We start from the raw sequence: 115,343 nt of genomic DNA on the forward strand, positions 1-115,343 counted from the left end.
GCACGAGGGCGAGGTGCGAGAGCGCCTGCGGGGTGTTGCCGACGTGGCGGCCGGTGGCCACCTCGATCTCCTCCGAGAGCATGCCGACGTCGTTGCACCAGCCGACGAGACGGTCCATCAGCGTCACCGCGTCGTCCACGCGCCCGGACCGGGCGTACTGCTCCGCCAGCCAGAACGAGCAGGTGAGGAAGGGGTGCTCCGTGCCCTCGAGGCCGTCGACGCCCGACTCGGTGCGGTAGCGCAGCAGCAGGCCGTCCTGCAGCAGGTCGTGCTCGATCGCAGCGACGGTGCCGAGCATCCGCGGGTCGTCGGGGGCGACGAAGCCCACCTGGGCGAGCTGCAGCAGCGAGGCGTCGACCTCGGCCGAGCCGTAGTGCTGGGTGTACGTGCCCCGGTCGGCGTCCCAGCCCTGTTCCTCGACCTCGGCATGGACCTCGTCGCGGAGGCTCCGCCACCGGTCGACGGGTCCGTCGAGCCCGAACTGCTCGACGCCCTGGACGGCGCGGTCGAGGGCGGCCCAGATCATGACGCGCGAGTGGGTGAAGTGCTGCGGTTCGCCGCGGATCTCCCAGATGCCGTTGTCGGGGCGGGTCCAGTTGTCCTCGACGTACTGCATCAGGGCGCGCTGCAGCGGCCACGAGTACTCGGACTCGGCGACCCCGAGCTGACGGGCCTCGTGCAGGGCGACCATGACCTCGCCGAAGATGTCGCCCTGGTACTGCGTGAACGCGGCGTTGCCGAGCCGCACGGGGGAGGCGCCCTCGTAGCCCGGCAGGTGCTCCAGCTCGCTCTCGTGCAGGTACCGCTCGCCGGCGAGCCCGTACATGATCTGCACGTCGGCGGGGTCGCCGGCGATCGCCCGGAGCAGCCAGCCGCGCCACTTCTCGGCCTCCTCCGCGAAGCCGTGCAGGATGAGCGCCTGCAGGGTCATCGACGCGTCGCGCAGCCACACGTAGCGGTAGTCCCAGTTCCGTGAGCCGCCGAACGACTCCGGCAGGCTCGTCGTCGCGGCCGCGACGATGCCGCCCGTGTCCTCGTTCGTGAGGGCCCGGAGGATCAGCAGCGAGCGGCGCACCTCGCGGTCGTAGGCGGAGGGCTCCTGCGAGCGGGCGGCCCAGGCCTGCCACCAGCGGACGGTGTCGGCCAGCACGGCGTCGACGTCGGGAGCGGTCGGCGGCTCGCGGTGCGAGGGGTACCAGGTGAAGGTCATGTCGACGGTCTCGCCGGCCGCCACGTCGAACTCGGCGGCGTGGGTGTGGTCGGCCGCCGTGAGGTGGGGACCGCGGACCACGACCGCGTCAGGGCCGGCGATGGCCACGAGGGCGGTCTCGTCGCCCTCGGGCAGCTGGCGCACCCAGGGCAGCGCAGCGGCGTAGCCGAACCGGATCCGCAGGTCCTCCTGCATCCGCACCGTGCCCTCGACGCCGGTCACCCGACGCACGACGTCCGCCCGCCGGTCGCCGACCGGCATGAGGTCGGTGACCTCGACGACGCCGGTCGACGTCGTCCAGCGCGTCACGAGCACGAACGTGTCGTCGACGTAGCGGCGGGTCGCCGTCGCCCCTGCCTCCGTCGGCGCGACGAGCCAGCGGCCGTGGTCGCGGTCGCCCAGCAGGGCGCCGAAGACGGAGGCGGAGTCGAAGCGCGGCAGGCACGACCAGTCGATGCTGCCGTCGGTGCCGACGAGGCACCCCGTGTGCAGATCGCCGATCAGGGCGTAGTTCTCGATGGGCAGGGGCATGGCGCCATCGAACCAGACGGGGTGGTGAGCACGCCGGGGGGAGGCGCCCTCTCAGCCCGTGGTCAGCGGCGCTGGAGCGTGGGGTCGGGCCACTGGGTCTCGACCAGCGGCTTCTGCCTCCTGGCCCGGGCCCAGACGAAGAACCCGGCGAGCGTGAAGGCGCCGTAGAAGACGTACATCAGCCCGGAGGCGTAGTAGCCGGCGCTGAAGAGCAGGGGCGTGCCGACGAGGTCGACCGCGACCCAGATCAGCCAGAACTCCACCCAGCCCTTCGCCATGCCCCAGGTGGCCAGCAGCGAGCCGGTGAAGATCCAGGCGTCGGCCCAGACCGGCTCGTAGGAGCCCAGGGCGCTGAACACCGGGGTGAGCACGGCGGTGCCGCCGACCAGGCCCACGACGAGCAGGACGCGGTTGCGGGCGCCGGCCCAGCGCGGCTCGACCGCGGTGCCCGCGTCGCCGCCGCGGCTCTGGTGCCAGCGCCACCAGCCCCAGATCGACACGGTGATGAACATGACCTGCCGACCGGCCTGGCCGAGGAGGTTGACCGGGTTGGGCGTGTCGAAGACCGCCCCGAGGAAGACGGTGAAGAGGAGGGCGTTGCCCACGATGCCGACCGGCCAGGCCCACACCTTCCGGCGCATCCCGCCGAGGGCGCTGAGCAGCCCGAACACGTTGCCGACGATCTCGCGCCAGAGGATCGTCTGGTCGCCGATCACCAGCTGTGCGTCGAACAACCACCGGATGACGGTCATGGGCACCTCCCTGTCTGCCGAGGCCCAGCGGGAGAACGGCTCCGGCGGGCCGGGCATTCCCGCTGCGCTCGCCGGTGCCCGGGCGCTCGTCGGGCGTCGACGCCCCTCAGGCGAAGAGCTGCTGCTCGACGGTGTCGTCGTAGACGCCGAGCAGCAGCCAGGTGCCGCCCTCCGCCGGGTCGAGCGCGAGGTCGAAGGTGCCGTCGATGCGGTGCGCCCCGTCGGTGAGCGGCAGGGCGTCGACGCGCCACACCGGCAGCTCGAGCAGCTCCGCCCCGAGGCCCCGGGGCGCCCGGGGCGCCGAGCGCCACCACTCCCGACGGGTCATCCACATCTCAGGGGCGCTGACGACGCCGTAGACCACCCCGCGCCAGACGAAGCGGAGGGGCGCCCCGCCCTCCGTGGTCTCGACCGGCACCTGTTCGTCGACCTTCACGTCGCCTCCTCGTTCGAATGTACGTTCGACCAGGAGTGTACGAAGTCCCACCGACATCGGCCAGGGGGAGTCACCAGCGGGGCAGCGACTCCTCGACGTGGCCCACGACGCGGCCGGGGACGCCCGCCTCGTCGGCGAAGCTCCGCCAGCGCGCCACCGCGTCGCGCACCTCGTCGACGACGTCGGAGGCGCCCGGCACGAGGTGCCGGTCGGCCAGCCTCATGACGTCGGCCCGTGCGACGTCGCGGAAGACGCCGTCCACCCCCATCAGGTGCTGGTACGTCCACCGGCCGGTCGGGTTGTGCGCGAACGTGACGTCGTAGGCGGGGGAGAGCTCCCACGGCGCCGTCGGCGACCTCAGCAGGAACGACGCGTTCTTCGTGTGGTCGTCGTTGTTGGCCGCGAGCACGTTGAAGACCATCCGCCGGAACACCTGCTCCCGCGCCTCGGGCCCGCCGCCGAGCCGAGCCACGGCGTCGAAGAGCTGCCCGTAGTCGTGGGCCTGGCGCTGCCGGTAGTCGAGGTGCGCCGTCCCGCAGAGGGTGACCGAGTGCACCTTGCCCTCCGGCGACCGGTCGAACCGCCGCGTCATGAAGTGCGCCCGGCCCCCCTCCTCGAGCAGCCGGCACTCGCTCATCTCGATGCCCGCCGCCCTCGCCATCAGCGAGTACGCGTACTCGACCCTGCCCGTGGCCGAGCCCTGGCCGAGCTCGACGTCGGCCCCGAGGCCGTCCAGCTTCAGCAGCCAGTGCTCGAACCCCTCGGGAGCCGGGAGCTGGCCCGACCGCACCTCGCCCGTCGCCCTGTCCCAGGCGACGACGGCCTTGGCCCGGGCCCCGCCCGCCGAGGTCCCCACCTGGATCAGCGACCGGATCGCCGACTCCGCCCCCTCGTCGTCCGCGAAGCTCCCGTCGAGCACGCTCCGGGCCCCCTCGACCAGGGCGCTCAGCTCGACCGCGCTCGTCGTGCGGTGCCGCGGGCCCCGCGAGGGCCGGAACTCGAGGGCGCCCATCGCACGGTCGGCCATGTAGGCCAGCCGGTCCAGCGGCGTCACCGCCGCCCGCGAGACGCCCTGCCGGGCCAGCCAGGCGTCGATCACCGCGTTGCCGAAGTCGTCCGGCAGCGCGTCGGCCAGCAGGGCGGGGAGGCGGTGGAACGTCGCCTCCGGCAGCTGCGGGAAGACGTGGCGCCGCACCCGGGTGGGCATCGTCAGCGGCGCGAGCTCGATGCCACGCTCGACCCAGTCGGGCCAGTACTCGAACACGTACGCCCCGAGCCGGGGGTCGGGCGCGACCGCGCCGACGCGCATGCCCCAGGCGCTCACCTCGACGGCGGGCACCGGCACCCAGCTCACTCGCCGGCCCCTCCGGACGGGCGCTCGCCGCGTCGCCCCGCGTCGTCGCGCACGACGCGGCTGGCGCGGGGGCCCCGGGGGCGGTAGACGCGACGGCGGGGGGCAGCCGGCGCCGAGCGCAGCACGTCGAGCGGGCTCACGTCGCTGTGCGGGGCGATGGTGTCGAGGGCCGACTCCGCGCCGAGCGCCCGCAGCACCCGCACGAGGCTACGCACGGTGCTCCCTCGGCCGTTCTCCAGCGACTGGAGGGTGCTGGTCGACACGTCGGCGAGGCGCGCGAGCGAGATCTGGTCGAGGCCCTGGTCGAGGCGTCGGGCACGCACCTGGGCGCCGATCCGCGCCTCCCACTCCTGGGTGGAGCGGGCAGCGTCGGGCTGGTCGGTGATCTCAGTCATGTCGCTCCTGTACCTGATCTTCTGATGATAGGACACGAGAACGCCTCCCATGACGGGATTTCCCTGTATCAGAGGCGGGTGTCTCCCGAGCGGGGGACGACGTCGGTGTCGACGAGCTGCTCCCACAGCCCGGCGCCGTCCGGGGCGGAGACCCACACGGCGTCGCTGCCCTGCGCGTGCTCGGAGCGCGAGCGCCCGCCGGCCAGGACGGCCTCGCTGGGCGACAGCTGGCGGATCGCGACGGCGGCGACGTTCTCCGGGTGGTCGCGGAGGAACCGCCCGTAGAGCTCCTCGTCGTGCTGCCCGTCGTCGCCGACCAGCAGCCACCGCATGTCGGGGAACTCCTCGGCGAGACGGTCGAGCGAGCCCTGCTTGTGCAGGCGGCCGCTGCGGAACCACCGGTCGTGGGTCGGCCCCCAGTCCGTGAGCAGCAACGGGCCGCTCGGGTACAGGTTGCGCGACAGGAAGCGCGACAGCGTCGGCGCGACGTTCCAGGCGCCGGTCGACAGGTAGATCACGGGGCAGCCGCCCGCGGCCGTGTGCAGCCGCTCGTAGAGGACGGCCATCCCGGGCACCGGGCGCCGGGCGTGCTCGTTGAGGACGAAGGTGTTCCACGCCGCGAGGAACGGGCGCGGGAGCGAGGTGACCATGACGGTGTCGTCGATGTCCGAGACGATGCCGAACCGGGCGTCGGCGTCGATCACGACCACGGGGGCCTCGATCGGCGGCGAGCCCTCGGTGCTCAGGGTGACGAGGTGCCACCCCGGCTCGAGGTCGACCTCGAGCCGGGCGTCGAGCACCCCGCCGCGGTCGGTGGTGACCTGGACGGTGCGGCCGCCGACCGTCACGTCGACGACGGCCCGCTCGACCGGCACGCTGGTGAAGCTCCGCCAGCCGCGCACGTTGAGGCGGTCGGTGCCCTCGAGCGACCCCGTGCGCGTGAGCAGCACGCGCGACAGCACCCGCACCCACCCGGCCGAGCCGTAGCCCGAGTACGGGACGATCGTCGGGAGCAGCCCCCGCTTGCGGGCCCGCTTCTCGCGGAACCGGTGGACCGAGTTCTCGAGTCGGGCGGCGCGGTGCAGGAGGGGCTCGACGGCGGACGACGTCACCGTTCGGGGGTCGGGCATGCGGTCATCCTCCCACGCCGCCACGCGCTGACGGGTCAGACCGGGTCGACCAGCGACGGCGAGTCGACGCCGACGCGGCCGACCTCGGGCGACACCTCGTGCACCTGCAGCCGGGCGGCGATCTCGTCGACGAGCCCCGAGACCCCCTGCAGCAGGTCGTCGTCGCCCTCGGTCTCCGGGTCGAGCCAGTCGTCCATGACGTCGGCCCCGACCAGCACGGGCATGCGGTCGTGCACCTCGGCGAAGGGCCCCGAGGAGGCGCGGGTCAGCACCGCCGTCGAGAGCAGCCACCGAGACGGCGACCCCACGGCGGCCCCCGGGTCGCGCCACCACTCGTACAGGGCGGCGAAGAGCATCACCTCGTCGTCGGGCAGGCTCACGTAGACCGGGCGCTTGCTGCCGTCCGGCCGGACCTGCCACTCGTACCAGCCGTTGGCGGGCACGAGCCCGCGTCGGGAGGCGACGGCCTCACGGAAGGTGGGCTTCTCGGCCGCCGTCTCGACCCTGGCGTTGAACAGGGGGGCGCCGACGGGGCCGGGGGAGCCCGCCGCGACGAAGCCCCACCGGGCCGACGCGAGCCGTCGCACCGGGGGGCCGCCCGCGTCGTCGCCCCGGGGAGCGGCGTCGACGAGCAGCGACACCGGGCGGGTCGGAGCGATGTTCCAGGAAGGGTCTGGGAGAGTGTCACCCGATACATCAACGTCGAACAGGGCCACCAGGTCGCTCGAGGCGCGCGCCATCACGAATCGTCCGCACATGCGTCCATTCTCGGGGCAGCGACCGACAGTGGCCGACACCCGGTCGCCGGAGCCCCCGACGGGGGCGCCGCGAGACCGGCCTGATGGGCCTGCGCGCCGCCGTCGACCGACGGCCGGCCCCGACGTCCAGCACCGTGCCCGGCACCCGCCGGCACCGCACCAAGGAGGAACGTTGCTCGTCACCGACGTCAATGAAGCACTGCCCGGGGGATCGTCACTGCTCAGGAACGAGCCGGTCCAGGCGCGCAGCACCGCGCGCCTCACGGGCCTGCTCGACGCCGCGGCCTCGATCATCGACGAGATCGGCTACGAGCGGCTCACGACCGCCATGGTCGCCGAGCGCGCCGGCGCCTCCATCGGCACGGTGTACCGCTACTTCCCCGACCGCATCGCGGTCGTCGACGCCCTGGCGCTCCGCTGCACCCAGCGCCTCGTCGCCGGTGTGGCGGCGGCCGTCGCCGCCGACGGCGTCGACGACTGGCGCCGGGCCCTCGACGCCGTCATCGACACGGAGGTCGAGATGTACCGCTCCGAGCCGGGCTTCCGGTCCGTGAGCTTCAGCGACGCCCCCGAGCTGGGCGCCGACGGGGGAGCGCCGGCCGTGCACCCCCTGGCCGAGAGCCTCTCCGCCCTCCTCGCCGACCGCTTCGGCGTCGTCCGCGACGACGCGAGCGACCTGGCCGTCCAGGTCGTCGTCGAGATCGGCGACGCGCTCCTGGCGCGGGCGTTCGTCGCGGGCGGCGACGGCGACCCCCGCTTCGTCGAGGAGTGCCGTCGCGCCGTGCGCGGCTACCTCGAGCCCGTCCTCACGGTGGCCTGACCCGCCTCCTCGTCGTCCCTCCGCGGCCCGGCCGCCGTCGTCCGCCCAGCGCGGCGTCGGCGGCCGTTCTGCGTCACGACTCGGCCACGGAGGCGGCGACGAGGTGCCCCCGTCCGGGGAGTGTGGTTGGGTGGTGGCCCTGGCAAGTGTCGATCCGTGCTGCCCACGAGGAATGAGCCACCCATGATCGAGTTCCGCTCGGTGAGCAAGCAGTACCCCGACGGCACCCGCGCCGTGGACGACTTCAGCCTCGTCATCCCCTCCCGCAAGACCACGGTCTTCGTCGGGTCGAGCGGCTGCGGCAAGACGACCATCCTGAGGATGATCAACCGGATGGTCGACGCCACCTCCGGCACCATCGAGATCGACGGAGAGTCGATCGCCGGCCTCGAGCCCGTGGCCCTGCGCCGCAGCATCGGCTACGTGATGCAGAACTCCGGCCTGCTCCCGCACCGCAAGGTCGTCGACAACATCGCCACCGTGCCCGTGCTCAAGGGCGTCGGCAAGAAGGAGGCCCGCGAGCGTGCGCTGGAGCTGATGGACACCGTCGGCCTCGACCGCTCGCTGGCCGACCGCTACCCGAGCCAGCTCTCGGGCGGGCAGCAGCAGCGCGTGGGCGTGGCCCGCGGCCTCGCCGTCGACCCGAACATCCTCCTGATGGACGAGCCGTTCGGCGCGGTCGACCCCCTGGTCCGCTCCGACCTCCAGCAGGAGCTCATCCGGCTGCAGCGCGAGCTCGACAAGACCGTCGTCTTCGTGACCCACGACATCGACGAGGCCTTCTACCTCGGCGACCAGGTCGTCATCCTCGAGAAGGGCGGCCGGGTCGCCCAGCAGGGCACGCCCGCCGAGATCCTCTCCGACCCGGCGAGCGACTTCGTCGCCGACTTCGTCGGGTCGAACCGCGGCAAGCGCGCGCTGCACATCGAGCAGACCGCGACGGGCCAGGTCGTGGTCGACGAGTCCGGCCGCACGACGGGCGTCCTCACGCAGCCCGTGCCCGTGCTCCAGGCAGAGGCCGGTGCCCCCAGGGGGCCGGGCGCTCCGGCGCAGGGTGGGCACGCGTCGTGAACTGGATCTGGTCGAACACCGACTACATCTGGGACAAGACGCTGGTCCACCTCGGGCTGAGCGTGCCGCCCGTGATCCTGGCCTTCGTGATCTCGCTGCCGATCGGGTGGCTGGCCAACCGCTTTCCGGTCGTCCGCGGGGTGCTGCTCACCGCCTCCGGCCTCATCTACGCCGTGCCGTCGTTCGCCCTGCTCGTGGCGCTGCCCGGCATCATCGGCCTCTACCCGCTGCGGAGCAACACCAACCTCATCGTGGCGCTGACCCTGTACGGCGTGGCCCTCATGGTGCGCTCGACCGCCGACGGCCTGCGGGCCGTCGAGCCCGACGTGCTGCAGTCGGCCACGGCGATGGGGTACTCCGGCTGGCAGCGCTTCTGGCGCGTCGAGTTCCCGCTCGCCGGCCCCGTCCTGCTCGCCGGTCTCCGCGTGGTCGTCGTCAGCACCGTCAGCCTCGCGACCGTCGGCGGCATCCTCGGCATCAACGGTCTCGGCCTGCTCTTCAACGACGGCCTGCAGCGCAGCATCCTCGCCGAGATCGGCACGGGCATCGTGCTGACGATCGTCATGGCCCTCGTGCTCGACGGCCTGCTCGTCCTCCTCGGTCGCGCCCTGATGCCCTGGGCCGACCAGGGGGCGCGCGACCGGCGCCCCGTCCGCCAGGCCGCGGAGGTGACCGCGTGAACGCCTTCCTCGACGCCCTCGCGTGGCTCGGCGACCCGGTCCACCTCACGGGGGCGAACGGCGTGCCGGCCCGACTCGGGCAGCACGTCACCTACTCGGTGATCGCCGTGCTCATCGCGGCCGTGGTCGCGATCCCGCTCGGGTTCCTGATCGGGCACACCGGCAGGGGTCGCACGGTGGCGGTCGCGCTCACCGGCGGGGTCCGGGCCCTGCCCACCGTCGGCATCGTCTTCCTCCTCGCGCTCCTGCTCGGCATCGGCATCAGCGCGCCGATGATCGCGTTCGTGGTGCTCGCGATCCCGTCCATCCTCGCCGGGGCGTACTCCGGCTTCGAGGCCGTCGACCGCGCGACGATCGACGCGGCCCGCGCGGTCGGCATGACGGAGTGGCAGATCGTCACGCGCGTGGAGCTCCCGCTCGGCCTGCCCCTCCTCATCGGCGGGCTCCGCTCCGCGCTGCTGCAGGTCGTCGCCACGACCACCATCGCGGCCACCGTGGGCGCCGGCGGCCTGGGCATCTACATCTTCACGGGCCTCCGGTCGAACGACTACACGCAGATGTTCGCGGGGTCGATCGTCGTGATCGCCCTCGCCGTCGTGCTCGAGGTCGTCTTCTCGGTGCTCCAGCGACTCGTCGTCCCGGCCGGCGTCACCGCCGCGGGGCGCCCCCTCGACACCCGCGTGACGACCTCCCGGTCGGCCGCGGCGAAGGCAACATCCCTCCAGGAAGGAACACAGTGATCAACACAGCGAAGAAAGGCCGGCTCACCGTTCTCGGTGCGGTCGCGATCGGGGCCATGGTGGCCCTGGCAGGGTGCGCGTCGAGCGACCCCCTGAGCGACGGAGGAGGAGATGCCTCGGCGTCGTCCGACACCATCGTCGTCGGCTCGCAGCAGTACTACTCGAACGAGATCATCGCCGAGCTCTACGCCCAGGCCCTCGAGGACGGCGGCTACACCGTCCAGCGCGAGTACCAGATCGGCCAGCGCGAGGTCTACCTCCCCGAGCTCGAGTCCGGCGACATCGACGTCTTCCCCGAGTACACCGGCAACCTCCTGCAGTACTACGACAAGGAGTCGACGGCGAAGTCGCCCGAGGAGGTCGAGGCCGCCCTGGCCGACGCGCTCCCCGAGGGCCTGACCGCGCTCACCGCCTCCGAGGCGTCCGACCAGGACAGCTACACCGTGACCAAGGAGTTCTCCGAGGAGAACGACATCACGAGCCTGGCCGACCTCAAGGACTACGACGGCACCCTCGCCGTCGGTGCGCCGCCCGAGAACGCCGAGCGCCCGTACGGCCCTCCCGGGCTCAAGAGCATCTACGGCGTCGACGTCACCTCGACCCCGATCGACGACGGAGGCGGTCCCCTCACGGTCAAGGCCCTCCTCGACGGCAGCGTCCAGCTCGCCGACGTCTACACGGCCAGCCCGCTGATCGCCGAGAACGACCTGGTCACCCTCGACGACCCGGAGAACATGATCCTGCCGCAGAACGTGGTGCCGATCGTCTCCGACAAGGTCGACCAGGGCGCGCAGGACATCATCGACGCCGTCGACGCCGCCCTGTCGGCGAAGGACCTGCAGGAGCTCAACGCGAAGAGCCAGACCGACCAGGAGTCGTCGGCCACCATCGCGAAGGACTACCTGACGTCGAAGGACCTCATCGGCTGATCGTCGGTCCACACCACCGGAGGGGCCGGGCGCGTACAGCGCCCGGCCCCTCCGTCGTGCCGGGGCAGTCCCGGGTGCGCGCGCCGGGGGCGGGCGTCTCGGCTCACGGGCGGCCGTCGTCCTCCGGGGGGCGACCGTCACCGTGCTGCCCCATGTGCCGCGCCTCCCGCCGGTGGACGACCTTCTTCACCACCAGCACGAGCACCAGGAACGCGGCGACGATGCCGACGAAGACGTAGCCGGCCTGGTGCAGCTGGTCGGCGAGCTCGCGGTAGCTCCCGGCGGCCGCCGCGCCGACCGACACGTACGCCGTGGCCCAGAGCAGGCAGGCGGGGGTCGTCCAGGTGAGGAAGGTCCGGTAGCGCATCGGGCTCGTGCCCACCGTGAGGGGGATCAGCGAGTGCAGCACGGGCAAGAAGCGGGAGATGAAGACGGCGATGCCGCCCCGCCGCGCCAGGTAGGCCTCGGCACGGGCCCAGTTCGCCTCGCCGAGCCTCCGGCCGAGCCTGCTGTGCCGGATCGCGGGGCCGAAGTGCCGGCCGAGCGCGAAGCCGACGCTCTCGCCCACCAGCGAGCCGACCACGAGCGCGGCGACGAGCAGCACTCCCTCGAGCGGTGACGCGACGGCGGTCGCCGACACGATGGCGACGGTGTCGCCGGGCACGACGAGGCCGAGCAGCACGGAGGTCTCGAGCACCATCGCGAGCCCCGCGAGGAGCGTCCGGAGGAGCGGGTCGACCGACTGCACGAGGTCGAGGAGGCCGGTCAGCACGTCGTTCACCCGGCTGATCCTATTCACAGGCAGCCGTGAGGCGGCTGCCCCCCTATGCAACAGGTGTCGCCTATCGTTCGTCCTACGCTGAGATCGTCCCGCCGACGTGACGCCCTCCGTCCCCCTCGAGGAAGAAGACGACAGTGCTCTCGACCCTCACCACCCGCGGGCCGGGCCGCTCATGACCGAGCTGCTCGACCCGCTGCTGCTCTCCCGCTGGCAGTTCGGCCTCACGACCATCTACCACTTCCTGTTCGTGCCGCTCACGATCGGCATGGCCTTCACCGTCGCCGTCTTCCAGACCGCGTGGGTGCGCACCGGCCGGGTGCACTACCTCCAGCTGACGCAGTTCTTCGGCAAGATCTTCCTGATCAACTTCGCCATGGGCGTCGTGACCGGCATCGTCCAGGAGTTCCAGTTCGGCATGAACTGGTCCGACTACTCGCGCTTCGTCGGCGACGTCTTCGGCGCGCCCCTGGCGCTCGAGGGCCTGCTGGCGTTCTTCCTCGAGGCCACCTTCATCGGCGTCTGGATCTTCGGCTGGGACAAGGTGCCCGCGAAGCTCCACCTCGCGAGCATCTGGGGCGCGACGGTCGGGAGCGTCCTGTCGGCGTACTTCATCATCGCGGCTAACGCGTTCATGCAGAACCCCGTCGGCTTCGACATCAACGAGGAGAAGGGCCGGGCCGAGCTCACCGACATCGTCGCGGTGCTGACCAACAAGGTGGCCCTGGCGGCCTTCCCGCACACGATCTTCGCCTGCTTCATGGTCTCCGCCGCCGTCATCGTCGCGGTGGCCAGCTGGCACCTGAGCCGTGGCCAGAACCTGGAGACCATGCGCCCCGCGCTGCGCTTCGGCCTCTGGACGATGGTCGTCGCCGGCGGCCTGACCGTGCTCACGGGCGACCAGCTCGGCCTCGCCATGGTCGAGACGCAGCCGATGAAGATGGCGGCGGCCGAGGCCCTGTACAAGACCTCGACGGGGGCCGACGCCTCCTTCTCGATCTTCACGCTCGGCACGCCCGACGGCGTCCATGAGCTGTTCAGCGTGCGCGTGCCGTACCTGCTCTCGTTCCTCTCCACCCACACGTTCGACGGCACCGTCGAGGGCATCAACGACCTCCAGGCCCAGTACGTGCAGCTCTACGGCCCGGGCGACTACACCCCGATCATCTGGGTCACCTACTGGTCGTTCCGCTGGATGATGGGCCTCGGCATGGTCGCGGTCATGGTCTCGGTCGTCGGCCTCTGGGTCACGCGCCGGGGGCGCCTGCCCGAGAACCGCTGGGTCTGGCGGGCCGCGGTGTGGACCTTCCCGCTGCCGCTCCTGGCCATGGTCGTCGGCTGGGTCTTCACCGAGATGGGCCGCCAGCCCTGGCTCGTGTTCGGCCTGCTCAAGACGGCCGACGGCGTCTCGCCGAACGTCACGGGACTCGAGGTGCTGATCTCCCTGCTCGCCTTCACGGCCATCTACGGGACCCTCGCGGTGGTCGAGTTCCGGCTCATCCTCCGTGCCGCCCAGAAGGGCCCGGCCGGGCCCCCCGCGGTCGACGCCGAGACCGGCGCCGTCACCCACGAAGCGACCGTCTACTGATGGAAGGCGCACTCTGACATGGACCTCCCCACCCTCTGGTTCGGCATCATCGCCTTCCTCTTCGTCGGCTACTTCGTGCTCGACGGGTTCGACTTCGGCGTCGGCATGTCGCTGCCCTTCCTGGGCCGTGACGACACCGACCGCCGCGTCCTGATCAACACCATCGGCCCGGTCTGGGACCTCAACGAGACCTGGGTCATCGTGGCCGGGGCCGCGCTCTTCGCGGCCTTCCCCGAGTGGTACGCGACGATGTTCAGCGGCTTCTACCTGGCCCTCCTGCTCATCCTGCTCGCGCTCATCGCCCGCGGGGTCTCGTTCGAGTACCGCCACCAGCGGCCGGAGGCGCGGTGGAAGCGCCGCTTCGACCTCATGATCACGGTGGGCTCGGCCGTGCCCGCCTTCCTCTGGGGCGTGGCGTTCGCCAACGTCGTCCGGGGCGTGCCGCTCGACGCCGGCTTCAACTACACGGGCACCTTCCTCGACCTGCTGAACCCCTACGCCCTGCTCGGCGGGCTCACGACCCTGCTGCTCTTCTTCACCCACGGCGTCGTCTTCGTCTCGCTGAAGACCGACGGCGAGATCCGGGAGCGCGCCCGTCGGCTCGCCGTCCGGTCGGGCGCGGCGACGATCCTGGTCGCCGCGGGCTTCCTCGCGATCACGTCGCTGATGCACGGCACGCTGGCGTCGACGGTCCTCTCCGTCGCGGCGGCCGCCACGCTGGTGGCCTCGTTCGTCGCGAACCTCCGCGGCCGCGAGGGCGTCGCGTTCGCCACGATGGCCGTGACGATCGGCCTCGCCGTCGTCAGCCTCTTCGCGGCGCTCTTCCCCGCGGTGATGCCCGCGAGCAACGACCCGGCCAACAGCCTCACCATCGCCAACGCGGCGAGCTCGACCTACACGCTCACCGTCATGAGCTGGGTGGCGCTCGTCTTCGTGCCGCTGATCCTCGCCTACCAGGGCTTCACGTACTGGATCTTCCGCAAGCGCGTGACGCGGGCCGCGATCCCCGTCGCGGCGCACTGACGGGAGGGCCGTGAAGCCTCTCGATCCGCGCCTCCTGCGGTACGCCTCCGCCGCCCGGGCGTTCCTCGTGCTCGGGGCCCTGCTGGGCGTGCTGCAGACCGTGAGCGTCGTCGGGGTCGCCTGGGGCGCCACCCGCGCGGTCGTGAGCGTCGTCGAGGGCGCCGGGGCGGGCGCGACCGGCGACGCGCTCGTCGTGCTCGCCCTCTCCGTCGTCGCGCGGTCGGCCACGTCGTGGGCGCTCGAGGCCGTGGCCGCCCGCACCGCGGCGACGGTCAAGAGCCAGCTCCGGGCGCGGGTCCTCGCGGCGGTGTCCGCGCGCGGCCGCGAGTGGGTCGCCGAGCGGGGCTCGGCCCGTCTCACGACCCTCGTCGGCCCCGGCCTCGACGCCCTCGACGAGTACTTCTCCCGCTACCTGCCCCAGCTCGTCCTCACCGCCCTCGCGACGCCGCTGATCGTCGGGGTGATGCTGGTCGGCGACTGGCTGTCCGCGGTGATCGTGCTGGTGACGCTGCCGCTCATCCCGCTCTTCATGGTGCTGATCGGCTGGACGACCCGGGCCGCCCAGGATCGCCAGTGGGAGCGCCTGCAGGCCCTCGCCGCCTCCTTCCTCGACGCGGTGGAGGGGCTCTCCACCCTCAAGGTCTTCGGCCGGGAGCGTCGACAGGTCGAGCGGATCGGGCGGCTCACGGACGACCACCGGCGGCACACCATGGCCGTGCTGCGCGTCTCGTTCCTCAGCGGCTTCGCCCTCGAGCTCGCGGCGTCGCTGTCGGTCGCCCTCGTGGCGGTCTCGGTCGGCATCCGGCTGGTCGACGGGTCGCTCGCCCTGTCGGTCGGGCTGTTCGTGCTGCTGCTGGCGCCCGAGGCGTTCCTGCCGCTCCGTCAGGTGGGGGCGGCGTTCCACGCGGCCTCCGACGGCGTCGCGGCGGCCGAGGGCGTCTTCGTCGTCCTGGAGGAGGGGCCGGTCGGCGGCCGGGCGTCGTCGGCCGGCCCGACGCCCCCGCGGGCGTCGGTCGCCCCCGTCGGGGCGGGCGACGCCCTCGTCGTCTCGGGGGTGTCGGTCGAGCGCGGCGGCGTCGTCTCGCTGGCTCCCACGTCGTTCGTCGCGGAGACGGGCCGGGTCACCGCCGTCACCGGGCCGAGCGGCGTCGGCAAGTCGACCCTGCTCGCGGCGGTCAGGGGGGAGGCGCCCCACGGCGGCGAGGTCCGCTGGCGCGACGCCGACCGCGGCTGCGTCGTCGGCGACGTCGCCTGGTCGGGCCAGCGCGCCGGCCTCGTCTCGGGCACCGTGGCCGAGAACGTGGCCCTGGGCGACGAGGTCGACCCGCCCGCGGTGGCGGCCGCCCTCCGCGCCGCGGGGGCGCCCGACGTCGACCCGGGCCTCGTGCTCGGCGCGGGCGGCGGCGGCCTCTCGGGCGGGCAGGCCCAGCGGGTCGCCCTCGCCCGGGCGCTGTACCGGGTCGAGCGTCGCGGTGCCCGGCTGCTGCTCGTCGACGAGCCGTCGTCAGCCCTCGACGCGGTCACCGAGGCCGCCGTCGTCTCGGGGCTCCGGCGCGCGGCGGCCCGCGGAGTCGCCGTCGTGGTCGTGACGCACCGCGCGGCCCTGCGCGACGCGGCGGACGACGTCGTCGTGCTCGCCCCCGCCACCGCCCCGGCCACGGCCTCTGAGGAGCTGCTCGCATGACCGTCACCCGCACCGACGTCGCCCCCGGCCCGTCCCTCCTCCGCACGGCGCAGCCTCCGCTCCGGCGCTCGGCCCCGGGCATCGCGGCCGGCTCGCTCAGCGCGCTCTCGGCCGTCGCCCTGCTCGCCGCCTCCGCGTACCTCATCACGCGGGCGGCCGAGCAGCCGCCCATCCTCTACCTCACGATGGCCATGGTCGGGGTGCGGGCCTTCGCCCTCGCCCGGGCGGCCTTCCGCTACCTCGAGCGGCTCGCCAGCCACGACGCGTCGTTCCGGCAGCTGGCGGTCGTCCGCACCGAGCTCTACCGCAGGCTGTCACGCGTCGCGCCGGCCGGGCTCGGCCGCACCGACCGCGGCGACCTGCTCGCCCGGGTGGTCTCCGACGTCGACGCCCTCCAGGACCTGCCCCTCCGGGTCGTCCAGCCCCTCGTCGTCTCCGGCGTGACCGGGGTCGCCGCCGTCGCGGGCGTCGCGGTCGTCTCGCCCCGCGCGGCGCTGGTGCTGGCCGGGGGCCTCGTCGTCGCTCTCGTCGTCGGCGTCGTGCTCGCCGACCGGCTCGCGACGGGCACGGAGTCCGCGCTGGCCGCCCGCCGCGGCGCCCTCTCCGGCGCCGTGCTCGACACGGTGCAGTCGCTCGACGTGCTCGTCGCGTTCGACGCCCTCGAGGGCCAGCTGCGCCGGGTCGCGGCCCTCGACGACGACCTTCGCCGCGCCTCCCGACGGCGCGCCACGACCACGGGGCTCGTCGCGGCGCTCCTGTCGCTCGTCTCCGGCGCCACGGTGGTCGGCGTGGTCCTCGCGACCGCGGGCGACGTCGCTGCGGGCGAGCTGCGCGGGCCCGCCTTCGCGCTGGTCGCCCTCGTGCCGATCGCCGTGCTCGAGGTCGTGGGGGCCGTGCCCACGGCGGTGGTCGCGTGGCGTCGCGTGCGCGCCAGCGGGGCCCGGGTCGAGTCGGCTGCCCCGCTCGTCGCCCCGGCGGCGGTCGTGGTCGACGAGCTGGACGAGGTGGAGGGCGAGGTCGAGGGCGACGAGCGCGTCGGGGGCGACGGCCCGGCCGCCCTCCCGGCCGACCTGCCGGTGCTCAGGCTGGAGCACGTCTCGGCCCGCTGGCCCGGCGCCGCCGCCGACTCCCTCGTCGACGCGACGCTCGAGGTCCGTGCCGGCGACCGCGTCGTCGTCGAGGGCCCGAGCGGGGCCGGCAAGAGCACGCTCGCGGCCGTCCTCGTGCGCTTCCTCGAGCACCGCGGGCGCTACGAGGTCGGCGGCACGTCGGTCCGCTCCCTCGGCGCGGAGCGCGTCCGGGGCACGGTCGGGCTGATCGAGCAGTCGCCGTGGCTGTTCGACGAGTCGATCCGGCAGAACCTCCTCTTCGCCCGCGACACCGCGACCGACGACGACCTGCTCACCGTGCTCGACCGGGTGGACCTCGGCGACTGGGTGCGCGAGCGGGGCGGCCTCGACGCCCGCCCGGGGGAGCGCGGGGCGCTCGTCTCCGGCGGGCAGGCCCAGCGGCTGTCGCTCGCCCGCGCCCTGCTCCGCGGCTTCCCCGTGCTCGTGCTCGACGAGCCGACGGCCGGCCTCGACGCCGAGCTGGCCGACCGCCTCGTGACCGACCTCCTCGAGGCGGCGCGCGACGACGGCACCACGGTGGTGCTGATCTCGCACGTCCCCGTGCCCGCGGCCCTGGTCACCCGCCGGGTGCGCGTCGAGGGGGGCGTGCTGCGCGAGGTCGGCTGACGCGGGGTCGCGGGGTGCCCGGCCCCTCGCCGGGTGCCGGCGTCGTCGGGGCCAGGCGGGCCTGCGCGGTCAGGCGGTGCGGTGAGGCGGTGCGGTGAGGCGGTCAGGCGGTGAGGTGGTCAGGCGGCCGGCAGCGGTCGGCGCAGCGCGTCGAGCCGTCGCTGCCAGGTCGCGAGGCGGCCGGGCTCCTCGGCCGTCGTCGGGCCGTCGACCCACCGCGTGGCGATCCGCACGCCGTGCAGGGCGCTCAGCGACCAGATCTCGAAGCCGTCGAGCTGCTCCGGCGTCACCCGCTCGTGCAGCACGTCGACGCCGAGCACGGCCGCGAGGGTGAGCACCGTCCGCACCGTGACGCCGGGCAGCCTCGGGAGGTCGTCCGCGGGCATGCATAGGGCGTCGCCGCGCCACCAGAGCAGAGAGCTCCACGCGCCCTCGACGACCCAGCCGTCGGCGTCGAGCAGCACGGCCTCCTCGGCGCCGCGGGTCGCGACCTCCCGGCGCAGCGCGCCCAGCGCCTCCAGGTCCGGCCCCTTCACGAGCGGCTCGGTGCGGGGGTCGGAGGAGGCGGTGGCCAGCACGACCGACCGTCGCGTCTCCGGGGCCGGCCGGAGCTGCAGGCGGAGGTCGTCGCCGAGCAGCTCCGCGCGCGGGAACCACCGGCCCTCGCGGGGCAGGGCCGCGACGGCGGCCGACCAGAAGCCGTCGACGTCGAGCCCCGGCGCGGCCTCCCGGACGGAGCCGGCGAAGCGGTCGCGGTGCACGTCGAGGGCCCGGACGGCACCGTCGACGACGAGCCAGGAGTCGGCCACGCGGGTCGGGCCGCGGCGCGCCTCCGAGGCACCGGCGTCACGGGAGGCGTGACCGTCTCCGCCGCCCCCCTCGCCGCCCCCCTCGCCGACCTCGTCGTCCACGAGTCGTCCGTCGTGCCAGCGGAGGGTCGTCGCGAGGCTCATGCCCCCAGGCTAAGCGCCGCACGGGAGCCGGCCCGACCCAGGGCGCCCGGGGCTCCTACACTCGGTCCATGCGCCCGACGGTCCTCCGCCGCCCCCTGCCCTGGGCCGACCCGGAGGCCGTCGTCGCCGCCCTCGCCCCCGACGGCGACGTCGTGTGGCTCGACGCCGGGCACGGGGCCGTCACCGGCCGGTCCGTCCTGCTGTGGGGCGACCGGGTCACCGCGTCCACGCGGCACGGTGAGCTCGGCCGGCTCTGGGCCCTGCTCCGCGACGACCTCGCCGACGGCCGCGACGACGCCGCGCCGCTCGGCTGGGCCGGCTGGCTCGGCTACGGGGCGGGGACGTGGCTGCTCGACCGCGACGCGACCGTCGGGCCGGGGCGCGGGAGCCCGCCGTCGGTGACCGCGGGCCTCCCCGTCGACGAGGCCGCGCCTCCCGACGTCGCCCTTCTCCGCACCGACCGCGCCCTCGTCTTCGACCACGCCGCCCGCGAGGTCGAGCTGGTCGCCCTCGCGGCCGACGACTGGGCGCGGTCGGTGGCCGCGGCCTGGCCCGGCGTCGCCCCGCTCGGCGAGCCCGGGGAGCCGGAGGCGCGGCGCGGCCCCGGCGCCGTCCGCCGCCGCCACGGCGATGACGAGTACCTCGCCCTCGTCGCGCGCTGCCAGGCCGCCATCGCGGCGGGCGACGCGTACGTGCTCTGCCCGACGACGTCGTACGAGGTCGCGGGGCCGGTGGACGCCTTCGAGACCTACCGCCGCCTCCGTCGGTCGTCGCCGTCGCCGCGGTCGTCGTTCGTCCGCATCGGCGGGACCGCCGTCGCGGGCGCCTCGCCCGAGTCGTTCCTCGAGGTCTCGCGGGGCGGCGTCGTGAGCTCGTCGCCCATCAAGGGCACCCGGCCGCGCTCCGCCGACCCGGTCGCCGACGCGGCCCTCGCCGCGGAGCTCGCGACGAGCGAGAAGGAGCTCGCCGAGAACCTGATGATCGTCGACCTGGTGCGCAACGACCTCACCCGCGTCGCCCGCCTCGGCAGCGTCGTCGTCGACGAGCTGTTCGCCGTGCGCTCCTACCCGGCCGTGCACCAGCTGGTCAGCACGGTCACTGCCCGGCTCGCCCCGGGCCTCGGGGCGCTGGACGCGCTCGAGGCGACCTTCCCCGCGGGCTCGATGACGGGCGCCCCGAAGCGACGCGCCGTCGAGCTGCTCGCCGAGGGGGAGGGCGCGCCCCGCGGCGTCTACTCCGGCGCCGTCGGCGTGCTCGGCCTCGACGGCAGCGCCTCCTGGGCGATGGCCATCCGCTCGGTCGTGGTCACCGACGGCAGGGCGACCGTCGGGGTCGGCGGGGGAGTGACGTCGTCGTCGGTGCCGCGGGAGGAGCTGGCGGAGGTGGCCTGGAAGGCGACCGCGCTGCTGCGCGCGCTGGGGGCCCCCGCGGGAGGCGCCTCCTCGTGACCTGCCCCGGTGCGGTCGGCGCCCCGTGCGGACCACGTGCCGCGGGCCGCTACCCTGGACGACGGGCCGCCGCGTGCCCGCACCTCGTCGTGCCGTCCGCCGGTCGCCTCCACCCCGTGAGCGAATGAGAGTCCCGTGGCACACGAGCACGACAACACCCCCGCCGAGGAGCGCGAGTACGACGTCGCGCGCCTGCAGCGCAAGTGGCAGCAGGTGTGGGAGGTCGCGAAGCCCTTCGCGGTCGACCCCGACGACAAGCGCCCGCGCAAGTACATCCTCGACATGTTCCCGTACCCGTCGGGCGACCTCCACATGGGCCACGCCGAGGGCTACGCGCTCGGCGACGTGATCGCGCGCTACTGGCGCCAGCAGGGCTTCAACGTGCTCCACCCCATCGGCTGGGACAGCTTCGGCCTGCCCGCCGAGAACGCCGCCATCAAGCGCGGCGTCGACCCGCGCGAGTGGACCTACGCCAACATCGCCCAGCAGGCGCAGAGCATGAAGCTCTACGCCCCCTCCTTCGACTGGGACCGCGTCCTCCACACGAGCGACCCCGAGTACTACAAGTGGAACCAGTGGCTGTTCCTCAAGATGTACGAGAAGGGGCTCGCCTACCGGAAGGACAGCTGGGTCAACTGGGACCCGGTCGACCAGACCGTCCTCGCCAACGAGCAGGTGCTCGCCGACGGCACCTCCGAGCGCTCGGGCGCCGTCGTGGTCAAGAAGAAGCTGACGCAGTGGTACTTCGGCATCACCGAGTACGCCGACCGCCTGCTCGACGACCTCAACCAGCTCGAGGGCCGCTGGCCGACCAAGGTGCTGAACATGCAGCGCAACTGGATCGGCCGGTCGATCGGGGCCGACGTGCACTTCGAGATCGAGGGGCGCGACGAGCGCGTCACGGTCTTCACGACGCGCCCCGACACCCTCTACGGGGCGACCTTCATGGTCGTCGCGCCCGACAGCGACCTCGCCGCCGAGCTCGTGGCCGAGGCCACCGACGACGTCAAGGCCGCCTTCGCGGAGTACCTGGTGCAGGTGCAGAAGTCGACCGAGATCGAGCGCCAGACGGCCGACCGGCCCAAGACCGGCGTGCCCCTCGGCCGCGTCGCGGTCAACCCGCTCACCGGCGCCCCGATGCCCGTCTGGGCCGCCGACTACGTGCTCGCCGACTACGGCCACGGCGCGGTGATGGCCGTGCCCGCGCACGACCAGCGCGACCTCGACTTCGCTCGCAAGTTCGACCTGCCCGTCCGGGTCGTCGTCGACACGAACGCCCCCGTGACGGGCGTGATCCCGAAGCTCGAGCTCGACGAGGACGGCCAGGCGATCCTGCCGGAGGACCTGCCCGAGCTCGACCCCGCGAAGACCGGCGTGGCCCTGACGGGCGACGGTCGCCTGATGAACTCGGGCCCCCTGACCGGCCTCAGCAAGTCGAACGCGATCAAGCGCGTCCTCGAGCTGCTCGAGGAGAAGGGCGCCGGGAAGGCCGCGAAGACCTACCGCCTGCGTGACTGGCTGATCTCGCGCCAGCGCTTCTGGGGCACGCCCATCCCGATCGTCCACGCCGCCGACGGCACCGAGGTGCCGGTGCCGGAGGACCAGCTGCCCGTGCTGCTGCCGTCGACCGAGGGCCTCGACCTCAAGCCGAAGGGCAGCTCGCCGCTCGGCGCCGCCATCGACTGGGTGACCGTGCCGAACCCGGTCGACGGCACGCCGGCCCGGCGCGACGCCGACACGATGGACACCTTCGTCGACAGCTCGTGGTACTTCCTGCGCTTCCTCAGCCCGAACGACGCCGAGAAGGCGTTCGACCCCTCCGTCGTCAACCGCTGGGCGCCGGTCGACCAGTACGTGGGCGGCGTCGAGCACGCCATCCTGCACCTGCTCTACGCCCGCTTCATCACCAAGGTGCTGTTCGACCTCGGCTACGTCGACTTCACCGAGCCCTTCAGCGCGCTGCTCAACCAGGGCATGGTGCTGCAGGACGGCGCGAAGATGAGCAAGAGCAAGGGCAACCTCGTCACCCTGTCGGAGGAGGTCGAGAAGCACGGCGTCGACGCCATCCGCCTCACGATGGCCTTCGCCGGCCCGCCGGAGGACGACATCGACTGGGCCGACGTCTCGCCGGCCGGGTCGGCGAAGTTCCTCGCCCGCGCCTTCCGCCTCTCGTCCGACGTCGCCAGCCCGGTCGACGCGGTCTGGGCGGACGGCGACCAGGCCCTGCGCCGCCAGACGCACCGGTTCCTCGCCGAGGCGCCCGGGCTGACGGAGGCGTTCAAGTTCAACGTCGTCGTCGCGCGCCTGATGGAGCTGGTCAACGCGGTGCGCAAGACGATCGACTCGGGTGCGGGCGCGGCCGACCCCGCGGTGCGCGAGGCGACCGAGACGGTGGCCCTGGCCCTGTCGCTCTTCGCCCCGTACACCGCCAGCGAGATGTGGGAGAAGCTGGGGCACGACGGCGTCTCGGTCGCCTCGGCCGGATGGCGCAAGGCCGACCCGACCCTGCTCGTCGAGACCAGCGTCACGGCCGTCGTGCAGGTGAACGGCAAGGTGCGCGACCGCCTCGAGGTCTCGCCGAAGATCAGCTCGGAGGAGCTCGAGGCCCTGGCCCGCGACTCCGCCGCGGTGCAGCGCGCTGTCGGCGACAAGGAGATCGTGAACGTGGTCGTCCGGGCGCCCCGCCTCGTGGCGATCGCCGTCAAGTAGCGGCGCTCCGTCCCTCCCCGGTCACCGACGGNGATGGTCGTCACCTTCCGCAGCGCGCCCGACCCGGCGAGGCCGGGCGGTCCGCGCTGGCGCCTCGGCCTCGGCGCGGCCGTCGTCGTGCTGCTGGTGCTCGCGGTGGGCTCGGTCGTCGCTACGGCGGTGGCCACGGGAGGGGGAGCGGGGGGAGGCGCGGGCGAGACCGCGATCACGACGGCGTCGTCGCCGGGCGGCTCGTTCGACGACGAGGCGGGAACGGCGGCGACCGGCGCGGGGGCCGGGTCGGGCACCGCGGGGTCGGTGTTCGTGCACGTGCACGGCCACGTCGCCCGCCCCGGCCTCTACGAGGTGCCGGCGGGAGCCCGCGTCGTCGACGTCGTCGCCGCGGCCGGGGGCTTCGCTGAGGGGGCGGACGAGGCGGGGGTCAACCTCGCCCGGCCGGTGGTCGACGGCGAGCAGCTGCGGGTGCCGGGGGTGGGCGAGGTCGTGGACGGGAGCGGTGCGGGCGGTGCCGTCGGGGGCGGGGCGAGCGGTGGCGGCGGGGGCGCTGCCGGCGGGGGCGGGGCGTCGGGTGCGGGGGGCGGCGCGGGCGGCGGCCTGGTCGACCTGAACCGCGCCGACGCCACGGCTCTCCAGGCGCTGCCCGGGGTCGGCCCGGCGACCTCGGCCGCCATCGTCGAGTGGCGGGAGGGCTCGGGCGGGTTCCGGTCCGTGGACGACCTGCTCGAGGTGCCGGGCATCGGCGAGAAGACCCTCGAGTCGCTCCGGCCGCTGGTGACGGTGTGACCGTCGGCGACGGCGGGGCGGCTCCGCCCGTCGACGTCCGCCTGGCGGTCCCGGCGGGCGTGGCCTGGGCGGTGCTCGTCGTCGCGCTGCCGTGGTCGGCGGGGCGGCAGCTGGTCGTGCTGGCGGGCCTCGCGGTGGTCCTGCTGGCGGCCGGCGTGGTGGCAGCGGTCGCGGGGAGGGGCGGCCGGGGCGTCGGCCCGCCGGGTGCGGCGGGGACGGGTGCGGAGGCGTGGGCGGAGGCGGGAGCGGGGGCGTGGGCGGGGGCGTGCGTCGGGGCGTCGACCGGGCCGCTGTCCCCGTCGGGCCCCCTCAGGAGGCCGCGGGCCTCCCGTGCGACCGCGGTCGCGACCCTCGTGCTGGTGACGGCGGGGCTGGCCGGTCTCCTGCTCGGGGCGGCCGCGGCGCGGGCGGACGCCCGATGGCCGCCCGCCGTCCTCGACCTGCAGGGCAGGGTAGTGACGATCGAGGGCACCGCGACGGCCCGGATCGTCCCGGGCAGCACCACCGCGGAGCTCGACATGGGCCTCGTCGAGGTGGGCGGTCGGGCGGTCTGGCGAGGCGACTCCTCGCTGTTCCTGCTGGGGCCCCGGGTCTCGGGGCCGGCCGTGGAGATCGGCCAGGCCGTCCGGGTCCGCGTCTCGGTGCTGCCCGTGGAGCGCGGCGATCCGCACCCGTGGGCGGCGGCGTCGCGGGGGCCGCTGCGGGCCGGAACCGAGGCGGAGGGCGTCGAGGCCGCGGCGAACGGGCTCCGGGGGGCATTCGGCGACGTCGTGGCCGAGCTGCCGGGCGACGGCGGCGCCCTGCTTCCCGGCCTCGCGCTGGGCGACACGTCGGCGGTGCCCGACGACCTGCGGGAGGCGATGGAGACGGCCTCGCTGACCCACCTGACCGCCGTGTCGGGCTCGAACTGCGCCGTCCTCGTCGCGCTCGTGATGCTCGTGGGCGGGGCGCTCCGGGTGCCCCGCGTGGTCCGCATCGGGGTCTCCTGCGTCGTCCTGCTGGCCTTCCTCGTGCTGGTGACGCCCGACGCGAGCATCCTGAGGGCCACGGTCATGGCGCTCGTGGTGCTGGTCCACCTCGCGGCCGCCCGGCCCGTGTCGGGCCTCCCGGTCGTCGCCCTGGCCGTGACGGGGCTGCTCCTCGCCGACCCCTGGCTGGCGCGCGACGTCGGCTTCGCCCTGTCCGTCCTGGCCACGGCGGGGCTCGTCGTGCTGGCGCGACCGCTGGCCGCCGAGCTCGCCCGCGTGCTGCCCACGCCGATCGCGCTGGGGCTCGCGGTCCCGGCGGCGGCTCAGCTCGCGTGTCAGCCCGTGCTGCTGCTGCTCGAGCCGAGCCTCCCGGTGCACGGGGTCGTGGCGAACGTGCTGGCCGAGCCCGCGGCTCCCGTCGCCACCGTGGCCGGCCTCCTGGTCTGCGTGACGGCGCCGTGGGCGCCCGGCCTGGCCGAGCTCGTCGCACGCGTGGCGTGGGTGCCGGCGAGCTGGGTCGGCGCGGTCGCCCGCACCGTCGCGGCGTGGCCGGGGGCTCGTCTCGCGTGGTCCGACGGGCCGGCGGGCGTGGCCGTGCTGGTCGTCGCGTCCGCACTGGTGGCGGCCGTCGTCCTGACGCCGCGCGGGCTGCGGGCCCGACGGCTGCTCGGCGTCGCGCTCGTGGCGGCCCTCGTGGTCCCGGCCGGCGCGGCCGTGGGCGCCCGCCTCGGGGAGCGCGCGGGCGTGCCCGACGACTGGGTGGTCGTGCAGTGCGACGTCGGTCAGGGCGACGCCGTGCTCGTCCGGAGCGCCGGGCGCGTGGCCCTGATCGACGTGGGCGACGACGAGGAGGCGCTGGCCGGCTGCCTGCGCCGCTTCGGGGTCGACGAGGTCGACCTGCTCGTCCTCACCCACTTCGACACGGACCACGTCGGGGCGGTCGAGGTGGTGGCGGGCAGCGTCGGCTCGGTGCTCGTCGGTGCCCCGGGGCGGCCGGCCGACGTCGCCGTGCTCGACGTCCTCCGGGCCGGAGGCGCCGAGGTCGTCCCCGTGACGGCCGGCGCCCGCGGGGTGCTCGGCGACCTGGCCTGGTCGGTGCTCTGGCCGGTCGACCCCGAGGCCTCGGGCAACGACGCCAGCGTCGTCACCGCGTGGCGCCCGACGGCCGGGTGCGTCACCGGCTGCGCGTCGCTGCTCGCGCTGGGCGACCTCGGCGAGGCCGCCCAGCGGAGGCTCCTGTCGACTTCGGCCGGCGAGGAGGCCGCGGGGCCGGTCGACGTGGTCAAGGTGTCGCACCACGGCTCCGCCGACCAGCACGCGGAGCTCTACCGTCGCGCTCCGGCCCGGGTGGCGATGATCGGCGTCGGGAGGGAGAACGGCTACGGGCACCCGACCGACGACGCCCTCGCGCTCGTCGGCGGGGCCGTCGTCGCCCGCACCGACCTCGACGGCGACGCAGCGGTGACCGTCCGCGGAGCACCCCGTGACGACGGCGCCGCGGCGGAGCTGCGCCTCTGGCGGCGGCGTCGTGGGTGACGGAGGGGTCCGTTACGCTGGTCACCGGCTGCCCGGGGCGGCCGCACCTGGAGGAGGACCGTGGCCGCGAAGACGACCGGCAAGACCGTCAAGAAGGCGTCGGTCAGCGTCGACCAGGTCGCGTGGCACCAGATCCGACCGGCCCCCGTCGTGCTCGTGAGCGGGCCGGAGCAGTTCCTCGCCGACCGGGCCGTCAGGCAGCTGCGTGACCAGCTCACGGCGGAGGACCCGAGCCTCGAGGTCAACGACCTCGAGGCCGACCACTACCAGCCGGGCGAGCTCATCTCGCTCGCGAGCCCCTCCCTGTTCGCCGAGCCGCGCCTCATCCGGGTCTCCTCCGTCGAGAAGTGCACCGACGCGTTCCTCACCGAGACCCTCCGGTACCTCGAGTCGCCCGCCGACGACACGTACCTCGTGCTCCGGCACGGCGGCGGCGTGAGGGGCAAGAAGCTCCTCGACGCGCTCCGCTCCGGGCTCGGCGGCGGCTTCGAGGTCGTCTGCGCCGAGCTCAAGAAAGAGACCGAGAAGCTCGACTTCGCCGCCGCCGAGTTCCGGGCCGAGCGTCGTCGGGTCACGTCGGGGGCCCTCCGTGCCCTCGTGACGGCCTTCAACGACGACCTCGCCGAGCTGGCCAGCGCGTGCCAGCAGCTGATCTCCGACGCGGCGGACGAGATCACGGAGGCGACGGTCGAGAAGTACTACGCCGGCCGTGTCGAGACGAACGCCTTCAAGGTGGCCGACATGGCGATCGCGGGTCGGCAGGGCGAGGCCCTGGTGCTCCTCCGGCACGCGCTGTCGTCCGGGGCGGATCCGGTGCCCGTGGTGGCCGCGTTCGCGATGAAGGTCCGCACGATGGCGAAGGTGCAAGGCTCGTACGGGCCGTCGGGCCAGCTGGCCTCGCGCTTCGGCATGGCGCCGTGGCAGGTCGAGCGGGCACAGCGCGACGTGCGTGGCTGGAGCGAGGACGGCCTCGGGCGGTGCATCGAGCTCATCGCCGAGACCGACGCCGCCGTCAAGGGCGCCGAGCGCGACGCGATCTACGCCCTCGAGCGCATGGTGACCGCCGTCGCCACCCGCGGCTCCCTCGCCCGCTGACCCGCGCCTCCCCGGGCCGCCCCGCCCCGCCCCGGGCCGCCCCCGCCCCGCGGCTTCCTCGCCCGCTGACCCGCGCCTCCCCGGTCCCCGCCCGGCCCCGCGACTTCCTCTCCCGCTGACCCGCGCCTCCCCGGTCCCCGCCCCGCTCCGCGCCCCCGCACCGCGCCCTCGCGCCCGCCCGAGGACGGGTCCTCCCTCCGTCCGTCGCGTGCCCGCGGCGGCCGGCAACTCCTGCTCACGGTCGCGCGCACGGCGGTCGCCCGCCCCGGCGAGCACGTCGCAGGAGTTGTCGACGGGCCGCGGGGGAGGCGCGGTGCCCGTACCGTGCCTGCCCAGCACGCTCGGCGGAGCACGACGTGCGTCGGCAACTCCTGCTCCTGGTCGCGCGAGCCGGGTGGGGGCCGCTCCGGCGGGCATCCCACAGGAGTTGTCGACGTTCCGCGGGGGGAGGCGCGGTGCCGGTTCGGCCGTGCCGCGGACGCTCGGCGCCGCGCGGCGTGCGCGTCGGCAACTCCTGCTCCGTGTCGCGGGAGCGGCGTGGGGGCCGTTCCGGCGCGCAGGCCGCAGGAGTTGTCGACGGGCCGCGGGGGAGGCGCGGTGCCGGTTCGGCCGTGCCGCGGACGCTCGTCGCCGTGGAGCGTGCGCGTCGGCAACTCCTGCTCCGTGTCGCGGGAGCGGCGTAGGGGCCGTTCCGGCGCGCAGGCCGCCGGAGTTGCCGACGGTCCGCGGGGGAGGCGCGGTGCCGGTTCGGCCGTGCCGCGGACGCTCCTCGCTGTGGAGCGTGCGTGTCGGCAACTCCTGCACCGTGTCGCGGGAGCGGCGTGGGGGCCGTTCCGGCGCGCAGGCCGCAGGAGTTGTCGACGGGCCGCGGGGGAGGCGCGGTGCCGGTTCGGCCGTGCCGCGGACGCTCGTCGCCGTGGAGCGTGCGCGTCGGCAACTCCTGCTCCGTGTCGCGGGAGCGGCGTGGGGCCGCCCCGGCGGGCACGCCGCAGGAGTTGCCGACAGGGCCCGCCCGCAGCCGCGGCCGCCGGCCGCGGGCACGACGAAGGCCCCGTCTCCGAGGAGACGGGGCCTTCGTCGTCGACGACCGGGTCGTCGGGGATGCTGCGTCAGCGACGCCTCACCGGGGGTCGGCTCAGAGAGCGCTGACCTGCTTGGCGATGGCCGACTTGCGGTTCGCCGCCTGGTTCTTGTGGATGACGCCCTTGCTGGCGGCCTTGTCGAGCTTCTTCGCCGCGAGGGCGAGGGTGCTGGTGGCCTTGTCCTTGTCGCCCGAGACGATGGCCTCGCGCGTGGCGCGGATCGCGGTCTTGAGCTCGCTCTTGACGGCCTTGTTGCGGTCCTGGGCCTTCTTGTTGGTGCCGATGCGCTTGATCTGCGACTTGATGTTTGCCACGTTCGCTACTTCCTTGGTTTCTGTGTCTGGACGAGTGATGCGCCAGCCGACCGGAGGACGGTGCGTCCTGCCCGGGCTGCCGCCGGTGCTGCCACCGGAGCGGCTCACGGCTGGGATCGCGTTCCGTCAGTTCAGACGTAACGCGCAAGCCAACAGGCAACGTTACCAGTCGCGTCCGCCATCCTCAACGACCGAGGGGCCGGAGGCGCGGCGTGTCGCCCGTAGTACCGTTCAGCATGCCTTCGCTCGCCCCGCACGTCGCGTCCGTCCCCACCTCCGGCATCCGACGGATCTTCGAGATCGCGGCGAAGCTGGACGACGTCGCGATGCTCGTCGTGGGGGAGCCCGACGTGCCCGTGCCGCACCACGTCGCCGACGCGGCGAGGCGCGCCTGGGCCGACGACCGCACGAACTACACGCCGAACGGCGGCGTCCCCGCGCTCCGCGAGGCCCTCGTGGCGAAGCTCGCCCGCGAGAACGACGTCCACGTCGACGTCGAGCAGGTCTGGGTGACGGTCGGCGCCACGCAGGCCCTGCACCAGACGATGGGCCTGCTGCTGGCCGCGGGCGACGAGGTCCTCGTGCCCGACCCCGGCTACACGACCTTCACGATGAACGCGCGGATGCTCGACGCCGTCCCCGTGCCCTACGCGCTGTCGCCCCAGCGCGGCTTCGTGCCGCACGTCGACGACCTCGAGAAGCTCGTCACGCCGCGCACCCGGGTGATCATCGTCAACTCGCCGTCGAACCCCCTCGGCGTCGTCTACGAGCGGGAGGTGCTCCAGTCGCTCCTCGACTTCGCGGCGCGCCACGACCTCTGGGTGATCAGCGACGAGGTCTACGAGTACTTCACCTACGGCACGCCCCACGTCAGCCTCGCGAGCCTCGACGCCGACGACCGCGTCTTCAGCGTCTTCTCGACGAGCAAGACGTACGCGATGACCGGGGTCCGGGTCGGCTACCTCGTGACGCCGCGCGGCCTCGCCGACACGATGCGCACGGTGCAGGAGGCCGCGATCAGCTGCGTCGCCGAGCCCGACCAGCTGGCGGCCCTCGCGGCCGTGCTCGGCGACCACTCGCCGGTCTCCGAGGCCCGCGAGCACTACCGCAGCAACCTCGAGCTGGCGAAGGGCCTGCTCGACGAGCGGGGCATCCGCTACCTCGACCCGCAGGGCGCCTTCTACCTCTGGATCGACGTCGGCCACGCCTCGCAGGGCGACGTCGCCGCCTGGGCGGAGGACCTCTTGTTCCAGCACCGCGTCGCCGTCGCGCCGGGCAGCGCGTTCGGCCGCTCCGGCGAGGGCTGGATCCGCGTCTGCCTCGCCTCGTCGCCCGAGGTGATCACGCGGGGCCTGGCCGCGCTGCCCGCTCCCGGCGACCCGCGACGCCCGCTCGGCCGCGCCTCCGTCGTGTCGTCCGACTGAGCGTCGCGTCACTCGGCTGACCCGTCCGGTGTCTCCGGCACCCCGTCCTGCGTCTCCGGCACCCCGGGCGAGGGCGGGCCCCCGGCCGTTTCCGGGGGTCAGCCCCCGAGGAGTCGCGGGTCGATTTTCCTAGGCTCGGTGCATGACCTCGACCACCACCGCCCCCGCCCCGTCCCCCTCCGTCGCCGCCCCCGCCGCCGCCTCCGCGCCCCTCAGCGTCACGAGCCTCGTGCTCGGCCTGGTCTCCGTCGCCGCGGGCTTCACCCTCGTCGTGCCGATCGTCGGCCTCGTGCTCGGCGTCCTCGCGCGCCGTCGCGAGCCCGAGGCGCGCACGTTCTCGACGATCGGCATCGTCGCCAACGCCGTCATGCTCGCGGGCGCGGCGATCGTGCTGGGCCTCGGCCTTGCCGTGGGCGTCCCGCTCGGCGTCGCGCACCTCCTCGGCGGCCTCGGCTAGGCGGCCCGCGCCGACCCGCCGGGGGCGCGGGTCGGCGCTGCCGGGCCCTCGCCGCGTCGCGGGCGTGGGAGAATGCTCGGACCCCCGCCCGCCACCCCCAGAGGACCGTGTGAGCCCCCAAGCACTCCGAGCACTCGAGCCGGCCCAGACCGCGCCCGAGCAACTCCGCAACTTCTGCATCATCGCGCACATCGACCACGGCAAGTCGACGCTGGCCGACCGCATGCTCGGCATCACCGGCGTCGTCGAGAGCCGCGCCATGCGCGCCCAGTACCTCGACCGCATGGACATCGAGCGCGAGCGCGGAATCACGATCAAGAGCCAGGCCGTCCGCATGCCGTGGGAGCGCGACGGGGCGACCTACGCGCTGAACATGATCGACACCCCCGGGCACGTCGACTTCAGCTACGAGGTCTCCCGATCGCTCGCCGCCTGCGAGGGCGCGATCCTCCTCGTCGACGCCGCGCAGGGCATCGAGGCCCAGACGCTGGCGAACCTCTACCTGGCGCTCGAGAACGACCTCGAGATCATCCCGGTGCTCAACAAGATCGACCTGCCCGCGGCCGACCCCGACAAGTACGCGGCCGAGCTCGCGAGCCTGATCGGCGGCGACCCCGCCGACGTCCTCCGCGTCAGCGGCAAGACCGGCATGGGCGTCGAGGAGCTCCTCGACCGTGTGGTCGACCGCATCCCGTCGCCGGTCGGCGTCGCCGACGCCCCGCCGCGAGCGATGATCTTCGACTCGGTCTACGACAGCTACCGCGGCGTCGTGACATACATCCGGATGATCGACGGCACGCTGCACCCTCGCGAGAAGGTCCAGATGATGTCGACGAAGTCGACGCACGAGATCCTCGAGATCGGCGTCTCGTCGCCGGAGCCGGTGCCGAGCGCGGGGCTCAGCGTCGGCGAGGTCGGGTACCTCATCACCGGCGTGAAGGACGTCCGGCAGTCGAAGGTCGGCGACACCGTCACGACCCACGCGAAGCCGGCCACCGAGGCGCTGCCGGGCTACACCGAGCCGCTCCCGATGGTGTTCTCGGGCCTGTACCCGATCGACGGCAGCGACTACCCCGACCTGCGGGAGGCGCTCGACAAGCTGAAGCTCTCCGACGCGGCGCTGGTCTACGAGCCCGAGACGTCGGTGGCCCTCGGCTTCGGCTTCCGCTGCGGGTTCCTCGGCCTGCTGCACCTCGAGATCATCACCGAGCGGCTCGAGCGCGAGTTCGGCCTCGACCTGATCACGACGGCGCCGAGCGTGGTCTACGAGGTCACGGCGGAGGACGGCAAGACCGTCACCGTGACCAACCCCAGCGAGTTCCCCGGCGGCAAGATCGCCAGCGTCCGCGAGCCGATGGTGAAGGCCGCCATCCTCGCCCCGAAGGACTACGTCGGCGTGATCATGGAGCTGTGCCAGCAGCGCCGCGGGTCGCTGCTCGGCATGGAGTACCTCGGCGAGGACCGCGTCGAGATCCGCTACGCGATGCCGCTCGGCGAGATCGTCTTCGACTTCTTCGACAGCCTCAAGTCGAAGACGGCCGGCTACGCGAGCCTCGACTACGAGCCCACCGGCGAGCAGGAGGCCGACCTGGTCAAGGTCGACATCCTGCTGCAGGGCGAGCAGGTCGACGCCTTCAGCGCCATCGTCCACCGCGACAAGGCGTACGCCTACGGCGTGCTGATGACCGGGCGCCTCCGCGAGCTCATCCCGCGCCAGCAGTTCGAGGTGCCCATCCAGGCCGCGATCGGCGCGCGGATCATCGCGCGCGAGAGCATCCGCGCGATGCGCAAGGACGTCCTCGCCAAGTGCTACGGCGGCGACATCACCCGCAAGCGCAAGCTGCTCGAGAAGCAGAAGGAGGGCAAGAAGCGCATGAAGACCATCGGTCGCGTGGAGGTCCCCCAGGAGGCGTTCATCGCCGCCCTCTCCGGCGACACGGAGAAGAAGGACAAGAAGTAGCCCCATGCGCCGAGCCACCCACACCGAGACCCGGACCACCTACGGCGAGGTCGGGGCCACCCAGGCCGCCGACCTGATGCAGTACCCGCCGGTCGGCTTCACCCCGGTCGAGTACCGCACCCGGGTGGGCCACGGCGACGCGCGCTTCGAGGCGGCCTGCATCGCCGCCCTGACCTGGAAGATCCAGGAGCGCAGCGGCATCACGGTGCGCGTCGACGACGTGCCGCCCGCCGACGACACCGGCTACGTGCCGGTGACGTTCGACGAGTCGGGCGAGCCGGTCGACCCGGCGCACTGGAGCGAGGAGCGCCCCGACGAGTCGCGCTACGCGCCCGACGGCACGCCCTTCCTCACGGCCGGCACGACCGCGACGCTCGTCATCTCTGCCTGGGGCCGCCAGGTGGAGGCGCCGGTGCGGGTCGTCTACGTCGTCGACGAGCCGAAGCGCAAGGGCTTCGCCTACGGCACGCTCGAGGGCCACCCCGAGAGCGGAGAAGAGAGCTGGATCGTCGACCAGACCGACGACGGCTCGGTGTGGCTGACGATCCGTGCCTTCTCGCGCCCGAGCACGTGGCGCTGGCGCCTCGTGTCGCCGTTCATGAAGCGCACGCAGACCCTCTACACGAAGCGCTACCTCCAGGCCCTGAGCCAGAACGACGAGACCGGCGACGCGAGCGAGACCGTGCCGAGCGTCGACGACGTCGACCTCGCGGCCGCCGCCGAGGCCGCGGCGGACGACGAGGAGTCGCGCCGTCACGGTCCCGACGAGGTCCGCGACGTGCGTCCGGGCCACTGACGGTGCCCGGAGCCCTCCCCGTCGCCGACCCGGCCCCCGCCGACGGAGCCCTGCCCGCCTCCGTGGTCGAGGGCGTCGCCGACCGCGACCTCGGCGTCTACCTCCACGTCCCGTTCTGCCGTGTCCGCTGCGGCTACTGCGACTTCAACACCTACACGGGCGACGAGCTGCGCGGGGCCCGTCGAGACGACTACGCCTCGCAGGCGGTGGCCGAGGTCGCCCAGGCCGGCCGTGTGCTCGAGCGGGCGGGCCTGCCGCCGCGCCGCGCCTCCACCGTGTTCTTCGGCGGCGGCACCCCGACGATGCTGCCGCACACCGACCTCGCGACGATGCTGCGCGCCGTGGTCGACACCTGGGGGCTGGAGGCGGGGGCCGAGGTCACGACGGAGGCCAACCCGGACAGCGTCGACGCGGAGTACCTGCGCGCCCTCGCGGCCGCCGGCTTCACCCGGGTCAGCTTCGGCATGCAGTCGGCCGTGCCGAGCGTGCTGGCGACGCTCGAGCGCACCCACGACCCCGAGCGGATCCCGCTCGTCGTGGCCTGGGCGCGGGAGGCCGGCCTCGACGTCAGCCTCGACCTCATCTACGGCACGCCGGGCGAGACCCTCGACGACTGGACGAGGTCGCTCGACGTCGCGCTCGCGCAGGAGCCCGACCACCTCTCGGCCTACGCCCTGATCGTCGAGGACGGCACGAAGCTCGCCCGGCAGATCCGTCGCGGCGAGGTCGCGCAGCCCGACGACGACACGGCCGCCGACATGTACGAGCTGGCCGACGCCCGCCTCGCCGAGGCCGGCTACGACTGGTACGAGGTGAGCAACTGGTCGAGGGGCGTCGAGCACCGGTCGCGCCACAACCTGTCGTACTGGACGGGCCAGGACTGGTGGGGCGTCGGGCCCGGTGCGCACAGCCACGTGGGCGGCGTCCGCTGGTGGAACGTCAAGCACCCGGCCGCCTACGCCCAGCGGATGACCGCGGGGGAGTCGCCCGGGGCGGGGCGGGAGACCCTCGACGCCGAGACGCGCCGGGTCGAGCGCGTGCTGCTCGCCGTCCGCACCCGGGACGGCCTGCCGACGAGCGACCTCGACGCGACGGGCCGGGCGGCGGTCGCCGGGCTCATCGCGGACGGCTGGATCGACGGCCGCGCCGCCCTAGCAGGCCGTGTCGAGCTGACGCGCACCGGGCGCCTGATGGCCGACGCCGTCGTCAGCCGGCTGCTCCCGGCGTGACGCGAGGCGCGCCTCCCCGGGGGAGACGCGCCTCGGTGGGTGCGGCGACGCTGTCGCGCCGGCGGGCTACGCCTTGATGAACTCGATCGTCAGCGGGTACTTGTAGTACTCGCCCTTGTTCGCGGCCAGGGCCGCGAGGATGCTGAAGACGAGGATGACGATGCCGACGGCCGCCAGCACGAGGTAGCCGACGAGGATCAGCGAGAGCAGACCCCCGGCGAAGCTCGCGATCGCCATCGTGATCTGGAAGTTCAGCGCCTGTCGCGTGTGCTCGCGGATGAACGGCCCGCGGTCCTTCAGGACGAAGAACCCGACCAGGGCCGGGATGAAGCCGAACAGGATGCCGCCCGCGTGGATCAGCGTCGACCAGAGCTTCTCGTCCTCGGGGCGGAGGGGCTGGCCGGCCTGCTGGTAGCCGGCACCGCCGCCCGGGGCCTGCTGCCCCCAGGGCTGCTGCTGGCCGTAGGGCTGCGGGCCGCCCTGCGGCGCCTGCTGGCCGGGTGCCTGCTGGCCGTACGGCGGCGGGCCGGGCTGGCCGGCCGGGCCGCCCTGGCCGGGCTGCTTCGCGTAGGGGTCGTGCGGCTCTGCGGGCGGGGTGTCGGTCATCTGCTCACCTGGTTCGTCGTGGTCGGAGGTGACGGCCTCCCGCCCCGGAGGGGCCGGTGCCCGAGGGCGTCGACCGGACCGCGCGGTCCGGTGTCCGTCACGCCGAGCATAGGACAGGGAGGCGCGGCGCGAGTAGGTGCCGCCAGGCCGGTGGCGTAGCATTGGCAGTCTGGTACGGCGAGTGCCAGCCGGTCCGTGTCGACGCCCCCGGGGCGCACCGGGCCCGTGGTGCGATGAGGAGGTGTGCGGTGGTCTCGGAACGAGGGCTCGAGGTGCTGCGCGTCATCGTGCACGACTACGTCGCCTCCCGCGAGCCCGTGGGCTCGAAGTCCATCGTCGAGCGGCACCAGTTCGGCGTCTCCGCCGCGACGATCCGCAACGACATGGCCCTCCTCGAGGAGGAGGAGCTCATCGCGGCCCCGCACACCTCGAGCGGCCGCGTCCCCACCGACAAGGGGTACCGCCTCTTCGTCGACCAGCTCGCCGACCTCCGCCCGCTCAGCGCCGCGCAGCGCCAGGCGATCGAGACCTTCCTCGGCGACTCCACCGACCTCGACGAGGTCCTCGGCCGCACCGTCCGCCTGCTCAGCCAGCTGACGAACCAGGTCGCCCTCGTCCAGTACCCCTCCTTCTCGCGGGCCCGCGTCCGCCACGTCGAGCTCGTCAGCCTCGCCGAGCGCCGGGTCATGACGGTGCTCATCACCGACACGGGCCAGGTCGAGCAGCGGGTCGTCGAGCTCCCCGCGCCGGTCGACGAGTCCTTCCTCGGCGAGCTGCGCTCCTCGCTCAACGCCCTCGTCGGCGGGGCTGCCCTGAGCGCCGCCGCGACGGCGCTGGCCGACCTGCCGGCACAGCACCCGCCCGAGCGCGCGGCCACCGTCGGGCTCCTCGTGGCGAGCCTCGTCGAGCAGCTCGCCACCGGCCGCCAGGACCGCCTGGTCATGGCGGGCGCGGCGAACCTCGTCCGCATCGGCGACGACTTCAGCGGCAACCTCTACCCCGTCCTCGAGGCCATCGAGGAGCAGGTGGCGCTGCTCCGGCTCTTCGGCGAGATGCAGCTCGACGCCGTCGACGTCGCCGCCAGCATCGGCCGCGAGAACGAGTCGTTCGGGCTCTCGCAGGCGTCCGTCCTCGCGAGCGGCTACTCGTCGTCGGGCAGCGAGATCGCCCGGCTCGGCGTGCTCGGCCCGATGCGCATGGACTACTCCACCAACATGGCGGCGGTCCGGGCGGTCGCCCGCTACCTCTCGTCCCTGCTCTCCGAGCGCTGACGAGGGCCGGCGCCGGCCTGCGGCCCCGACCACCGACTCCACCCCCAGACACGACACACGACCAGCAGACATCCCACCCAGACATCCGCCCCGCGGCCCCCGCGGAGCGCAGACGCACACCAGAGGCAGACGAGAACCAGTGGCAGATCATTACGACGTGCTCGGAGTCGACCGCTCGGCGACCCCGGAGGAGATCAAGAAGGCGTACCGCCGGCTCGCCCGCGAGCTGCACCCCGACGTGAACCCCAGCCCGGAGGCGTCCGAGCGGTTCAAGGACGTCACGCACGCCTACGACGTCCTCAGCGACCCCCAGCAGCGGGAGCGCTACGACCTCGGCCCGCAGGCCGGCTTCGGCGGGGGAGGCGGCGCCGCGGGCTTCGGCGACATCTTCGACGCCTTCTTCGGCGGCGGGGGAGGCGGCGGCCAGCGCCAGGGGCCGAGGTCGCGTCGCGAGCGCGGCCAGGACGCCCTGCTCCGCCTCGAGGTCGACCTGGAAGAGATCGTCTTCGGCACCCAGCGCGACATCGAGGTCGACACCGCGGTCCTCTGCGAGACCTGCTCCGGGTCCTGCTGCGCGCCCGGCACCTCGCCCCAGACCTGCGACATCTGCCACGGCTCGGGCCAGATCCAGCGCCAGGTCCGCTCGCTGCTCGGCAACGTCATGACCTCCAGCCCCTGCGGCACCTGCCGAGGCTACGGCACCGTCATCCCGAACCCGTGCCCGACCTGTCAGGGCCAGGGCCGCGTCCGCGCGCGCCGCACCATCCCCATCGACATCCCCGCGGGCGTCGACACCGGCCTCCGCCTCCAGCTGCCCGGGCAGGGCGAGGTCGGCCAGGCCGGCGGCCCGAACGGCGACCTCTACCTCGAGGTCAAGGTCCGCCACCACGAGACCTACAGCCGCAACGGCGACGACCTGCTCGCGACGCTCGAGGTGCAGATGTCCGACGCGATCCTCGGCACCGAGACGACCCTCGACGGCCTCGACGGTGCGGTGGAGATCGAGCTCAAGCCGGGCACCCAGAGCGGCGACGTGCTGACCGTCCGCGACCGCGGGGTCACGAAGCTCCGCGGCACGGGCCGCGGCGACCTCAAGATCGGCGTCCAGGTGGTGACGCCGACCAAGCTCAGCCACAAGGAGCGCGAGCTGATCGAGAAGTTCGCCGCCGGCCGTCGCGAGCAGGCGCCCGAGCTGTCGCAGTTCCAGCAGGGCCTGTTCGGCAAGCTGCGCGACCGGTTCCTCAACTTCTGATCGTGGCGCACTTCTACCTGGTCGACGACCTGACGGAGGCGGTGGCCGGCTCGACCGTCACGGTCACCGGCGCCGAGGCACGGCACGCCGTCACCGTCAGCCGGGTGCGGGTCGGCGAGCAGCTCACGCTCGGCGACGGCCGCGGCACGGTCGTGCGGGGCGAGGTGACCGAGGCGACCGGCGACCGGCTGTCGCTGGTGGCGGCGACCGTCACCGCGCATCCTCGGCCCGGGGTCCGGATCGCGTTGGCCCAGGCCCTCGCCAAGGGCGACCGCGACGAGCTGGCCGTCCAGGCCGCGACGGAGCTCGGCGTCGACGAGGTCGTCCCCTGGTCGGCGTCGCGGTCGGTGTCGCGCTGGGAGGGCGCCAAGGTCGCGAAGGGCACGAGCCGCTGGCGGGCGATCACCCGCGAGGCGACGAAGCAGGCGATCCGGCCCTGGGCGCCCGAGGTGCTCGACCTCGCGACGACGAAGCAGCTCGCGGCCCGCACGGTGCTCGGCCCGGTGCTCGTGCTGGAGCCGACGGCCGACCTCGCGCTCTCCGCGGTCGACCTCCCGCCCGAGGGAGGCGCGGGCTCGGTCGTCACGGTGGTGGTCGGCCCCGAGGGCGGCGTCTCGCCCGCCGAGCTCGCCCTCTTCGTCGACGCGGGCGCCACGCTCGCGAGGCTCGGCGACAGCGTGCTGCGGACCTCGACGGCGGGCCCGGCGGCCCTGGCCGTCCTCAGCGTGCGGCTCGGTCGCTGGTAGGCGGCCCCGTCGTCGACGTCGGGCCGGTGTCACCGGCCGCCGGTACGATGAGCGGCATGTCCGACGACCAGACCAGCCAGGCCCCCGGCGGCTCCGACCAGCCGTCCGTCTTCAGCCGCATCGTCGCGCGCGAGATCCCGGCCGACATCGTCTTCGAGAACGAGCGGGTCATCGCGTTCCGCGACGTCGAGCCCAAGGCTCCCGTCCACCTGCTCGTCGTCCCCAAGACCGAGCGGTGGCACGACGTCGCCGAGCTGGCCGCGGGCGACCCCGCGCTGCTCGCCGAGATCGTGGCGACGGCCTCGGCCCTGTCGGCCGACCCGGCCGTCTTCCGCTCCGGCGACGGCACCGACCTCTCGGTCGGCCGCGGCGAGTTCCGGCTCGTCTTCAACACCGGCCCCTCGGCCGGCCAGACCGTGTTCCACGTGCACGCCCACGTGCTCGGGGGACTCCTCCAGGAAGGCACCCTTGCCCACTAGCGACACTCCGTCCACCGGCTCCGACGCCCGCGCCGAGGGCGCGACCCGGGTCGACATCACCGTCGACGGCGTCGCGATGGTCCAGCTGCTCGGTCCCCACGACCGGCTCCTCAAGACCGTCGAGAAGCAGTACCCCGACGTCCGCGTGCTCGTGCGGGGCAACGAGGTCGGACTCGAGGGGCCGGCGGCGTCGGTCGCCCGGGCCCGGGGGCTCGTCGACGAGCTCGTCTCGCTGGTGCGCAACGGTCACGACCTCGTCCCGGCCGAGGTCGAGACCAGTGCGAAGCTGCTCGACTCCGGGCAGGCCGCGCCCGCGGACGTCTTCGGCCAGCCGATCGTCTCGAGCCGCGGCAAGTCCGTCCGGGCGAAGACGCTCGGCCAGGCCCGCTACGTCGAGGCGATCGACCAGCACACCATCACGTTCGGCATCGGCCCCGCGGGCACCGGCAAGACCTACCTCGCGATGGCGAAGGCGGTCCAGGCCCTGCAGCGGCGCGAGGTGCAGCGCATCATCCTCACGCGCCCCGCCGTCGAGGCGGGGGAGCGCCTGGGCTTCCTGCCCGGCACCCTCACCGACAAGATCGACCCGTACCTCCGCCCGCTGTACGACGCGCTCAACGAGATGATGGACCCGGAGATCGTGCCCAAGCTGCTCGCGGCCGGCACCGTCGAGGTCGCCCCGCTCGCCTACATGCGCGGCCGGACCCTGAACGACGCCTTCGTCGTGCTCGACGAGGCGCAGAACACGACGCCCGAGCAGATGAAGATGTTCCTCACCCGGCTCGGCTTCGGCTCCCGCATGGTCGTGACGGGCGACGTCACCCAGATCGACCTGCCGACCGGCGCGAGCGGGCTCCAGCTCGTGACCCGCGTGCTCGACGGCATCGACGACATCCACTTCGCCCGACTGACGAGCGACGACGTCGTCCGGCACACCCTCGTCGGCCGGATCGTCGACGCGTACACGACGTACGACGCCGAGCGGCAGGCGCAGCGCGCCCACCGAGAAGAGCAGGCGGCGGCCGCGAGGCCCTCGTCCCCCGACGGGGCGTCGCGGTCGACGGGAGGCAGCCGATGAGCATCGAGGTCAACAACGAGTCGAGCATCGAGGTCGACGAGGCCGCGCTGCAGCGGCTCGCGACCTTCGCCCTCGACCAGATGCACGTGCACCCCGAGGCCGAGCTGGCGATCGTGCTCGTCGACGAGGCCGCCATGGAGCAGCTGCACGTCCAATGGATGGACGAGCCGGGCCCGACCGACGTGCTCAGCTTCCCCATGGACGAGCTGCGCCCCGGCACGGAAGACGACCCCACCCCGGCCGGTCTGCTCGGCGACATCGTGGTCTGCCCGCAGGTCGCGGTCTCGCAGGCGGCGACGGCGGGCCACTCGCCCCTCGACGAGATGCTGCTGCTCACCTGCCACGGCGTCCTGCACCTGCTCGGCTTCGACCACGCCGAGCCGGAGGAGGAGCGCGAGATGTTCGGGCTGCAGCGCGAGATCCTGGCCGCCTTCGCGGCCGCTGACGAGAGACGGTGACGCCGTGATGGTCACCGTGTTCGTCATCGTGGCCGTCGTGCTCGTCGTCCTCGGAGGGCTGCTCGCGGCCGTCGACTCGGCCCTGGGCGTCCTCAGCCGGGGCGACCTGCACGAGGAGGCCGAGGCTTCCCCGCGCAGCCGGGCGGCGCTGCTCGCCGTCGCCGACGACGTCGGCGCCCACGTCAACGCCGTCAACTTCATGCGCATCGTCGCCGAGACGTCGGCGGCCGTGCTCGTCACGCTCTCGTTCGCGACGGCCGTCGACCAGTGGTGGCTGGCCCTGCTGCTGTCGGCGCTCATCATGACCGTCGTGTCGTTCGTGCTGGTGGGCTCGAGCCCCCGCAGCGTCGGCCGTGCCCACGCCCGCGGGCTCGTGGTCGTCACGGCCGGGCTCGTCCGGGCCCTGCGGCTCGTGCTCGGCCCCCTGGCCGACGCCCTGGTCGCCGTCGGCAACCGGGTCACCCCGGGGCGGCCGCGCACCGCGTCCTTCTCGTCGGAGGAACAGCTGCTCAGCATGGTCGACGAGGCCACCGAGCTCGACGTGCTCGAGGAGGACGACCGGGAGCTCATCCACTCGATCTTCGAGTTCAGCGACACCGTCGTCCGCGAGGTCATGGTGCCCCGCACCGACATGGTGACCGTCGAGGCGACCGCGACCGTCGGCTCGGCCATGAGCCTCTTCCTCGGCCGGGGCGTGTCGCGCGTGCCGGTCGTCGGCCGCGACAGCGACGACGTCGTCGGGGTGGTCTACCTCCGTGACCTCGCCCGGCGCCTGCACGAGCACGTCGGCGACGACTCGGCGCCGGTCGTGGCGCTCGCCCGCCCCGCCCTCTTCGTCCCCGAGTCGAAGAAGGCCGACGACACCCTCCGCCAGATGCAGGTCGACAAGAACCACCTCGCGATGGTCGTCGACGAGTACGGCGGCATCGCCGGGCTCGTCACCCTGGAGGACCTCATCGAGGAGCTCGTCGGAGACATCAGCGACGAGTACGACCGCACGGTCGCCGCCCACCGTGAGGTCAGCCCCGGGGTCTTCCGCGTCAGCGCGCGCATGCCCGTCGACGAGCTCGGCGACCTGTTCGGCCTCGAGCTCGACGACGACGACGTCGACTCCGTCGGCGGCCTCCTCACCAAGGCCCTCGGCAGGCTGCCCGAGAAGGGCTCGGTCGTGACCGTGTCCGGTCTCGTGCTGACCGCCGACCGGACCGAGGGCCGCCGGCACGACCTCCAGACCGTGCTCGTCGAGCGCAGTCCCGACCTGACGGCCGCCGAGGCCGACCCCGCACCCGCCACGACGAGAGAAGCACCATGACGAACACCGACGACGCCGACCGCACCTCCGCCGCGCCTCCGGCGGGGTCCACCTACCGCGCGGGCTTCGTCTCGTTCGTCGGCCGCCCGAACGTCGGCAAGTCCACGCTGACGAACGCCCTCGTCGGCGAGAAGGTGGCGATCACGTCGTCGAAGCCGCAGACGACGCGCCGCGCCATCCGCGGCATCGTCCACCGCGAGGTCGGTCAGCTCGTCGTCGTCGACACCCCGGGCATGCACCGCCCCCGCACCCTCCTCGGCGAACGCCTCAACAGCGTCGTCCAGACGACGCTCGGCGACGTCGACGTCATCGGCTTCTGCGTGCCGGCCGACGAGAAGATCGGCCCCGGCGACAAGTTCATCAACGAGCAGCTCGACGCCTTCCCCCGGGCGAAGAAGGTCGCCATCGTGACGAAGACCGACACGATCTCGCGGCCCGCCGTGGCGGAGCAGCTGCTCGCCGTGAGCAAGCTGCGCGACTGGGAGGCGATCATCCCGCTCTCCGCCGTCGAGGGCGTGCAGCTCGACGTGCTCACCACCGAGCTGATCAAGCTGATGCCGGTCTCGCAGCCGCTCTACCCGGCCGACGCCGTCACGGAGGAGGTCGTGCAGGACAGGATCGCCGAGTTCATCCGCGAGGCCGCCCTCGAGGGCGTGGAGGACGAGCTGCCCCACTCGCTGGCCGTCACGATCGACGACATGATCGAGCGCGACGACCGCGACCTGCTCGAGATCTACGCGAACCTCTTCGTCGAGCGCGACAGCCAGAAGGGCATCGTCATCGGGGGAGGCGGCGCTCGCCTCCGCGAGGTCGGCGCTCGCGCCCGCGCACAGATCGAGCCGCTCGTCGGCAAGCAGGTCTTCCTGTCGATCCGGGTCAAGGTCGCGAAGGACTGGCAGCGCGACCCGAAGCTGCTCGGCCGCCTCGGCTTCTGACCAGGGCGGTGTCCCTCCACAGGATGATCCCCGTCGTCCTCTCGTCGTCCGGGGTGCCGTCGGTATCGTCGGGCGGGGTCGCGGGCCGTACGGTGGTGCGGTGATCTTCCGACGACTCGCCCCGTACCAGGTGGTCGTCGACGTGTCGGCCGCGGTCGTCCTCGGGGTCGTCGCGCTGGGGCTCAGCGCGGGAGGCACGGCGGCCGGGCTGGTGATCGCGGGCATGACGGCGACTCTCGCCGTCCGGCGGCTCGCCCCGGGCCCGTCGCTCGCGCTCGCCTGGGTGGTGGCGATCGGCGAGATGCTCTCGCAGACCAGCCCTGGCGTGAGCAACCTGGCGATCTGCGCGGTGCTCTACACGGTCGCCGCCTACGGCACCGAGGCGACGAAGTGGGCGGGGCTCGTCTCCACGGTCGTCGGGGCCGCCGTGGGCACCTTCTACGTGACGAGCGTGCAGACCACGCTCTTCGGCATCGACTACACGGTCTACGGCCTGCAGGACGTCGTGCGGATCCTGCTCCAGCTGGGCATCACCTTCCTCGGCTTCCTCGCCCTCCTCGGCCTGCCGTGGGCGGGCGGCCTGCTGGCGCGGGCACGGTCGTCCGAGCGCCTCAGCCGTGAGGCGCAGCTCATCGCCGAGCGCGAGACGGCACGGGCGGAGGGCGAGGTCGCCCGCATCGAGCGGGAGGCCGCCCGGGCCGAGCGCGACGTGGCGGTCGAGCAGGAGCGCAACCGCATCGCCCGCGACATGCACGACGTCGTCGCGCACTCCCTGGCCGTCGTCATCGCCCAGGCCGACGGCGCGCGCTACGCGGCAAGGGTCGACGCCGGGTCCGTCGACGACGCCCTCGTCACCATCGCGACCACGGCCCGGGAGGCGCTCGGCGACGTCCGCGTGCTGCTCGGGCAGCTCCGCCACAGCCAGGGGGAGGCGCCCCAGCCGGCCCTCGGCGACCTCGACCGGCTGCTGGAGCAGATGCGCGCCTCCGGCCTGGTCATCGAGCACCGGGTGCAGGGCGAGGCGCAGGTGCTGGGCACCAACCGGCAGCTCGCGGTCTTCCGGATCGTGCAGGAGTCGCTGACGAACGTGCTGCGCCACGGCGCCGCGGGCGCGCCCGTCGACCTCCTCTTCGACTGGCGGTACGAGGCCCTCCACCTGGTCGTCACGAACGTCGTCCGGCCCGCCACCCAGCCCGTCGACACCCGCCCCGGCGGAGACGACCGACGCGGCGGCGGGCACGGCCTCGACGGGATGCGCGAGCGCGCGACCCTCGCCGGGGGCTCGCTGACCACGCAGGACGCCGACGGCCGCTTCGTCGTGCACGCCGTCGTGCCCACCCTCGCCCTCACCCAAGAAGTAGGAATCCGCCGATGAGCCCCACCACGCCCGCCACCGCCGTCCGAGTCGCGCTCGTCGACGACCAGGCCCTCTTCCGGGCCGGCATCAAGATGCTCGTCAGCTCGCAGCCCGACCTCGAGTTCGTCGGCGAGGCCAGCAACGGGGAGGAGGGCGTCGCCATGGTCGCGGCGACCCGCCCCGACGTGGTGCTGATGGACATCCGCATGCCCGTCATGGACGGCATCGCCGCGACGACGGCAGTCCTGGCCCAGGCGCAGGCCGCCTCCCGCAAGCCTCCGCGCGTCATCGTGCTCACGACCTTCGACCTCGACGAGGCCGCGACCCGGGCCATCCGGGGCGGGGCCAGCGGGTTCGTCCTCAAGGACGCCGACCCCGAGTTCCTGCTCGCGGCCATCCGGACCGTGCACGCCGGCAACGCCGTCATCGCCGCCTCCGCCACCCGCGAGCTCTTCGAGCACTTCGACGGGCGGTCGGCGCGGGCCGCCGCGGTGCCCGCCGCGTTCGGCACGCTCACCACGCGCGAGCGCGACATCTTCGACCTCGCCGCCCGCGGGCTCAGCAACTCCGAGATCGCCGGGCGGGAGTACCTCAGCGAGGCCACGGTCAAGACGCACATCAGCCGCGTGCTGTCGAAGCTGTCGCTGCGCGACCGGGTGCAGCTCGTCGTGTACGCCTACGAGCACGGGCTGGCGGAGTAGCCGGGCGCCGGCATCGTCACGGTCCTGCGGGCCGTCGGGGTCGGTGCTAGCCTCGGCACGTGCTCACCTGTGTGCTCCTCCTCCTTCGCCGCCGCGACGAGTCCTGACCCTGGCCTCCCTCGTCGCGGAGTTCGCCGTCGGCCGACCCACACGCGAAGACAGCCCCTCCCGGGGCGAGAGAGACCTGAGACCATGAAGAACGCACAGCAGCCCTCGGCCATGCCGATCCACAAGTACCGCCCGTTCCACGAGCAGATCGTCGTCGACCTGCCCGACAGGACGTGGCCCGCCAAGCGGATCGAGCAGGCCCCGCGCTGGTGCGCCGTCGACCTCCGCGACGGCAACCAGGCGCTGATCGACCCGATGAGCCCCGAGCGCAAGCGCATCATGTTCGACCTGCTGGTCGGCATGGGCTACAAGGAGATCGAGGTCGGCTTCCCGAGCGCCTCGCAGACCGACTTCGACTTCGTCCGCAGCCTCATCGACGAGGGCGCCATCCCCGACGACGTGACGATCCAGGTGCTGACGCAGGCGCGGGAGCACCTCATCGCGCGCACCTACGAGTCGATCGCGGGGGCGAAGCAGGCGATCGTCCACCTGTACAACAGCACGAGCGTCCTCCAGCGTGACGTCGTCTTCCGCACCGACCGCCAGGGCATCGTCGACATCGCCCTGGAGGGCGTCCGGCTCTGCCGCGAGCACGAGGCGACGATCCCCGAGACCACCGTGTTCTACGAGTACTCGCCCGAGAGCTACACCGGCACCGAGCTGGAGTTCGCGCGCGACATCTGCAACCAGGTGATCGAGGCCTTCGACGCGACTCCTGACCGCCCCGTGATCATCAACCTGCCGGCCACCGTCGAGATGGCGACGCCGAACGTGTACGCCGACTCGATCGAGTGGATGCACCGCAACCTGGCGCGTCGCGACAGCGTCATCCTGTCGCTGCACCCCCACAACGACCGCGGCACCGGCATCGCCGCCGCCGAGCTGGGCTACCTGGCCGGCGCCGACCGCATCGAGGGCTGCCTCTTCGGCAACGGCGAGCGGACGGGCAACGTCGACCTCGTCGCCCTGGGCATCAACCTGTTCACGCAGGGCATCGACCCCCAGATCGACTTCAGCGACCTCGACATGGTCAAGCGCACCGCGGAGCACTGCAACCAGCTGCCCGTCCACGAGCGCAGCCCCTGGGCGGGCGACCTGGTCTACACGGCCTTCTCCGGCTCGCACCAGGACGCCATCAAGAAGGGCTTCGAGGCGATGGCGGCGACCGCCGCCGAGCGGGGCGTCGACGTCGACCAGCTCGAGTGGGCCGTGCCGTACCTGCCGGTCGACCCGAAGGACCTCGGCCGCAGCTACGAGGCCGTCATCCGCGTCAACTCGCAGTCCGGCAAGGGCGGCGTGGCCTACCTGCTCAAGGCCGACCACGCGATCGACCTGCCCCGCAAGCTGCAGATCGAGTTCAGCGGCGTCGTGCAGTCGCGCACCGACGCCGAGGGCGGCGAGATGACGAGCGCGCACATCTGGTCGATCTTCCAGGACGAGTACCTGCCCGCCGACGACGCCGACGAGAAGTGGGGCCGCTTCGAGCTGACCCGCACGGGCACGTCGAGCGACATGAGCGGCGAGACCAGCCTCGACGTCGAGCTGCGCGTCGGCGACGAGCGCCAGCTGACGACCGGTCGCGGCACCGGTCCGATCGCGGCGTTCCTCTCCGTCCTCAGCGAGCAGGGCGTCTCGGTGAAGCTGTACGACTTCGTCGAGCACACGCTCAGCGCGAGCGGTGACGCGCAGGCCGCGGCGTACGTCGACCTCGACGTCGACGGCACGCGCCTCTGGGGCGTCGGGATCGACGCCGACAGCTCCACCGCGTCGCTCAAGGCGATCGTCTCGGCCGTCAACCGGGCCATCCGCCAGACGTCGGAGACGCGCGAGCTCGCCGCCGTCTAGCCCTCGTGGCCGCAGTCGTGGCCGTGGCCGGGGCTCGAGCCCGTGGCCTCTGCCGTGGCCGTGGCCGTGGCCGTAGCTGCAGCCGCAGCCGCAGCCTCGGCTTCTGGCCGGCCTCGTCGGCTCGTCACGCGCATCCCCCCGGTCGGCAACTCCTGCACACCGTCGTCCAGAGCGACGCCGGAGCCGCTGGCGCGCCACGGGGCAGGAGTTGCCGACCGGGCTGTCCCGGGGGCCCGGCGCGAGCGGGGGCAGCGGCCCGCGACCGCGAGGAGGCGCGGGCCGGCTCAGCGGGGCCGGCGCCAGCGGGGCAGGCGGCTGAGCGAGCGCTGCTCGGGCAGCGTCCAGCCGAAGCGCACGGCCAGCAGCCGGATCACCAGCGTCACCGACGTGCCGATCACGGCGGCGGCCGCCGCGGGCACGCCGAGGGAGACGAGGCTGACGAGCACCACGGTGCCGCCCGCGGCCGCGACGGCGTAGAGCGACCCCACGTGCATCATCGCGATCGTGAGGTTCATGAGCACGTCGCGCAGCACCGAACCGCCCACGGCGGAGATCACCCCCACGAAGATCGCCGGGATCTCCGGCAGCCCGAGCGACAGCGCCTTCGTCGAGCCGATCGCGCCGAAGAGCCCGATCGTCAGGGCGTCGAGGGCCGTGATGACGCTGGCGAGCCGGTGGAAGAGGCGCTGCAGCGCCATGCCGACGAGCGCGGCGGCGACCGCGACCAGCAGGTACCAGTTGCTCGCCATCATGCGCGGCACCTGCCCGAGCAGCACGTCGCGGAGGATGCCGCCGCCGAGCCCGGTCGCGATGCCGATGATGGCGACGCCGAGCAGGTCGAGGCGGCGGTCCTTGAACTCGGAGGCGAACATCGCGCCCTGGAGGCTCCCCACGCCGACGGCCAGGAGATCAGCCCAGAGGGGGATGGCGAAGGCCGTGGCGTGCATCCGACGTTTGTACCACGCGTGGGATCATGGGTCGGTGCCCGTCTACCGTGATGAATGCGTCGTGCTGCGCACCCACAAGCTGGGTGAGGCCGACCGCATCGTCACCATGCTCAGCCGCCAGCACGGCAAGATCCGAGCCGTCGCCAAGGGCGTCCGTCGCACCGCGTCGAAGTTCGGGGCCCGCCTCGAGCCGATGATGGTCGCCGACCTGCAGCTCTACGAGGGCCGCTCGCTCGACATCGTCCAGCAGGCGGAGTCCCTCGGCTCGTACGGCGCCCTCATCGCGAGCGACTACGCCAGCTACACCGCCGGCAGCGTCATGGTCGAGACGGCCGACAAGCTGACGGAGGCGGAGGCCGGCCTCCAGCAGTACCTCCTGCTGGTGGGGGCGCTGCGGTCGCTCTCGCGGCACGAGCACGCGCCGCAGCTGACGCTCGACTCGTACCTCCTCCGGGCCCTCAGCGTCGCCGGGTGGTCACCGAGCTTCGGGGACTGCGCCGTCACGGGTGCACCCGGGCCGCACTCGGCGTTCGTCGTCCAGCTGGGCGGTGTCGTCGCGGACTCGCACGCGCCTCCCGGGGCTCCTCGCCTGTCGCGCGAGGCGCTCGGCCTCCTCGCCGCGCTGCTCACCGGCGACTGGGCCACCGCGGAGGCGGCGAGCGAGGCGACGCGCAACCAGGCCAGCGGCGTCGTCGCGGCCTACACGCAGTGGCACCTCGAGCGAGGCCTCCGGTCGATGCAGCACCTCGACCGCGAGCCGGGGCGACCGCAGCTCTCGCCCGGCGTCCGCGCGACTGCCGCGGCCGAGGCGGCAGCACTCGCGGCCACCGTCGTGCCCGTGCCCGTGCCCGCGGTCGATCCGACCACCCCGACCCTGCACGCCCCCGGAGGGACCCCGTGAAGAAGACCCACCGCGACGCCGTCGACTTCCGCCCCCTCGACTGGACGGGCCTCTACCCGCCCGAGCTGCCCGCCGCGGCCGTGCCCGAGCACGTCGCCGTCGTCATGGACGGCAACGGCCGCTGGGCCAACGGTCGCGGCCTGACGAGGGTGGAGGGCCACAAGGCCGGCGAGGCGAGCCTGCTCGACGTCGTCGCGGGCGCGATCCAGCTGGGCGTCAAGCACCTCAGCGTCTACGCCTTCTCGACCGAGAACTGGAAGCGCTCGCCCGACGAGGTGCGCTTCCTGATGGGCTTCAACCGCGAGGTGCTGCACCGTCGGCGCGACCAGCTCAACGCCTGGGGCGTCCGCGTGCGCTGGGCGGGTCGGAAGCCGCGGCTGTGGGGCTCCGTCATCAAGGAGCTGCAGTTCGCCGAGCAGCTCACGCGCGACAACGACGTGCTGACCCTCACGATGTGCGTCAACTACGGCGGCCGCACCGAGATCGCCGACGCCGTCCGCGAGATCGCCGAGGGGGTCGCGGCCGGGCGCATCAAGCCGTCGGGGGTCAGTGAGAAGCTGATCCAGAAGCACCTCTACACGGCCGACCTCCCCGACGTCGACCTCTTCGTCCGCAGCTCGGGCGAGCAGCGGACGAGCAACTTCCTGCTCTGGCAGTCGGCCTACGCCGAGATGGTCTTCCTCGACACGCTCTGGCCCGACTTCACCCGCGAGGACCTCTGGGGAGCCGTCACCACCTACGCCCGTCGGGCGCGCCGGTTCGGCGGGGCCGTCGACGCCCCCGGCCAGGGCGCCTGAGCCTCAGAACTGGACGTTGGCCCCGAGGAAGATGCGCTCGGCGGGCCAGAGGAACTGCAGCGTCAACGGCCCGTCGGCCTGACGGTGGAACCAGGCGTTGCCGAACACGACCTGTTCGCCGGGCAGCAGGTACCACGACGTCGCGTCGGCGGGGAACTGCGTCGCCAGCTCGGTCGACCAGCCCTGGCTCGTGATGAGGTCCTGCCCGGCGAAGGTGTCCTGCTGGGCGAGGTCGTTGCCGTACGACGAGTAGTCGGCCGAGAGGTCGGTGAGGTCGAGCCGGCGCTGCGAGGCGTTCGACAGCACGTAGACGGTCGCCTCGACCGTCGTGCCGGCCGGGTAGGGGTCGGTGCCGTCCGGCCGCGCGAAGATCGACGGTTCGGTGGTCGTGAGCTCACCGACGCCGTAGACGTAGATCGTGAGGTCCTTGTAGTTGACCTGGTTCAGCAGCGCGCCCCCGGGCACGAGGTCGTCGGCGGCCGAGCCGCCGCCGGTGCCGGGCGCCCCGGTCACCTGGGGCTGCGGGACGCCCGAGGAGCCCTGCCCGGGGTCGGACCCCGACGCCCCGGACGAGCCGTCGGCGGGGCGCAGCGTGTCGAGGTCGGCGTAGCACCCGGTCAGCCCCAGGAGGGCCGCGGAGAGCAGGGCGGCGGAGGCGAGGATTCTTCTCGACACGGGGCAGGCACCTCTCGGGCGGGAGGCCGGGCGGACGGCACGGCGGGCGGGTCGCCAGCCTAGCCGGGGCCCCCGACGCCGACGCGGGAGGCGGGGGCCGGAGCGGCCTCGGGCCCCACGACCCCCCGGAGCCCGTGCACCGCGGGATCGACCGCGTGCAGGGCCTCGGCCAGGAGCCGCACGCTCGGCACCCGTCGGGCCCCGCGTCGGTGGACCACGGAGATGACGCGGGCCATCCCGCGGGGCAGCGGCACGACCCGCACGCCGTCCGGCACCGCCGCGGCCTGCAACGAGAGCCCCGGCAGGAGGGCGACGCCGAGCCCCGACGCGACGAGCCCGAGCACCGCGAGGGCGTTGTCGGTCTCGAGCACGATCTCGGGCTCGAAGCCCGCCGACGCGCACGACGCGAGCAGGTGACCCCGACAGCGCGGGCACCCGCCGATCCAGCGCTCCGCCGCGAGCGAGGCGAAGTCGTCGCCGGGCTGGAACCCGTGCGCGCGCGGCACCACGAGCACGGTCTCGTCGACGAACGCGGGGTGCTCCCGCAGGGAGTCCGGCAGCGGGGCCGGCGAGGGCACGCCCGCCCCGGCGTGCCCGAAGACCAGGGCCACGTCGGCGAGGCCGTCCCTGACCAGGGCCAGCGCCTCCGGCGGCTCGGCTTCGACGTAGTCCACCCGCAGCCCGGGGCGGCTCCGGTGCAGGGCGGAGAGGACCTCGGGCACGAGGGTCGAGGAGGCGCTGGGGAAGCCCGCCAGGCGGACCCGGCCGGACGTCGCCCCGCCCAGGTGGTCGAGCTCCTGCCGCGCGGCGTCGAGCGCGGCCTGCACGTGCACGGCGTGCTCGGCGAGACGTCGGCCGGCCTCGGTGAGGGCGACCCCGCGGCCCGACCGCAGGACGAGCGGGTGGCCGACCCGCGCCTCCGCGCGTCGCAGGTGCTGGCTGACGGCGGGCTGGCTGTAGCCCAGGCGGGCGGCCGCCGCGGTGATGGTGCCCGTCTCGGCCAGGGCCCTCACGACCCGGAGGGTCTGCAGGTCGACGTCGTCGCTCATGGCTCGACCATAACCCCGGGTTATGGATCACGAGCAGAGCTGGCGGTTGTCGTGACGGAGGCGGGTCGTCACCCTGGAGGCATGACCGCACCCGCCCGCACCCTCCCGGCCCCGACCGGCGCCCCGCTCTCCGTCGCGGACCTCGCGGGGCAGTTCGCCCGCGGCACCGGCTACCTCGCGGCCTGCACCATGGGGCTGCCGCTGGCCGCGACGCTGGAGGCGCAGCAGCGTGACCAGGAGGCCTGGCGGACGGGACTCCGGTCGCCCGTCGACTACGGGGCGATCGTCGAGGAGTCGCGGGCCGCGTGGGCCCGGTCGGTCGGCGTCCCGACGTCGGCCGTCGCGATCGGCTCCCAGACGTCGGTGATGGTGTCGGTGGTCGCCGCGGCCGTCCCCGACGGCGCCGAGGTGCTCTGCGTCGCCGGCGACTTCAGCTCGATGGTGTTCCCGTTCGTGGCGCAGGCGCACCGGGGCGTCACGGTGAGGAGCGTGCCGCTGGCCGAGCTCGCGGAGAACGTGGGGGAGCGCACCGCCGTGGTGGCCTGGTCGGCCGTGCAGTCGGCCACGGGGGAGGTCGCCGACCACGCCGCGGTGGTGGCGGCGGCGGCCCGGCACGGCAGCCTCACCGTCTGCGACCTGACCCAGGCCGCCGGCGTGCTGCCGGTCGACGCCGCGACCGTCGACGTGACGGTCTGCCACGCCTACAAGTGGCTCTGCAGCCCCCGCGGCGCGGCCCTCGCGACGTTCTCGGCGCGGGCCCTCGCCGAGCTCCGGCCCGTCCAGGCCGGGTGGTACGCGGGGGAGTCCGTGTGGTCGTCCTGCTACGGGCCCGAGATGCACCTCGCGACGGACGCCCGGGCGTTCGACGTGTCGCCGGCCTGGCAGGCGTGGGCCGGTGCCCTGCCCGCCCTCGACGCCTTCTCCCGGCTCGACGTCGCGGAGGCCTGGGCCCACGCCAGCGGGCTCGGCGACGAGCTGTGCCGACGCCTCGGCATCGCCGAGCAGGGGCAGGCGATCGTCACCTGGCCCGACGCGGAGGCCCGCGACGTCGCGGCGATGACCGCGGCGGGCCTGACCGTCTCGGGCCGTGCGGGGCGGGCGCGCGTCGCCTTCCACCTCTGGAACGACGGCGACGACGTCGAGGCCGTCGTGCGGGCCCTCCGGACCTGATGCCGGCCCTCCGGCCCTGACGCCGGCCGGGGCCCCGGCCCTGGCGTGGCGACCTCGGCGGCTAGAGTTGCCGGGTACCTCGACCCACCGGGCACCCAGCTCGGCCTGACTCTCTGGAGCATCACACGTGGCAGCACCCAACCGTCTCGATTCCGTCATCGCCCTGGCCAAGCGCCGAGGGTTCGTCTTCCAGTCGGGAGAGATCTACGGCGGATCGCGGTCGGCGTGGGACTACGGCCCCCTCGGCGTGGCCCTGAAGGAGAACATCAAGCGCCAGTGGTGGCAGACCATGGTGCAGGGCCGCGACGACGTGGTCGGGCTCGACTCGGCGGTCATCCTGCCCCGTCAGGTGTGGGAGGCCTCCGGCCACGTCGAGGTCTTCAGCGACCCGCTGGTCGAGTCGCTGCACACCCACAAGCGCTACCGCGCCGACCACCTGCTCGAGGCGTACGAGGCCAAGCACGGCCACCCGCCGGAGAACGGCCTCGCCGACGTGCGCGACCCCGAGACCGGCCAGCCCGGCTCGTGGACGGAGCCGCAGAACTTCTCCGGCCTGCTGAAGACCTTCCTCGGCCCGGTCGACAACGAGCAGGGCATGGCGTACCTGCGCCCCGAGACGGCCCAGGGCATCTTCACCAACTTCGACAACATCCTGCAGTCGTCGCGCATCAAGCCCCCGTTCGGCATCGGCCAGATCGGCAAGAGCTTCCGCAACGAGATCACGCCCGGCAACTTCATCTTCCGCACGCGCGAGTTCGAGCAGATGGAGATGGAGTTCTTCGTCGAGCCCGGCACCGACGAAGAGTGGCACCAGTACTGGATCGACCAGCGCTTCCAGTGGTACGTCGACCTCGGCATCGACCCCGACAACCTCCGCCTCTACGAGCACGCGGCCGAGAAGCTGTCGCACTACTCGAAGCGCACCGTCGACATCGAGTACCGGTTCCGCTTCGCGGGCGGCGAGTTCGGCGAGCTCGAGGGCGTCGCGAACCGCACCGACTACGACCTCAAGACGCACGCCGCCGCCTCCGGCAAGGACTTGTCGTACTTCGACCAGGCGAAGAACGAGCGCTGGACGCCCTACGTCATCGAGCCCGCGGCGGGCCTCACCCGCTCGCTGATGGCCTTCCTCGTCGACGCCTACACGGAGGACGAGGCGCCGAACGCGAAGGGCGGCGTCGACAAGCGCACCGTCCTGAAGCTCGACCGCCGCCTGGCGCCCATCAAGGTGGCCGTGCTGCCCCTGAGCCGCAACGAGCAGTTGTCGCCGCTCGCCCGGGGCCTGGCTGCCGACCTCCGCAAGTACTGGAACATCGACTTCGACGACGCCGGCGCGATCGGGCGTCGCTACCGCCGCCAGGACGAGATCGGCACGCCGTTCTGCGTCACGGTCGACTTCGACTCCCTCGACGACGACGCGGTCACCGTGCGCGAGCGCGACACCATGGCCCAGGAGCGCATGCCGCTCTCGGCCCTCCGCGGCTACCTGGCGGAGCAGCTGCTCGGCGCCTAGGCGCCCGGCACGCCGAGAGGGCCCCGACAGCGCGTGCTGTCGGGGCCCTCTCTCCGTCCCGGTCTGCCCCCGCGCCGCGTCCTGGCCTGGGACGCGCCCCTGAGTCCGAGCCTGCGGCCTGCACGCGCGGTGCCGTCGCTCGCGACGGCCCCGGAGTCCGTGCAGGGCGCCGCCCTCGTCCCGGCCCGCAGCGCGTCCTCCGCCCGTGGTCGGCAACTCCTGCTCGCTGTCACTCCGCGGCGGCCCAGCCCCTCCCCACGTGCAGCGTGCAGGACGAGCCGACCGCCGCGTAGCGCAACCGGCACCGGACCGTCGACGCCGGGCTGGAGGCGGCAGGTCCTCCGCCGCGCCCCCGCCTCCGCCTGGTGGTGCTGGGCAGCGACCCCCGCCTCCGCCTGGTGGTGCTGGGCGCTGACGCCCGCGTCCGCCTGGTGGTGCTGGGCGCTGATCCGTGCCTCCGCCTGGTGGTGCTGGCCAGCGACCCCCCGCCTCCCACCCTGGGCGTCTCCCCACCGCTCGCCGCCGGTGTCCCCTGGTGCTGAGGTCGGGAACTCCTGCCCGATGTCTCCGGCGCGCGCTCCGCGGCTCGGGCCGCGACAGCGGGCAGGAGTCGCCGACCGGTCCCTGGATGGTGGGGGCCTGCGGGCGTGGCGGAGGGTGCTGCCCGCGTCGGCTCGGCCGCGGTCGGCAACTCCTGCCGGGTGTCGTCACGGCGCGCTCGGCGGCTCCGCCCACGACAGCGCGCAGGAGTTGCCGACCGGCCCCGGAGCGACGCGGGCTGAGGCGGTGCCGTCACCGGCTGTGCGACCGGCGTCGGCGCCGTCGGCAACTCCTGCCGGTCGTCGTCGGCGGGGGCGTCGAGCCGCGTCACGCCGCAGGGAGCAGGAGTTGCCGACGGAGGGCGGGTGAGCGGGTCGGGTGGGGTTGGGGGAGAGCGGGAGAGCGAAACGACGAGACGGTGAGAGAGAGGGGGAGGCGCGGGGAGCGCTTGGGGGAACGGGAGGCGCGGGGAGCGCGTGCGGGGACGGGAGGCGCGGTGCGGGAGGTGCACCGGTGCGGGACGCGTCCTCCCCAGCGGCCGCAGGGGGATCCCTGTCCACGGGAGGGCGGGCGCCGCCGGGGGCCTGCCCTCGCGGAGCGCCAGGATCGGCCCATGACGACGATCCGAGAGCTGGTGCACGACGCCGGGGGACTGCTGCACAAGCGCGACCTGGTCGCGCACGGCGCGTCCGACCGGCACCTCACCGCAGCCGTCCGCCACGGGGGAGTGCTGCGGCCCCGCCGGGGGTGGTACTCGACGTGGAGTCCGACCGATCCGCGTTTCGTCGCCGTCGGCGTCGGGGGTCGCCTCGCGGGGGCGTCCGCGCTGGCACTCCAGGGAGCCTGGGCCTGGCGGCCACCGTCGCAGGTCGTCGTCTCCGTGCCCCGCACGGCATCACGGCTCCGCCGCCGGCCGGGCACGAGGGTGGTGTGGGACGGTCCGGCCGTGTCGGCCCGAGGCACGACGGCCGTCGTCCACGTGCACGACGCCCTGGCGCGAGCCGTGGTCGAGGCCGACTCGTTCGAGGACGCCGTCGCCCTCGCCGACTGGGCCCGACGGGCCGCAGTGGTCGACCGGGTCGACGTCGAGCCCGTGCTCGGAGCGCACCGGAGCGACGCGGCGGGCCTGGCGGCGTGGAGCGACGACGGCGCCCAGAGCATCCTCGAGAGCGTGGCGGGCACCCGCCTCCGCCTCCGTGGTCGCCGGGTGGCTCGGCAGGTGGTCGTGGGCCCCCTGGGGGAGGCGGTCGACCTGACCGTCGACGGGCTCGTCGGTCTCGAGACGGACGGCCGAGAGCACCACGAGGGCCGGTTCGAGCGCGACAGGTGGAAGGACGGCCTGACGGCCCGGGCCGGGTACCTGCCGCTCCGGGCGAGCTTCCTCGCCGTGCGCCACCGGTGGGCCGAGACCGAGGCCGCCGTCGACGCGATGATCAGCACCGCGGGCGGTCCCGCCCCCGGTCGACGGCCCGGGCCGGGGCTCCCGCGGCTCCTGGCTGCTCGGGGCGGGCGGTCCTGGAGGCTGTCCCGGGAATGCCGGGGGCGTGGCCGGACTTGGCTCCAGGCGTGACCGACTCGACCCCCGCCTCCACCGCCCCCTCTCCGCGCGACCCCGTCGTCGTCGACGTGTGGAGCGACATCGCCTGCCCGTGGTGCTTCATCGGCAAGCGCAAGTTCGAGGCCGCGGTCGAGAGGTTCGAGGGCGACGTCACCGTCGAGTACCACTCGTTCGAGCTCTCGCCCGACACCCCGGTGGACTTCGAGGGCGACGAGATCGACTTCCTGTCGAAGCACAAGGGCATGCCGGCCGACCAGGTGCAGGGCATGCTCGACAACGTCGCCGGGATCGCGGCCGAGGTCGGGCTCGCCTACGACTTCGACGTCCTGAAGCACACCAACACCGTCAAGGCGCACCAGCTGCTGCACTTCGCGAAGGCCCGGGGTCGCCAGCTCGACATGAAGGAGCGCCTCCTCTCGGCCTACTTCGAGGAGGGGCGGCACGTCGGCCGGGTGCAGGACCTCGCCGACCTCGCCGCCGAGATCGGGCTCGACCGCGACGAGGTCGTGGCGGCCCTCGAGTCGGACGCCCACCTCGCCGACGTCCGCGACGACCAGCGGCAGGCCCAGGCGTACGGCATCTCGGGGGTGCCCTTCTTCGTCCTCGAGGGCAAGTACGGCATCAGCGGCGCCCAGGCGCCGGAGACCTTCCTCGGGGCGCTGCAGCAGGTCGTCGCCGAGCGCGGCACCGCTGCGGCCCCTGCCGTCGGGGCCGACCGATGAACGCGGCCTTCACGATGCTGGGCGACGCCGACGCGCTCGCCTGCGAAGGTGACTCGTGCCTCCTGCCAGCCGTCGTCGCCGACGTGCACGCAGCGACCGCCAGCGGTCGGGCGCCCGCCCGGGCCGTCGTCGAGGCGCTCGACGAGGGCCGCCAGATCTGACGCGACGTCCGTCGTGCCCGACGACGACGGCGTCCTCCGCCGTCATCGTCCACCTCGCGACGGCGGGGATAGGGCTCAGTCGCTGATGTCCGCCACCGTCGCCGAGAGACCCTCGACGAGCGCGTCGGCGTCGACGAGGGCGCTCCGGCCGTGGACCCCGGCCCCGAGGGCGACGCGGAGGCCGAGGACGCGCTCGTCGGCGAACACCGGCCACGCCGTGGAGCTGCCCAGCGGGGTGATCGTGCCGCGCTCGTAGCCGGTGGCCTCGAAGGCCACCTCGGCCGAGGGCATCGACAGCTTGTTGACGCCGACCACGGAACGCAGCTTGCTCCACGAGATCTGTCGGTCTCCCGGCACGAGCGCGAAGAGGAACGTCCCGTCGTGCCGCTTCACGACGAGGCTCTTCACCACCGACGAGGCGTCGAGTCCGAGCAGGGCCGCGGCCTCCTCGAGGCTCTCCGCGGCGGGCCGCTCGACGACCTCGACGGCGAGGCCCAGCCGGTCGGCCGCGACCGACACCCGGTCGGCGCCGGGAGCTGCGGGGGAGCCCCCGTCGCCCCGTCCCTCCCCGACTCCACGCTCCTCCGACTCGTCCACACCCGCTGCCGACCCGACTGTCGCGCCCTCGTCGCTCATGGGAGAATCGTACCGATGTCCACCACCACCCTTCCTTCCCCCGGCCTCTCGATCGGACCGATCGACGTGGCCTCGCCCGTCGTCCTCGCCCCGATGGCCGGCATCACGAACACGGCCTACCGCCGCCTCTGCCGCGAGTACGGCGCCGGTCTCTACGTGAGCGAGATGATCACGAGCCGTGCGCTGGTCGAGCGCACCCCCGAGTCGATGAGGCTCATCCAGCACCACGAGAGCGAGACCCTCCGCAGCATCCAGCTCTACGGGGTCGAGCCCAACACCGTCGCCGAGGCGGTCACCATGCTCGTGGCGGAGGACCGCGCCGACCACATCGACCTCAACTTCGGCTGCCCGGTGGCGAAGGTGACGCGTCGGGGCGGGGGAGCAGCCCTCCCCTGGAAGCTCGGCCTGTTCCGCGAGATCGTCGAGCGGGCCGTGCGCGCCGCCGGTGACGTCCCGGTCACGGTGAAGATGCGGAAGGGCATCGACGCCGACCACCTGACCTACCTCGAGGCCGGCCGAGCGGCCGAGGGCGCGGGCGTCGCGAGCATCGCGCTCCACGCGCGCACCGCCTCCGAGTTCTACTCCGGCACGGCCGACTGGTCGGCCATCGCCACCCTGAAGGAGACCATCAGCAGCGTGCCCGTGCTGGGCAACGGCGACATCTGGTCCGCGGCGGACGCCCTGCGCATGGTCGACGAGACCGGCTGCGACGGCGTCGTCGTCGGCCGGGGGTGCCTCGGGCGACCGTGGCTCTTCGGCGACCTCGCGGCGGCCTTCCGCGGCGAGGACGCCAAGGCCGAGCCCACGCTCGGCGAGGTCGCCGCCGCCTTCCGGCGTCACGCCGAGCTGCTCGTCGAGTTCTACGACGGCGACGAGCCGCACGCGTGCCGCGACATCCGCAAGCACGTCGCCTGGTACTTCAAGGGGTACCCCGTCGGCGGCGAGACCCGTGCCAGCCTGGCGGCGGTCGAGTCCCTGCAGCAGATGGACGACCTGCTGTCGACCCTCGACGGCTCGCAGGAGTACCCGGGCGAGGCCGCAGAGGGCCCCCGGGGCCGCGCCGGCAGCCCGAAGCGCCCGTCCCTGCCCGACCGCTGGCTCGAGAGCCGCGAGCTCGACGTCGCCTTCAAGGCCGAGCTGGCCGCGGCCGAGCTGCACCACAGCGGCGGCTGAGGCGTGTCGATCCGCGTCGCCCCGCACCTGCCGGCCCGCACCCGTCCCGTCGTGCCCGCCCGCTGCTCCGCCCGCCGTCCTGTCTGCCCCGAACCGAGAGGTGACCGGTGACCGCTGCGTCCCCGCACGCCGTGAGCGTCGCCTACGACCCCGCCGACTCCGAGCGGTGGCTGCCCGAGCAGCACTCGAACCGACGCAGCGACTTCGCCCGCGACCGCGCTCGGCTGCTGCACTCCAGCGCGCTCCGTCGCCTCGCGGCCAAGACGCAGGTGCTGAGCCCCACCGCGGGCCTCGACTTCGCGCGCAACCGGCTCACGCACTCGCTCGAGGTCGCGCAGGTCGGCCGAGAGCTCGCGACGAGCCTCGGCCTCGACCCCGACGTCGTCGACACGGCGTGCCTGGCCCACGACCTCGGGCACCCGCCCTTCGGGCACAACGGCGAGCGGGCCCTCAACGAGTGGTCGCGCGACATCGGCGGCTTCGAGGGCAACGCGCAGACGCTGCGCCTGCTCACGCGCATCGAGCCCAAGGTCATCGACGCGACCGGTCGCAGCTTCGGCCTCAACCTGACGCGGGCCAGCCTCGACGCCAGCTGCAAGTACCCGTGGCCGGCCGCGCAGGGCGTGCCCGACCCCGGTGGTCGCATGAAGTTCGGCTTCTACGACGACGACACGGCCGCGTTCGAGTGGCTGCGCACCGGGGCACCTCGCCGCCGTCGCTGCATCGAGGCCCAGGTGATGGACCTCTCCGACGACATCGCCTACTCGGTGCACGACTTCGAGGACGCCGTGGTCAACGGCTACGTCGACGTCTCGAGCCTCGGCTCGCTCGACGGCCACGACGACCTCGTGACGGCCATGCACGCCTGGGTCGGCGGCGAGCTCAGCCGTGACGAGCTGGTGGAGGCGTTCGAGCGGCTGCGCCGCCAGCCCTTCTGGCTGCGGTCGTACGACGGGGGCCGGCTCGACCAGGCCCGGCTGAAGAACCTCACCAGCCAGCTCATCGGCCGCTTCGCGGGCTCGGCCACGCAGTCGACCCGGGAGTCGTACGCGGAGGAGTCGCTCATCCGGTTCCGCGCGAGCATGGTCATCTCGCCCGACGTCATCGGCGAGATCGCGGTGCTCAAGGGGATCACCGCGGCGTTCGTGATGACCCAGGGTGCACGCCAGCCCATCTACGAGCGTCAGCGCGAGGTGCTGACGACCCTCGCCGAGTCCCTCTGGCAGCGGGGCGACTCCGAGCTCGACGCGGGCTTCGCGGCCGACTGGGCCAGCGCCTCCGACGACGCCGCCCGCCGCCGCGTGGTCGTCGACCAGGTCGCGTCGCTGACCGACCAGAGCGCCATGGCCTGGCACGACCGCCTCGTCGGCTCCCGGTGACGCGCCCGAGCGACACCGCACCCGTGCACACGGGCCTCCGGGGCACAGCTCCCGTGTCGGCCCCCCGACCTAGGATCGACATGTGGCAGGGCTGATCAAGCGGGACGACATCGACGAGGTGCGCTCGCGCACCAACATCGCCGACGTCGTCGGCGACCACGTCACGCTCAAGGGCGCCGGCGTCGGCAGCCTCAAGGGCCTCTGCCCGTTCCACGACGAGCGCAGCCCGAGCTTCCACGTGCGGCCGCAGGTCGGCCGGTACCACTGCTTCGGCTGCGGCGAGGACGGCGACGTCTACAGCTTCGTCATGAAGATGGACCACACCACCTTCCAGGAGGCGGTGGAGCGCCTCGCCGGCCGCATCGGCTTCGCCCTGCACTACGAGGACGGCGGTCAGGCGAGCGACCACGGCAACCGGGCGCGTCTCCTGGCGGCCAACGAGGCGGCTCGCGAGTTCTTCGTCGAGCACCTCACGGCGGCCGATGCCGACCCGGCCCGACGCTTCCTCGGCGAGAGGGGCTTCGACCCGGCAGCCGCCGAGCGCTTCGGGGTCGGCTTCGCGCCGAAGTCGTTCGACGCCCTCCGCTCGCACCTCAAGGGCCTGCGCTTCACCGACGAGGAGCTCGTGACGGCGGGCCTGCTCAGCCAGGGCGACCGCAGCCCCTACGACAGGTTCCGGGGCCGTCTGCTCTGGCCGATCCGCGACGTCACCGGCTCGACGATCGGCTTCGGCGCGCGCCGCCTGCTCGACGACGACAAGGGCCCGAAGTACCTCAACACGCCCGAGACTCCCGTCTACCACAAGTCGCAGGTGCTCTACGGGCTCGACCTCGCCCGACGCGACATCGCCAAGGGCAAGCAGGTCGTCATCGTCGAGGGCTACACCGACGTCATGGCGTGCCACCTCGCGGGCGTCACGACGGCCGTCGCCACCTGCGGCACGTCGTTCGGCGTCGACCACATCAAGCTGCTGCGCCCGATGCTCGGCGACGTCGGCGGGGCCGACACGTCGACGGCCGGTGAGGTCGTCTTCACCTTCGACCCCGACGAGGCCGGACAGCGGGCCGCCTCCCGGGCCTTCGCCGAAGAGAGCCGCTTCTCGGCACAGACCTTCGTGGCCGTCGCGCCCGACGGGCTCGACCCGTGCGACCTGCGGCTCAACCGCGGCGACGACGCGGTCCGCCGCCTCGTCGACACGAAGCGGCCGATGTTCGAGTTCATGATCCGCCGCGTGCTCGACGCCCACGACCTGGAGACGGTGGAGGGGCGGGTCGCCGCCCTGCGCGCCGCGGCTCCCGTCGTGGCCGGCATCCGCGACCGGTCGATGACCCAGGGCTACGTCCGCTCGCTCGCGGGCTGGCTGGGGCTCGACCCGGGGGAGGTCGCGACCAGCGTCGAGGAGGCGCGCCGCGCCTCCGGTGCCGTGGCCGCCCTCGAGCGGGCCCAGCCGAAGAGCGTCTCCGACGGGCGTCAGTCCATCACCAGCCTGCCGCCGCTGCCCGAGGAGCCCGCGGGGCCCAGCCTGATGACGCTGCCCGGCGACCTGACCACCCGTCTCGAGCGGGACGCGCTGATGGCGATCCTGCAGCAGCCGGCCGCCGTCGGCCTCGAGCTGATCCAGCGGGCGACGCGGGCGACGCTCGCGACGGCGTCGTTCGACGTGGTCAAGGACGCCGTCGCGGTCAGCCTCGACAGCTTCGGCGACCCGCGGTGGCTCGACGTGGTGCTCGACCAGACCCCCGAGTACTACGCGGGCCTCGCGAAGGAGCTCGCCGTCGCTCCGCTGCCGGAGCGCGAGGGCCGGGAGATCACCACCTACTGCCGCGGCATCGTCTCCTCGCTGGTCGAGCGCGACCTCCTGCGGCAGAAGGCGGACCTGATGGGGCAGTTCCAGCGCACCGACGTCAAGGCCGAGCCCGAGCGGCACCGTGAGCTGCAGCGTCGGCTCGTCGAGGTCGAGGCCGAGCGGCGCGCCGTCCGCGCCGAGTAGCGCGACGGGCCGCGGTCTGGACGGCCCGCGATGGCGACGACCCGCCATCGCGACGACCCGCCATCGCGACGACCCGCGACAGCGGCGGCCCGCGATCGCGACGGCACCGCGCTGGAAGCGCATACACGCGAGGCCGCGACGACCAGACCACGTGGCAAGGTTCGTTGCCGTCTTGTTAACGATCCGGCCTGGGCTACGACCCGAGGCCGGGCGTGTGTTACCAATGAGCACTCCCAGAAACGGCCGCACCTCACAGCAGCGGTGTCGGGAGCCCCTCGTACCCAGAGAAAGAGGCAACCGGATATGACAACGTCCGACATCAGGCTCGGCCGTCGCGTCCTCGCGATCACCGGTGGCGTCGCCGCCACCGCCCTCGTCCTCGCCGGCTGCGCGTCCGGAGGCGGCGACGCCGCCGACGACGCGCTGAACGGCATCAGCGTCGGCACCACCGACGTCATCACCTCGCTCGACCCGGCCGGCTCGTACGACAACGGCTCGTTCGCCGTGCAGAACCAGGTCTTCGGCTTCCTGATGAACTCGCCGTACGGCAGCCCCGACGTCGAGCCCGACCTCGCGGCCTCCGCCGAGTTCACCGACCCGACGACCTACACGGTCACCCTCAAGGACGGCCTGACCTTCGCGAACGGCAACGCGCTCACCTCGAGCGACGTCAAGTTCACGTTCGACCGCCAGCTCGCCATCGCCGACGACAACGGCCCCTCGTCGCTGCTCGCGAACCTCGACAGCACCGACGCGCCCGACGACACGACCGTCGTCTTCCACCTCAAGGGCGCCGACCAGACCTGGCCGCAGATCCTCTCGAGCCCCGCCGGCCCCATCGTCGACGAGGACGTCTTCTCGGCCACGAGCCTGACCGCCCCGGCCGACATCGTCTCGGGCGACGCCTTCTCGGGCCAGTACTCGATCACCGACTACAAGGAGAACGAGGCGATCCAGTACGAGGCCAACGACTCGTACGACGGCGTCCTCGGCGCTCCGAAGGCCTCCTCGATCACGGCCACGTACTACACCAAGGAGACCGACCTCAAGCTCGCCGTGCAGGAGGGCGACGTCGACGTCGCCAACCGCAGCCTCAGCCCGACCGACCTCGCCGACCTGGCGAAGGACGACTCGCTGACGGTGCACAACGGCCCCGGCGGCGAGATCCGCTACATGGTCTTCAACCTGAACACCCAGCCCTTCGGCGCCACGCAGCCCGACGCCGACCCGGCCAAGGCCCTGGCCGTCCGCCAGGCCGTCGCCGACAGCGTCGACCGCGCGGCCCTCGCCAAGGACGTCTACAACGACACCTACACGCCCCTCTACTCGGTCGTCCCCGACGGCCTGACCGGCGCGACCGAGCCCCTCAAGGAGCTCTACGGCGACGGTGAGGGCGGAGCCGACGTGGCGAAGGCCACCGAGGCCCTCTCGGCCGCCGGCGTCTCGACGCCCGTGTCGATCGACCTGCAGTACAGCCCCGACCACTACGGCGCCTCGAGCGACGAGGAGTACGCGCTGATCAAGACGCAGCTCGAGGCCACCGGCCTCTTCACCGTCAACCTGCAGTCGACCCTCTGGGACACCTACTCGAGCGAGCGCCGCGAGGACGCCTACCCCGTGTACCAGCTGGGCTGGTTCCCCGACTTCTCGGACGCCGACAACTACCTGTCGCCGTTCTTCGTGAAGGACAACTTCGTCGGCAACCACTACGACGACGCCGAGGTGCAGGGCCTGCTCACGCAGGAGATCGCCGAGTCCGACGAGACCGCCCGCACGGCGCTCATCGGCCAGATCCAGGACGCGGTCGCCGCCGACCTGCCGACGCTGCCGCTGCTCCAGGGCACGCAGGTCGTCGTCTCGGCCTCCGACATCCAGGGAGTCGACGACACGCTCGACGCGTCGTTCAAGTTCCGCTACGGCGCCCTGAGCCGCTGACGGCCGCACCGCTGACCCGCCACGAGCGGGTCGGCACCGACCGAGACACCGCGTGACGCGGAGGGGGTGTCCCGCCCACGGGCGGGACGCCCCCTTCCCGCGTCCGCTCCGCACCACCACGAAAGGCACAGTGACGTGACAGTGCTCACCGGGAGCGCCACAGCTCCCGCGACGCCCCCGACGACCACCGAGAAGAGGCGGAAGTCCGCCGGCGGCGGCCTCGGCCGCTACCTCGTGGTCAGGGCCCTCCTGATCATCCCGACCGTCTTCATCCTGGTCACCCTGGTCTTCTTCCTGATGCGGGTCGTCGGGAACCCGATCACCGCCTCCGTCGGGGGCCGCCTCACCGAGGCGCAGCTGCAGGAGCGTCTGCACGCCGCGGGCTACGACCGGCCGATCATCGTCCAGTACCTCGAGTACCTCGGCCAGATCGTCCGCCTCGACTTCGGCACGACCGCGACCGACAACCGCCAGATCAGCGAGGTCATCGTCACGTACGGCGCGGCCACGGTCGAGCTCGTCTTCTACGCCCTGATCGTCGCCCTCGTCATCGGCATCCCGCTCGGCATGCTCGCCGCCTACGTGCGCGACCGCTGGCCGGACGCCGTGCTGCGCATCCTCGCGATCCTCGCCTACGCGACCCCCGTCTTCTTCGCGGGCCTTCTGCTCAAGCTCGTCTTCTCGGTCTGGCTGGGCTGGCTGCCGCTCAGCGGCCGCGCCGACACGAGGGTGGGCATCGCCCTGGGGCGGATCGAGAACCCCACCGGCATCTACATCATCGACGCCCTGCGCATCGGCAACGCCACCATCACGACGAACGTGCTGAGCCACGCCGTGCTGCCCGCCCTGACCCTCGGCCTCCTCACGGCCGGCATCTTCCTGCGCCTGGTGCGCACGAACGTCATCGGCACCCTCGGCTCCGAGTACGTCGACGCCGCCCGCTCGCGCGGGGTCTCGGAGTTCCGGCTCGTCCGCAAGCACGCGCTGAAGCCCGCCCTCATCCCGATCATCACCGTCATGGGCCTGCAGATCGCCATGCTGCTCGGCGGCTCGGTGCTGACCGAGACGACCTTCGGCTGGCGCGGCCTCGGCTTCGAGCTGCAGCAGTACCTGTCGGCGCGCGACTTCGTCGCCGTGCAGGGCATCGTGGCCGTGCTGGCGGTGATCGTCGCCGTGACCAACTTCGTCGTCGACGTGATCGCGGCTCTCATCGACCCGCGAGTGAGGTACTGACATGTCCACCGTCCCCACCGCCGTCCTCGCCGACCGCCGCGAGCCGCTCTGGAAGCGCCTCCCGGTCGTCTCGCACCTCCGCCGCTCGGTCGGGCTCCAGCGCGGCATGCTCGTCGCCGGCCTCGTGCTCTGCGTCGTCTTCATCGTCCTGGCCCTCTTCGCCCCCCTCATCGCGCCCTACGGCTTCGGCCAGCTGAGCGACGCCGACGGCAACTTCGCCCGTCAGGCCGCCCCCTCCGCCATGCACCTCTGGGGCACGACGGTGGGCGGCTACGACGTCTTCAGCCGGGTCGTCTGGGGCACCCGGACGGCGATCGCCGTGATCGTCGTCGCCGTGGTCCTCTCGATCACCATCGGCGTCGTGCTCGGCCTCGTCTCGGGCTACCTCGGCGGCTGGCTCGACCGCGTGCTCGTGGTCGTCGCCGACGCCGTCTACGCCTTCCCGTCGCTGCTGCTCGCCATCGTCATCTCGATCGTCATCAGCGGGGGGCAGTCGAGCCTGTGGGGCGGCATCCTCTCCGCCGGCATCTCGATCACGGTGGTCTACGTGCCGCAGTACTTCCGCGTGGTCCGCGCCGAGGCCGTCCGCCTGAAGGCCGAGGCCTTCGTCGAGTCGGCCAAGGTCGTCGGCAGCAGCACCCCGCGCATCATGTTCCGGCACGTGCTGCGGAACGCCACGCGGAGCCTGCCGCTCATCCTCACCCTGAACGCCTCCGAGGCGATCCTCACCCTGGCCGCCCTCGGGTTCCTCGGCTTCGGCATCGGCCCGACCTCGGCCGCGGAGTGGGGCTACGACCTCAACCGGGCGCTCAGCGACACGGCGAGCGGCATCTGGTGGACGGGCGTGTTCCCGGGCTCGGCGATCGTGCTGATGGTGCTCGGCATCACCCTCGTGGGCGAGAGCCTCAACGACCTGGCCGACCCGCGCCTCCGGACGCGTCGTCGTGCGGGGCGCAAGAAGACGACGTCCGCGGCGCAGGCCCCGGCCGAGACGACGGAGGTCCCCGCATGAGCGACGACACCAGCACCACGGCCGGCGGCACGACGAGCGCGGGAGGCGCGGTGGCGGTCCGCCACGCCTCGCACGACCTGCCTCGCGACCAGCGCGACGTCGCGGTCGGCATCACCGACCTGCGCGTCACGTTCGCGACCGACGGCGGCGACGTGCCGGCCGTCCAGGGCGTGACCCTCGACGTCCGCGCCGGCGAGGTCCTCGCGATCGTGGGGGAGTCGGGGAGCGGCAAGTCCGTGACGGCCAAGACGATCCTGGGGCTGCTGCCCGAGACCGCGACCGCGAGCGGCGCCGTGGTGCTGAGCGGGAGCGACGTGCTCTCGGTCGGCGCCGGCAAGGTGCGCGAGCTGCGCGGCACCGAGGTCGCCATGGTCTTCCAGGAGCCCTCGACCGCGCTCAACCCCGTCTACACCGTGGGCTGGCAGATCGCCGAGGGCATCCGCGCCCACGGCAAGGTCAGCCGGAAGGACGCGAAGGCCCGCGCCGTCGACATCCTGCGCCGCGTGGGCATCCCCGACCCGGAGACGCGGGTCGACCACTACCCCCACCAGTTCTCGGGCGGGCAGAAGCAGCGCGTCGTCATCGCGATGGCGCTCGTGCTGAACCCGTCGGTCATCGTCGCCGACGAGCCGACCACCGCCCTCGACGTGACGGTGCAGGCCGAGATCCTCGACCTGCTGCGCGACCTGCGCGACGAGTTCGGCACGGCCATCGTGCTGATCACCCACAACATGGGCGTCGTCGCCGACCTGGCCGACCGTGTCGCGGTGATGTACCTCGGCCGCGTCGTCGAGCAGGCGTCCGCCACGGACCTCTTCGCCGCGCCGCAGGACGACTACACGAAGCGCCTGCTGGCGTCCGTGCCCAAGCTGGAGGCGCGGGGCGCGCAGGTGCAGGCGGCGGAGGCCGACCGCGAGGTCGTCGTGCGCGCCACGGGGCTCGAGATCGAGTACCCGGGCCGCTTCGGCCGCAGCGGCTTCCGTGCCGTCAAGGGCGTCGACTTCTCCATCGCTAAGGGAGAGGTGCTGGGCCTCGTCGGCGAGAGCGGCTCGGGCAAGACGACCATCGGCCGGGCCATCGCCGGGCTGACCAAGGTCACCGGCGGGTCGCTCGAGGTGCTGGGCGTCGAGATGAACGGCGTGCACGAGCGGGACTTCAAGCCCCGCCGCGCCGACATCGGCTTCGTCTTCCAGGACCCGGCCTCCAGCTTCAACCCCCTGTTGACGATCGCCGAGTGCGTCGCCGAGCCCCTGGTGGTGCACGGTCGTGCCCCGCACGCCCGTGCGGCGCGGAAGCGCGTCGACGAGCTGCTCGAGGCCGTGCAGTTGCCCCGGGCGTTCGGCGACCGGTACCCGCACGAGCTCAGCGGCGGCCAGCGTCAGCGTGCGAGCCTGGCCCGGTCGCTCGCCCTCGAGCCGACCCTGCTGATCGCCGACGAGCCGACCAGCGCGCTCGACGTGTCGGTCCAGGCGCGGGTGCTCGAGCTGTTCCGCGAGCTGCAGTCCGACCTCGGGTTCGCCGCCCTGTTCATCAGCCACGACCTCGCCGTCGTCAACATGCTCGCCGACCGCATCGGCGTGCTCTACCACGGCGACATGGTCGAGATGGGGCCGAACGACCAGGTGCTCGGCGCCCCTGAGCACCTGTACACGCAGCGGCTGCTGGCCTCGCTGCCCGTGCCCGACCCGGCCGAGCAGGCGGCGAGGCGGCAGCACCTCGCCGAGCTCGACCGGGTAGCGGCCGAGGGCGCGGCCTGACCGTGGCGGGGCTCGACCTCGACCTGTCGCGACCGGTCGTGACCGACGACCTCTCGCTCGAGTACCCGGCGCGTGCCGGCAGCCCCGCCCTGCGCGCGGTCGACGGCGTCACGCTCTCGGTGGCGCCCGGTGAGATCATCGCCGTGCTGGGCGAGAGCGGGTCGGGCAAGTCGACCCTGGCCCTCGCCCTGGCGGGCCTCGTCGGCCGCGGCCGGGCGCCCGAGGGGCGGCCCCGCATCGTCGGCGGCGCCGCCCGCGTCTTCGGCCAGGACCTCCTGCGGGCGTCGCCGCGTCGTCGCGACCGGCTCACGGCCGTGGTCGGCTACCTCGCGCAGGACGACGGCGAGGCGCTCAGCCCCGACCTCACCGTGGGGGAGGCCATCGCCGAGCCGATCTACCTCCGCGACAAGCGGTTCGACCGACGGGAGGCCGGTCGTCTGACGTCGACGCTCGTCGACGCGGTGCACCTGCCGCTCAGCGTCATGCTCAAGCAGACGTGGGAGCTCAGCTCGGGCCAGCGGCAGCGCGTGGCGCTCGCGCGGTCGCTCGTGCTCGAGCCGAGCCTGCTCGTCGCCGACGAGCCCGCCCGCGGGGTCGACGTGCTGGTGCGGCAGGCCGTGCTCGACGTCATCAAGAACCTGCACGAGGACCGCCAGTTCTCGGCCGTCGTCGTCACCTCGTCGGTGGCCGAGGCGCGCGCCGTGACCGACCGGGTCGCGGTGATGCGCGGGGGCCGTCTCGTGGGCCACGGTCAGATCGACGAGGTGCTGCGTGACGGGGTCGACCCGTACGTGAAGGTGCTCGCGCAGACGTCGCCGATCGACGTCATCCGACGGGGCTCGAGCGGCGCGGTCGGCTCGGCCGGCCCGCTCGGCGAGGCCGAGGGCGACGCCGACGGCGATGCCGGGCAGATCGCCGGGGGAGACCTGCGATGACCGGGGGCGCTGACGTTCCGGTCGCCCGCGGGCACCGCTCCACCGACGTGGTCGCCGCCCTGCCCGCCGACCGCCGACCCCGCCCGGGCGCCGTCACCGTCGCGCCGCGGGAGTCCCCGGTCTTCGTGGCCGCGGTCGAGGAGGCCGGGGGCTCGCTCGTCCCGCTCGGCCCCGATACGCGCGGCCTGATCTGGCTGTCGTACCGTGACGTCGCCGGCCTCGACGCGGCACTCGCCGCCCATCCCGGCATCGAGTGGGTCCAGCTGCCCTGGGCCGGCGTCGACGCCTTCTCCGACGTGCTGGCCCGGCACGCCGACGCCCCCCGGCCCCTCTGGACGAGCGCGAAGGGCGCGTACTCCGAGCCGGTCGCCGAGCACGCCCTGATGCTCGTCCTCTCGCTGCTCCGGGTCGTGCCCTCGCGCGTCCAGGCCACCTCGTGGCAGACCGAGCAGCGCGGCGTCTCGCTGTACGGCCGACGGGTCGTCGTCGTGGGCGCCGGAGGGATCGCGCGCGAGCTGCTGCGGCTGCTCGCGCCCTTCGAGTGCCGCGTGACGGTGGTCCGCCGGTCGGCCGAGCCCGTGGCGGGCGCCGAGCGCACGGTCACCGTCGAGCAGCTCGACGAGGTGCTCCCCGACGCGGACGTCGTCGTGCTCGCGGCGGCCTCGACCGCCGAGACGGCGCGCCTCGTCGACGCCCGGCGGCTCGCGCTGCTCCCTCCGCGGGCCGTCCTGGTCAACGTCGCGCGAGGTGACCTCGTCGACACGGAGGCGCTGGTCGCCGCCCTGGACGACGAGCGTCTCTGGGGCGCCGGCCTCGACGTGACGTCGCCCGAGCCCCTGCCCGACGGGCACCCGCTCTGGGGGCACCCCCGGGCGATCGTGACGCCGCACCAGGCCGACACCCCCGAGATGACGGCGCCGCTGCTCGCGGGCCGCATCCGCCACAACGTGCGCGCCCTGGCCGGCGACGGCGACTTCGCGGGGGTCGTCGACCCGCGCGCCGGCTACTGAGGTCCGGTCCCACGGGCGCCCGCGGGCGGTGGGGGCAGGGGCCGCGGCGCGACGCGCCCGGCGCGCGCCCGGTGTACATCCGGAGGTCAGATGTGCGCTACAGTTGGACCCGCTGTTGAGAACTCAGGTTCGCAGCAGTTGCCATTCCTCGATAGCTCAATTGGCAGAGCAGCCGGCTGTTAACCGGCAGGTTCTTGGTTCGAGTCCAAGTCGGGGAGCGAAGGCCCAGCGGCTCCACCCGCTGGGCCTTTTCACGTTCCTGGGGGAGTGTCGAGGCTCGTGGCCCCTCCGGCCTGGCTGGTGCGCGGCGGGCCTGCGGAAGCCAGCCCGCGACTCCCCGGGGTCAGCACCGCGTCGCGGGCCGGCCCCGGCGTGCCGTCGTATGAGGACGACGCCGATCAGTCGTCGAGGTGGTCGACGCCCGGCAGCCAGGTCTTGCCGGGCACGCCCCAGCTCGCGCGCTTCACGGCCTTGACGGCCGCCTTGTGGAACGGGTGCTCGAGACGGTCGGCGTAGAGCACGCCGTCGAGGTGGTCGTACTCGTGCTGGAAGATGCGGGCGAGCCAGCCGACCGCCTCGATCTCGAACGGCCGCCCGTCGAGGTCGGTGGCCCGGAGCAGCACGCTGTCGGCGCGGCGCAGCGGGAAGCGCTCGCCCGGGATCGACAGGCAGCCCTCCGACTCGCCCTCGTCGTCGAGCGGCTCGATCGTCAGCGGGCTCTGCCACAGGGTCGGGTTGATCGCGACGCCGCGCTGGTCGCCGCCGTCGTCGTCGATCCACGACCAGACGAAGAGGCGCAGGCCCACGCCCACCTGCGGGCCGGCGAGGCCGACCCCGGGAGCGGCGTCCATGGTCTCGAACATGTCGGCGACGAGCGTGCGCAGCTCGTCGTCGATGTCGAGCACCTCGGAGGCGCGGTGGTGGAGGACGGGATCACCCGTGATCGAGATGGGACGTACGGCCATTCGTCCAGACTATCGACGACACGCCCGCTACCGTGGTCGCGTGAGCGCTGACCTCGGGGACCTGACCGCCCAGGTCTCGCTGACCCCGTACCAGGCGCTCGGCATCCCGCTCGCCCTCGTCGGCGCCGTCTTCCTGTCCATCGGCGCGCAGCTGCAGAGCCGGGGCGTCGCGAAGGTCGAGCACCGGCTCGGCGCGGCGCACAGCGGAATGTCGGTGCGCCAGGTGCTCGCCCTGCTCGGGCGGCCCTCGTGGGTGATGGGAACGGCCATGCTGGGCCTCGCCATCGTCTTCCAGCTCACCAGCCTGAAGATCGCGCCCCTCCTCGTCGTGCAGCCGCTCGGCGCCGTCGCGCTCGTCGTCACGGCCCTCGTCAACGCCAGGGTGACGGGGCGTCGGCTGACCGGCAGGGTCAAGCGCTCGATCGCGATCTGCGTGGGCGGCATCGGGCTGTTCGCGACCGTCGCCGCCTTCACCGCCACGGAGAGCCCGATCACGACCCCGCAGCTCGTCACGGTGCTGGTGCTGCTGCTCGTCGTGGGGGCCCTGCTCGGTGGGGCGTTCGTGCTCCTGCGCCGTCGCCGCAGCGCGCTGTTCTACATCATCGGGGCCGGGGTGCTCTACGGCTTCGTGGCGACGCTCGCCAAGGTCGTCCTGAACAGGATCACGGCGGGGGAGTTCGACTGGCTCAGCGTGGTCTGCCTCGTGATGCTCCTCGCCGCCGGGGCCCTGGGCGGGTACTTCGTGCAGAACGCCTACTCGTCGGGCTCGCCCGACCTCGTCATCGCCGGCCTCACGGTGGTCGACCCGATCATCGCCGTCACGATCGGCATCGTCGTGCTGGGGGAGGCCGCGACCGCGCCCGCCGTCGCCGTCGTGCTCTTCCTGCTCGCCGGCGCGGTCGCCGTCTACGGCGTGTTCCAGCTGGCCAAATACCAGCCCGTGAAGAAGACCTGAGCTAGCGTGGCCACGCCGCGTCGGGAGCGGGCCGCCCACCGGGCGCGCGCCTCCTCGGCACGACCCGCGCCTCCTCGGCCTGACCCGCGCCTCACCTGACCACCGTTCGACCTGACCACCGAGCCTCACGAAGGACGCCCGAGACGTGACCGACGCCCCCGATCCCGCCGCGCCGACCCACCCGGAGGCCGACTCCGACGCCCGCCTCACCGTGCTGATCGCCGCCGACACCTTCCCGCCCGACGTGAACGGCGCCGCCAACTTCGCCGAGCGCCTCGCCGTCGGGCTCGCCGACCGTGGCCACGACGTGCACGTGCTGGCCCCGGCGGCCACGCGTCGCCACGGCACGTTCCTCGAGCAGCACGCCGGCACGACCCTGACCGTCCACCGCCTGTACTCCACGCGCTGGCCGCTGCACGACTGGCTGCGCTTCGCGACCCCGTGGCGGGCGCAGCGCAACGCCGAGCGCGTCATCGCGCAGGTGAAGCCCGACGTCGTGCACATCCAGTCGCACATCGTCGTCGGGCGCGCGGTCGTCCGCGTCGCGAACCGCCTCGGCATCCGCGCCGTCGCGACGAACCACTTCATGCCCGAGAACCTCCTCGAGCACACCGGGCTGCCCCAGGGGCTCCGGGCCACCGCCGTCGCGTTGGCGTGGAAGGACGCGAGCTCGACCTTCCGCCGCGTCGAGGCCATCACGACGCCGACCCAGGCCGCCGCGGACTTCCTCGAACGGGCCGTCGACGTGCACGGCGTGCTGGCCGTCTCGTGCGGCATCGACGCGGCCGACTACACCGCCAGGACCGACCGCCCGGCCGAGAACCGCATCGTGTTCGTCGGCCGGGTCACCGCCGAGAAGCAGATCGACGTGCTGCTCCGGGCCGTGACGCAGCTCGACCCCGCCCTCGGCGCCACGCTGACGATCGTCGGCGGGGGCGACCTCATGAAGCAGCTGCAGCAGCTGACCGTCGACCTGGGCCTCTCCGACCGGGTGACGTTCGCGGGGTACCTGTCCGACCACGACCTGCGGCAGACGCTCACCGACGCCACGGTGTTCGCGATGCCCTCGATCGCCGAGCTGCAGAGCATCGCCAGCCTCGAGGCGATGGCGTCGGGCCTGCCGATCGTCGTCGCCGACGCGATGGCGCTGCCGCACCTCGTGACGGAGGGCGTCAACGGGCACCTCTTCCGGCCCGGCGACAGCCGAGACCTCGCGGCGAAGCTGACCCGGGTGCTGACCCTCCCCGACGACGAGTACCTCGCGATGCGGAGGGCCAGCCTGCGGGTCATCCAGGGGCACGACATCCAGCGCACGCTGAGCGTGTTCGAGGGGCTGTATCGTGGTCAGCCGGTGGCACCCACCACCGAGGTCGACCCGGCCTGACCCGCCTCGGCGGCCCGACGGGTCGGCGGGGGGCGGTAGCTCAGCCGGTTAGAGCAGTCGACTCATAATCGATCGGTCACGGGTTCAAGTCCCGTCCGCCCTACTGGTGTCGATGCGGTGCGTCGTCGTGCGCCGCGTCTCGCTCCTCGCTCCTCGCGTCTCGCGCCTCGCGCTGAGGTGCCTGTGGCACGATGTGCGCATGTTCACGAGGCGACCGCGCGATCTGCAGTCCGACGACGACGGCCCCGCGGCCGGCCCGGCCCGCATGGGCATCGGGGCGCAGGTGTACGTGCTCGACTCCGACGAGGACGCCGCGTCGCCCTTCCCCTACGGCCCGACCGGCGTCGTGCTCCGGGCCGGCGGCTCGGCCTGGCAGGGAGTCTCCGCCATCGGCGGGTCCGCCCGCACCTGGTGGGTCGAGTTCGACTCGCCGCAGATCGACCGTGACGGCGACGGCCCCGTCGAGCGTGCCCAGGTCGCCGAGCGCTTCCTCCGCCTCGCGCCCCCGCTGGCCTGACCCGCTCCTCCTTCTCCTCGTCCTGCTCGGGCGCCCCGTCCGCGCCGGAGGGCGGCGTCCTTCCCTCCACGACCTCCGGGCCCCCGACCGGACCCCTCGACCGCGACCCTCCTCGTCCGCGACCCTCCTCGTCCGCGACCCTCCTCGTCCGAGCGCCCGCCTCCCGTCTCGCCTGCCGCCCTCCGGCCTGTCGGCAACTCCTGCTCCGTGCCCCGGAGCGGCCCCGTCGGCCGGGACGGGCGCGCCTGAGCAGGAGTTGCCGACACACCTGAGCCGATCGAGTGGGCCCCGGTGCGTCGGGTGCGCGACGGGCACGCCTCCGTCTATCGCGACTCCTCGCTGGTCTCGGGATCGCCGCGCTCGGTCGGCAACTCCTGCGCTGTGGTGCGCGGAGCGGGGGGAGTCGCGGTGTCGGACGCAGGGAGCAGGAGTTGCCGACAGGGCGGGCCGTGGAGGGCGTGCCCGGCGATGACGAGGTGGCCGGACACGGCTGGCGCGGGGGCTCGTCCGTGGGCGCTCTGGGGCCCCTCGTGCACGGTCGGCAACTCCTGCCCTGTGCTGCGCGCGGCGGGGGAGTCGCGGTGCCGGAGGCAGGCAGCAGGAGTTGCCGGCACGAGGGGTGGGGGCGGGGAGCGGGAGTTGCCGACAGGAGGGTGCGAGCGGGGAGCAGGAGTTGCCGACACGAGGGGTGGGAGCGGGGAGCGGGAGTTGCCGACAGGGGGCGCCGGGCGCGGGGCGGGAGCCGGCGACGCGGTCGAGAGAGAGAGAGAGAGAGAGAGGACCCTCGGGGCGGGAATGCCGAGGGGGAAACGCGCGTTCGGACAACTACATGCAAACGCATGCAGTTGAGCTAGGGTGGACACCATGCAGCTAGGGATCTTCAGCGTCGGCGACATCACGACCGACCCGACCACGGGGCGGACCCCGACCGAGCACGAGCGCCTCGAGGCGATGGTCACCATCGCCAAGAAGGCCGAGGAGGTCGGCCTCGACGTCTACGCCGCCGGCGAGCACCACAACCCGCCCTTCGTCAACTCCAGCCCGACGACCCTCCTCGCCTGGATCGCCGCGCAGACCGAGACGATCACCCTCAGCACCTCGACCACGCTCATCACGACGAACGACCCGGTCAAGATCGCGGAGGACTTCGCGACCCTCCAGCACCTCACGAACGGCCGCGTCGACCTGACTCTCGGCCGCGGCAACACCGGCCCGGTCTACCCCTGGTTCGGCAAGGACATCCGCCAGGGCATCAACCTCGCGATCGAGAACTACGCGCTGCTGCGCCGGCTCTGGACGGAGGACGTGGTCGACTGGAAGGGGCACTTCCGGACGCCCCTGCAGGGCTTCACCGCGACTCCCCGGCCCCTCGACGGCGTCGCGCCGTTCGTGTGGCACGGCTCCATCCGCAGCCCCGAGATCGCCGAGCAGGCCGCGTACTACGGCGACGGCTTCTTCGCCAACCACATCTTCTGGCCCGCCTCGCACACGAAGCAGATGGTCGAGCTGTACCGCACCCGCTTCGAGCACCACGGCCACGGCCGCGCCGACCAGGCGATCGTGGGCCTCGGCGGTCAGGTCTTCCTGGGGAAGAACTCGCAGGACGCCAAGGCCGCGTTCCGCCCCTACTTCGACCAGGCCCCCGTCTACGGCCACGGGCCGAGCCTCGAGGACTTCACCCGGCAGACGCCCCTCACGGTCGGCAGCCCGCAGGAGGTCATCGACCGCACCCTCGGCTTCCGCGAGTACGTCGGCGACTACCAGCGTCAGCTGTTCCTGATGGACCACGCCGGGCTGCCGCTGAAGACCGTGCTCGAGCAGCTCGACATCCTCGGCGAGGAGGTCGTCCCGGTGCTGCGCGCCGAGTTCGACGCTCGGCGCGCCCCCGGCGTGCCCGACGCGCCGACCCACGCCTCGCGGGTGGCCGCGGCCGACGCCGCCGCGCTCGACGCGCAGGCGCTCCGCGAGGCCGACCCCGTCGCCACCGCGCGCTGAGCGCCGGCCGGAGCCCCGGCACGGACCAGCACCAGCACCAGCACCACCAGCACCAGCACCAGCACCAGCACCAGCACCCCAGACAGGAGCACCACCCCGTGAGCACCAAGACCGTCGTCGTCGTCAGCGCCGGGCTCAGCCAGCCCTCCTCCACGCGGCTGCTCGCCGACCGCCTCGCCGAGGCGACCGCCCGCGAGCTGCTCGCCGGCGGGACGCCCGCGCGCGTCGAGGTCGTCGAGCTGCGCGACCTGGCGCACGAGATCACCGACGCCCTGCTCACGGGGTTCGCTCCGGAGGCGCTGGCCGCGGCCCTGGAGCAGGTCGCGCGGGCAGACGGCCTGATCGCGGTCACTCCCGTGTTCACCGCGTCGTACAGCGGCCTGTTCAAGTCGTTCTTCGACGTGCTCGACAAGGACGCCCTGAGCGGGACCCCGGTGCTGCTCGGGGCGACCGCGGGCACGGCGCGCCACTCGCTCGTGCTCGACCACGCGCTCCGGCCGCTGTTCTCGTACCTGCGGGCGGTCGTGTCGCCGACGGCCGTCTTCGCCGCCTCGGAGGACTGGGGCGGGGGAGACGAGACGACGACCGGCCTGCCCGAGCGCGTCAGCCGCGCCGCCGGCGAGTTCGCGGCCCTCGTCGCCCGCCACGACACCGAGCGCGACGACCCGTTCGCCGACGTCGTGCCGTTCGCCGAGCAGCTGCGCCGCCTCGGCGGCGACACGACGCCGTAGCCCGCCGCGCCGCGGCACGGCCCTCCGCGCCGCGCCGCGGGGCATGATCGGACGCCCCGCGAGGTTCACCCCGACAGACCCAGGAGGACCCATGGCCGACACCACGCCCCGCACCCCCGACGCCGCGCCCCGCACGCCCGACGCTGTGCCCCGCACGCCCGACACCGCGCCCCGCACGCCCGACTCCGCGTCGGCGGCCGTCGAGCTCGAGCGCTTCCGCGCCCTCCGCCACGCCCACGTCGTCGGTGCCCGCGGCCCGCTCGCCCTCGTGAACACGCAGTGGGTCGACTCGCCCCAGCCGATCTGGGGCGTGCCGGGCACGTGGGAGCCGACCGCCGCGGGCGTCTCCGGCCTGCGGGTCACGGCCGCCGCCTCCGACGGGATCGTGGTCGACGGCGACCTCGTCGACGGATCGGTGCTGGTCTCGGGGGACGACGCCGTCATCCCGAGCAGCGTGCGGTTCTCCGACACGGTCACCGGCACCGTGGTCGCGAACGACGACCGCACGAGCTGGGCGCTCCGCGTCTGGGACGCCGCGTCGCCCGACATCGGCCGCTTCGGCGAGATCGACGCGTTCCGCCACGACCCGGCCTGGGTCGTCACCGCCGAGTTCGTCCGCAGCGAGGAGGGGGCCCAGGTCGACATCCGCCACCAGGCCGACCTCGAGCTGAGCCGGCCGAAGCCGCTGTCCGGCGTCATCCGCGTCACCCTGGACGGCGTCGAGCACGAGCTGGTCGCGTTCCCGGCCGGTCAGGGCGACCGCCTCCAGCTCGTCTTCTCCGACGGCACGACCGGCGACAGCACCTACTCCGTCGGCCGCTTCCTCTTCCCGACGCCGTCCGACGACGGTACGATCGTGCTCGACTTCAACCGGGCGGTGCTGCCGCCCTGCGCCTTCAGCTACGCGTTCAACTGCCCGGTGCCGCCGCCGCAGAACCGGCTCACGGTCGCGGTGGAGGCGGGCGAGAAGACCGTGCTCGACACGGCCGGGGCCCCGCTGCACGAGTAGCGCGGGGTGCGGCCGGGCGGGCCCCCGTCAGGTGGCAAGATCGACGGGTGTTCATCCTCGTCCGCCGTCTCGACGACGGCGACGTCGAGCTGACCCCGTGGAGCCGCGAGGCCCCGGGCGCCGCGCTCGCCCCCGGCCCCTCCCGCACGGTCGCCGACGGCGAGCTCGCCGAGGTGGTCAGGAGGCGCGAGGCCGACCCCGACGTCGCGTCGCGGCCCCGCTGGGTCTGGGACGACACCCCGCGGTGGTACCCGCGCCTCCTCGAGGCCGGCGTCCGGGTCGCCCGCTGCGTCGACCTGCGCCTGTGCCACGCCCTGCTGCGGGCCTCGGCCGCCACCGTCGGCTCCGAGCTGCACGGGGCCCCTCGGGGGCCGTGGGACGTGCCCCAGGCGAGCGAGTCCCCGCGGGACGGGCTCTTCGACGTCCTGCCCGAGTCCCTCCCCGACCCCGCGGCCGAGTTCGCCCGCCAGCGCGCGGCGATCGAGGCCGCCGAGGGGCGGGGCAGGCTCGAGCTGCTGACGGCCGCCGAGTCGACGGGGGCCCTGATCGCGGTCGAGATGCGCCACCGCGGCGTGCCCTGGTCGCCCGTCGTGCACGACCGGCTGCTGACCGAGATCCTCGGGCCGCGGCCCGCGCCGGGCGAGCGGCCGAGCCGGACGCGCGCCGACCTCGCCGAGGTGCGCGAGGCCCTCGGGGCGCCCGACCTCAACCCCGACTCGCCCGCCGAGCTCGTCCGGGCGCTGCACGGCGCCGGCGTCATGGCCGCGTCGACGAGCAAGTGGGAGCTCGAGCGGCACGACCACCCCGTCGTCGAGCCCCTGCTGCGGTACAAGAAGAAGCAGCGGCTGCTCGTCGCGAACGGCTGGGCCTGGCTCGACGCGTGGGTGCGCGACGGCCGGTTCCGCCCCGACTACGTGCCGGGCGGCGTCGTGACCGGTCGCTGGGCGACGAGCGGGGGAGGCGCGCTGCAGCTGCCGAGGGCGGTCCGCGCCGCCGTCGTGGCCGACCCGGGCTCGTCGCTCGTCGTGGCCGACGCCTCGCAGCTCGAGCCGCGCATCCTCACCGGCCTCAGCGGCGACCGGGCGATGGCCGCCGCGGGGGAGGGGGACCTCTACGAGGGCATCGTCGCGAGCGGTGCCGTCGCGAGCCGCGCCGAGGCGAAGGTCGCGATGCTCGGCGCCATGTACGGCGCGACCCAGGGCGAGAGCGGGCGCCTCGTGCCCCGGCTGGCACGGAGGTTCCCCCAGGCGATGCAGTTCGTCGAGGACGCGGCGCGGACGGGCGAGGCGGGCGGTGTGGTCAGCACGCTCCTCGGCCGCACCTCGCCCTCGCCGGCCGACGCCGCCGACGAGCTGCCGCCCGAGATGCCTCGCGCCGCCGTCGACCGCGACGCGCGCTCGTGGGGCCGCTTCACGCGCAACTTCGTCGTCCAGGGCACGGCTGCGGAGTGGGCCCTGTGCTGGATGGGCGCGCTGCGCTCCCGGGTGCACGACCGCTGGGGCCACCTCGGCGACGGCGCTCCCCACCTCGTCTTCTTCCTCCACGACGAGGTCGTGCTGCAGGCACCGAGGGAGGCGGCGGCCGAGGTCGCCGAGATCGTCACGGAGGCCGCGGCGGAGGCCGGGCGCCTCCTCTTCGGCTCGGCCCCGGTGCGCTTCCCGCTCACGGTGGCGGTGGTCGACGACTACTCGCAGGCCAAGTGACGGGGCGGCCCGCCGCGTGTGCCGTGTCCGCCCACCCCGACGCGCCCGGGTGCACAGCTGTTACACGGTTGTGATGCACGGGCGGCATCTGCGATGATCTCCCCAGCGGGCTCGCCCGCGCACAACTGAACACGCACGAGAGCAACGATCGCAGCCGCGCTGCACCGTTCGAGAGGTCGATGGGGAAGTCGCACCTGACCGAATGGAGGAATCGTGGCTGCTGCAATGGCTCGGGGAGTGCTCTACGTGCATTCATCCCCTCGTGCACTGTGCCCACACGTGGAGTGGGCAGTCGGTCGTGCCCTCGGGCACGCCGTCAACTTCGCGTGGGTCGACCAGCCCGTGCTGAAGGGCTCCCAGCGCACCGAGTTCTCCTGGCAGGGAGACGAGGGCGCGGGTGCCCGCATCGCCTCTGCCCTCCGGGGCTGGGAGCACCTCCGCTACGAGGTGACCGAAGACCCGGGCGCCGAGAACGACGGCGGGCGCTGGATGCACTCGCCCGACCTCGGTGTGTTCTTCGCGCAGACGGACACCGCGGGCAACACGGTCGTCCCCGAGGACCGCATCCGGTACGCCATGGACATCGCAGGCTCGAACGCCCTCGAGCTGCACCGCGAGCTCCGGCTCGCGCTCGGGCAGGCGTGGGACGACGAGCTCGAGCCGTTCCGCCACAGCGGCGAGGGGAACCCCGTCGTGTGGCTGCACAAGGTGGGCTGACCGCTCGGCCGACCCGCGCCTCCCGGGTCGCGTGACGAAGGCCGGCATCCTCGCGGGTGCCGGCCTTCGTCGTGGTCGCCGCGACGCGTCGCGGCGCGTCGCGCCGGGGTCAGACCGAGCGGAACGCGATGACCGCGTTGTGGCCGCCGAAGCCGAACGAGTTGCTGATCGCGACGATCTGGCCGTCGGGGAGGCGACGCGGCTCGCCGAGCACGACGTCGAGGTCGATCTCGTCGTCCATCTGCGTGACGTTGATCGTCGGGGGAGCGATCTTCTCCTGCAGCGCCTTGACGGTGAAGACCGCCTCGATCGCGCCGGCCCCGCCGAGCAGGTGACCGGTCGCGGCCTTCGTGGCCGACACGACGAGCTTCGAGGTGTGGTCGCCGAAGACGCGCTTGATGGCGCGGTACTCGGCGATGTCGCCCACCGGCGTGCTCGTGGCGTGGGCGTTGACGTGCACGACCTGCTCGCGCTCGACGCCGGCGGCCTCGAGCGTGGCGACGACGGCACGCGCCGCGCCGGAGCCCTCGGGGTCGGGCGCGGTGATGTGGTACGAGTCACTGGTCACGTCGCCGCCGATCAGCTCGGCGTAGATCTTCGCGCCGCGGGCGAGCGCGTGCTCCTCGGTCTCGAGGACGAGCGCCGCGCCTCCCTCGCCCAGGACGAAGCCGTCGCGGGTGACGTCGTACGGGCGCGAGGCGGTCGCCGGGTCGTCGTTGCGCTTCGACAGGGCCTGCATGGCCGCGAACGACGCGAGCGGCATGGGGTGGATCGCCGCCTCGGAGCCGCCGGCGATGATGATGTCGGCGAGGCCCTGCTGGAGGTGCGAGTACGCGTTGGCGATGGACTCGGTGCTGGAGGCGCAGGCCGACACGACGGTGCGGGCGCCGGCACGGGCGCCGAGGCCCATGGAGATGGCCGCGGCGGGGCCGTTGGGCATGAGCATCGGGACGGTCATGGGCAGGACCCGGCGGGGGCCCTTCTCGCGGAGGGTGTCCCAGGCGTCGAGGAGGGTCCAGACGCCGCCGATGCCGGTGGCCCAGTCGACGCCGAAGCGCTCGGGGACGACCTCGGGGGAGCCCGCGTCGGCCCAGGCCTCGCGCGCCGCCGTGAGGGCGAACTGGCTGGAGGGGTCGAGCCGCTTCGTCTCGCGGCGGTCGAGCACGTCGGCCGAGGGCGTCCGCGCCTGGCCGGCGATGGTGACGGGCAGCTCGTACTTGGCGACCCAGTCCTGCTCGAGGGTCGTGATGCCGGACTGGCCGGCGAGGAGGTTGGCCCAGCTGTCGACGGCGGTGCCGCCGAGGGGCGAGGTCGCACCGATGCCGGTGACGACGATCTTCTTGGTCATGACGGTTCTCCCTGGAGTGGCGCTGTCGCCCGGCCGTGCAGGGGCGCGACGGAGAGCGGCGGAACGGGTGCGCCCGGCCGGCCCCTGGGGGCCGGGCCGGGCCGCGACGTCGTTAGTCCTGCGCCTTGGTGATGAAGGTGACGGCGTCGCCGACGGTCTTGAGGTTCTTGACCTCTTCGTCGGGGATCTTCACGTCGAACTTCTCTTCTGCGTTGACGACGATCGTCATCATCGAGATGGAGTCGATGTCCAGGTCGTCGGTGAACGACTTGTCCATCTCGACGGTGTCGGTCGCGATGCCCGTCTCGTCGTTGACGAGCTCGGCCAGGCCGGCGAGGACTTCTTCGGTGGACAGTGCCATGGTGTTGTTCTCCTTGAGGGGGTGTCGTGGTGACCGAGGTAGAGCCTATACAGGCGGGGGCGAGGGGGAGGCGCGGCGCGCTACGGCAGGACGACGACCTGGGCGCCGAACACGAGGCCCGCGCCGAAGCCGATCTGCAGCGACAGGCCGCCGCTGAGCTCGGGGTTCTCCTCGAGCAGGCGGTGCGTCGCGAGCGGGATGCTGGCGGCCGAGGTGTTTCCGGTGGTCGCGATGTCGCGGCCGATCACGACGGTGTCGGGCAGCCCGAGCTGCTTGGCGAACTCGTCGATGATGCGCATGTTGGCCTGGTGCGGCACGAAGGCGGCGAGCTGGTCGCTCGTGACGCCGGCTCGTTCGAGGGCGAGCTTCGCGACCTTGACCATCTCCCAGACGGCCCAGCGGAACACCGTGGGGCCCTCCTGGCGGAGCGTCGGCCAGGCGACCTCGCCGGCGCCCTCGCGGTACTCCTGCATGGTCGACGTCATGCCGATCGCATCCCACTTGCTGCCGTCGGAGCCCCAGACGGTCGGTGAGATGCCGACCGTGTCGCTCGGGCCGACGATCGCCGCGCCCGCGCCGTCGGCGAGGAGGAACGAGATGGTGCGGTCGGTCGGGTCGATGATGTCGCTGAGCTTCTCGGCGCCGACGACGAGCACGTGCTCGGCGAGGCCGCTGCGCACGAACGAGTCGGCCTGGGCGATGCCGTAGGCGTAGCCGGCGCAGGCGGCGCTGATGTCGTACGCCGCGGCGGGGGCCGCGCCGATGCGCTCGGCGAGCAGGGTGGCGACGGAGGGCGTCGCCACGCCGCCGCTGACGGTCGAGACGAGCACGACCCCGATCTGGTCGGGGCGGATGCCGGCGCGCTCGATCGCCTGGCGGGCCGCTGTCTCGGCGAGGTCGACGACGTGGACGTCCTTCGAGGCGCGGACCCGGGTGATCACGCCGGTGCGCTGCTGGATCCACTCGTCGGAGGAGTTGATCGGCTCGATGATGTCGGCGTTGGGCACGACGTTCTCGCCGCGGGCGGCGCCGAGCGAGAGGATGCGCGTGTACGCCGCACCGGTGGTCTGGTTCATCTGGGGGGTGGTCATGCTGCTCCCTCGAGGAGGTCGACGGCGGCCTGGAGGTCGTCGGGGGTCTTGACGGCGACGCTGGGGACGCCGCGGAGGGCACGCTTGGCGAGCCCGGTGAGGGCGCCGGCCGGGGCGAGCTCGACGATGCCGGTCACGCCCTCCGCCGCGAACGACTCCATCGTGGCGTCCCAGCGGACAGGTGAGGCCACCTGGCCCACCAGCAGCTCGACGAAGCGCGGGCCCGAGGTGACGACGGTGCCGTCGTGGTTGGTCCAGAGGCGGAGCGTCGGGTCGGCGGGCGTCACCGAGGAGGCGGCGGTGCGGAGGGCCTCGACGGCCGGCTCCATGAAGCGCGTGTGGAACGCGCCGGCCACCTGCAGCGCGACGACCCGGGCCTTGGCGGGGGGCTGCTCGGCGAGGGCCGCGAGGCCGGCGAGCTCGCCGGCGACGACGATCTGTCCGCCGCCGTTGTAGTTGGCGGGCGACAGGCCCAGCTCGGCGAGGCGGGAGGTGAGCTCGTCGGCGTCGCCGCCGAGCACGGCGCTCATGCCGGTCTCGACCTGGGCCGCGGCGGCGGCCATGGCGCGCCCGCGCTCGGCGACGAGGCGGACGGCCTCCTCGTCGGTGAGGACGCCGCTGACCGCTGCGGCGGTGAACTCGCCGACGGAGTGGCCGGCGGCGCCGCCGACGCGGCCGCGGTCGACGCGCGCGAAGAGGGCGTGCGCCGTGAGCAGGCCGGCGGCGACGATGAGCGGCTGCGCCACCGCGGTGTCGCGGATGGTGTCGGCGTCGGAGGTCGTGCCGTGCGCGACCAGGTCGAGGCCGGAGGCGATGCTCAGCGTCTCGAGGAGGCCGCGGCTCTCCGGGTCGGCGAGCCAGGGGGTGAGGAAGCCGGGGGACTGGGAGCCCTGCCCGGGCGCTACGACAACGATCACTGCTCCATCATGCCCTCGACACCGTGGGCCGTGGTGTAGCAACTCGACCAAAGATCGTGACGAGCCTTGTCGATCTCCACGAGGCGCCGCCTCCGGCACGCGTCAGCGGCGACGCGTGACCGGGGCGTCGTGGTCGGCGATCGAGCCGAGGATGAGCGCGCTCTGGAGGATGAGGGCCTCCCGGGCGCCGGTGGCGTCCCAGCCGATGACGTCGGAGACGCGCTTGAGGCGGTAGCGCACGGTGTTCGGGTGCACGAAGAGCTCACGCGCCGTCGCCTCGAGCGAGCGCCCGTTGTCGAGGTAGCACCAGAGGGTGGTGAGGAGCTCGGTGGAGTGGTTCTTGAGCGGTTTGTAGACGCGGTTGACGAGCGTCGACCGGGCGACGGGGTCGCCGGCGAGGGCCCGCTCGGGCAGGAGGTCGTCGGCCAGGACGGGTCGGGGCGCGGCTCGCCACGACCGCGCGACCGCGAAGCCGGCGAGGGCCGCCTTGGCGCTCTTGGACGCGTCGACGAGGCTGGGCACCTCGTGGCCGAGGACGAGGTGCCCGTCGCCGAAGCCGGGCTCGAGGGCCGAGGCGATCTCCGTGAACGACGTCCGGCGGTCGGGGGCGGCCGTCTCGCCGTCCGCGTCGGTGACGACCTGCTCGGCGCGGCCGATGACGAGGACGAGCCTGCTGCCCTGCACGCCGATGAGCACGTCGGCCTCGAGGTGCCGGGCCGTGCGCCGGAGCATGTCGACGTCGAGCATCCGCGGGGCCGTGCCGACGAGGACGGACACCTCGCCGTGCCCGTGCCAGCCGAGCGCCGCGATCCGGCTCGGCAGCTCGTCGTCGTACTCGCCGCTGAGGATCGAGTCGACGACGAGGGCCTCGAGCCGGGCGTCCCAGAGGCCGCGTGCCTCCGCGGCCCGCGCGTAGACGTCCGCCGAGGCGAACGCGATCTCGCGTGAGTAGAGCAGGATCGCCTCGCGGAGGGAGTCGTCGCCGTCCTTGACCCGCTCCTCCACGACCTCGACCGTCACGCGGATCAGCTGCAGGGTCTGCTGCAGGCTGACGCTCCGGAGCAGCTCGCGCGGAGCTGCCCCGAAGACGTCGGCGGCGATCCAGGGCGTCGACTGGGGGTTGTCGAACCAGCTGATGAACGACGTGATGCCGGCCTGGGCGACGAGCCCTACGGCGGAGCGCCGCCCGGGCGGCATGTCGCCGTACCAGGGCAGGGTCTCCTCCAGGCGTTTGATCGTCGCCGTCGACAGCTCGCCCGAGACCGTCCGCAGCCACGCGAGCGTGCGCTCCTTCGTGGCGGCGGACGGTTCCATGGGCGAGTGCGACACCCGCTCAGCGCTCACGTCGCGGTCAGCTCTCCCCGCCGGCGCTGCCGCTGGTGCCGGCCGTCACGTCGTGCAGCCGGTAGCGGTCGATCGCCTGCTGGACGACGCTCGGGTCGACCTCGCCGCGGCGGGCCAGGGCCTGCAGCGTGCGGACGACCATCGACGGGCCGTCGATCTTGAAGAACCGACGGGCCGCGGCGCGCGTGTCGGAGAAGCCGAAGCCGTCGGCACCGAGCGTCAGGTAGTCGCCGGGCACGAACTCGCGGATCTGGTCGGGCACGGCGGCCATGAAGTCGCTGGTCGCGATGAACGGGCCCTCGCTGCCCCGGAGCTTCTCCGTGACGTAGGGGGTGCGCTGCTCGGCGCCGGGGTTGAGGAAGTTGTGCTCCTCGGCGGCGAGGCCTTCGCGGCGCAGCTCGTTCCAGGAGGTGACGCTCCAGACGTCGGCCGCGACGTTCCAGTCGTCGGCCAGCAGCTGCTGCGCCTCCAGGGCCCACGGCACGCCCACGCCGGACGCGAGCAGCTGGGCGCGCGGGCCCAGGTTGTCGGCGCCCTTGAGCTTGTAGATGCCGTGCAGCAGCCCGTCGACGTCGAGGTCGTCGGGCTCGGCGGGCTGGGCCATCGGCTCGTTGTAGACGGTGATGTAGTACATGACGTTCGGGTCGGAGTGGGCCGGCGAGCCGTCCTCCGTCGTGCCGTACATGCGGTCCATGCCCGCCTTGACGATGTGGCCGAGCTCGTAGCCGAACGCGGGGTCGTACGAGACGACGGCCGGGTTCGTCGAGGCGAGCAGGAGCGAGTGGCCGTCCGCGTGCTGCAGGCCCTCGCCGGTCAGCGTCGTGCGGCCCGCGGTGGCGCCGATGATGAAGCCACGTGCCATCTGGTCGCCGGCGGCCCACATCGCGTCGCCGGTGCGCTGGAACCCGAACATCGAGTAGAAGACGTACACCGGGATGAGCGGCTCGCCCTGGGTCGAGTACGAGGTGCCGACGGCCGTGAAGGCGGCGAACGCGCCGGCCTCGTTGATGCCGACGTGCAGCAGCTGGCCCTGGGGGCTCTCCTTGTAGGCGAGGAGGAGCTCACGGTCGACCGACGTGTAGTGCTGGCCGTTCGGGTTGTAGATCTTGGACGTCGGGAAGTAGGCGTCCATGCCGAAGGTGCGCGCTTCGTCCGGGATGATCGGGACGATGCGGTGGCCGAAGTCGGGCGAGCGCAGGAGGTCCTTCAGGAGGCGCGCGAAGGCCATCGTCGTGGCGACCTCCTGCTTGCCGGAGCCCTTCTTGACGACGTCGTACGACTTCTGCTCGGGCACGGCGACCTGGGTGTACTTCGAGCGGCGCTCGGGCACGTAGCCGCCGAGCGCGCGACGGCGCTCGTGGAGGTACTGGATCGCCTCGTCGCCGTCGCCGGGGTGGTAGTACGGCGGCTGGTAGGGGTTCTCGTCGAGCTGCGCGTCGGAGACCGGGATGCGCATCTCGTCACGGAACTGCTTGAGGTTGTCGAGCGTCAGCTTCTTCATCTGGTGGGTCGCGTTGCGCCCCTCGAACGACGGGCCGAGGCCGTAGCCCTTGACGGTCTTCGCCAGGATGACGGTCGGCTGGCCCTTGTGCTCGGAGGCCGCCTTGAACGCCGCGTAGACCTTGCGGTAGTCGTGGCCGCCGCGCTTGAGGTTCCAGACCTGGTCGTCGGTGAAGTCCTTGATGAGCTCCAGCGCGCGGGGGTCGCGGCCGAAGAAGTTCTCCCGGACGTAGGCGCCGCTCTCGGCCTTGTACGTCTGGAAGTCGCCGTCGGGCGTCGTGTTCATGAGGTTGAGCAGGGCGCCCTCGGTGTCGCGGGCGAGCAGGTCGTCCCACTCGCGGCCCCAGACGACCTTGATGACGTTCCAGCCGGCACCGCGGAAGAAGCTCTCGAGCTCCTGGATGATCTTGCCGTTGCCGCGGACGGGGCCGTCGAGGCGCTGCAGGTTGCAGTTGATGACGAAGTTGAGGTTGTCGAGCCCCTCGTTCGCGGCGACCTGGAGCTGGCCGCGGCTCTCGACCTCGTCCATCTCGCCGTCGCCGAGGAAGGCCCAGACCTGCTGGTCGGAGGCGTCCTTGACGCCGCGGTTGGTGAGGTACTTGGCGACCTGGGCCTGGTAGATCGCGTTGATCGGGCCGAGGCCCATCGACACGGTCGGGAACTGCCAGAACGACGGCATGAGGCGGGGGTGGGGGTACGAGCTGAGGCCGCCGGTGTGGTGCGACTTCTCTTGACGGAAGCCGTCGAGCTGCTCGGTGCCGAGGCGCCCCTCGAGGTAGGCGCGGGCGTACATGCCGGGGGAGGCGTGGCCCTGGAAGAAGACCTGGTCGCCGCCGCCGGGGGCGTCCTGACCGCGGAAGAAGTGGTTGTAGCCGACCTCGTACAGCGCGGCGGAGGAGGCGTAGGTGGAGATGTGGCCGCCGACGGAGATGCCGGGGCGCTGGGCACGGTGCACGGTGACGGCGGCGTTCCAGCGGATCCAGCGGCGGTACCGGCGCTCGAGGTCCTCGTCGCCGGGGAACTCGGGCTCGTCCTCCGGGGCGATGGTGTTGACGTAGTCCGTCTTCGGGACCATCGGGACGCCGAGGTGCAGCTCGCTCGACCGCGTCAGCAGGCTCTTCATGATCTCGCGCGCGCGCTCGTGGCCCTGCGTCGCGACGAGGGAGTCGAGCGACTCCCGCCACTCAGCGGTCTCTTCCGGATCGCGATCGGCCTTGTCGACCGTGTACGGATCCTGGTCGTTTACCGTCACCCTTGACCTCTATCACTCGTGGTTGACATCAGCTGCCACCCGTCTCGGGCAGGCAGACGCCAGGGCTGACACGGCCGGGTAACGGCAGTCGTCGGCGTCTGACTGGTCGAGTCTAGTTGCCTCCGCCGACGGAGGCTCGGCAGCCGCTGGGAGGCGTCGGGAGCCGGCCGTCGGCACGCCGCGGGCGAACGGCCTTGCGGCCACGCGCCTCCGGCGTAGTATCGACGATCGTGTCATCGCCGGCCGACCGAGCCGACGAGGGAGGAACGCGCAATGGCTCTGGAGAACGACATCCAGGCACCTGACTTCGACCTGCCGAACCAGTTCGGCGAGCACGTCCGGCTCTCGGACTTCCGGGGCGTCAAGCCCGTGGCGCTGGTCTTCTTCCCGCTCGCCTTCTCGAGCACCTGCACCGCCGAGCTGTGCACGCTGCGCGACAACCTGTCGATGTTCCAGGACCACCGCGTCGAGCTGATCGGCATCTCCGTCGACTCCAAGGCGACGCTCCGCGCGTTCGCCGAGGACGAGGGCTACGACTTCACGATGCTCGCCGACTTCTGGCCGCACGGCGAGGTCTCGAAGGAGTACGGCGTGTTCCTCGACCACAAGGGCTTCGCGACGCGCGCCACCTTCCTCATCGACGTCGACGGCGTGATCCGCGAGCACTTCGTCACCGAGCCCGGCCAGGCCCGCTCGATCGACGACTACCGCACGGCACTCGACGCGCTGGTTCCCGTCCCCGCCTGACGCGACGGGGCCCGGCCTCGGCCGCGGTAGCATCGTCCCGCCGCGCACCCGCGGTGCAGGGGCCTTTAGCTCAGTTGGTAGAGCGCCACGTTTACACCGTGGATGTCGTCGGTTCGAGCCCGGCAGGGCCCACTCTAGAAATTGCCGGTCAGAAGCCAGTCTTTGCGAGAGTAATGCCTTCTATACCGTTCGACAAGTATTCTCGTGTCGGTGTGGTGTTGGTGCTGGACGATCCACTGTCCTACGTCGTGGACGCCAATCGCATCTTGCTTGGGAGGACCCTCGCTCAGATCGTGGGTCTGGCTCCGGGGTTCCGCTGGTCAGTTCGGCTGAATGAGCTGCGGGCCGTGTCCCGGAGAGACAGAGCTCTGCAAGACCAGCGCTGCTGCTCCGATCGCGGCTGAGTCTCTCGGGTTGGTGGCCAACTCGACTCGGACGTCGTGCGACTGCCGAGCGAAGGCGCTCTCCATGAGACGTTCTCGGACGGCCCGGGCGTACACGGAACCCGCGACCGCGATGCTCGGACCGGAGAGCACGAGCCGGTCGACGTCGAGGACGTTGACGAACGACACGACGGCGGCGGCGAGATAGCGCGCGGACGTGGCGATCAAGCTCTCGGCGACAGGGTGCCCGCCCACAGCGGCGCGAGCCAGACGGTCGAAGTCTTGGGCAACGGTGTGATCCTCGAAGGCGAGTCCGAGGCCGGTCAAGCGTCCTGACTGCTCACGGGCTTGGAGCAGGACGGCGGCGGGCGCCGCATAACGTTCCACGCATCCTCGGTTGCCGCAGAAGCATGGCTCGCCGTCGAGGTCGACGGACGTGTGCCCGAGCTCGCCGGCGTTCGAGCTCGCACCGCGGTACAGGGCCCCGTCGATGATGATGCCGGCGCCGAGGCCCGTGCCCATGTAGATGCCGGCGAAGGTCTCGGTGCGGGGGACACGACGCGTCCAGAACTCGCCCACGGCCGCGGCCGCGGCGTCGTTGTCAATCAGGACGGGGACGTCGAGGCGTTCCGAGAGCCTGTCGCGGAGCGAGAAGCCCTCCCACCTGCGGAGCGTCGGCGAGCGGAGGATGGCGCCGTGGTCGGCCGACAGCGGGCCGGGTGCGACCACGGCGACACCAGCGATCGACGCCCGCGAGATGCCAGCGGCGTCGACGAAGGCGTCGAACTGCGCCACGAGGCGATCGGTCACCTCGTCCGGCGAGTCGAGCGACGCACCGTCCACGAGCTGCCGAGCAACGATCCCCCCTCCCGCACCCGTCGCCACGAAGGTCATCGACTCGAAACCGAGCTGGACGCCCACCGCGTAGAGGGCCCCAGGATTGATCTCGATGAGGGTCCGAGGCTTGCCGCCGCCCGAGGCCACCCGACCGCTTTCTCGCACGATGCCCTCGACGAGCAGCTTGCGGACGATGTTGGAGATGCTGGGCTGGGTCAGGCCGGTCGTCTCGGTCAGCTCGACCCTGCTGATGGGGCCGGACGAGCGGATGACGTCGACGACGAGTGCCCTGCTGCCCGGCCCGGACGCGGAGGACTCGGGTCTGGCCACGTCGTCCTCCGCACCTCGGGCGAGCCCTGGTGTGGTGCTGGCCCGCGTCGGTGACACGATAGCGGTCACGAGAGAGCGCACGGCACCATGATCGGGGCCGAGGAGGACGAGGCGATGAGAGACGCGACCCTGGACGAGAGCGACAGTCCGTCGCGCCTCCCGCGGCCGATCGGCCTGACCCTGGTGCGTCCCAGCGAGATCTACGGGGCCGAGCCGTACTTCCACGAGCTCACCGCCGGCCTCGACCGTGTCGTGCGGCCGCGGGGGCATGCGGTCTTGCTCAGGGTCCTTCCTGACCGCGGGGCCGAACTCGACCTGTGCCGCCGGTGGTCGGCCGGGGGCGTCGTGGATGCCCTGGTGCTCGTCGACCTGAGCGTGGACGACCCGCGCGTGTCCATGGTCGCCGAGCTCGACCTGCCTGCGATCTCGGTGTCATCACCCGCCATCTCGAGTGGGCTCCCGGCCGTCTGGACGAACGACGACGTCGCCGTCGAAGAGGCGGTGAATGCGCTGGCCTTGCTGGGCCACGTCCGTCTCGCCCACGTCAGCGGACCGCTGCGCCTCGCCCACTCCGTCGCGCGCCGGGACACCTTCGTGTCGGTCTGCGACGATCGGGGGCTGATCGCGGCGACGGTGACGGGCGACTACTCGTTCGAGTCGGGCGAGCGAGCCCTCTCGGCACTACTCGACACCCAGGTCGACTCTGACGACCAGATCATCGAAGGCGCCCCGGCTGTTCCGACCGCAGTGGTCTTCGACAACGACCTCATGGCGCTCGGCGGACTCGCAGAGGCACGCCGCCGCGGTCTCAGCGTGCCCGGTGACCTCTCGCTCGTCGCATGGGACGACTCGGCCCAGTGCCAGCTCTCCGAGCCGCCGCTCTCCGCCCTCAGCCACGACGTCCAGCGCATCGGCGAGATGGTGGGCGAGACGGTCTTGGCCGTGCTCGACGGTCAGAGACCACCCACGCTCGAGGCACCGCCCATCGTCTTCGTGCCCCGGGCGACGACTGGCCCGCCCTCCCGCTGACGCTCCGAGTGCGGCGCCACTCCATCCCTCTCGCCCTCATCCTCCGATCCATTGTGCATAAATTAATAATCAAAGTCTTGACAGGGGACGACGCCGCGGGTGAAGCTGAGGCACCCGACCAGCTCGCACCCGCCGAGACCTGCCGGACAGAACGGCCGAGGCACCCCGCCGGCACCCACGAACGAAGGAGTTCGCACACATGAAGAAGACAGCACTCATGGGCATGGCGATGGTCTCGCTCACCGCGATCAGCCTGACCGGCTGCTCGTCCGCGTCCAACGACGACGGCGATCCCTCGGGCGAGATCACCGTGCTCACCAACCGCACCGACCTCGTCGACACGACCTTCGCCGACTACGCGAAGACGTTCGAGGACAAGTACCCGGGCACGAGCGTGAAGTTCGAGGCGCTGACCGACTACGAGGGCGACGTCAAGATCCGCCTTAACTCCAAGGACTACGGCGACGCGCTGCTCATCCCTGTCTCGAACGTCACGAAGGACCAGTACGCGAGCTTCTTCGAGCCCCTCGGCACGGTCGACGAGATGAGCGAGAAGTACCGCTTCGTCGACGCAGGCGCCTACGACGGACAGGTCTACGGCATCTCGACCTTCGGCTCGGCCATGGGAATGGTCGTCAACAAGAAGGTCTGGGCCGACGCAGGCATCACCGAGGCCCCGACAACAGAGGAGGAATACCTCACCGACCTGCAGGCCATCCAGGACCAGACCGACGCCGATCCCTACTACACGAACTACGCCGACGGCTGGCCGCTGGCGACCCTCGAGAGCAACCTCGGCGCCACCCAGGGCCCCGACGTCCGCATGGAGATGGCCGAGGACGACGCGCCCTGGACTGAGGGCACCGACCAGTACAAGATCGACGACCTGCTCTTCCAGACCGTCGAGGCCGGCCTCAGCGAAGCCGACCCGACCACGACCAACTGGGAGGAGTCGAAGAACCTCCTCGCTCAGGGCAAGATCGGCTCGATGGTCCTCGGCTCCTGGGCCGTCAGCCAGATGCAGGACGCCGCCGAGGCCGCTGGCGCCTCTCGCGACGACATCGGCTTCTGGCCGATGCCCTGGCAGGTCGACGGCCAGTTCACCTCGGTGACGGCCAGCGACAAGGTGCTCGGCGTCAGCAAGAACAGCGACAACAAGGCGACCGCGAAGGCCTGGGTCGACTGGTTCACGAACGAGTCCGGCTACGCCGAGAGCCAGGGAGCCATCAGCCCCGTCAAGAGCGATCCCGAGCCCAACACCCTCTCGGACTTCACCGCCCTCGGCGTCCAGTACCTCGAGCTGGCTCCGGACCCGGTCGGCAAGGAGGCGCTGCTCACCGATATAGCTAACGAGGCGGAGATCGACATCTTCGGCAACACCTACCGTCAGAAGCTGATCGACACCGCCCGCGGCGCCGCCGACGGCGACGAAGACTCGTTCTTCTCCGACCTCAACGACCGGTGGGCCGCAGCGCAGGAGAAGGTCTCCGAATGACCCAGCTCGCCTCGCCTCCCGAGGTCGCGGCGTCCGTCACCGACGACGGCCGGCGCCGGGGCACCCGCCCCGGCGCCGGCCCGGCCGGGCGAGTGGGCCGGCGCGGCCAGCGCGTCACCCCGTGGCTCTTCCTCGTCGTGCCGCTGGCGTTCCTCATCGTCCTGACCTACGTGCCGGTCGCGAACCTGCTCTGGTACAGCGTCACCGACTGGGACGGCTTGTCGCCGGTCAAGGAGTTCGTCGGCCCCGAGAACTTCGTCGAGATCTTCACCCGGCCCGAGATCTTCCAGGTCTTCTTCGTCAGCCTCTTCTACCTGGCCGGCGCCATCGCCCAGCTCGTCCTGGCCCTGTACTTCGCGACCCTCCTCAGCTTCAAGACCCGCTTCTCGAACCTGTTCAAGGGGATCATCTTCTTCCCGTACCTCATCAACGGGGTCGCGATCGGCCTCGTTTTCCTCTATTTCTTCCGCCCCGGCGGTACCCTCGACGCCCTCGCCGCCCTGGTAGGGGTCGAGAACACCCCGCAGTGGCTCGGCGACCCCGGCGTCGTCAACACCTCGCTCGCCGCCACGAGCGTCTGGCGCTACATGGGCCTGAACTTCGTGCTCTTCCTGGGCGCGATCCAGTCGGTGCCGTCCGAGCAGTACGAAGCGGCCGACCTCGACGGCGCGACGTCGTGGCACAAGTTCCTCTACATCATCGTGCCCAGCATCCGACGCATCCTCGGCCTGTCGTTCATCCTCGCGATCGCCGGTGCCCTCTCGGCGTTCGAGATGCCCTACATCATGACCGGAGGCGCCAACGGGTCGGAGACGTTCGTCATCCAGACCGTCGACACCGCGTTCCGCTTCTCGAAGGTGGGCCTGGCCTCCGCCATGGCCGTGGTCCTGCTCGTCATCGTGCTCGTCATCACCGCGGTGCAGCGGCTGCTGTTCCCCGACGAGAAGAAAGAGGACGCCTCGTGACCACCACCGCGTCGCCCACCCGCTCGCGCGTCATCGCCCGCACCGGGACGACCGTCAAGTACGTCAGCCTCGTGCTCGCGTGCCTCGCGGCCCTCGTCCCGCTCGTCACCATCGTCATGCTCGCCTTCAAGACGGACGAGGAGTATCGGACCTCGACCCCGCTCACCCCGCCCGGCAACTGGCTCAACCTCGAGAACTTCGTCACCGCCTTCACCCAGGGCGGCATGCTGATGGGCTTCGTCAACACGGGGATCATCCTCGTCGTCTCCGTGGTCGGGACCATCCTGATCGGCACGATGGCCGCCTACGCCATTGATCGGTTCCGCTTCCGCGGCCGGAAGCTCGTGCTCGGAGGGTTCCTGCTCGCGACCCTCGTGCCGTCGGTCACGACGCAGGTCGCGACCTTCCAGGTGATCAGCGCCCTGGACCTCTTCAACACCCGGGGCGCGGCGATCCTCATCTTCATGGGGACCGACATCGTCGCGATCTACATCTTCCTGCAGTTCATGCAGTCGATCCCCGTCTCGCTCGACGAGGCCGCGATGCTCGACGGCGCGAGCCGCTTCACCGTCTACTGGCGGATCGTCCTGCCGCTACTCAAACCGGCCATCGCGACGGTGGTCATCATCAAGGGCATCGCGGTCTACAACGAGTTCTACATCCCGTTCCTCTACATGCCCTCCCAGGACCTCGGCGTCATCTCGACCTCCTTGTTCCGCTTCATGGGTCCCTTCGGTGCGCAGTGGGAGGTCATCGCGGCCGGGACGCTGCTCGTGATCGTCCCCACCCTCATCGCCTTCCTCTTCCTCCAGCGATACATCTACAACGGCCTCACGGCAGGAGCCACCAAGTGACCACCACCCTCCCCACCACCGCGACCGAGACCCGCCGCCCGCTGCACGACGGCTGGTCCGTTCGCTCGACCCGCGGCCCGGTGCCCGACGACATCGCCGCGGCGGCCGTCCCCGCGACGGTGCCCGGCCTCGTCCACACCGACCTCCTCGCCGCCGGCCTCATCCCCGACCCCTACCTCGACCGCAACGAGCAGAAGGTCACCTGGATCGGCGAGAGCGATTGGGAGTACCGGACCACGTTCGCGTGGAGCCCTGACGGCCACGACCGCCACGACCTCGTGTTCGAGGGCCTCGACACCGTCGCCACGGTCACCCTCAACGGCACCGAGCTGGCACGTACCGTCAACCAGCACCGCACCTACCGCCTCCCGGCCGACGGGGTGCTCGTCGAGGGCGACAACGACCTCGTCGTCCACTTCGCCTCGCCCGTCGCCCACGCCGACCAGGCCAGCCTCGACATCGGCTACCGGCCGCACACCTACTTCCACCCCTTCAACGCCATCCGCAAGGCGGCCTGCAACTTCGGCTGGGACTGGGGCCTCGACGCCGCCTCCTCGGGCATCTTCAAGCCCGTCACCCTGCACTCCTGGTCGGGCGCCCGCGTCGAGAGCGTCCGCCCCGTCGTGACCACCGATGGAGGCGTGGGCCACGTCCGCGCCCACATCACGATCGAGAGAGCGGCCGGCTCCCACGCCGCGGTGATCGTCTCCGGCTCCGTGACGAGCCCCGACGGAGCCGAGGCAGCCACGGCCAGCGTCGAGGTCTCCCCGGGCGCGACCGAGGCCGTCGTCGACCTCGACGTCGCCGACGTCGCGCTCTGGTGGCCCCGCGGCCACGGCGACGCCGTCCTCTACGACCTCGCCGTCGACCTCATCGTCGACGACCGGCCCGCCGCCGCTTGGTCGACTCGCATCGGCTTCCGCACGGTCGTCGTCGAACTCGAGCCCGACCCAGAGGGCACGAGCTTCCGGGTCGTCGTCAACGGGCAGCCGGTGTGGACCAGGGGTGCGAACTGGATCCCCGACGACGCTTTCGTCACCCGCGTCACACGAGACCGTGTCGCCGCCCGCCTCGACCAGGCCGAGTTCGCGAACATGAACCTGCTGCGCGTCTGGGGCGGCGGCTACTACGAGTCCGACGACTTCTACGAGCTGTGCGACGAACGCGGCATCATGACCTGGCAGGACTTCCTCTTCGCTTGCGCCTCCTACGCCGAGGAGGAGCCGCTCCGCAGCGAGGTCGAGGCCGAAGTCCGCGACAACGTGACGCGCCTCATGCCCCACCCGAGCCTCGTGCTCTGGAACGGCAACAACGAGAACATCTGGGGCTTTGAAGAATGGGGCTGGGAGAAGCGCCTCCAGGGTCGCACCTGGGGCCTCGGCTACTACCTCGACCTGCTGCCCCGCCTCGTCGCCGAACTCGACCCCCAGCGGTCCTACACGCCCGGCAGCCCCTGGTCCGGCGACCCCGAACGACCGGCGAACGAGATCGAGCACGGCTCGGTGCACCTCTGGGAGCTGTGGAACCGCGTCGACTACCCGCACTACCGCGACACCGTGCCCCGCTTCGTCGCCGAGTTCGGCTGGCAGGGCCCCGCCACCTGGTCCACCATCCAGCAGTCGATCTCCGACTCGCCCCTGACGCCCGAGTCGCCCGGCATGATCTGGCACCAGAAGGCGACCGACGGCAACGACAAGCTCACCGACGGCCTCGTCGCGCACCTCCCGCTGCCCGACGACACCGAGGACTGGCACTGGGCCATGTCGCTGAACCAGGCCAACGCCGTCGCCTTCGCCATCGAGCACTGGCGGTCGTGGAGCCCCACCACCATGGGCTCCGTCGTCTGGCAGCTGAACGACTGCTGGCCCGTCACCTCCTGGGCAGCCGTCGACGGCTACGGCCGGGCCAAGCCGCTGCTCTACGCCCTCAAGCACGTCTACGCCGACCGCCTCGTCACGATCCAGCCGCGCGGCGACGACCTCGTCGCCGCCGTCTCGAACGACTCGCCCGAGGTGTGGGAGGCGCAGGTCGTCCTCCAGAGGCTCTCCTACAAGGGCGAGGTGCTCGCCTCCGCGACGGTCGACCTCGCGCTCGACGCCCGCACCACCAGCACGGTCGCGATCCCCGCCGCGGTCACCGCCTTCGGCGATCCGGCCCGCGAGCTGGTCGTCGCCACGGTCGGTGCCGAGCGGGGGCTGTGGTTCCCGGTCGAGCAGCGCGACTCGGCCCTGACCGCCGCCGAGCTGACGACGACCGTCACCGCGGTCCACGGCGGCTACGACGTCGTGGTGACCAGCGCCTCCTTGGCTCGCGACGTGACGCTGCTCGTCGACAAGGTCGACGTGCACGCCGTCGTCGACGACATGATGGTCACCCTGCTGCCCCGGGAGTCCGTGACGTTCCGCGTGAGCAGCGATGCCGACCTCACCCCCGAGCAGCTGACCTCGGCGAGCGTGCTCCGCACGTCGAACCAGCTCGTCGTCGACTGGGCCTGACGATGTCAAGGATCGCCCTGGCCGTCGACCTGGGCGGCACCAAAATCGAGGCTGCCCTCGTCGACGACGACGGCCGGATCGTCGGGGGCAGCCGGGTGCGCGCCGCCACGGGCGCGGCGGCCTCGCGGGCAGAGCTGCGGGGTGCCGTCGGCACCGTGGTCGACGGTGCCCTGGCCGCCCTCCCGGCCGGCGGCGAGCTGCGGGGAGCCGGCATCGGGTCGGCCGGTCCCGTCGACCTCGTCGCGGGCACGGTGAGTCCGAAGAACCTGCCCGTGCTCGCCGGGTTCGACCTGCGCCGAGAAGTCGAGGAGCGCCTCCCGGCCCTGCCGGTCCGGCTGCGCCTGGACGGCACCTGCATCGCTCTCGCCGAGCACTGGCTCGGAGCGACGGCCGGGCTGGCGAACTCGATGTCCATGGTGGTCTCGACCGGGGTCGGCGGCGGGCTCATCGTCGGCGGCGCACTGGTGTCGGGCAGGACGGGAAACGCCGGACACGTCGGCCAGATCCACGTCGCGGGCTTTGGGGGGCGCTCAGAGGACGCCGACTCGACCACGCTCGAGGCCGTCGCGTCCGGGACGAACTCCGTGCGCTGGGCCCGGAGCCACGGCTGGGCCGGGTCCACGGGCGAGGACCTCGCCCTGTCGTGCGCCGCAGGGGAGCCGACCGCCCTGGCGGCCGTCCACCGATCCGCAGCAGCCGTCGGCCAGGCGATCGCCAGCACGACCACGCTGCTCGACCTGGACGCCGTCGCCATCGGCGGCGGCTTCGCGGGGGTCGTGCCCGACTACGTCGACCTGGTGCGCCAGGCGGCCCGTCGAGCCACCGTGCTCGCCTACGCCACCGAGGTGCTCATCGTCCCGGCAGCCCTCGGATCCGCCGCTCCCTTGCTGGGAGCCGCCGCACTCGTCCACCGCCCCGACATGGTCGACTCGAACCGGGTCGACACACGGCGGCTGGTCAGCACCACCTGACACCAGGCGGCCCGACCGGGGCGCCCTGATCACCGCACAGCCGAAGGAGCCTGAGCACCGATGACGACACCGACCGCCACCAGCGTTACCAGCCACGACCATCCGTCCCGTACGACCCCGAGACCGACACGGACGAGGTCGATCCGAGTGTGCGCCGTGGTCGCCACGGGCGTCCTGCTCGGCTCCCTCGCACCCCTGACGCCACACCAGGCGGAGGCCGCGTCCGCCGCGCCCCGCGCGGAGTGGACGACCCAGAACACCGAGTTCGTCACCCGGGACGCGTCGCGCCTCCAGCTCGGGGGAGAGACCTTCCGGGCCAGCGGGGCCAACATCTACTGGCTGGGCCTCGACGAGAACGTCGGCGGGGTCGACTACCCCACCTTCTTCCGCATCAAGGACACCCTCGACTCGGCCCACCGAGCCGGCATCACCGTCGTCCGGTCGCACATGGGTACCTCGACGGCCCAAGACGACGCGAACACGCTCGCGCTGATGCCGAGCCTGGGCGAGTACGACGACGACGCCTTCGCCACGATCGACTTCGCCGTCGCGTACGCCGGGTCGCTCGGCATCCGGCTGATCCTGCCGCTCACCGACGAGTGGGAGTACTACCACGGCGGCCACCGCGACTTCACGACGCCCCTGGGCCTCGAGTCCGCCGACTTCTACACCGACCCACGGGCCATCGCCGCGTACCAGGACTACGTCGACCACGTCGTCGGGCGCACCAATGCGCTGACCGGCGTCCCCTACTCCGAGGACCCGACCATCATGGCGTGGGAACTCGGCAACGAACTCGAGGGCATGACCCTCCCGTGGATCGACGAACAGGTCGCCCACATCAAACAACAGGCCCCGTCGCAGCTCGTCGCCGCTGGCCGACGGTTCGACATCGACCCCGACACCCTCGCCGCGACGGCACTCGACATCGTCGACGTCCACTACTACCCGCCGACGGCCGCCCGCGTCTCGGCCGACGCGGCGACCGTCACCGCCGCCGGGAAGGTCTACATCGCCGGCGAGTACGCCTCGACGGCGGCGACGCCCGCGCTGTTGAGCCCGCTCGCCCATGACCCGGCCGTCTCCGGGATGTTCGCCTGGTCGCTGTTCGGCCACGACGACCGCGCCGGCCTCGTGCCCCACGACGACGGGTTCACCTTCCACCTGCCCGGAGGGACGCCGTCTGAGGAGTCTCGGGCCGAGGCGATCCGCCAGTACGCCCGCGACATCGGCATCGTGCTGCCCGCCCTGCCTCTCGAGGCCCCGCTCGTGACGAGCGTGCAGCGAGCCCAGGGCATCTCGACCATCACCTGGCGCGGAACGGCCGGCGCAGCCGGATACGTCGTCGAGCGACAGGTCGCCGACCAGCCGTGGACGACCGTCACCGAGGAGGCGCTGGGCGCGTCGGCCGGGACCGTCACCGACATCGAGTCCCCGGCCGGCGCCTCCTACCGGGTCCGGGCCCTCGACGGCACGGGGACGACCGGACCCGCGTCCGACATCGTCCACCCGGACGGCGGCGACGTGCTCGTCGACCCCGTGCAGGACTGGCGCCTCTCGTCCGAACATGACGGCGTGACGGTCGCGGCTGACCCCGACGGAGGGTCCGTCATCGCGACGGACGGCACATCCGGCACGGTGGCCTGGCAGCGCGCCGGGCTCACCCTGGCCGAGTTCCAGGTCGACGAGCCGAGCGCCGCCCGAATCGAGACCAGCGCGGACGGCAGCACGTGGGTGCCCGCCGCCACGGTCGTCACCGACGAGGGCTCGGTCGTCGCCGACGGCCTCGCCGACGACCACGTCCGCGTCGTGTTGACCGGAGACGCGCACCTCACGCGGGCCACCCTGCGGTCCGCGGCCGTCGACCCCACCACGGCGCCCGGCGCGTTCTCGCTCCAGGCGCCCCTCGACGAGACGACGGGCACCACCTCGACGCCGGACTTCGCCTGGACGGCCGCGACCGATGCCGCCTACTACCGCTTCGCGCTCACGAACGCTGAGGGCACCGTCGTGGCCTCGGCCGACGGTCTCACGGGCACGTCGTACCGGCCCGACGTCACGCTCGAGCCCGGCACGACCTACCGGTGGTCGGTCGAGGCCGTGAACGGCGTCGGCACCACGACGTCGGTGCCCACGACGGCGTCCTTCGCCACGCGTCCGCTCCCCACGGAGGCACTCGTCGTGGAGGACTTCGAGGAGTACGCCGACGACGCCGCCCTGACCAGCACCTACGTGCGCAACACCGGCGGCGGAGCCGTCACGCCCACCCTCGGCGAGAACCCGTCCACGGGCTCCCAGGCAGGACAGTTCGCCTACGACCTCGCGGGCCCCGGCTACGCGGGCGTCGTCCGCACCCTCGCCGAGCCGCAGGACTGGTGGGGCTACACCGGTCTCTCGCTCTCGCTGCGTGCCCCCGCCGGTGACGACGTCACCGTGCAGATCGTGGCCGGAGGGTCGTACTTCGAGACCACCCTCGCGGTCGAGGGGGAGGGCTGGCAGCAGATCGACGTGCCCTTCAGCGCGTTCGCGCCGCCCGCCTGGGCGGGCGACGCCGTCCTCGACCCGTCGAGCGTGACGCAGCTCGCGTTCTACCTCGGCGGCGACGGCGCGGGCGAGCTGCTCGTGGACGACGTCGTCACGACGGTCGACCCTGCCGCAGTCGTGCCCGTCGATCCCGGCACGCCCGGTGCGCCCGGCGGCGGTGCCGGACCCGGCGCAGGTCCGGGGTCCGGTGGAGGAGGCGGGATGCCCGTCAGCGGGACCGGCACCGTCCCGGCCTCTGCCGCCATCGCCTCCACAGGTCTCGCCTTCACCGGCTCGACCTCGACCACGGCTCTCGCCCTGGCCGCCCTGGCATCGGTCATCGCCGGTGCCGTCGCACTCCGAGCCACACGACGACGTCGGCTCGCACCGACGACCACCTCGGTGGTCGAGCGAGGAGAAGCATCATGACAACACGTCCTAAGCGCACCGCCCTCGGGGCCGGCATCGCGTTCCTCCTGGCGGGCATCCTCGCCGTGGGCGCCCCCTCGGCGACCCCGGCCGAGGCGTTCAGCTCGGCATCCAAGGGCACCGTGTTGAACTACCTGGCGAGCATCAAGGGCCAGAAGACCATCAGCGGGCAGCACAACAAGGAACCCGCCGGGCAGCCGAGCCAGTACACACAGCGCGTCAAGGACATCACCGGGGTCTACCCGGCGCTCTGGGGCGGGGACTTCCTCTTCGCCGCCTCTGACGTGGCGAACCGGCAGCGTGTCGTCGACCAGGCGAAGACGGAGTGGAAGAACGGGGCGCTCGTCTCGCTCACGTGGCACGTCTGCCCGCCGACGGTCGGCTCGTCGTGCTCGTGGAACGACGTCAACGCGAACCTCACCGACGCGCAGTGGTCGCAGGTGACCACGAACGGCACAGCGCTGAACTCGGCGTGGAAGTCACGACTCGATGAGGTCGTCCCCTACCTGCAGCAGCTGAAGGACGCGGGCGTTCCCGCAGTCTTCCGCCCGCTGCACGAGATGAACGAGCAGTGGGCCTGGTGGGGCGGACGTTCGGGGTCGGCCGGCTCCGCGAAGCTCTACCAGATCACCCGTGACTACCTAGCCGGCACGAAGGGCATGACGAACCTCATCTGGGCCTGGAACGTGCAGGACAACCCGGCCGGGGGACTGGCCGGCTACTACCCGGGCAGCTCGTACGTCGACGTCGTCACGCTGGACGCCTGGTACAAGACCTTCCCGAGTGCAGCCGAGTACCAGACGATGCAATCGATCGCGGCGGGCAAGCCGATCGCTCTGGGCGAGGTCGGCAAGATGCCCACGTCGGCGCAGATGGCCGCGCAGCCGAACTGGACCTGGTTCATGCACTGGTCGGAGCAGCTCGAGTCCGCGAACACGCAACAGGCGATCAAGGACACCTACGCGAACCCCCGCGTCCTGCACCAGGGTGACATTGCCATTCCCTAGCTCGAACCACGCCCGGCATCGGGCATGAGAAGGGCGTCGGCGCGCGATGCGCCGACGCCTTTCCTCTCCTGCGGCACTTGCGATGCGACTTGCCCCATGCGCCCCGGCTCCAAGTTCCTCGGACACCGGCTCGAGGGACTCGGCGGTGATCGAGACGGTGCCGTCTTCGAACTCGCTCGATACCCTCAGGTCCGTCTCGACGGGTATCGCGACCCGGGTCGTCGCGATGCGCAAGGCTGGACGCCCCGGGTCACGACAACCGTAGGAGGACTAGTTCTTTACGTCGCCCCCACGTCGACCTTGACCTCCTCGGGGCGTCCCTCGACAAGTGGCACCTCCGTCGCAACAAGGCGGTCGCGGCGTTCCCGGCGAGCCAGAGCCGGCTCACGATCGGGACGATGCTCCCTGGGCTCGGCCTCGGGCTCCTCACGGGCCTGGTCAGCGCAATGTTGACCGGCCTCGACCCGGGTCCCACTGCAGTCTCGCTCTCCGTCGTCTTCAAAAAAGGGCCCGCTCGCACGCGATCACGCGATAACTTGGTGGTGCCTGAGGCCTAGCGGTCCGTCACTGCCCATGCTTCGTGCGAAGTCCGAGCTCCGTGCGCGTGTTGGTGTGGTGTCGGTGACGGACTGCGCAACGCTGCTCTCCCTTGCACGCAGCTGCACTCCTCACCCTGCAAAACTGGCCGTTCTGCGCAACTCGCGGCAACGACGTACCCGCCGCGCCACGTTTACACCGTGGATGTCGTCGGTTCGAGCCCGGCAGGGCCCACCGTCAGGCACTTCATCGGATCGATGAGGGCGTACGGCGTCACGGTCGCCACCGAGCTCGGTGCTCTCGTGCATGCCCTCACCGCTCGCTCCTCCGGGCTGATCCACGCGTTCGCTTGCGTGAGGCCTCCCCTCACTCGCCAGCTGTCAGGTCGACGCGGCAGGCTGGCCGTGGATCGACGACCAGGGGGCTGAGCGATGACGCAGGACGATGACGGAAGGGCCCGTCCGACCGATCGGGGAGTGACCACTCGCCCCGTCGCCGCCCGTGCCGTGGCGTTCGCCGTGCCGTCACGGTGGTCGGGTCGGGCCGTCCGCAGGGTCCGCCACGATGCGTTGTGGCCGGACGGCCGGGTCGAGTACGACGTCAGCCTCGTCGACGCGATGTACCGCGGAGCGCCGGCCGACTACTCGGCGGTTGCCCACGCCGTCGCCGACCGCCGCCCCGAGCTCGGGCCGGGCCCCTGGATCGACGAGTGGGCCCTCGAGGTCGACGGCCCGGGCCTGCCGGCGGGGCGAGCGGTCGACGCGACCGAGGGCGCTCGACGGGAGTTCAGGCCGCTGCCGATCACGCCCTGGCGATCGCACCCTCGCCGGTGGCGCTTCGTGGTCGGATCCCTCCTCCTCGCGGCGGGGACCACCGGCTTGGCCGTCGGAGGAGCCGTGGGGCCCGCGGGGTTCCTCTCGTTCCTGCCGACCGTCTCCGGGCTGGCTCTGCTCGGGAGTCTCATCGGGCGGCACCCTCGCCGGTAGGGCGACGGCCGCCGTGCGGGGGAGGTGTCAGGCCGGGACGCCCGGGAGCGCCAGCAGCGCCACCGCCAGCGCGGCCGCCACCGCACCCAGCACGATGATCACGATGCCCGGGGCCGGGCTGCCGCCGCCCCGCCGCGCGACGATGAGGGCGCCTCCGACGACGCCGACGAGACCGAGGACGAGGAGGGTGATCGCGAACAGCATGGGGGCCTTCAGGTCGGAGGGGACAGGGGGCGAGCGACGAGGTGCGCGACGCGAGGCCAGCCGGGTCTCGGCGCGCAGTGCCCGAGTCCCGAGCCTAGGGTCGAGCGATGATCGTCGTCACGGTGACCCGCTTCCTGGCCGGTGCGTTCCTCGCGAACGCCGTCCCGCACGGGGCGGCGGCGCTGCGCGGGCGTGATTTCCCCAGCCCGTTCGCGACGCCCCCGGGGGTGGGCCTCTCGTCGCCCCGCGAGAACGCCGCGTGGTCGTCGACGAACCTCGTGGTCGGCACGGCCCTCCTGCTCGCCGTCCGCCGGCGCCCCGGGTCGCCCGCAGGGGCGGCCGCCGGGGCGACGCTCATGGGCGGCTTCCTCGGGTGGTGGTTCGCGCCCGCGCGGCGGGCGGCGCGCCTCGCCGCCGTCCGGCTCGACCGGTAGCTCGTCGGGGCACCGAGCGGCACCCGGAGCACCTCAGCCGGAGGCGCCCGTCACGGTGCTGGCCCGCACGACGAGCTCGGGAGCGAAGACGACGCGCCGTGGCTCGCGCGTCGGGTCGTCGATCTCCTCCTGCAGGATCTCCATCGCCGTCTGGCCGATCAGGCCGCTGGGCTGGCGCACCGACGTCAGGGGCACCACGGCGGCCCGGGCGAAGTCGATGTCGTCGTAGCCCACGAGGGCGACGTCGTCGGGCACCCGCAGGTCGCCGAGCATCACCAGCGACTGGAGCACGCCCATCGCCACGAGGTCGTTCGCCGCGAAGACGCCGTCCGGTCGCTCGGCCACCGGCCGGGCCATGAGGGCCGCCGCCGCCGCTCGGCCGTGCTCGACGGTGAGGCCCGGGACCTCGACCACCTCGAGGGTGACCTCCGGGCCCGCGGCGCGCACCGCCTCCCGGGCCCCCGCGACGCGGTCGGCGACCTGCTGCAGGTCGAGCGGGCCGCCGACGACCACCAGGCGACGACGACCGATCGAGACGAGGTGCTCGACGGCGAGCTGGCCGCCGCGCACGTCGTCGACGGAGACGGAGGAGAAGTCGGTGAGGTCGGCCCGCCGGTCGACGAGCACGGCCGGCGTGCCTCGACGACGCAGTCGGGCCAGCCTCGCGGTGACGTCGCCGACGGGGGAGATGAGGATGCCGAGCACGCGGTGCTGCTCGAAGAGGTCGAGGTAGTGGGCCTCGCGCTCGACCTGCTGGTCGCTGTTGCCGAGCAGGACGACGCGGCCCGCGCGCTCCGCCGCGGTCTCGGCGCCCCGGGCGACGTCGGAGAAGAACGGGTTCGCCCCGTCGAGGATCACCAGGCCGACGGCCCGGCTGGCCCCGGCGCGCAGCTGGCGCGCCGCGTCGTTGCGCACGAAGCCGAGCTCGTCGATGGCGGCGTGCACGCGCTCGACGGTGGCGGGGCTGACCTTGTCGGGGTGGTTCAGCACGTTGCTGACGGTGCCGACCGACACGCCCGCGGTGGTCGCGACGTCGCGGATGCTGACCGACTCCACCGGGGCCCCCTCCGTCGTCGGCGCCCGGGCAGGCGACGGTCGGCGTCCGTCCGCCGACGCTGACGAGTGTAGGCCGACGGGTGGCTCCGGGCGGGGCGGGCCGCGCCACCCGCGTGGCGACGACGCGGCCCGCGGCACGCCGTGCTTGACGTCGGACCCGCCCGCCCCTACTGTCGTCCCCACGAGCTGTTGAAACGATTCATTTCTCGATGAGGAGAACGATCGATGACGATCGACCCCCCGGCCTCCGGCTACTCGCCGACGGCCCCCGTCCTGGAGCTGCGGCACGCCCGCAAGACCTTCGGAGCGGTCGTGGCCCTCGCCAGCGGCAGCGTGCAGCTGCGGGCCGGCGAGATCAACGCGCTCGTCGGCGAGAACGGCGCCGGCAAGTCCACGATGGTGAAGATCCTCGCCGGAGTGCACCAGCCCGACTCCGGCGAGTTCCTCTTCGACGGCCACCCGATCGTCTTCCGCACGCCAGCGGAGAGCAAGGCGGCGGGCGTCAGCGTCATCTACCAGGAGCCCACGCTCTTCCCCGACCTGACCGTCGCCGAGAACATCTTCGTCGGCCGTCAGCCCACCTCGCGCCTCGGGTTCATCGACCGCGCCAAGATGCGGGCCAACGCCCGGGCCCTGTTCGAGCGCCTCGGCGTCCCGATCGACCCCGACCGCGTCGCCGAGGGCCTCTCGATCGCCGACCAGCAGATCATCGAGATCGCCAAGGCCATCTCGCTCGACGCCAAGGTGCTGATCATGGACGAGCCGACGGCGGCGCTCAGCGGCGTCGAGGTCGATCGCCTCTTCGGCGTCGCCCGGGCCCTCCGCGACCGCGGCAGCGCCATCATGTTCATCTCGCACCGCTTCGACGAGGTCTTCGGGCTCAGCGACCGCATCACGGTCATGCGCGACGGCGCCTTCATCTCCGAGCACGCCACCGGCGACGTCACGACGGCCGAGGTCGTCCGCGCGATGGTCGGCCGCGACGTCGACCAGCTGTTCCCCAAGCAGGAGGCGCGGATCGGCGAGCCCGTCGTGACCGTCCAGGGGCTGACGCGGCAGGGCGTCTTCCACGACGTGTCGTTCGAGGTGCGGGCCGGCGAGATCGTGGGCCTGGCGGGGCTCGTCGGGGCGGGCCGGACGGAGGTCGCCCGCGCCCTGTTCGGCGTCGACCGCTACGACGCCGGCAGCGTCACCGTGAACGGGAAGCCCCTCGCGCGGCGGAGCCCGCTGGCCGCCATCACGGCCGGCATCGGCTTCGTGCCCGAGGACCGCCGCAGGCAGGGTCTCGTGATGGACATGTCGGTGAGCCGCAACACCACGCTCACCCTGCGCAGGACGCTCAGCCGGGCAGGCCTGGTGAGCGCGCGCCGCGAGCGCGAGGCGGCGGCCGAGTGGTCACGGCGCCTGCAGGTCAAGACCGGCAGCCAGGAGCTCCCCGTCTCGACCCTGTCGGGCGGCAACCAGCAGAAGGTCGTGCTGGCGAAGTGGCTGGCGACCGACCCGACCTTCCTGATCGTGGACGAGCCGACCCGCGGCATCGACGTCGGCACCAAGAGCGAGGTGCACCGGCTGATCAGCGACCTGGCGGGCCGTGGCATCGCGGTGCTGATGATCTCGTCCGAGCTGCCCGAGGTGCTCGGCATGGCCGACCGGGTGCTCGTCATGCACGAGGGGCGCCTGACCGCGACCCTCGACCGCGCCGAGGCCACGGCGGAGCGCGTGATGCACGCCGCGACCGGGTCGGGCGCGGCCGACCCGACCGCGACCGGGGCGCCCGCCGAGCCCGCGCCTCCGGCCCCGGCCCCGTCCCCGTCCATGCCCCCGACTGCAGAGGCCACCCGATGACCACGTCCCACGCTCTCGCGCCCGCCGCCACGTCGAGGCGCAGCCCCCTCGCCTCGGTGCTCCGTCAGCGCGAGGTGCCGGTCGCCTCGGCCCTCGTCGTGCTGGTGATCGTCACGACGATCGCCAACCCGCTCTTCGTCTCGGCCCAGGGCGTCAAGGACCTCATGCTCAACGCGACGATCACGGTCATCATGGCCGTCGGCCTCGGCGCGGTGATCATCACGAACAACATCGACCTCTCGGTGGGCTCGATCCTCGGCCTCGTCGCGTTCGCGACCGGCACGGTGTTCGCGGCCGCGCCGGAGATCCCGATCGTCGTCGTCTTCCTCCTCGGCCTCGCGATCGGCGCGGTGCTCGGCGCGGTCAACGGGTTCCTGGTCACGGTGGCCCGGGTGCCGTCGCTCGTCATCACCCTCGGCATGCTCTACATCTACCGCGGCCTCAACAACGCGTGGGCCGGCGGCCAGCAGTACTTCGCGGGGGACCGCCCCGCCGCCTTCGGCCGCCTGTCGGTGGACACGTTGCTCGGCGTCCCGATCATCACGGTCATCGCCGTCGTGGTCGTCGTGCTGGTCGCGGTGTTCCTCGCCCGCACCCGGCCCGGTCGCGACCTGTACGCCATCGGTTCCGACGAACAGGCGGCACGCCTCTTCGGCATCCCGGTGAGCCGGCGCGTCGTGACGGCGTTCGTGCTCAACGGGACGCTGACGGGCCTGGCGGGCGTGCTCTACGCCAGCCGGTTCAACTCGGTCGGCGCGACGACGGGCACCGGGCTCGAGCTCGACATCGTGGCCGCGGCCGTCGTCGGCGGCATCGCGATCTTCGGCGGCTCCGGCAGCGTCGTCGGCGCGGCCATCGGTGCCGTGCTGCTGACCACCATCACGAGCAGCCTCACCGCCCTCGGCGTCGACAAGTTCTGGCAGCAGGCCATCGTCGGCGTCCTCATCCTGACCGCCATCCTCGTCGAGCGGATCGCCTCGATCCGCAAGGCCCGACGACTGCGCACGAGCGAGGCCACCAATGCCTGACCAGACCGTCACCCGCGCCCCCCAGGCCCCCGCCTCCCCGTCGGGGAGCGCCACCCGCGACCCCGGGCAGCGCGCCGAACGGGCGCTGCGCCGCCGCCGCCTCCTCACCGGTCGCGGAGCGATCATGGTCTGGGCGCTGCTCGCGACCCTGCTCGTCTGCGCCCTGACGGTGCCGCGCTTCGCCAGCGTCCAGACCACCGGGTTCCTGCTGCTCGACGCGATCCCGATCCTCATGATCGCCATGCCGATGGCGCTGGTCGTCATCACCGGCGAGATCGACCTCTCGGTCGCCAGCACCGCGGGCCTCACGAGCGCGACGATGGGCGTGCTCTGGGCCGCCGGCTGGGGCATCCCCGAGATCTTCGTCGTGTGCGTGCTGATCGGCATTGTCTGCGGTGCGCTCAACGGCGCGCTCGTGACGACGGTCGGGCTGCCAAGCCTCGCGGTCACCATCGGCACCCTGGCGCTCTACCGCGGTCTCGCGCTCGTCGTCATCGGTGACGACGCGGTGGCGAACTTCCCTCCCGGCCTCACGTCGTTCTTCACCTCGAAGATCGGCGGCACGGGAGTCCCGACGGTGATGGTCGGCGTCGTCGTCGTCATCCTCTTCTTCGGGGTCCTCCTGCACTTCAGCTCGTTCGGCCGGGCCCTGCCCGCGATCGGCTTCAGCAAGGAGGCCGCGAGCTTCGTCGGCGTGCACGTCGGCCGCGCCAAGTTCTGGATGTTCGTCGCCACCGGGGTCGTCTCGGCCCTGGTCGGCATCTACTGGACGCTCCGCTACTCGAGCGCCCGCAGCGACAACGCGACCGGCATCGAGCTGGCCGTCATCGCCGCCGTGCTGCTCGGCGGCGTCTCGATCTTCGGCGGCCGGGGCTCGATCCCCGGTGTCGTCGCCGGCGTGCTGATCATCTCGAGCATCAGCTACGCGCTGCGGCTCGGCGGCATCAGCGACGTCGTGCTCAACGTCGTCACCGGGCTGCTGCTCGTCGGCAGCGTGGTCACCCCGAGCCTGATCGCGGTCGTCCGCGAGAGGGCCCGGGCGAGGCGGGCCGCGAGGGCCGTCCTCGACGGCTCCGCCGATCCCGCCTGACCTCCCCGATCCCACCCGACCCCCAGCACCACCCCGGCACCACCCCACCCCACAGCAAAGGACAGAACGATGGAGTTCCCCACCTTCCCCCGCGGCCGCGCCCTCCGGCGAGGCCTGGCCGCCGCCGCGGCCGTCGCCGCCGTCTCGCTCGTCGCCTCCGGTTGCGCCCTGACGGCCGGCGGCGACGACGCCGGCTCGGGCTCCGGCTCGGGCGGCGGCTCGTCGTCGATCGCCTTCGTGCCGAAGCAGCTGAACAACCCGTACACCGACGTCGTCCTCGGCGGCGGCGAGGCCGCGTCGAAGGACATCGGCTACGACTACAGCGTGGTCGGACCGCTCGAGGCGAGCGCCTCGTCACAGGTCACCTTCCTCAACACGCTCACCCAGCAGGGCACGAACGTCATCGTCATCGCCGCGAACGACCCCGACGCGGTCGGGCCCGCCCTGAAGGAGGCGCGCGACGGCGGAGCGAAGATCGTCGCGTTCGACTCCGACACGAACCCCGACTACCGCGACGTGTTCGTCAGCCAGGTCGAGGCGAAGGACGTCGCCCTCATCCAGATCCGCCAGATGAGCGAGCAGATCGGCGGGGAGGGCGACATCGCCATCCTGTCGGCCACGGCGAACGCCACGAACCAGAACGAGTGGATCAAGTACATCCAGGAGGAGGTCGAGACGAACCCGGACTACGCGGGCATCTCGATCGTCTCCACCGTCTACGGCGACGACGACGACGCGAAGTCCTTCCAGGAGGCCCAGGGCCTGCTGCAGGCGAACCCCGACCTCAAGGGCATCATCTCGCCCACCACGGTCGGCATCGCGGCCACCGCCCGCTACCTCTCGACCTCGGAGTACAAGGGCAAGGTCGCGCTCACCGGGCTCGGCCTGCCCAACGAGATGCGCGAGTTCGTCAAGGACGGCACCGTGACGGCCTTCGCCCTCTGGGACCCGGCGCAGCTGGGCGAGGTCGCGGCCTACGCCGGCCAGGCGCTGGTCGACGGCACGATCACGGGCGCCGAGGGCGACACGTTCACCGCCGGCGACCTCGGTGAGCGCACCGTCGGTGCCGACGGGATCATCATCGTCGGCCCGCCGACCGAGTTCGACGCCGACAACATCGACGACTACGACTTCTAATCGTCGTCCGTGACGGGGGCGGCGGCCCGGCCGGCCGCCTCCGTCACCGCCCCGCGGCTCTCCCGTGCCGCCCCTGCCCGCCCTCATCCCTCGCGACGGAGCGACCCCCATGAGCGCCACGCCCCCACCGGCCACCGACCTGCTGCCCCCGATCCGCCGTCGCCCCACCCGCGTCGGGCTGGTGGCGGGCGGGCTCGGCACCTACTGGCCACAGTTCCCCGGCCTGCTGCCCCAGCTGCAGGAGTCCACCCGCTACGTCGTCGACCGCTTCGGCGGGCTCGACGCCGAGGTCGTCGACACGGGCTTCATCTCGGACGCGAGGGAGGCGCGCGTCGCGGCCGAGACGCTGCGCACGGCGGACTGCGACCTGGTCGTGGTCTTCCTCACGACGTACCTGACCTCGTCGATGGTGCTGCCGATCGCGCAGCGGGCGGGCGTGCCCGTGCTCGTCATCGACCTCCAGCCCAGCGAGGCCATGGACCACGCGACCTTCGACACCGGGCTGTGGCTCGCGTACTGCGGCCAGTGCCCGGTGCCCGAGGTGGCGAACGTCTTCCGGCGAGCCGGGGTCGAGTTCCGGTCGGTGACCGGCCACCTCCGCAGCGAGCGGGCCTGGGCCCGCATCGAGCGGTGGGTGCACGCGGCCGGGGTCCGCGCCCGGCTGAGGGAGGCGCGGCACGGCCTCATGGGGCACCTGTACCCGGGCATGCTCGACGTGTCGACCGACCTCACCCTCGTCTCGACGCACTTCGGCTCGCACGTCGAGGTGCTCGAGCTCGACGATCTCCGGGTGCGGGTCGACGACGTGACCGCCGCGCAGGTGCGGGACCGCTCGGCGCTCGCCCGCCGGGTCTTCGACGTCCACCCGTCGGTCGACGAGGACGACCTCGACTGGGGAGCGCGCGTCTCCGTCGCCCTCGACCGCCTCGTCGACGACTTCGACCTCGACTCGCTGGCCTACTACCACCGCGGGCTCGACGGCGAGCTGCACGAGCGCATCGGCGCCGGCATGATCCTCGGCGCCTCGCTGCTCAACGCCCGCGGCCTGCCGGCCGTGGGGGAGTACGAGCTCCGGACCTCGGTCGCGATGCTGGCGGCGCAGTCGCTCGGCGTCGGCGGCTCGTTCACGGAGATCCAGGCGATCCACTTCGGGGACGGCGTCGTCGAGATGGGCCACGACGGGCCGGGGCACCTGGCGCTGTCGTCGGCGAGGCCCGTGCTGCGCGGCCTCGGCGTGTTCCACGGCAAGCGCGGGCACGGCGTCAGCGTCGAGTTCGACGTGCAGCCGGGCCCGGTCACGACCTTCGGCCTCGGGCAGGACCGCGACGGCGGCCTCTCGTTCGTGACGAGCGAGGGGGCCGTCGTGCCCGGGCCGCACCTGTCGATCGGCAACACGACCTCCCGTGTCGACTTCGGGGGAGACCCCGGCGAGTGGGTCGACGAGTGGTCCCGGACGGGCATCGGCCACCACTGGGGTCTCTGCACCGGGCACGTGGCCCGCGACGTCGCCGCCGCCGCCTCCCTCCTCGGCATCGAGCACCGCCACGTCTCGGCGCCGTTCGACGACGCCGACGGCTTCGCCCGGAGCATCGGCCGCTCGACGCCCTGACCTGCTCGACACCGCGTGCCCCCCGGGATACGCTCAGTCCATTGAAACGATTCAACGACGAACCGGAGATCTCCTGATGACCGCCGACGAGCACGAGCGCTACGCGTTCCGGCTGCAGGTCGCCCCCGACCGACTCGACGACTACGCCCGGCGCCACGCCGCGGTCTGGCCCGAGATGCTGCAGGCCCTCCATGACAGCGGCTGGCACGGCTACTCGCTCTTCGCCGCTGCCGACGGCCTGCTCGTCGGCTACGTGGAGGCCGAGTCGCTGGTCGCCGCCCAGGCAGCGATGGCCGAGACCGAGGTCAACGCGCGCTGGCAGGCCTCGATGGCCGAGTTCTTCACCTCGCTCGACGGCACCCCGCCCGACGAGGGCCTCGAGCTGCTGACGCAGGTCTTCAACCTCGAGCGTCAGCTCGGCCTGCCCGGCGGCGGCCGCCGCCCGGCCGCCGAGCCGACCCCCACGACCCCCACGACCCCCACGACCTCCACGACCCCGGCGTCGACGACGACGTCCGGAACGACGACCACGGAAGAGACCTCATGACCACCTTCGAGTCCATCGTCCCCGTGCTCGAGCGGCAGGCCATCGAGCTGCCCAGCTGGGCGTTCGGCAACTCCGGCACGCGGTTCAAGGTGTTCGGCACGCCGGGCACGCCCCGCACGCCCGAGGAGAAGATCGCCGACGCCGCCACGGTGCACCGCGTCACGGGCCTCGCCCCGAGCGTCGCCCTGCACATCCCGTGGGACGAGGTCGACGACTTCGGCGCCCTGCGCTCGTTCGCCGCCGAGCAGGGCGTCGCCCTCGGCACCGTCAACTCGAACACCTTCCAGGACGAGGCCTACAAGTTCGGCAGCCTGGCCCACAGCGACGCGGCCGTCCGCCGCAAGGCCGTCGACCACCACCTGCGCTGCCTCGAGATCATGCACGAGACCGGGTCGCGCGACCTCAAGATCTGGCTCGCCGACGGCACCAACTACCCCGGCCAGGACTCCCTGCGCCAGCGCCAGGACCACCTCGCGGAGTCGCTGGCGGAGATCTACGCGGGCCTGGGCGCCGAGCAGCGCCTCGTGCTCGAGTACAAGTTCTTCGAGCCGGCGTTCTACCACACCGACGTCCCCGACTGGGGAACGAGCTACGCGCAGGTGACCGCCCTCGGCGACCGGGCGCTGACCTGCCTCGACACCGGTCACCACGCCCCGGGCACGAACATCGAGTTCATCGTCATGCAGCTGCTGCGGCTCGGCAAGCTCGGCTCGTTCGACTTCAACTCGCGCTTCTACGCCGACGACGACCTGATCGTCGGGGCGGCCGACCCGTTCCAGCTGTTCCGCATCCTGTTCGAGGTCGCCGACGGCGGCGGGCTCGACGAGGGCTCGCCCGTGCAGTTCATGCTCGACCAGTGCCACAACGTCGAGGACAAGATCCCCGGGCAGATCCGCAGCGTGCTGAACGTGCAGGAGATGACGGCGCGCGCCCTGCTCGTCGACCGCCCGGCGCTCGACGCGGCCCGCGCCTCCCACGACGTCCTCGGCGCCCACGCCGTGCTGATGGACGCGTTCTACACCGACGTGCGCCCGGCCCTGGCCGACTGGCGCGAGGGCCGCGGCCTGCCGCGCGACCCGATGGCCGCCTACCTCACGAGCGGCACGCCCGAGCGCCTGGCCGCCGAGCGAGCGGGCGGCACGCAGCTCAGCTGGACCTGACCCGCTCACCCCGACCCGCGCCTCCCGCGCCCCTCGACCCGCCCCTCTCCACCTCGAACGGACCCCACCTCGTGACCAGCACCACGCCCACCCCCGCCGCCGACCTCGTCGCGCGCAGCAACCGCCTCGGCGCCGACCCGGCCAACACGAACTACGCCGGCGGGAACACCTCGGCCAAGGGCACCGCGACCGACCCCGCGACGGGCGAGCCGGTCGAGCTGCTCTGGGTCAAGGGCAGCGGCGGAGACCTCGGCACCCTCACCGAGGGCGGCCTCGCGGTGCTCCGCCTCGACCGGCTGCGCGGCCTCGCGAGCGTGTACCGCGGCGTCGAGCACGAGGACGAGATGGTGGCCGCGTTCGACTACGCCCTTCACGGCACGGGCGGGGCGGCGCCGTCGATCGACACGGCCATGCACGGCCTCGTCGACGCGGCGCACGTCGACCACCTGCACCCCGACGCGGGGATCGCGATCGCGACAGCGGCCGACGGCGAGCGGCTGACGGCCGAGATCTTCGGCGGCGCCGTCGTCTGGGTGCCGTGGCGCCGACCGGGCTGGCAGCTCGGCCTCGACATCGCCGCGATCAAGGCGGAGCACCCGGAGGCGCGGGGCACGATCCTGGGCGGGCACGGCATCACCGCGTGGGGCGAGACCAGCGAGGAGGCGGAGGCGGCCTCGCGCTGGATCATCGAGACCGCACAGGCCTGGCTCGACGAGCACTCGCGGCGCGAGCCGTTCGGGGCCCCGTTCGCCGGGTACGGGGCCCTGCCCGTCGAGGAGCGTCGCGCGAAGGCCGCGGCCCTCGCGCCGGTCGTCCGTGGCATCGCCTCCCACGACCGGCCGCAGGTCGGCGCGTTCACCGACAGCGACGTCGTGCTCGACTTCCTCGCGAGCACCGAGCACCCGCGGCTCGCGGCGCTCGGCACGAGCTGCCCCGACCACTTCCTCCGCACGAAGGTGCGGCCGCTGGTGCTCGACCTGCCGGCCGACGCGACCGTCGAGGAGTCGGTCGCGCGCCTCCGCGAGCTGCACGAGCAGTACCGACTCGACTACCAGGCCTACTACGACCGGCACGCGACGCCCGACAGCCCGGCGATCCGCGGCGCCGACCCGCTGATCGTGCTCGTGCCGGGCGTCGGCATGTTCTCGTACGGGGCCGACGCCCAGACGGCGCGCGTCGCCGGCGAGTTCTACGTGAACGCGATCGCCGTCATGCGCGGCGCCGAGGGCGTCTCGAGCTACGCGCCGATCGACGAGGCCGAGAAGTTCCGCATCGAGTACTGGGCCCTCGAGGAGGCCAAGCTGCAGCGCCGGCCCGCGCCGAAGCGGCTGGCCACGCGGATCGCCCTCGTCACGGGCGCCGCCTCGGGCATCGGCAAGGCCATCGCCACGCGCCTCGCCGCCGAGGGCGCGTGCGTCGTGGTCGCCGACCTCGACCTCGCGACGGCGCAGGCCGCGGCGGCCGAGATCGGCGGCCCCGACGTGGCGCGCGGCGTGGCGGCCGACGTCAGCGACGAGGCCGCGGTGAAGGCAGCCATCGGCGAGGTGCTGCTCGCGTTCGGCGGGCTCGACCTCGTCGTGAACAACGCCGGGCTGAGCCTGTCGAAGTCGCTGTTCGACACCACCGAGGCCGACTGGGACCTGCAGCACGACGTCATGGCGAAGGGCTCCTTCCTCGTCGCGAAGAACGCGGCGCGCGTGCTCGTCGACCAGGGCCTCGGCGGCGACATCGTCTACATCTCGTCGAAGAACTCGGTCTTCGCCGGCCCGAACAACATCGCCTACAGCGCGACGAAGGCCGACCAGGCGCACCAGGTCAGGCTGCTCGCGGCCGAGCTCGGCGAGCACGGCATTCGCGTCAACGGCATCAACCCCGACGGCGTCGTGCGCGGGTCGGGCATCTTCGCCAGCGGGTGGGGGGCCAACCGCGCCGCGACCTACGGCGTCGACGAGAAGGACCTCGGGGCGTTCTACGCGCAGCGGACCATCCTCAAGCGCGAGGTCGTGCCCGAGAACGTCGCCGCGGCCGTCGCCGCCCTCTGCACGAGCGACTTCTCGCACACGACCGGGCTGCACGTGCCGGTCGACGCGGGCGTCGCCGCCGCCTTCCTCCGGTGAGCCGGCGATGAGCACCGTTCGCGCGACCGGCGGAGCCGTCGCCGCGGTCGACCTGGGGGCGACGAGCGGCCGCGTCGTGGTCGGCCGGGTCGACCGTGACGGCGTGCGCCTGCAGCACGTCGCGCGCTT

General features: G+C 72.8%; 98 protein-coding genes, 4 tRNA genes and 1 pseudogene (1 of these 103 only partly in view). 78 read left to right on the top strand and 25 right to left on the bottom strand.

Annotated elements, in window-relative coordinates:
• From IFT72_RS03770 to IFT72_RS03800, 7 genes are all read right to left on the bottom strand, one after another.
• The coding region (locus IFT72_RS03770) for a glycoside hydrolase family 15 protein (RefSeq protein WP_192045602.1) at positions 1–1,741 on the bottom strand (1,741 nt) is incomplete at its 3' end.
• 62 nt (positions 1,742–1,803) lie between these two features.
• A complete protein-coding gene (gene pnuC, locus IFT72_RS03775; protein ID WP_185232332.1) occupies positions 1,804–2,493 on the bottom strand; it encodes a nicotinamide riboside transporter PnuC in 690 nt (229 codons plus the stop codon).
• A gap of 106 nt (positions 2,494–2,599) precedes the next feature.
• A complete protein-coding gene (locus IFT72_RS03780; RefSeq protein WP_056054147.1) occupies positions 2,600–2,929 on the bottom strand; it encodes a DUF6504 family protein in 330 nt (109 codons plus the stop codon).
• Positions 2,930–2,999: 70 nt separating this feature from the next.
• Positions 3,000–4,283: a type II toxin-antitoxin system HipA family toxin gene (locus IFT72_RS03785; RefSeq protein WP_082514320.1), complete on the bottom strand. Its 1,284-nt coding sequence runs from the start codon at positions 4,281–4,283 to the stop codon at positions 3,000–3,002.
• Positions 4,280–4,678, bottom strand: coding sequence for a helix-turn-helix domain-containing protein (locus IFT72_RS03790; protein ID WP_056054150.1), 399 nt, complete (start codon positions 4,676–4,678; stop codon positions 4,280–4,282). The genes IFT72_RS03785 and IFT72_RS03790 overlap by 4 nt, the downstream gene beginning before the upstream one ends.
• Positions 4,679–4,746: 68 nt before the next feature.
• The gene (locus tag IFT72_RS03795) at positions 4,747–5,808 is read right to left on the bottom strand and encodes an App1 family protein (protein WP_056054152.1); all 1,062 of its coding nucleotides are present in this window, start codon (positions 5,806–5,808) and stop codon (positions 4,747–4,749) included.
• A gap of 35 nt (positions 5,809–5,843) precedes the next feature.
• Entirely contained in the window at positions 5,844–6,566 is a 723-nt protein-coding gene (locus tag IFT72_RS03800; protein ID WP_192045603.1) for an SOS response-associated peptidase, read from the bottom strand.
• A 172-nt stretch (positions 6,567–6,738) separates the two neighbouring features.
• Here IFT72_RS03800 and IFT72_RS03805 point away from each other — a divergent pair, with 172 nt between their 5' ends.
• The 5 genes from IFT72_RS03805 (at position 6,739) to IFT72_RS03825 (ending at position 10,806) form a co-directional block, all read left to right on the top strand.
• A complete protein-coding gene (locus IFT72_RS03805) occupies positions 6,739–7,386 on the top strand; it encodes a TetR/AcrR family transcriptional regulator (RefSeq protein WP_056054157.1) in 648 nt (215 codons plus the stop codon).
• A 183-nt stretch (positions 7,387–7,569) separates the two neighbouring features.
• Complete coding sequence (locus tag IFT72_RS03810) at positions 7,570–8,457, top strand: ABC transporter ATP-binding protein (protein ID WP_185232334.1); 888 nt, start codon at positions 7,570–7,572, stop codon at positions 8,455–8,457.
• Positions 8,454–9,137 (top strand): ABC transporter permease, encoded by a 684-nt coding sequence (locus IFT72_RS03815; RefSeq protein ID WP_056054163.1) that lies wholly within the window; start codon positions 8,454–8,456, stop codon positions 9,135–9,137. The genes IFT72_RS03810 and IFT72_RS03815 overlap by 4 nt, the downstream gene beginning before the upstream one ends.
• A complete protein-coding gene (locus tag IFT72_RS03820; protein WP_192045604.1) occupies positions 9,134–9,877 on the top strand; it encodes an ABC transporter permease subunit in 744 nt (247 codons plus the stop codon). Before IFT72_RS03815 ends, IFT72_RS03820 begins: the two co-directional genes overlap by 4 nt.
• Entirely contained in the window at positions 9,874–10,806 is a 933-nt protein-coding gene (locus IFT72_RS03825; RefSeq protein ID WP_307803312.1) for a glycine betaine ABC transporter substrate-binding protein, read from the top strand. The genes IFT72_RS03820 and IFT72_RS03825 overlap by 4 nt, the downstream gene beginning before the upstream one ends.
• Before the next feature lie 103 nt (positions 10,807–10,909).
• Here IFT72_RS03825 and IFT72_RS03830 read toward each other — a convergent pair whose 3' ends face one another.
• Positions 10,910–11,587 (bottom strand): DedA family protein, encoded by a 678-nt coding sequence (locus IFT72_RS03830; RefSeq protein ID WP_056054168.1) that lies wholly within the window; start codon positions 11,585–11,587, stop codon positions 10,910–10,912.
• Between the two features lie 172 nt (positions 11,588–11,759).
• On the opposite strand from IFT72_RS03830, the gene IFT72_RS03835 reads away from it, so the two are divergent.
• From IFT72_RS03835 to cydC, 4 genes are read left to right on the top strand one after another with little or no spacing between them, the layout of a single operon-like run.
• On the top strand, positions 11,760–13,172 hold the full coding sequence (locus IFT72_RS03835; protein ID WP_192045885.1) for a cytochrome ubiquinol oxidase subunit I: 1,413 nt from the start codon (positions 11,760–11,762) through the stop codon (positions 13,170–13,172).
• An 18-nt stretch (positions 13,173–13,190) separates the two neighbouring features.
• Positions 13,191–14,195 carry a cytochrome d ubiquinol oxidase subunit II gene (gene cydB / locus IFT72_RS03840; RefSeq protein WP_192045605.1) on the top strand — a complete coding sequence of 335 codons (1,005 nt, stop codon included), beginning with the start codon at positions 13,191–13,193 and terminating at the stop codon, positions 14,193–14,195.
• A 10-nt stretch (positions 14,196–14,205) separates the two neighbouring features.
• Complete coding sequence (gene cydD, locus IFT72_RS03845) at positions 14,206–15,879, top strand: thiol reductant ABC exporter subunit CydD (RefSeq protein WP_192045606.1); 1,674 nt, start codon at positions 14,206–14,208, stop codon at positions 15,877–15,879.
• Positions 15,876–17,615, top strand: a complete 1,740-nt coding sequence (gene cydC / locus IFT72_RS03850) for a thiol reductant ABC exporter subunit CydC (RefSeq protein WP_192045607.1) — start codon at positions 15,876–15,878, stop codon at positions 17,613–17,615. The genes cydD and cydC overlap by 4 nt, the downstream gene beginning before the upstream one ends.
• Before the next feature lie 119 nt (positions 17,616–17,734).
• On the opposite strand, the gene IFT72_RS03855 is transcribed toward cydC, so the two are convergent.
• Positions 17,735–18,568 (bottom strand): aminotransferase class IV, encoded by an 834-nt coding sequence (locus IFT72_RS03855; protein WP_192045608.1) that lies wholly within the window; start codon positions 18,566–18,568, stop codon positions 17,735–17,737.
• Positions 18,569–18,636: 68 nt separating this feature from the next.
• Here IFT72_RS03855 and IFT72_RS03860 point away from each other — a divergent pair, with 68 nt between their 5' ends.
• The 5 genes from IFT72_RS03860 to holA all read left to right on the top strand — a co-directional run bounded on the left by IFT72_RS03860 (position 18,637) and on the right by holA (position 27,107).
• Positions 18,637–20,016 (top strand): anthranilate synthase component I family protein, encoded by a 1,380-nt coding sequence (locus IFT72_RS03860; protein WP_192045609.1) that lies wholly within the window; start codon positions 18,637–18,639, stop codon positions 20,014–20,016.
• Positions 20,017–20,151: 135 nt separating this feature from the next.
• Entirely contained in the window at positions 20,152–22,725 is a 2,574-nt protein-coding gene (gene leuS / locus IFT72_RS03865) for a leucine--tRNA ligase (RefSeq protein WP_192045610.1), read from the top strand.
• A 33-nt stretch (positions 22,726–22,758) separates the two neighbouring features.
• On the top strand, positions 22,759–23,508 hold the full coding sequence (locus tag IFT72_RS03870) for a helix-hairpin-helix domain-containing protein (protein WP_192045611.1): 750 nt from the start codon (positions 22,759–22,761) through the stop codon (positions 23,506–23,508).
• The gene (locus tag IFT72_RS03875) at positions 23,505–26,012 is read left to right on the top strand and encodes a ComEC/Rec2 family competence protein (protein WP_192045612.1); all 2,508 of its coding nucleotides are present in this window, start codon (positions 23,505–23,507) and stop codon (positions 26,010–26,012) included. Before IFT72_RS03870 ends, IFT72_RS03875 begins: the two co-directional genes overlap by 4 nt.
• Positions 26,013–26,072: 60 nt before the next feature.
• A complete protein-coding gene (gene holA, locus IFT72_RS03880) occupies positions 26,073–27,107 on the top strand; it encodes a DNA polymerase III subunit delta (protein WP_167259025.1) in 1,035 nt (344 codons plus the stop codon).
• Positions 27,108–28,242: 1,135 nt separating this feature from the next.
• Here the strand turns inward: holA and rpsT are convergent.
• Positions 28,243–28,503, bottom strand: a complete 261-nt coding sequence (gene rpsT / locus IFT72_RS03885; protein ID WP_056054191.1) for a 30S ribosomal protein S20 — start codon at positions 28,501–28,503, stop codon at positions 28,243–28,245.
• A 236-nt stretch (positions 28,504–28,739) separates the two neighbouring features.
• Between rpsT and IFT72_RS03890 the strand changes: the two genes are divergently transcribed.
• The 5 genes from IFT72_RS03890 (at position 28,740) to hemW (ending at position 34,369) form a co-directional block, all read left to right on the top strand.
• Positions 28,740–29,927: a pyridoxal phosphate-dependent aminotransferase gene (locus IFT72_RS03890; RefSeq protein WP_056054195.1), complete on the top strand. Its 1,188-nt coding sequence runs from the start codon at positions 28,740–28,742 to the stop codon at positions 29,925–29,927.
• Between the two features lie 142 nt (positions 29,928–30,069).
• Positions 30,070–30,384 (top strand): hypothetical protein, encoded by a 315-nt coding sequence (locus IFT72_RS03895; RefSeq protein WP_192045613.1) that lies wholly within the window; start codon positions 30,070–30,072, stop codon positions 30,382–30,384.
• 109 nt (positions 30,385–30,493) lie between these two features.
• Positions 30,494–32,344: a translation elongation factor 4 gene (lepA, locus tag IFT72_RS03900; protein ID WP_056054197.1), complete on the top strand. Its 1,851-nt coding sequence runs from the start codon at positions 30,494–30,496 to the stop codon at positions 32,342–32,344.
• A 4-nt stretch (positions 32,345–32,348) separates the two neighbouring features.
• Entirely contained in the window at positions 32,349–33,140 is a 792-nt protein-coding gene (locus IFT72_RS03905) for a DUF1990 family protein (protein ID WP_082514327.1), read from the top strand.
• 2 nt (positions 33,141–33,142) lie between these two features.
• Positions 33,143–34,369, top strand: coding sequence for a radical SAM family heme chaperone HemW (hemW, locus tag IFT72_RS03910; protein ID WP_192045614.1), 1,227 nt, complete (start codon positions 33,143–33,145; stop codon positions 34,367–34,369).
• 66 nt (positions 34,370–34,435) lie between these two features.
• Here the strand turns inward: hemW and IFT72_RS03915 are convergent, their stop codons facing one another.
• A complete protein-coding gene (locus IFT72_RS03915; protein ID WP_192045615.1) occupies positions 34,436–34,975 on the bottom strand; it encodes a DUF4870 domain-containing protein in 540 nt (179 codons plus the stop codon).
• Between the two features lie 248 nt (positions 34,976–35,223).
• Between IFT72_RS03915 and hrcA the strand changes: the two genes are divergently transcribed.
• The 11 genes from hrcA (at position 35,224) to leuA (ending at position 46,517) form a co-directional block, all read left to right on the top strand.
• Positions 35,224–36,246: a heat-inducible transcriptional repressor HrcA gene (gene hrcA, locus IFT72_RS03920; RefSeq protein WP_056054204.1), complete on the top strand. Its 1,023-nt coding sequence runs from the start codon at positions 35,224–35,226 to the stop codon at positions 36,244–36,246.
• A gap of 139 nt (positions 36,247–36,385) precedes the next feature.
• Positions 36,386–37,498, top strand: coding sequence for a molecular chaperone DnaJ (dnaJ, locus tag IFT72_RS03925; protein ID WP_167259029.1), 1,113 nt, complete (start codon positions 36,386–36,388; stop codon positions 37,496–37,498).
• Between the two features lie 2 nt (positions 37,499–37,500).
• Complete coding sequence (locus IFT72_RS03930) at positions 37,501–38,244, top strand: 16S rRNA (uracil(1498)-N(3))-methyltransferase (protein WP_192045616.1); 744 nt, start codon at positions 37,501–37,503, stop codon at positions 38,242–38,244.
• A gap of 56 nt (positions 38,245–38,300) precedes the next feature.
• Positions 38,301–38,723: a histidine triad nucleotide-binding protein gene (locus IFT72_RS03935; RefSeq protein WP_192045617.1), complete on the top strand. Its 423-nt coding sequence runs from the start codon at positions 38,301–38,303 to the stop codon at positions 38,721–38,723.
• On the top strand, positions 38,713–39,801 hold the full coding sequence (locus IFT72_RS03940; protein WP_371741154.1) for a PhoH family protein: 1,089 nt from the start codon (positions 38,713–38,715) through the stop codon (positions 39,799–39,801). The genes IFT72_RS03935 and IFT72_RS03940 overlap by 11 nt, the downstream gene beginning before the upstream one ends.
• On the top strand, positions 39,798–40,259 hold the full coding sequence (gene ybeY / locus IFT72_RS03945; protein ID WP_056054216.1) for an rRNA maturation RNase YbeY: 462 nt from the start codon (positions 39,798–39,800) through the stop codon (positions 40,257–40,259). Before IFT72_RS03940 ends, ybeY begins: the two co-directional genes overlap by 4 nt.
• A gap of 7 nt (positions 40,260–40,266) precedes the next feature.
• Positions 40,267–41,571, top strand: a complete 1,305-nt coding sequence (locus tag IFT72_RS03950) for a hemolysin family protein (RefSeq protein WP_056054220.1) — start codon at positions 40,267–40,269, stop codon at positions 41,569–41,571.
• Positions 41,568–42,506: a GTPase Era gene (gene era / locus IFT72_RS03955; protein WP_167259033.1), complete on the top strand. Its 939-nt coding sequence runs from the start codon at positions 41,568–41,570 to the stop codon at positions 42,504–42,506. Before IFT72_RS03950 ends, era begins: the two co-directional genes overlap by 4 nt.
• Positions 42,507–42,606: 100 nt before the next feature.
• Complete coding sequence (locus tag IFT72_RS16340) at positions 42,607–43,881, top strand: sensor histidine kinase (protein WP_056054226.1); 1,275 nt, start codon at positions 42,607–42,609, stop codon at positions 43,879–43,881.
• Positions 43,878–44,564, top strand: coding sequence for a response regulator transcription factor (locus IFT72_RS03965; protein ID WP_056054229.1), 687 nt, complete (start codon positions 43,878–43,880; stop codon positions 44,562–44,564). The genes IFT72_RS16340 and IFT72_RS03965 overlap by 4 nt, the downstream gene beginning before the upstream one ends.
• Positions 44,565–44,756: 192 nt before the next feature.
• A complete protein-coding gene (gene leuA, locus IFT72_RS03970; protein WP_056054232.1) occupies positions 44,757–46,517 on the top strand; it encodes a 2-isopropylmalate synthase in 1,761 nt (586 codons plus the stop codon).
• Between the two features lie 284 nt (positions 46,518–46,801).
• Here the strand turns inward: leuA and IFT72_RS03975 are convergent, their stop codons facing one another.
• Entirely contained in the window at positions 46,802–47,464 is a 663-nt protein-coding gene (locus IFT72_RS03975; RefSeq protein ID WP_056054235.1) for a trimeric intracellular cation channel family protein, read from the bottom strand.
• Positions 47,465–47,498: 34 nt separating this feature from the next.
• On the opposite strand from IFT72_RS03975, the pseudogene recO reads away from it, so the two are divergent.
• Together recO and IFT72_RS03985 are read left to right on the top strand one after the other, a co-directional pair.
• Positions 47,499–48,218, top strand: a pseudogene (gene recO / locus IFT72_RS03980) (DNA repair protein RecO); the annotation flags it as partial.
• 143 nt (positions 48,219–48,361) lie between these two features.
• Entirely contained in the window at positions 48,362–49,162 is an 801-nt protein-coding gene (locus IFT72_RS03985) for an isoprenyl transferase (RefSeq protein ID WP_192045618.1), read from the top strand.
• A gap of 3 nt (positions 49,163–49,165) precedes the next feature.
• Here IFT72_RS03985 and IFT72_RS03990 read toward each other — a convergent pair whose 3' ends face one another.
• Together IFT72_RS03990 and IFT72_RS03995 are read right to left on the bottom strand one after the other, a co-directional pair.
• Complete coding sequence (locus IFT72_RS03990; RefSeq protein WP_192045619.1) at positions 49,166–49,837, bottom strand: hypothetical protein; 672 nt, start codon at positions 49,835–49,837, stop codon at positions 49,166–49,168.
• A gap of 59 nt (positions 49,838–49,896) precedes the next feature.
• Positions 49,897–50,886, bottom strand: a complete 990-nt coding sequence (locus IFT72_RS03995) for a LysR family transcriptional regulator (RefSeq protein WP_192045620.1) — start codon at positions 50,884–50,886, stop codon at positions 49,897–49,899.
• A gap of 81 nt (positions 50,887–50,967) precedes the next feature.
• Here IFT72_RS03995 and IFT72_RS04000 point away from each other — a divergent pair, with 81 nt between their 5' ends.
• The 5 genes from IFT72_RS04000 to IFT72_RS04020 all read left to right on the top strand — a co-directional run bounded on the left by IFT72_RS04000 (position 50,968) and on the right by IFT72_RS04020 (position 56,550).
• On the top strand, positions 50,968–52,056 hold the full coding sequence (locus IFT72_RS04000; protein ID WP_192045621.1) for an aminotransferase class V-fold PLP-dependent enzyme: 1,089 nt from the start codon (positions 50,968–50,970) through the stop codon (positions 52,054–52,056).
• A gap of 127 nt (positions 52,057–52,183) precedes the next feature.
• Positions 52,184–53,569 carry a glycine--tRNA ligase gene (locus IFT72_RS04005; RefSeq protein WP_056054249.1) on the top strand — a complete coding sequence of 462 codons (1,386 nt, stop codon included), beginning with the start codon at positions 52,184–52,186 and terminating at the stop codon, positions 53,567–53,569.
• Between the two features lie 1,153 nt (positions 53,570–54,722).
• Positions 54,723–55,679: a hypothetical protein gene (locus tag IFT72_RS04010; RefSeq protein ID WP_192045622.1), complete on the top strand. Its 957-nt coding sequence runs from the start codon at positions 54,723–54,725 to the stop codon at positions 55,677–55,679.
• Complete coding sequence (locus IFT72_RS04015) at positions 55,676–56,389, top strand: DsbA family protein (protein WP_371741155.1); 714 nt, start codon at positions 55,676–55,678, stop codon at positions 56,387–56,389. Before IFT72_RS04010 ends, IFT72_RS04015 begins: the two co-directional genes overlap by 4 nt.
• Positions 56,386–56,550, top strand: coding sequence for a hypothetical protein (locus IFT72_RS04020; RefSeq protein WP_192045624.1), 165 nt, complete (start codon positions 56,386–56,388; stop codon positions 56,548–56,550). The genes IFT72_RS04015 and IFT72_RS04020 overlap by 4 nt, the downstream gene beginning before the upstream one ends.
• 75 nt (positions 56,551–56,625) lie before the next feature.
• Here the strand turns inward: IFT72_RS04020 and IFT72_RS04025 are convergent, their stop codons facing one another.
• Complete coding sequence (locus tag IFT72_RS04025; RefSeq protein ID WP_082514331.1) at positions 56,626–57,186, bottom strand: aminoacyl-tRNA deacylase; 561 nt, start codon at positions 57,184–57,186, stop codon at positions 56,626–56,628.
• A gap of 15 nt (positions 57,187–57,201) precedes the next feature.
• On the opposite strand from IFT72_RS04025, the gene dusB reads away from it, so the two are divergent.
• From dusB to IFT72_RS04075, 10 genes are all read left to right on the top strand, one after another.
• Positions 57,202–58,359, top strand: coding sequence for a tRNA dihydrouridine synthase DusB (dusB, locus tag IFT72_RS04030; RefSeq protein WP_056054265.1), 1,158 nt, complete (start codon positions 57,202–57,204; stop codon positions 58,357–58,359).
• A gap of 107 nt (positions 58,360–58,466) precedes the next feature.
• Positions 58,467–59,738 (top strand): deoxyguanosinetriphosphate triphosphohydrolase, encoded by a 1,272-nt coding sequence (locus IFT72_RS04035; protein WP_371741156.1) that lies wholly within the window; start codon positions 58,467–58,469, stop codon positions 59,736–59,738.
• Between the two features lie 82 nt (positions 59,739–59,820).
• Positions 59,821–61,728: a DNA primase gene (gene dnaG, locus IFT72_RS04040; protein WP_167259047.1), complete on the top strand. Its 1,908-nt coding sequence runs from the start codon at positions 59,821–59,823 to the stop codon at positions 61,726–61,728.
• 303 nt (positions 61,729–62,031) lie between these two features.
• The gene (locus IFT72_RS04045) at positions 62,032–63,663 is read left to right on the top strand and encodes an ABC transporter substrate-binding protein (RefSeq protein ID WP_056054273.1); all 1,632 of its coding nucleotides are present in this window, start codon (positions 62,032–62,034) and stop codon (positions 63,661–63,663) included.
• A 141-nt stretch (positions 63,664–63,804) separates the two neighbouring features.
• Positions 63,805–64,896 carry an ABC transporter permease gene (locus tag IFT72_RS04050; protein ID WP_156369972.1) on the top strand — a complete coding sequence of 364 codons (1,092 nt, stop codon included), beginning with the start codon at positions 63,805–63,807 and terminating at the stop codon, positions 64,894–64,896.
• Between the two features lies 1 nt (position 64,897).
• Positions 64,898–65,908 (top strand): ABC transporter permease, encoded by a 1,011-nt coding sequence (locus IFT72_RS04055; RefSeq protein WP_192045625.1) that lies wholly within the window; start codon positions 64,898–64,900, stop codon positions 65,906–65,908.
• Positions 65,905–67,665, top strand: coding sequence for an ABC transporter ATP-binding protein (locus IFT72_RS04060; protein WP_192045626.1), 1,761 nt, complete (start codon positions 65,905–65,907; stop codon positions 67,663–67,665). The genes IFT72_RS04055 and IFT72_RS04060 overlap by 4 nt, the downstream gene beginning before the upstream one ends.
• A gap of 38 nt (positions 67,666–67,703) precedes the next feature.
• Positions 67,704–68,600 carry an ATP-binding cassette domain-containing protein gene (locus IFT72_RS04065; RefSeq protein WP_371741157.1) on the top strand — a complete coding sequence of 299 codons (897 nt, stop codon included), beginning with the start codon at positions 67,704–67,706 and terminating at the stop codon, positions 68,598–68,600.
• Positions 68,597–69,610, top strand: a complete 1,014-nt coding sequence (locus tag IFT72_RS04070) for a D-isomer specific 2-hydroxyacid dehydrogenase family protein (protein WP_192045627.1) — start codon at positions 68,597–68,599, stop codon at positions 69,608–69,610. The genes IFT72_RS04065 and IFT72_RS04070 overlap by 4 nt, the downstream gene beginning before the upstream one ends.
• Before the next feature lie 145 nt (positions 69,611–69,755).
• Positions 69,756–69,828, top strand: a tRNA-Asn gene (locus IFT72_RS04075).
• Between the two features lie 180 nt (positions 69,829–70,008).
• Here IFT72_RS04075 and def read toward each other — a convergent pair.
• Positions 70,009–70,575: a peptide deformylase gene (gene def, locus IFT72_RS04080; protein WP_056054287.1), complete on the bottom strand. Its 567-nt coding sequence runs from the start codon at positions 70,573–70,575 to the stop codon at positions 70,009–70,011.
• A gap of 40 nt (positions 70,576–70,615) precedes the next feature.
• Between def and IFT72_RS04085 the strand changes: the two genes are divergently transcribed.
• From IFT72_RS04085 to IFT72_RS04125, 9 genes are all read left to right on the top strand, one after another.
• Positions 70,616–71,530 carry a DMT family transporter gene (locus IFT72_RS04085; RefSeq protein WP_371741158.1) on the top strand — a complete coding sequence of 305 codons (915 nt, stop codon included), beginning with the start codon at positions 70,616–70,618 and terminating at the stop codon, positions 71,528–71,530.
• 145 nt (positions 71,531–71,675) lie between these two features.
• Positions 71,676–72,914, top strand: coding sequence for a glycosyltransferase (locus IFT72_RS04090; RefSeq protein ID WP_371741159.1), 1,239 nt, complete (start codon positions 71,676–71,678; stop codon positions 72,912–72,914).
• 29 nt (positions 72,915–72,943) lie between these two features.
• Positions 72,944–73,017: transfer RNA gene (locus IFT72_RS04095), tRNA-Ile, on the top strand.
• Between the two features lie 96 nt (positions 73,018–73,113).
• A complete protein-coding gene (locus IFT72_RS04100) occupies positions 73,114–73,431 on the top strand; it encodes a hypothetical protein (RefSeq protein ID WP_056054298.1) in 318 nt (105 codons plus the stop codon).
• Between the two features lie 864 nt (positions 73,432–74,295).
• A complete protein-coding gene (locus tag IFT72_RS04105) occupies positions 74,296–75,426 on the top strand; it encodes an LLM class flavin-dependent oxidoreductase (protein WP_056055849.1) in 1,131 nt (376 codons plus the stop codon).
• A gap of 98 nt (positions 75,427–75,524) precedes the next feature.
• Complete coding sequence (locus tag IFT72_RS04110) at positions 75,525–76,157, top strand: FMN reductase (RefSeq protein WP_056054301.1); 633 nt, start codon at positions 75,525–75,527, stop codon at positions 76,155–76,157.
• A gap of 91 nt (positions 76,158–76,248) precedes the next feature.
• Positions 76,249–77,166 carry a DUF1684 domain-containing protein gene (locus IFT72_RS04115; RefSeq protein WP_192045629.1) on the top strand — a complete coding sequence of 306 codons (918 nt, stop codon included), beginning with the start codon at positions 76,249–76,251 and terminating at the stop codon, positions 77,164–77,166.
• A gap of 47 nt (positions 77,167–77,213) precedes the next feature.
• On the top strand, positions 77,214–78,869 hold the full coding sequence (locus IFT72_RS04120; RefSeq protein ID WP_371741160.1) for a bifunctional 3'-5' exonuclease/DNA polymerase: 1,656 nt from the start codon (positions 77,214–77,216) through the stop codon (positions 78,867–78,869).
• A 225-nt stretch (positions 78,870–79,094) separates the two neighbouring features.
• The gene (locus IFT72_RS04125; protein WP_056054307.1) at positions 79,095–79,586 is read left to right on the top strand and encodes a DUF3145 domain-containing protein; all 492 of its coding nucleotides are present in this window, start codon (positions 79,095–79,097) and stop codon (positions 79,584–79,586) included.
• A 109-nt stretch (positions 79,587–79,695) separates the two neighbouring features.
• Here the strand turns inward: IFT72_RS04125 and fabF are convergent, their stop codons facing one another.
• The 6 genes from fabF to aceE form a co-directional block, all read right to left on the bottom strand.
• Entirely contained in the window at positions 79,696–80,934 is a 1,239-nt protein-coding gene (fabF, locus tag IFT72_RS04130) for a beta-ketoacyl-ACP synthase II (RefSeq protein WP_056054310.1), read from the bottom strand.
• Positions 80,935–81,046: 112 nt separating this feature from the next.
• Complete coding sequence (locus IFT72_RS04135; RefSeq protein ID WP_056054313.1) at positions 81,047–81,295, bottom strand: acyl carrier protein; 249 nt, start codon at positions 81,293–81,295, stop codon at positions 81,047–81,049.
• Between the two features lie 80 nt (positions 81,296–81,375).
• Positions 81,376–82,386: a beta-ketoacyl-ACP synthase III gene (locus IFT72_RS04140; RefSeq protein WP_192045630.1), complete on the bottom strand. Its 1,011-nt coding sequence runs from the start codon at positions 82,384–82,386 to the stop codon at positions 81,376–81,378.
• Positions 82,383–83,303, bottom strand: a complete 921-nt coding sequence (locus IFT72_RS04145) for an acyltransferase domain-containing protein (protein WP_192045631.1) — start codon at positions 83,301–83,303, stop codon at positions 82,383–82,385. The genes IFT72_RS04140 and IFT72_RS04145 overlap by 4 nt, the downstream gene beginning before the upstream one ends.
• Before the next feature lie 102 nt (positions 83,304–83,405).
• Complete coding sequence (locus IFT72_RS04150; RefSeq protein ID WP_056054320.1) at positions 83,406–84,617, bottom strand: CdaR family transcriptional regulator; 1,212 nt, start codon at positions 84,615–84,617, stop codon at positions 83,406–83,408.
• A 37-nt stretch (positions 84,618–84,654) separates the two neighbouring features.
• Positions 84,655–87,399: a pyruvate dehydrogenase (acetyl-transferring), homodimeric type gene (aceE, locus tag IFT72_RS04155; protein ID WP_192045632.1), complete on the bottom strand. Its 2,745-nt coding sequence runs from the start codon at positions 87,397–87,399 to the stop codon at positions 84,655–84,657.
• A gap of 273 nt (positions 87,400–87,672) precedes the next feature.
• On the opposite strand from aceE, the gene IFT72_RS04160 reads away from it, so the two are divergent.
• Both IFT72_RS04160 and IFT72_RS04165 read left to right on the top strand, forming a co-directional pair.
• A complete protein-coding gene (locus IFT72_RS04160; RefSeq protein WP_056054326.1) occupies positions 87,673–88,146 on the top strand; it encodes a peroxiredoxin in 474 nt (157 codons plus the stop codon).
• Between the two features lie 59 nt (positions 88,147–88,205).
• Positions 88,206–88,278, top strand: a tRNA-Val gene (locus IFT72_RS04165).
• Positions 88,279–88,466: 188 nt separating this feature from the next.
• On the opposite strand, the gene IFT72_RS04170 is transcribed toward IFT72_RS04165, so the two are convergent.
• The gene (locus IFT72_RS04170; protein WP_244634143.1) at positions 88,467–89,966 is read right to left on the bottom strand and encodes an ROK family protein; all 1,500 of its coding nucleotides are present in this window, start codon (positions 89,964–89,966) and stop codon (positions 88,467–88,469) included.
• On the opposite strand from IFT72_RS04170, the gene IFT72_RS04175 reads away from it, so the two are divergent.
• The 10 genes from IFT72_RS04175 to IFT72_RS04220 all read left to right on the top strand — a co-directional run bounded on the left by IFT72_RS04175 (position 89,949) and on the right by IFT72_RS04220 (position 102,987).
• A complete protein-coding gene (locus IFT72_RS04175) occupies positions 89,949–90,725 on the top strand; it encodes a LacI family DNA-binding transcriptional regulator (RefSeq protein ID WP_371741161.1) in 777 nt (258 codons plus the stop codon). The genes IFT72_RS04170 and IFT72_RS04175 overlap by 18 nt on opposite strands.
• A gap of 199 nt (positions 90,726–90,924) precedes the next feature.
• Positions 90,925–92,220, top strand: coding sequence for an ABC transporter substrate-binding protein (locus tag IFT72_RS04180; protein ID WP_192045634.1), 1,296 nt, complete (start codon positions 90,925–90,927; stop codon positions 92,218–92,220).
• Positions 92,217–93,185 (top strand): carbohydrate ABC transporter permease, encoded by a 969-nt coding sequence (locus tag IFT72_RS04185; protein ID WP_192045635.1) that lies wholly within the window; start codon positions 92,217–92,219, stop codon positions 93,183–93,185. The genes IFT72_RS04180 and IFT72_RS04185 overlap by 4 nt, the downstream gene beginning before the upstream one ends.
• Positions 93,182–94,039, top strand: a complete 858-nt coding sequence (locus IFT72_RS04190) for a carbohydrate ABC transporter permease (RefSeq protein ID WP_371741162.1) — start codon at positions 93,182–93,184, stop codon at positions 94,037–94,039. Before IFT72_RS04185 ends, IFT72_RS04190 begins: the two co-directional genes overlap by 4 nt.
• On the top strand, positions 94,036–96,534 hold the full coding sequence (locus IFT72_RS04195; protein WP_192045636.1) for a glycoside hydrolase family 2 protein: 2,499 nt from the start codon (positions 94,036–94,038) through the stop codon (positions 96,532–96,534). The genes IFT72_RS04190 and IFT72_RS04195 overlap by 4 nt, the downstream gene beginning before the upstream one ends.
• A gap of 2 nt (positions 96,535–96,536) precedes the next feature.
• Positions 96,537–97,505 (top strand): ROK family protein, encoded by a 969-nt coding sequence (locus tag IFT72_RS04200; RefSeq protein WP_192045637.1) that lies wholly within the window; start codon positions 96,537–96,539, stop codon positions 97,503–97,505.
• A 156-nt stretch (positions 97,506–97,661) separates the two neighbouring features.
• Complete coding sequence (locus tag IFT72_RS04205) at positions 97,662–100,457, top strand: carbohydrate binding domain-containing protein (protein WP_192045638.1); 2,796 nt, start codon at positions 97,662–97,664, stop codon at positions 100,455–100,457.
• Positions 100,454–101,464 (top strand): glycosyl hydrolase, encoded by a 1,011-nt coding sequence (locus IFT72_RS04210; RefSeq protein ID WP_192045639.1) that lies wholly within the window; start codon positions 100,454–100,456, stop codon positions 101,462–101,464. Before IFT72_RS04205 ends, IFT72_RS04210 begins: the two co-directional genes overlap by 4 nt.
• A 691-nt stretch (positions 101,465–102,155) precedes the next feature.
• Positions 102,156–102,235 (top strand) — tRNA-Val (locus IFT72_RS04215).
• A 242-nt stretch (positions 102,236–102,477) separates the two neighbouring features.
• Positions 102,478–102,987: a hypothetical protein gene (locus IFT72_RS04220; protein WP_192045640.1), complete on the top strand. Its 510-nt coding sequence runs from the start codon at positions 102,478–102,480 to the stop codon at positions 102,985–102,987.
• Positions 102,988–103,014: 27 nt separating this feature from the next.
• Here IFT72_RS04220 and IFT72_RS04225 read toward each other — a convergent pair whose 3' ends face one another.
• A complete protein-coding gene (locus tag IFT72_RS04225) occupies positions 103,015–103,191 on the bottom strand; it encodes a hypothetical protein (RefSeq protein ID WP_185232501.1) in 177 nt (58 codons plus the stop codon).
• A 107-nt stretch (positions 103,192–103,298) separates the two neighbouring features.
• Here IFT72_RS04225 and IFT72_RS04230 point away from each other — a divergent pair, with 107 nt between their 5' ends.
• Positions 103,299–103,625 carry a hypothetical protein gene (locus IFT72_RS04230; protein ID WP_185232503.1) on the top strand — a complete coding sequence of 109 codons (327 nt, stop codon included), beginning with the start codon at positions 103,299–103,301 and terminating at the stop codon, positions 103,623–103,625.
• Positions 103,626–103,658: 33 nt separating this feature from the next.
• Here the strand turns inward: IFT72_RS04230 and IFT72_RS04235 are convergent, their stop codons facing one another.
• Positions 103,659–104,681: a LacI family DNA-binding transcriptional regulator gene (locus IFT72_RS04235; protein ID WP_219731559.1), complete on the bottom strand. Its 1,023-nt coding sequence runs from the start codon at positions 104,679–104,681 to the stop codon at positions 103,659–103,661.
• A gap of 225 nt (positions 104,682–104,906) precedes the next feature.
• Here IFT72_RS04235 and IFT72_RS04240 point away from each other — a divergent pair, with 225 nt between their 5' ends.
• The 9 genes from IFT72_RS04240 to IFT72_RS04280 form a co-directional block, all read left to right on the top strand.
• On the top strand, positions 104,907–106,526 hold the full coding sequence (locus IFT72_RS04240) for a sugar ABC transporter ATP-binding protein (RefSeq protein WP_192045641.1): 1,620 nt from the start codon (positions 104,907–104,909) through the stop codon (positions 106,524–106,526).
• Positions 106,523–107,554, top strand: coding sequence for an ABC transporter permease (locus IFT72_RS04245; protein ID WP_192045642.1), 1,032 nt, complete (start codon positions 106,523–106,525; stop codon positions 107,552–107,554). The genes IFT72_RS04240 and IFT72_RS04245 overlap by 4 nt, the downstream gene beginning before the upstream one ends.
• A complete protein-coding gene (locus IFT72_RS04250; protein WP_192045643.1) occupies positions 107,547–108,644 on the top strand; it encodes an ABC transporter permease in 1,098 nt (365 codons plus the stop codon). The genes IFT72_RS04245 and IFT72_RS04250 overlap by 8 nt, the downstream gene beginning before the upstream one ends.
• Before the next feature lie 69 nt (positions 108,645–108,713).
• Positions 108,714–109,781: a rhamnose ABC transporter substrate-binding protein gene (rhaS, locus tag IFT72_RS04255; protein ID WP_167259079.1), complete on the top strand. Its 1,068-nt coding sequence runs from the start codon at positions 108,714–108,716 to the stop codon at positions 109,779–109,781.
• A gap of 109 nt (positions 109,782–109,890) precedes the next feature.
• On the top strand, positions 109,891–111,390 hold the full coding sequence (locus IFT72_RS04260) for an L-fucose/L-arabinose isomerase family protein (protein ID WP_056054416.1): 1,500 nt from the start codon (positions 109,891–109,893) through the stop codon (positions 111,388–111,390).
• A gap of 76 nt (positions 111,391–111,466) precedes the next feature.
• A complete protein-coding gene (locus IFT72_RS04265; protein ID WP_192045644.1) occupies positions 111,467–111,937 on the top strand; it encodes an L-rhamnose mutarotase in 471 nt (156 codons plus the stop codon).
• Entirely contained in the window at positions 111,934–113,097 is a 1,164-nt protein-coding gene (rhaI, locus tag IFT72_RS04270) for an L-rhamnose isomerase (protein ID WP_185232517.1), read from the top strand. Before IFT72_RS04265 ends, rhaI begins: the two co-directional genes overlap by 4 nt.
• Before the next feature lie 71 nt (positions 113,098–113,168).
• Positions 113,169–115,214 (top strand): bifunctional aldolase/short-chain dehydrogenase, encoded by a 2,046-nt coding sequence (locus IFT72_RS04275; RefSeq protein WP_192045645.1) that lies wholly within the window; start codon positions 113,169–113,171, stop codon positions 115,212–115,214.
• A 7-nt stretch (positions 115,215–115,221) separates the two neighbouring features.
• Positions 115,222–115,343: the 5' portion of a rhamnulokinase family protein gene (locus IFT72_RS04280; RefSeq protein WP_192045646.1), read on the top strand. The gene runs 1,396 nt beyond the window's last position; 122 of the gene's 1,518 nt are visible here — the first part of the coding sequence; it begins with the start codon at positions 115,222–115,224; the stop codon falls past the right edge of the window.

Origin of the sequence: Frigoribacterium sp. CFBP 8754 (assembly GCF_014841815.1) — a bacterium.
Taxonomy (GTDB): domain Bacteria; phylum Actinomycetota; class Actinomycetes; order Actinomycetales; family Microbacteriaceae; genus Frigoribacterium; species Frigoribacterium endophyticum.

What these genes read in the sequence shown, in the direction of transcription:
- pnuC (WP_185232332.1), bottom strand. Translation starts at nt 2,493, where the DNA reads ATGACCGTCATCCGGTGGTTGTTCGACGCACAGCTGGTGATCGGCGAC.
- IFT72_RS03790 (WP_056054150.1), bottom strand. Translation starts at nt 4,678, where the DNA reads ATGACTGAGATCACCGACCAGCCCGACGCTGCCCGCTCCACCCAGGAG.
- IFT72_RS03795 (WP_056054152.1), bottom strand. Translation starts at nt 5,808, where the DNA reads ATGCCCGACCCCCGAACGGTGACGTCGTCCGCCGTCGAGCCCCTCCTG.
- IFT72_RS03800 (WP_192045603.1), bottom strand. Translation starts at nt 6,566, where the DNA reads ATGTGCGGACGATTCGTGATGGCGCGCGCCTCGAGCGACCTGGTGGCC.
- IFT72_RS03810 (WP_185232334.1), top strand. Translation starts at nt 7,570, where the DNA reads ATGATCGAGTTCCGCTCGGTGAGCAAGCAGTACCCCGACGGCACCCGC.
- IFT72_RS03835 (WP_192045885.1), top strand. Translation starts at nt 11,760, where the DNA reads ATGACCGAGCTGCTCGACCCGCTGCTGCTCTCCCGCTGGCAGTTCGGC.
- cydB (WP_192045605.1), top strand. Translation starts at nt 13,191, where the DNA reads ATGGACCTCCCCACCCTCTGGTTCGGCATCATCGCCTTCCTCTTCGTC.
- cydC (WP_192045607.1), top strand. Translation starts at nt 15,876, where the DNA reads ATGACCGTCACCCGCACCGACGTCGCCCCCGGCCCGTCCCTCCTCCGC.
- IFT72_RS03855 (WP_192045608.1), bottom strand. Translation starts at nt 18,568, where the DNA reads ATGAGCCTCGCGACGACCCTCCGCTGGCACGACGGACGACTCGTGGAC.
- IFT72_RS03860 (WP_192045609.1), top strand. Translation starts at nt 18,637, where the DNA reads ATGCGCCCGACGGTCCTCCGCCGCCCCCTGCCCTGGGCCGACCCGGAG.
- IFT72_RS03870 (WP_192045611.1), top strand. Translation starts at nt 22,759, where the DNA reads ATGGTCGTCACCTTCCGCAGCGCGCCCGACCCGGCGAGGCCGGGCGGT.
- IFT72_RS03890 (WP_056054195.1), top strand. Translation starts at nt 28,740, where the DNA reads ATGCCTTCGCTCGCCCCGCACGTCGCGTCCGTCCCCACCTCCGGCATC.
- IFT72_RS03895 (WP_192045613.1), top strand. Translation starts at nt 30,070, where the DNA reads ATGACCTCGACCACCACCGCCCCCGCCCCGTCCCCCTCCGTCGCCGCC.
- IFT72_RS03905 (WP_082514327.1), top strand. Translation starts at nt 32,349, where the DNA reads ATGCGCCGAGCCACCCACACCGAGACCCGGACCACCTACGGCGAGGTC.
- IFT72_RS03915 (WP_192045615.1), bottom strand. Translation starts at nt 34,975, where the DNA reads ATGACCGACACCCCGCCCGCAGAGCCGCACGACCCCTACGCGAAGCAG.
- IFT72_RS03935 (WP_192045617.1), top strand. Translation starts at nt 38,301, where the DNA reads ATGTCCGACGACCAGACCAGCCAGGCCCCCGGCGGCTCCGACCAGCCG.
- ybeY (WP_056054216.1), top strand. Translation starts at nt 39,798, where the DNA reads ATGAGCATCGAGGTCAACAACGAGTCGAGCATCGAGGTCGACGAGGCC.
- IFT72_RS03950 (WP_056054220.1), top strand. Translation starts at nt 40,267, where the DNA reads ATGGTCACCGTGTTCGTCATCGTGGCCGTCGTGCTCGTCGTCCTCGGA.
- era (WP_167259033.1), top strand. Translation starts at nt 41,568, where the DNA reads ATGACGAACACCGACGACGCCGACCGCACCTCCGCCGCGCCTCCGGCG.
- IFT72_RS03965 (WP_056054229.1), top strand. Translation starts at nt 43,878, where the DNA reads ATGAGCCCCACCACGCCCGCCACCGCCGTCCGAGTCGCGCTCGTCGAC.
- leuA (WP_056054232.1), top strand. Translation starts at nt 44,757, where the DNA reads ATGAAGAACGCACAGCAGCCCTCGGCCATGCCGATCCACAAGTACCGC.
- IFT72_RS03975 (WP_056054235.1), bottom strand. Translation starts at nt 47,464, where the DNA reads ATGCACGCCACGGCCTTCGCCATCCCCCTCTGGGCTGATCTCCTGGCC.
- IFT72_RS03995 (WP_192045620.1), bottom strand. Translation starts at nt 50,886, where the DNA reads ATGAGCGACGACGTCGACCTGCAGACCCTCCGGGTCGTGAGGGCCCTG.
- IFT72_RS04000 (WP_192045621.1), top strand. Translation starts at nt 50,968, where the DNA reads ATGACCGCACCCGCCCGCACCCTCCCGGCCCCGACCGGCGCCCCGCTC.
- IFT72_RS04010 (WP_192045622.1), top strand. Translation starts at nt 54,723, where the DNA reads ATGACGACGATCCGAGAGCTGGTGCACGACGCCGGGGGACTGCTGCAC.
- IFT72_RS04020 (WP_192045624.1), top strand. Translation starts at nt 56,386, where the DNA reads ATGAACGCGGCCTTCACGATGCTGGGCGACGCCGACGCGCTCGCCTGC.
- IFT72_RS04025 (WP_082514331.1), bottom strand. Translation starts at nt 57,186, where the DNA reads ATGAGCGACGAGGGCGCGACAGTCGGGTCGGCAGCGGGTGTGGACGAG.
- dusB (WP_056054265.1), top strand. Translation starts at nt 57,202, where the DNA reads ATGTCCACCACCACCCTTCCTTCCCCCGGCCTCTCGATCGGACCGATC.
- IFT72_RS04045 (WP_056054273.1), top strand. Translation starts at nt 62,032, where the DNA reads ATGACAACGTCCGACATCAGGCTCGGCCGTCGCGTCCTCGCGATCACC.
- IFT72_RS04055 (WP_192045625.1), top strand. Translation starts at nt 64,898, where the DNA reads ATGTCCACCGTCCCCACCGCCGTCCTCGCCGACCGCCGCGAGCCGCTC.
- IFT72_RS04060 (WP_192045626.1), top strand. Translation starts at nt 65,905, where the DNA reads ATGAGCGACGACACCAGCACCACGGCCGGCGGCACGACGAGCGCGGGA.
- IFT72_RS04070 (WP_192045627.1), top strand. Translation starts at nt 68,597, where the DNA reads ATGACCGGGGGCGCTGACGTTCCGGTCGCCCGCGGGCACCGCTCCACC.
- def (WP_056054287.1), bottom strand. Translation starts at nt 70,575, where the DNA reads ATGGCCGTACGTCCCATCTCGATCACGGGTGATCCCGTCCTCCACCAC.
- IFT72_RS04100 (WP_056054298.1), top strand. Translation starts at nt 73,114, where the DNA reads ATGTTCACGAGGCGACCGCGCGATCTGCAGTCCGACGACGACGGCCCC.
- IFT72_RS04105 (WP_056055849.1), top strand. Translation starts at nt 74,296, where the DNA reads ATGCAGCTAGGGATCTTCAGCGTCGGCGACATCACGACCGACCCGACC.
- IFT72_RS04115 (WP_192045629.1), top strand. Translation starts at nt 76,249, where the DNA reads ATGGCCGACACCACGCCCCGCACCCCCGACGCCGCGCCCCGCACGCCC.
- IFT72_RS04125 (WP_056054307.1), top strand. Translation starts at nt 79,095, where the DNA reads ATGGCTCGGGGAGTGCTCTACGTGCATTCATCCCCTCGTGCACTGTGC.
- fabF (WP_056054310.1), bottom strand. Translation starts at nt 80,934, where the DNA reads ATGACCAAGAAGATCGTCGTCACCGGCATCGGTGCGACCTCGCCCCTC.
- IFT72_RS04135 (WP_056054313.1), bottom strand. Translation starts at nt 81,295, where the DNA reads ATGGCACTGTCCACCGAAGAAGTCCTCGCCGGCCTGGCCGAGCTCGTC.
- IFT72_RS04140 (WP_192045630.1), bottom strand. Translation starts at nt 82,386, where the DNA reads ATGACCACCCCCCAGATGAACCAGACCACCGGTGCGGCGTACACGCGC.
- IFT72_RS04150 (WP_056054320.1), bottom strand. Translation starts at nt 84,617, where the DNA reads ATGGAACCGTCCGCCGCCACGAAGGAGCGCACGCTCGCGTGGCTGCGG.
- IFT72_RS04160 (WP_056054326.1), top strand. Translation starts at nt 87,673, where the DNA reads ATGGCTCTGGAGAACGACATCCAGGCACCTGACTTCGACCTGCCGAAC.
- IFT72_RS04170 (WP_244634143.1), bottom strand. Translation starts at nt 89,966, where the DNA reads ATGCCCCCGCGGCCGCACGACACGGTCGAGGCCGGCGGTGAGCTCGTG.
- IFT72_RS04180 (WP_192045634.1), top strand. Translation starts at nt 90,925, where the DNA reads ATGAAGAAGACAGCACTCATGGGCATGGCGATGGTCTCGCTCACCGCG.
- IFT72_RS04185 (WP_192045635.1), top strand. Translation starts at nt 92,217, where the DNA reads ATGACCCAGCTCGCCTCGCCTCCCGAGGTCGCGGCGTCCGTCACCGAC.
- IFT72_RS04200 (WP_192045637.1), top strand. Translation starts at nt 96,537, where the DNA reads ATGTCAAGGATCGCCCTGGCCGTCGACCTGGGCGGCACCAAAATCGAG.
- IFT72_RS04210 (WP_192045639.1), top strand. Translation starts at nt 100,454, where the DNA reads ATGACAACACGTCCTAAGCGCACCGCCCTCGGGGCCGGCATCGCGTTC.
- IFT72_RS04225 (WP_185232501.1), bottom strand. Translation starts at nt 103,191, where the DNA reads ATGCTGTTCGCGATCACCCTCCTCGTCCTCGGTCTCGTCGGCGTCGTC.
- IFT72_RS04230 (WP_185232503.1), top strand. Translation starts at nt 103,299, where the DNA reads ATGATCGTCGTCACGGTGACCCGCTTCCTGGCCGGTGCGTTCCTCGCG.
- IFT72_RS04240 (WP_192045641.1), top strand. Translation starts at nt 104,907, where the DNA reads ATGACGATCGACCCCCCGGCCTCCGGCTACTCGCCGACGGCCCCCGTC.
- IFT72_RS04245 (WP_192045642.1), top strand. Translation starts at nt 106,523, where the DNA reads ATGACCACGTCCCACGCTCTCGCGCCCGCCGCCACGTCGAGGCGCAGC.
- IFT72_RS04250 (WP_192045643.1), top strand. Translation starts at nt 107,547, where the DNA reads ATGCCTGACCAGACCGTCACCCGCGCCCCCCAGGCCCCCGCCTCCCCG.
- rhaS (WP_167259079.1), top strand. Translation starts at nt 108,714, where the DNA reads ATGGAGTTCCCCACCTTCCCCCGCGGCCGCGCCCTCCGGCGAGGCCTG.
- IFT72_RS04260 (WP_056054416.1), top strand. Translation starts at nt 109,891, where the DNA reads ATGAGCGCCACGCCCCCACCGGCCACCGACCTGCTGCCCCCGATCCGC.
- IFT72_RS04265 (WP_192045644.1), top strand. Translation starts at nt 111,467, where the DNA reads ATGACCGCCGACGAGCACGAGCGCTACGCGTTCCGGCTGCAGGTCGCC.
- rhaI (WP_185232517.1), top strand. Translation starts at nt 111,934, where the DNA reads ATGACCACCTTCGAGTCCATCGTCCCCGTGCTCGAGCGGCAGGCCATC.